Raw genomic sequence first — 113630 nt, 5'->3', positions numbered from 1 at the left:
CTGGCAGTCGATCGCCTGTGCTGGATCGACGCCGGCAACAGCGGCGGTCTGGTCGAGCGTTATCAGGTCTTTCATTTGCCGGCGCTGTTCGTGGTGCGCGACGGCGAGTTCTTTGGGGCAGTACACACGCGCCTGAATGCCGCTGAGCTGAACGCAGCCGTGGCGCAGGCGCTGGGTCGAATTGCAGAGGAGTTGCCGTGATGGGGGCAGTGAATAAACCGGTCGTGGGAATTATCGGCACCGGCGCAATCGGAGGGTTCTACGGCTTGATGCTGGCCCGGGCCGGATTCGATGTGCACTTTTTGCTGCGCAGCGAGTTTTCCGCGGTCGCCGAGCGCGGATTGCAGGTGGACAGCGCGGTTCACGGCACACTGACGCTGAACCCGGTGCAGGCCTATTCATCGGCTGAGGACATGCCGCCCTGTGACTGGTTACTCGTTGGTGCCAAAACCACCAGCAACGCTGGCCTGGCGCCGTCGATCATTCACGCGGCGAAACCCGACGCGAAAGTGCTGGTGCTGCAGAACGGCCTCGACGTGGAAGACAGCCTGCGGGAGTTGCTGCCCGATTCCCTGCACTTGCTGGGCGGCCTGTGCCTGATCTGCGTTCACCGGGAAGGTCCGGGCCACATTACCCATCAGGCGCTGGGGGCGGTGAACGTCGGTTATCACAGCGGAACGGCAGCCGATGATGTGGCGCGCATGGCGGTCGTCGAGGAGGGCGTCGGTCTGTTCCGTGCCGCCGGCATCGACTCCCAGGCCATGCCGAACCTGCATCAGGCTCGCTGGCAGAAACTGGTCTGGAACATTCCCTACAATGGTCTTTCGGTATTGCTCGGGGCGAGCACCACGCCGCTGATGGCCGATGCCGACAGCCGCGCGCAGATCCAGGCGCTGATGGTCGAAGTGGTGCAGGGCGCCAAGGCCTGTGGCCATGATATGCCGCCCGGTTACGCCGAGTACCTGTTCATGATGACCGAGAAAATGCCCGACTACTGGCCGAGCATGTACCACGATTTTCTGCACAAGCGACCGCTGGAACTGGACGCCATCTACGCTCGACCTTTGGCGGCGGCAAAAGCGGCAGGTTGTGAACTGCCGCGAATCGAGACGTTGTATCGTACGTTGGGATTCATTGACCGGCGCAACGTTTGAACCGGTAGAGCGGGGGAAAGGCATGGCCAAGAACATCGATGACAAACTGGTGCTGGCGATTTCGTCCCGTGCCCTGTTCGATCTGAGCGAGAGTCACAAGGTCTACCTGTCGAGTGGCGTCGAGGCCTATCGGCAATATCAGATTGAGCACGAAGACGAAATCCTCGCGCCGGGCGATGCCTTTCCGCTGGTGGAAAAGCTGCTCAACCTCAACAGTCGCCTCGGCCGTGCCCGGGTCGAGGTGATTCTGGTGTCGCGCAACAGTGCCGATACCGGCCTGCGGGTGTTCAACTCGATCGATCATTACGGCCTGGCGATTTCCCGTGCGGCGTTTGTCGGCGGGCGCAGTCCTTATCCTTATCTCAAGGCGTTCGGCTGCGACCTGTTTCTTTCCACTCATGCTGAGGACGTGCGCTCGGCGCTGGACAACGGTTTTGCGGCGGCCACCATTCTTTCCGGTGGCGCCAGCCGTGCGGCCAGCGATGAATTGCGCATCGCCTTCGACGGTGATGCGGTGCTGTTTTCCGACGAGTCGGAGCGGGTTTATCAGTCCGGCGGCCTCGAAGCCTTCCAGGCCAAGGAGCGTGAATCCGCTCGCGAACCGTTGCGTGGCGGGCCGTTCAAGGGCTTCCTCGCAGCGCTCAATCTGTTGCAGCGTGAGTTCCCGGACGATAACTGCCCGATCCGCACCGCACTGGTCACCGCGCGTTCGGCGCCGGCTCACGAACGGGTGATCCGCACCTTGCGCGAGTGGGATATCCGCCTGGATGAGTCACTGTTCCTTGGCGGATTGACGAAGTCGGCATTCCTCGAAGCCTTTGCCGCCGACGTGTTTTTCGACGATCAGGCCGGTCACTGCGAGTTGGCCCGGGAGGTGGTTGCCACCGGCCATGTCCCCCACGGCATCAGCAACGAACCGGCGGTCTAAAGCCCACGTGGTTCAAGACGTTGCGTCGCACGTCGTACTCGCCAAGGCACTGCTAAGCTGAATCAAATCTCCGCCATGTTGGCTTGCGAGGAGGTCATATGATTCGTTCGATGCTGTATGCCACTGACCTCGGTCTGTACGCACCGTTAGTGATGCAGCATGCCCTGGCGATGGCCCGAACATTCAATGCCGACTTGTATGTGGTGCACGCGGTGGAACCCATGGGGCTGTTTGCCGAGTCGGTGTTGCAGAGCTATCTCGACGAACAGGCGTTGAACGAATTTCACAGTCAGGGTCTGAAAACCGTCATCGCGAATATTGAGCAGCGGGTGCTCGACAGTTTTCGTGAAGAGCTGGGGGACGAGGGCGAGCAGGATCTGCTGAGGATTCGTGCGGTGCGGGTGCTGCAGGGCGATCCGTCGCAGGTGATTCTCGACCAGGTCCAGAAACTCTCCGTCGATTTGCTGATCGTAGGAAGTCACAGCCACGGGGTCGGGGCGGAAACACCGTTGGGGCGCACGGCGACGCGATTGCTGCAATTGTCCAAGGTGCCGGTTTACATGGTGCCGCTGGTGGAACGTCGGCGCCGGGAGGATCGCTGAGGCGGTAATAATGGCGTTTTGATAAAAAAGTTCTAGATTTATTCTTCAAACCATTAATATAGTTATATACCGTCGCTGATGCCCGTGGCGTCTACCTGCTTTGAGGGATTCATATGAAGCTTCAACAATTGCGCTACATCTGGGAAGTGGCGCACCACGACCTCAACGTTTCCGCTACAGCCCAAAGTCTCTATACCTCGCAACCGGGCATCAGTAAGCAAATCCGTCTGCTGGAAGACGAACTGGGCGTCGAAGTGTTCGCCCGCAGTGGCAAACACCTGACCCGCGTCACCCCGGCCGGCGAGCGGATCATCACCACCGCCGGTGAGATTCTGCGCAAGGTCGAAAGCATCAAGCAGATCGCCCAGGAATTCTCCAACGAGAAAAAAGGCACCCTGTCGATCGCCACCACGCACACCCAGGCACGTTATGCACTGCCGCCGGTGATCAGCAATTTCATCAAGCAATACCCCGACGTGGCGCTGCACATGCACCAGGGTTCGCCGATGCAGATCGCCGAAATGGCCGCTGACGGCACCGTGGATTTCGCCATTGCCACCGAAGCGCTGGAGCTGTTCGGCGATCTGGTGATGATGCCGTGCTACCGCTGGAACCGCTGCGTGGTCGTGCCTCAGGGCCACCCACTGACCAAGCTGCCGAAGCTGACCCTCGAAGCACTGGCCGAATACCCGATCGTGACTTACGTGTTCGGTTTCACCGGCCGTTCGAAACTCGACGAAGCTTTCAGCCATCGCGGCCTTACGCCGAAAGTGGTGTTCACCGCCGCCGACGCCGACGTGATCAAAACCTACGTGCGCCTGGGGCTGGGTGTCGGCATCGTGGCGAAAATGGCCGTCGATACCAAACTCGATAACGACCTGGTGGTGCTCGATGCCAGCGAACTGTTCGAGTCCAGCGTGACCAAGATCGGTTTCCGTCGCGGCACTTTCCTGCGTGGCTTCATGTGCGATTTCATCGAGAAGTTCGCACCGCACCTGACCCGCGAAGTCATGGCCAAGGCCATCCAGTGCCACAACAAGCAGGAACTGGAAGAGCTGTTCGAAGGCGTTGAACTGCCGGTTCACTAAGCCCCTGTCTACAGCACCTCGGTGACAGCGAACTGTTGCCGGGTGCCCGCCACCAGAATCTCCACCTCATCACCCTCGAACTTGCCCAGCAGGCTTTTGCCCAGCGGCGAGCGTGGGGTGATCACGGTGACCGGCTGACCGACCACATCGACTTTCAGGCCCGCCGCATCCGGCGCCAGAAACAGCCATTGCTCGCGACCCCTTTCGTCTTCCAGACCGAGCAGGGCGCCGATTTCAATCCCGCGTTGATCGTCATAGGGCCGAAGCGTCAGGTTCTGGCAGACCGCCAGTGACTGGCGGATCTCCTCGACCCGTTTCGCTTGCCCGGCCGCCAGGTACGACGCCTCAAGCCCCAGGGTGTCGTACTTGTTTTCGGCGATGTTCTCTTCGTGAGTCGCGGTTTCGTAAGCGGTTTGTGCCGCGCGTTCGGCGATATCGAGGTCGACGCGCAGTTTGTCGAGAATCAGTTGGTGGACGGCGTGCTTGTTCATGATCAATCGCAGAATTGCAGGACGTTGGCGCGGCTCTTTTCGCTTGGGGCCGTCTGATCCTGCTGGAGCCAGAACTGGCATTTAGGGTTTGACTGGTTGCGCGTGCTGCTGCGGGCCTGATCCAGGCGATTCTGCTGTTCGTTCTTGCGCAGGTTTTCTTCGTACTGCTCGAACAGGCGGTTTTGCGGCTCGGGTTCTGATTGTGGCTGGGCGACTACCGCTGGCTTGCTCAGTTGTTGCACTGCGTCCGCCACCGGTTGCAATTGACGGCTGAACAGCATCGAAGCGAGCCAGCATGTCAGCGCAATGGCCAGGAAACCCAGCCACAGACCCAGGGCAATGCTGCCGGTCAATTGCAGCGCGCTAAGCTGGACAGGCAAGGGACGACGCGTGTTAGGGCGGTAGGGCATGGCTGCCTCCTGGCGGATGATTGCGGGCAAGTGGCGATTGTCGCACGAAGATTAATTGTCGTCGGCTCTTCTGCACGCGGACATTTATGCGGACAATCGCCGCTTTTGCCAACGGGAGTCTTGAATGCCGCAACCGAAAACCCGCTGGGACATCTTTTGCACCGTGGTCGACAACTATGGCGATATCGGCGTGACCTGGCGTCTGGCCCGGCAACTGGCGGCCGAGCATGCGCTGGCGGTGCGGCTGTGGGTCGATGATCTGCGTGCGTTCGAGCGTATTTGCCCGGAACTCGATATCCATCTCGATGCGCAATGGCAGCAGGGTGTTGACGTCCGGCACTGGCCGGCAGAATGGCCAGTAACCGACGCAGCCGACGTGGTCATCGCCGCGTTCGCCTGCCAGTTGCCGGGCGCCTACATGGACGCCATGGCCGAGCGGGAAAAGCCGCCATTGTGGATGAACCTCGACTATCTCAGCGCCGAGGACTGGGTGGTTGGCTGCCACGGTCTGCCTTCGGTGAAGTACAAGTCCGTGCAGAAGATCTTTTTCTTCCCGGGGTTCCAGGCCGGCACTGGCGGACTGTTGCGTGAAAGCGGATTGCTGGATCGGCGTCGGCGGTTTCAGCAGGATCCCGAGTCGCAGCGACAATTCCTGCAAGCCCTGGGGGTCGCTCCTGCACCCGGCGCACAACTGATTTCGCTGTTCGCCTACGAGAATGCCGGGCTCGCCAGCTGGCTGGATGTGCTCGCCGCTGATTCGACACCGACTCATCTGCTGGTGCCGGAAGGGCGGATACTCGGTGATGTCGCGCGCTGGCTCGGAATCGAGTCGCTGGCGGTGGGCGACTTCAATGTGCGTCAGGCGCTCACCGTGCAGGTGCTGCCGTTCGTCCGTCAGGATCAATACGATCAATTGCTGTGGTGCTGCGATTTCAACGCGGTGCGCGGCGAGGACTCGTTTGTCCGTGCGCAGTGGGCCGGTCGTCCGATGCTGTGGCACATTTATCAGCAGGACGAAGATATCCATCTGGACAAGCTCGATGCCTTCCTCGCGCTCTACGGAAAAGGCCTTTCGCCCGCCGCTGCCGAGGCGATGAACGGTCTTTGGCGGGCCTGGAGTGCCGGGCAGCCTATCGGCCAGCACTGGCTTGAGGCCCGTAAATACTGGCCCGAACTGCAGGAAAATGCCGAAGCATGGTGTCTGGAACAGGCCTTGCGGGCCGATCTTGCGACGGCGCTGGTACAGTTTTACCGAAATTGGATATGATACGCGGCCTAGATTTTTGTAAATCCCATCCAAATTCGGATATTCGCAATGAAAACTGGTAAAGAACTCAAACCCGGTACCGTGATCCGTATCGACAACGATCCTTGGCTGGTTCAGAAAGCTGAATTCACCAAATCGGGCCGTAACAGCGCGATCATGAAGACCAAGCTGAAGAACCTGCTGACCGGTTACAAGACCGAAACCGTTTACGGTGCGGACGACAAGCTGGACGACGTGATCCTCGACCGCAAAGAAGCGACCCTGTCCTTCATCAGCGGCGACACCTACACGTTCATGGACACCACTGACTACACCATGTACGAACTGAACGCCGAAGACATCGAAAGCGTTCTGCCTTTCGTTGAAGAAGGCATGACCGACGTTTGCGAAGCCGTGTTCTTCGAAGAGCGTCTGGTTTCCGTAGAGCTGCCGACCACCATCGTGCGTCAGGTTGACTACACCGAAGGTTCCGCTCGCGGTGACACTTCCGGCAAGGTGATGAAGCCTGCCAAACTGAAGAACGGTACCGAGCTGTCGGTTGCTGACTTCATCGAAATCGGCGACATGATCGAGATCGATACCCGCGAAGGCGGTTCCTACAAAGGCCGTGCCAAATAAGCACTGCTTTTTGCGGAAAGAAAAAGCCCGACCATTGAGTCGGGCTTTTTTGTGCCTGCGATTTTTGCTGCCGGGCAGTTACACGGTCACATGCAGGCGTACATCGACATTGCCGCGGGTGGCATTGGAGTACGGGCAGACCTGGTGGGCCGCGTCGACCAGGCTTTGCGCGTCAGTCTGTTCCAGGCCCGGCAGGGCGATGTGCAGGTCGATGTCCAGACCGAAACCACCAGGAATCTGACCGATGCCGACGTGAGCGGTGATCGACGCGTCGTCCGGGATTTTGCGTTTTGTCTGGCTGGCGACGAATTTCAGGGCGCCGATGAAGCAGGCCGAGTAGCCGGCAGCGAACAGTTGCTCAGGGTTGGTGGCCGCGCCGCCGGCACCACCGAGTTCTTTCGGAGTGGCCAGTTTGACGTCGAGGATGTTGTCGCTGGAGATCGCACGACCGTCACGGCCGCCGGTGGAGGTTGCGATTGCGGTGTAGAGAGTTTGCATGGTGTGAGCCTCGTCGAATGTGTGGTTTGTTGCGCTAATTGTTTGCGCGCTAACTAGGTGCGAAGTAAATGTACTTCGCTAATATTTAGTGCGCAAGATAAAATTTTGCGAAAGCACGGAAGCGAGACGTGGATCAGCTCGGAATGCGATCTCAAGCTTTTGATATGAAAGGCTTTTTTGAGAGAGAAACGAGAGAAAAAATTTCGGGGGAGGGGGGTGAAACAGAGAAAAATGCGATTTCCCTGCAGGTGCGAGGCTGCTCCTGCAGGGAAGAGGAGGAGGCTTAGGTCAGGCTGTCCTGCAGATGACCACGCAAGGCCTGCAATTCGGCTTGCAGGTTTTGCAGGCGTTCCAGCGTGAAGCCACTGGCGCCCAGGATGCATGGCGGAACGGTTCGAGCCTTGTCTTTCAGCGCGCGTCCCTGTGCAGTCAGTTCAACGATCACCACCCGTTCATCCTCACGGCTGCGGGTCCGGCTCAAGAGTCCTTCACCTTCCAGACGCTTGAGCAGCGGGGTCAGCGAGCCCGGATCGGTCAGTAGGCGCGTGCTGATTTCTCCGACGGTCAGACCATCCTTCTCCCACAGCACCATCATCGCCAGATATTGCGGATAGGTCAGGCCAAGTGCTTGCAGCAAGGGCTTGTAGACCTTGGTCATCATCAGCGAAGTGGAATGCAGGGCAAAGCAGGCCTGATTGTCGAGCAGCAGCTCTTCGCAGTGGTCGGTGGTGTTGCGGTCGGTGGTCATGTCGGTGCCTTGAACGGTGATGCAGATGAATCTAGCGCTCGAATCTTTAATGCGCCAGACAATTGTGCCCGGTGGCGAATCGGTCAGTGCCGGCCAAGTTCTCGTTGCAACGCCAGATCCCACGGTGGCACGGGACTGAAACGGGTCTTGAGGTATTCCAGCAGCAGGCGGCTGCGGGAGCTGGCCTGTTGTTCCAGCCGCAGCGCGTAGATGCCGGTGCTCTCCGGTTTCGGCAGGCCGTTTTCACAGAACAGCGGAAGCAACTCGCCACGCAACAGGTATTCGCTGGCCAGCCAGGTCGGTAGATGCGCGATCCCGAGTCCCGCCAGCGCACCGCAGACCAAGGCCTCGGCGTTGTTGGCGCTCATGCGAATGCGTGCCGGACGGTGCAACTGCATCTGCCCATCCTGCTCGAAACGCCAGGCGAAGGGCGGGGCAAGGCCATCCCAATCGAGGCCGTCATGTTCGCCCAATTGTGCTGGCTCGCTCGGCACGCCCCGACGCTTGAGGTAGTCGGGACTGGCGCACGCGATGCGCACCATGCTCGCCAGCGGCGTGGCCACCAGTCGGGTGTCGGCCATTTGCCCGGCGCGCAATACCAGATCGACCTTGCCCAGGTTCGAGCCGTCCATGTCGACAAAGCTGTCGATCAGATGCAGTTGTACGTCCAGGCCCGGATACAGCACCAGAAAATCGGCAATTACCGGCGCCAGGTGCCGCCGTCCGAACGCTGCCGGCGCATCCACCCGAATCAGGCCTTCCGGCGCGCTGCTCAGTGACACCGCTTCGGCGCGTGCCAGCCGCAGCTCGGCAACGATTCGCCGCGCCCGTTCGGCAAATGCCAGGCCGGCCGGTGTGGCGCGCACCGCATGCGTGCTGCGGATGAACAACTGACTGCCGACCGCGCTTTCCAGACTGTCGATACGCCGGGCGACGGCCGAAGGCGTGAGCGGATGTCGACGTGAGGCGGCGGAAAAACTGCCGCTCTCCAGTACGTCGAGGAACAGCCCGAGTTGTTCGGTCAATTGATTGGGATTCATGAATCGGCTGGCTGCCTATGCGAATTTGGCACAGCCATTGTGCGTTGCTGTGCGTTTCCGTGCCAGCGCCGACTGCGTAGGATGGGTCGCCTGACGTATGAGGAATTCTGCTGTGATCGAGTTTTTGCTGTACCTGTTGTTTGGCGCCGCCCTTGGCACCCTGGGGGGATATTCGGCATCGGTGGCGGCTTGATTGCCATTCCGCTGCTGGGCGTGTGGTTCGGCCTCGATCAGCAGATCGCCCAAGGCACGGCGCTGGTGATGGTGGTGCCGAACGTGATGCTGGCGCTGTGGCGTTATCACCAGCGCAACCGCATCGAACTCCGGCACGCGCTGCCGTTGGCGGTGATGGGATTCTGTTTTGCGTGGATCGGCTCGATCTGGGCCGTGGGCATCGACGCGCAAACCATGCGCATCGGTTTTGTCGCGTTCCTTGTGGCGTTGTCGGCCTACAACCTGGTACGCATGTTCGGCGCACGTCCGGCAGCGACGTCAGAGATGCGTTATTCATGGCCGTGGCTGGGCGTGCTGGGCGCGGCGTCCGGCACCATGGGCGGTTTGTTCGGGGTCGGCGGGGCAGTGGTGGCGACGCCGGTGCTGACCAGCCTGTTCGGCACCACTCAGGTGGTCGCTCAAGGCCTGTCGCTGGCGCTGGCATTGCCGAGCACCGGTGTCACGCTGGTGACGTACGCGGTGCATCACGAGGTGGACTGGATGATCGGCCTGCCGCTGGCCATCGGCGGTCTGGCCAGCATCAGTTGGGGCGTGAAAGTGGCCCACGCGATGCCGGAAAAACTCCTGCGCGGGCTGTTCTGCGGGTTCCTGGTGCTGTGTGCGGTGATGCTCGCCTTTAAAGTTTGAAGCCTTCGACGATGTGCTCGGCCAGGCACTCGGTGATTGGCGACGGATTGTTCAGGTTGCGGATCAGCATGATGCTGGCCTCGGGAAGCAGCGGCAGATCTTCGGCGGCGCCGAGAATCCGCAGGTCCGGTGTTATCAGGCTTTCCAGTTGCGCGGTGATCGCCAGACCCGCGCTCACCACTGCCATCAATGCCGAAAGGCTGGTGCTGTTGTAGGCGATCCGATATTCGCGGCCCATGGCGTCCAGCGCATTGCAGGCCCACAGGCGACAGAAGCAATCACTGTTGAACATCGCCAGCGGCAACGGCGTCTGCTCGTGGGCGCTGAAGTTTTGCGCCTCGGCCCAGACGAAGCGCTCCTTGCGCAGCAACTGGCCAATCTCGTTGCCCGGCTCGCGGGTGACGATCGACAGATCAAGGTCGGTGCGTTGCAGCAACTGTCGGGTCGACTCGCAGTGCACTTCAATCTGGATCAACGGATAGAACTGAGCGAAGCGCGACAGGATCCCCGGCAGAAAACGCATCACGTAATCGTCCGGCGTACCGATCCGCACCGTACCGACCATGTGCGGTTCACGCAGGGTGTTGAACACTTCGCTGTGCAGTTTCAGGATGCGCCGCGCATAGCCGAGCAACACCTGGCCTTCAGCGGTCAGGCGCACCTGACGCCCGTCACGCTCGAACAACTGGCGCTGCAACACGTCCTCTTCCAGACGCTTCATCTGCATGCTCACGGCCGATTGGGTGCGGTTGACCATTTCGCCGGCGCGGGTGAAACCGCCCTGATCGGCAATCGCGACAAAGGTACGCAGCACATCGGTATCGATACTGGGGTACGCCGACAATTGATGAATCTCCGTGATGCATGCCATCAGAAACATTCGTTGGATTGATCGTAGCCCCGGCGCGAGACTTGAGCCATCCCAAAAAGGAGGCAACACGATGAAAGGTCAAAAACTGTATGTGAGTGATGAACGAATCCCGGTCCATCTGATTTCCGATTTGCTGCACAAGTTTAGCCGCTGGTACGAACTTCACCGTGAACGCGAACTGCTCGCCAGTCTGAGCGACGAGGCATTGAAGGACATCGGGGTCAGCCGTGCCGATGTCGAACATGAAGCGATTCGGCCGTTCTGGGACGATCCGATGCATAAATGATGAAGCCATCGCTACACAAACCACTTTGTAGTGAGGTAGGTTGCGAGCAGACATGGAGGTACACATGCCCGCGACTTTGTCCTTTTCCCTTAAACAGGCTCGACGTCTGGCACTGGCTGCCCAAGGGTTTCACGGGCGCCAGCCGCCGGCTGTCAAAGCCCTGCACGTCAACCGGCTGATCGAACGCCTCGGCCTGTTGCAGATCGACTCCGTCAACGCCGTGGTGCGCTCGCACTACCTGCCGCTGTTTTCCCGTCTCGGTTCCTATTCTGCTGACTTGCTCGACCAGGCTGCCTGGAGTTCGGGGCGACGCCGTTCGCTGTTCGAATACTGGGGCCATGAAGCGTCGTTGCTGCCGCTGTCGATGTACCCGTTGATGGGCTGGCGCATGCAGCGGGCCAGACGCGGCGAAGACATTTATCAGCAACTGGCACGTTTCGGCCGTGAGCAACAGGACACCATTCGCCGGGTACTGGCGTCGGTCGAGGAGCAGGGCGCACTGGGCGCCGGCAGCCTGTCGACCCGTGAAGAAAAGGCTGGGCCATGGTGGGACTGGAGCGCGGAGAAGCATGCGCTGGAATGGCTGTTTGCCGCTGGTGAAGTCACCGTGGCCGGGCGCCGTGGCTTTGAAAGGCTTTATGACCTGCCGGAGCGAGTGATCCCAACCTCCGTGCTGCAACAACCATTGCCCGATGAGGCCGAGGCGCAGCGCGGTTTGCTGTTGCATGCAGCGCAGGCGTTGGGTGTAGGCACGGAAAAAGACCTGCGCGATTACTTCCGCCTGAACCCTGCCGATGCCCGCCCGCGTCTGGCCGAACTGGTCGAGGACGGGCAACTGCTGACCTGTGAAGTCGCCGGTTGGCGCCAGATCGCCTATTGCCTGCCCGAGCCGAAAATCCCGCGTAAGGTCGAGGCCAGTGCATTGCTGTCGCCGTTTGATTCACTGATCTGGGAACGCAGCCGGACCGAGCGGCTGTTCGATTTCCGCTATCGACTGGAGATTTACACGCCGCAGGACAAACGTGTTTACGGCTATTACGTGCTGCCGTTTCTGCACAACGAACGGATTGCTGCGCGGGTCGATCTGCGTGCCGAACGGGTGGCCGGGCGCCTGGCAGTGCATGCGGTACACGAGGAAGAAACGGGTCTGGACGACGCGGGGATGCTGGCCTTGGCGCTGAACCTGCGGCGGATGGCGGATTGGCTGGGGCTTGAGCAGGTGCAGCTCAATTGCCAGCGGGAAAGTGCCGACCGGTTGCGGGTGACGTTGGCTCAAGTCGAAAACCACCGAGCCAACATCATCGCTATTTAGCGTTTGACCTGTTTCAGCGTCTCGGCAATCAAGAACGCCAGTTCCAGCGACTGATCGGCGTTCATCCGTGGGTCGCAGTGGGTGTGATAGCGATCCGACAAACCATCTTCAGTGATCGGTCGTGCGCCACCGATGCATTCGGTGACGTTCTGCCCGGTCATTTCGATGTGGATGCCGCCGGCGTAGCTGCCTTCGGCTTCGTGGGCCTGGAAGAACTGCTTCACTTCGCCAAGGATCTGTGCGAAGTCGCGGGTCTTGTAGCCGCTGCTGGCCTTGATGGTGTTGCCGTGCATCGGGTCGGAACTCCACAGCACCTGCTTGCCTTCGCGCTGTACCGCGCGGATCAGCGCCGGCAGGTGATCGCCGACCTTGTTCGCGCCCATCCGCGCGATCAGGTTGAGGCGACCCGGATCGTTGTCCGGGTTGAGCACGTCGATCAGGCGGATCAGGTCGTCGGGGTTCATGCTCGGGCCGACTTTCACCCCGATCGGGTTGTTCACCCCGCGCAGGAATTCGACGTGGGCGCCGTCGAGCTGACGGGTGCGGTCGCCGATCCACAGCATATGCGCCGAGCAATCGTAGTAATCGTTGGTCAGGCTGTCGCGGCGCACGAAGGCTTCTTCGTAGTTCAGCAGCAGCGCTTCGTGGGCCGTGAAGAAACTGGTTTCGCGCAATTGCGGCGAGCTGTCCATGCCGCAGGCGCGCATGAACGCCAGGGTTTCATCGATGCGGTCGGCGAGGTGGCTGTACTTCTCCGCCAGCGCCGAGTTGGCGATGAAATCGAGGTTCCACTTGTGCACCTGATGCAGGTCGGCGAAACCGCCCTGGGCGAAGGCACGCAGCAGGTTGAGGGTGGCGGTGGACTGGTGATAGGACTGCAGCAGACGCTCCGGATCCGGTACGCGGCTGGCGGAATCGAAGCCGATACCGTTGACGATGTCGCCCCGGTAGGCCGGCAGGGTCACGCCGTCGATGGTCTCGTCGTTGGCCGAACGCGGCTTGGCGAACTGGCCGGCCATGCGCCCGACTTTGACCACCGGGCAACCGGCGGCGAAGGTCATGACGATCGCCATTTGCAGCAACACTTTAAAGGTGTCGCGGATCTTCGCTGCGGAGAACTCGGCGAAGCTTTCCGCGCAGTCGCCGCCCTGCAGCAGGAACGCCCGGCCCTGGGTGACTTCGGCAAACTGACGACGCAGCTCCCGCGCTTCGCCGGCAAACACCAGCGGCGGATAGCTGGCCAAAGTCTGCTCGACCTGGCGCAGGTGCGCGGCGTCGGGGTATCGGGGTTGTTGCTGGATCGGCAGGGCGCGCCAGCTGTCAGGGCTCCAGGGTTGGCTCATCACGGTCTCTAAGGTTCTACGCACGGACGGCCATGTTAGCAGCAATTAGTGCGTGACCTGCTCCCGCCGCTTCGCCGACAATCGCCGCTTTGCCACAGTGCCATTGCGGTAATGATCTGGAGACGAAATGACTGAGGAGCGCGTCGAGCTGTTGCTCGCCGAGGTACAGGATGAGTTCGGCGTGATTCGCGTGCTGGAAGTGGCCGACTACCGCTTTCTGGAGTTCGGCGATGCCATCGAGCAAAGCTGTGTGTTTACCGCCGACCCGAGCTGGCTGGAGTACGACTACACCCGGGCGATGCTGATCGGCGCGCTGTGCCATGAGCAACCGGAGAGCGCGTTGTTTCTCGGCCTTGGCGCCGGCACGCTGACCCAGGCCTGCCTCAAGTTCCTGCCGCTGGAAGATGTCGAAGCCATCGAGCTGCGCCCGGACGTGCCGCGTCTGGCCATCGAATACCTTGGGCTGGATGACGATCCGCGTCTGTACATCCGCGTTGGCGATGCAATTGAACTGCTGCCGACGGCCGAACCGGCGGATCTGATTTTCGTCGACCTCTACACCGATGTCGGCCCGGGCGCCGCGCACCTTGCGTGGAATTTCCTCGGTGACTGTCAGAAACGTCTGAATCCCGGTGGCTGGCTGGTGATCAACCAGTGGGCCACCGATGACGGCAAGCCGCTGGGGGCGGCGTTGTTGCGGGGGCTCTATCACCGACATTACTGGGAGTTGCCGGTGAAGGAGGGCAACGTGATTCTGATCGTGCCGGCGGATCTCGATCAGGCGCTGGACATGCAGGCGCTTACCGCGCGAGCTGAAGCGCTGGCGCCGAAGCTGGGTTACTCGTTGCAGTCGTTGATCAATTGCATCCGTCCCGCAACTTGAGTCTTAAACGCCTTTGAAGTCACCAGGTCTGCGTTCCACCAACGAACGCACACCTTCCCTGGCATCCTCGGTTGCCAGCAACTTCTTCACCAGCGGCGGCAAACCCTGCGCCGCTGCGGTCTCGCCTTCATAGCGCGCCTGACGCGCCGACATCAGCGTCGCCTGCACACCCAATGGCGCCTGTCGGGCAATCCGTTCCGCCAGTTCGATGGCGCGCGGCAGCAAGTCTTCGCTGGCCATGACCTCCTGCACCAGCCCCAGGCGCAACGCATCATGGGCATCGAACTCGTCGCCGGTCAGCAGCCAGCGCATGGCATTGCCCCAGCCGGCGATTTGATGAAAGCGCAGCGTTGCACCGCCGAACGGAAAGATCCCGCGCTGCACTTCCATTTGGGCGAAGCGGGTGTTGCTGGCGCACAAGTTGATGTCGGCGGCGAGCATCAGCTCGATGCCGATGGTCAGGCAATAACCCTGCGCGGCGACGATCACCGGTTTACTGACCCGCGGCCCGACGAACACGCCCCAGGGATCGCAGCCGCCGGTCGGCACCTGCCAGCCCTGGGCGAGGGCGGAACTGGCGTTGACCAGATCAAGTCCGGCGGTGAAATGCTCGCCATGCCCGAACACCACCGCCACTCGCGCGTCGCTGTCGGCCTCGAATTCGCCGTAGGCCAGGGCCAGGTCGTTGAGCAAATCGAGGTCGAAGGCATTGCGCTTGGCTGCACGGTCCAGACCGATCAAATGGACGTGGCCGTGGCGCGCACGACTGACGCGGCCGGGGCAGGGCTGATTCATGGGTGTTTCCTCGGACGGGAAGAAAGGGTGCAGCGACCAGATGCCGCACATCGGTGAATCGTTTAAGCGCCATCGCCCGCAGGGCCGGGGTCTTTGAAAAATAGACCTTTGCCCGATTATCCGCAAAACCCCGTTACACAGCGGTGACAACTGTATTTCACCGATAAAAAAAGCTCCCTTTTTGGGCAAATTCCGGTATAGTGCGCGCCGGCCTTTAACCGGGCCGCGTTTAGGTAGCGCAATTCCCCGAAGTCAGCTTCGGCTGCACGTCCGCACTGCGGGCTCTTCCTTGACGATTCTTTTTCATTCATTCGTTTTCGCAAATCCCCGCCGACAAAGCTGCCAGGGCGACTCTTGAGTCTCAACACGGCATGTGCAGCTTTGGAGCATGGGTCTTTGCGGATGCACTTAGAGGCAGACCCATGACCCAGGAAATCGGCGGCTTCGCCGCTCTTGAACTTCATCCCAATATTGTCGCTGCAGTAGTCGCTACCGGCTATGAAGAGCCTTCGGCCATTCAGCAGCAGTCGATCCCGATCATCCTCGCCGGTCACGATATGATTGGTCAGGCGCAAACCGGTACCGGTAAAACCGCTGCCTTTGCCCTGCCTATCCTGCACCGCATTGATCCGTCCAAGCGCGAGCCGCAAGCTCTGATCCTGGCCCCAACTCGTGAGTTGGCGCTACAAGTTGCAACCGCTTTCGAAACCTACGCCAAGCAAATGCCGGGCGTAACTGTTGTGGCTGTCTACGGCGGCGCGCCGATGGGCCCACAATTGAAAGCAATCCGTAATGGCGCACAGATCGTTGTCGCCACTCCGGGCCGTCTGTGCGACCACCTGCGTCGCGACGAAAAAGTGCTGCAGACCGTGAACCACCTGGTTCTCGACGAAGCAGACGAAATGCTCAAACTGGGCTTCATGGACGACCTCGAAGTCATCTTCAAGGCCATGCCGGAAACCCGTCAGACCGTATTGTTCTCGGCGACCCTGCCGCAATCGATCCGTGCCATCGCCGAGCGTCACCTGCGCGATCCAAAGCACGTGAAGATCCAGAGCAAGACCCAGACCGTTACCGCGATCGAACAGGCTCACCTGTTGGTTCACGCTGACCAGAAAACTTCTGCCGTTCTCAGCTTGCTGGAAGTGGAAGATTTCGACGCTCTGATCATGTTCGTGCGCACCAAGCAAGCGACCCTGGATCTGGCCAGCGCCCTCGACGCCAAAGGCTACAAAGCCGCAGCGTTGAACGGCGACATCGCCCAGAACCAGCGTGAGCGCGTCATCGACTCGCTGAAAGATGGTCGTCTGGACATCGTTGTGGCGACCGACGTTGCCGCCCGTGGTCTGGACGTACCGCGCATCACCCACGTTTTCAACGTGGACATGCCGTACGATCCGGAATCCTACGTGCACCGTATCGGCCGTACCGGCCGTGCCGGTCGCGAAGGCCGCGCGCTGCTGCTGGTGACTCCGCGTGAGCGCCGCATGCTGCAGGTTATCGAGCGTGTGACCGGTCAGAAAGTTGCCGAAGTGCGTCTGCCGGACGCCCAGGCCGTTCTCGATGCCCGCATCAAGAAACTGACCAACAGCCTGTCGCCGCTGGTGGCTGACGCCGAATCGACTCACGGTGATCTGCTGGATCGCCTGACCGCCGACATCGGTTGCACCCCGCGTGCCCTGGCTGCCGCGCTGCTGCGCAAGGCCACCAATGGTCAGGCGCTGAACCTGGCAGCGATCGAGAAGGAACGTCCACTGGTGCCGAACAGCGCTCCACGTGGCGACCGTCCTGAGCGTTCCGGTGATCGTCCGGACCGTGGTGACCGCGAGCGTCGTGCGCCGATGCCGCTGGGCGAAGGCCGTGCCCGTTGCCGTACCGCGCTGGGCGCGCGTGATGGTATCGCGGCGAAGAACCTGCTGGGCGCCATCCTCAACGAAGGTGGTCTGGCACGTGAAGCCATCGGTCGCATTCAGGTGCGTGACAGCTTCAGCCTCGTCGAGCTGCCGGAAGATGGTCTGGACAAGCTCCTGGCCAAGCTGAAGGACACTCGCGTTGCCGGCAAGCAGCTGAAACTGCGTCGCTACCGCGAAGATTGATCCGCCCCCGGGCTGATTGATCGAACATAAAAAATCCCCGACTGGTTCGGGGATTTTTTTGCCTGCGATTTGGGCTTCAGCCGAAGCGGTAGATGTCCATGCCCAGTGCGCCCATGGTGAATCCTTGGTGCGCAATGCTGAACTCGCCGCCGGCGCCACGGGCGAAGTACAGCGGCAGCAGATGTTCATCACTTGGATGGCTACGCACGGCGTTCGGTGCCTGCTGGCGGTAAGCGTGCAGGGCGGTTTCGTCGTTGGCTGCGAGCTTGTCGACTATCCAGTCGCGGAAGTCCCGAGCCCACGGCTCGACGCTTTCCGGGCCGGCGTGCCAGTCCAGTTCCCGCAGGTTATGGGTGATGCTGCCGGAACCGATCAGCAGAATGCCCTGATCGCGCAGACTGGCCAGTGCATGACCGACCCGGGTCTGCAACGCCGGGCCGCCACGGCTCGGCAAGGACACCTGAACCACCGGGATGTCGGCCTGCGGATACATCAGCGACAGTGGCACCCATACGCCATGGTCGAAGGGGCGTTGCGGGTCGAGGCGTGCCGGCAGGTTGTTGGTGGTCAATAGCTCGGCGACTTCGCGGGCCAGCTGCGGATTGCCAGGTGCCGGGTACTGCACTTCAAACAACGCACGGGGAAAACCGCCGAAATCGTGCCAGGTTTCCGGTTGCGCATGGCTGCTGACCAGCAGCTCATGGCTTTCCCAATGGGCGGAAACGATGACGATGGCTTTCGGGCGTGGCAATTCGGCGGCCAGGCGCGTCAAGGCAGGGCCGCTGGCGCCGGGCTCCAGCGCCAGCATGGGCGAGCCGTGAGAGATAAACAGGCTGGGAAACATGGAAGGGTTCCTGAGCGTTAAGATGGCTCATCTTCAGTCAGATCATTGATCTAATTCCAATATAAGTTTTAACGCTATTTGATCGAATTCTTGGGAGGATGCATGCAGCCGGATTTTTGGCACAAGAAGTGGGAATCGAACCAGATCGGCTTTCATCAGCCCGAGGTGAACCCGTATTTGCAGCGGCATTGGCCCGATCTGGCAATCCCGGCGCAGTCGCGGGTGCTGGTGCCGTTGTGCGGGAAAAGCCTGGATCTGCTGTGGTTGGCCGGTCAGGGGCATCGGGTTTTCGGTGTCGAGCTGTCCGAGAAGGCTCTCGAGGATTTCTTTCGCGAGCAGCAACTACAGCCGCAAATCAGCGAAGAGGGTGGCTTCAAAGTCTATCGGGCCGGGGCGATCGAGTTGTGGTGCGGGGATTTCTTCGCGTTGTCCGCGAGCGATGTGGCCGATTGCACGGCGCTGTATGACCGCGCGGCGCTGATTGCCTTGCCGGCGCCGATGCGCGAGCGCTATGCGGCACATTTGCAGAATGTCCTGCCGACTGGCCTGCGTGGGTTGCTGATCACGCTGGATTACGATCAGGCTCAGATGTCCGGACCACCGTTTGCAGTGACAGATGCCGAGGTGCGGCGGCTGTTCGGTGGTGACTGGACGGTGCAGGCAATGGAGGAAAAGGACGTGCTGAGCGAAAGCGGGAAGTTCCTGCAGGCGGGAGTGACAAGGCTGGAGGAGCGGGTATACCGGCTGGCCGGTCAGTAACAGGCACAAAAAAGGCCCGCATCACTGCGGGCCTTTCTGTTGGAGCGCGGCTGATCAGCCGCGACGACGCAGGGCGTCGATACGCTCTTCCAGCGGCGGGTGGCTCATGAACATGCGGGCGAACCCCTGTTTGATGCCACCGTTGATGCCGAAGGCGTTCAGGGTGTCAGGCATGTGCACCGGCAGGCCCTGTTCGGCACGCAGGCGTTGCAGGGCGCCGATCATCGCGCTGGTGCCGGCAAGGCGGGCACCGGCTTCGTCGGCACGGAATTCCCGTTTGCGCGAAAACCACATCACGATCGCGCTGGCCAGGATGCCCAGAACCAGTTCGGCGAAGATGGTCGCGATGTAGTACGCGATACCCTGGCCTTCCTCGTTCTTGAAGATCACCTTGTCAACGAAGTTGCCGATGATCCGAGCGAAGAACATCACGAAGGTGTTTACCACACCCTGGACCAGCGCCAGGGTGACCATGTCACCGTTGGCCACGTGGCCGATTTCGTGGGCCAGCACCGCTTTCACCTCATCGGGCGAAAAACGCTCCAGCAAACCCTGGCTGACGGCGACCAGTGCGTCGTTCTTGTTCCAGCCGGTGGCGAAGGCGTTCGCTTCGTAGGCCGGGAAGATCCCGACTTCGGGCATCTTGATCCCGGCTTCCCGGGACAGTTGCTCGACGGTTTGCAGCAGCCATTGTTCGTGGCGGGTGCGCGGCTGGGTGATGATCTGGGTGCTGGTGCTCATCTTCGCCATCCACTTGGAGATGAACAGCGAGAACAGGGAACCGGCAAAACCAAAGACTGCACAGAAAACCAGCAGCTGACTGAGGTTGAGGTCAACCCCGTTGGCCGCCATGAACCCGTTGAAGCCGAACAGGCTCAGGGTGATGCTGGCTATCAGCACGACCGCCAGGTTAGTGGCCAAAAACAGCAGGATGCGCATCATGGTTGTAGAAATCTCCTCAAGCTAAAGATGTAGCGTACTGCGGGGTATATAAGGTGCGGCACCGGGCGATTCAACCGGGTGACTATTTCAAACTGTGTCCTGCATCGGATTGTTCGGTGCGCAGGACATTCTCCACGCTCCGAGCCGACGTAAACGACAGGCGTGCGCCACCCACGGCCATTGCTTCGAGCGCGCGTGATCGGTACGAATCGACAGTGTAGAAGGCGTACGGAAGGGGGCAGGGCAGAAGTGTTGCTGAATCAGACAGTGCGCAACGAAAGGCTCGTTGCGCATCCGTGAGAGGTTACTGGCGGTAGGACTTGAGGAAGTTGCCGATGCGCCCGATGGCCATGTCCAGGTCATCGACCCGGGGCAGGGTCACGACGCGGAAGTGATCCGGCCATGGCCAGTTGAAGGCCGTGCCCTGAACCACCAGCAGCTTTTCGGACAACAGCAGGTCGAGGACGAATTTCTCGTCGTTGTGGATCGGGCAGATCTTCGGGTCGATCTTCGGGAACGCATACAGCGCGCCCATTGGCTTCACGCAGCTCACGCCGGGAATATCGTTGAGCAATTCCCAGGTACGGTTGCGCTGCTCCAGCAGGCGCCCCTGCGGCAGCACCAGGTCGTTGATGCTCTGATAGCCGCCGAGTGCGGTCTGGATCGCGTGCTGGCTCGGCACGTTGGCACACAGGCGCATGTTGGCCAGCATGTCGATGCCTTCGATGTAGCTGTGGGCGTTGTGCTTCGGCCCGGAAATGGCGATCCAGCCGGAACGGAAACCCGCCACGCGATACGACTTCGACAGACCGTTGAAGGTCAGGCACAGCAGGTCCGGCGCCAGAGAAGCGGTGCAGATGTGCACGGCGTCGTCGTAAAGAATCTTGTCGTAGATTTCGTCGGAGAACACCACCAGGTTGTGCTGGCGGGCCAGTTCCAGCATGCCCAGCAACACTTCCTTCGAATACACCGCGCCGGTCGGGTTGTTCGGGTTGATGATCACCATGGCCTTGGTGTTCGGGGTGATCTTGGCCTTCATGTCGGCCAGGTCCGGGAACCAGTCGGCGCCTTCGTCGCACAGATAGTGCACGGCGTTGCCGCCGGCCAGGCTCACGGCGGCGGTCCACAGCGGGTAGTCAGGTGCCGGCACCAGCACTTCGTCGCCGTTGTTGAGCAGGGCCTGCAGCGACATCACGATCAGTTCGGACACGCCGTTGCCCAGGTAGATGTCCTCGATGCCGACACCTTCGACCTGCTTCTGCTGGTAGTACTGCATCACGGCCTTGCGCGCGCTGAACAGGCCTTTGGAGTCGCTGTAGCCCTGGGCGGTCGGAAGGTTGCGGATCACATCCTGGAGGATTTCGTCCGGCGCTTCGAAACCAAAGGGCGCCGGGTTGCCGATGTTCAGCTTGAGGATGCGATGGCCTTCCTCTTCCAGGCGTTTGGCGTGCTTGAGCACCGGGCCGCGAATGTCGTAGCAGACGTTGGCGAGCTTGTTCGATTTGCTGAACTGCATGGCGATGTGATCCCGAAAATGAACGATCCAGGCGGCGAATGGACAACCGTGCTGGGAATCCTGCGTCTTCACACAGGCAAGCGTCTTGAGCGGCGGTTTCCAACAATCCGTTTGAATGCGCAGGATCCCGCTGCCAGACTGGCGTGTGACGAGGCGCAATCATACGTGCCGCCCGATCCGTGGAAAAGGTACAGATCGGGCTTTTTCAGCCGCTGAGGTGTGATGATGGATAAGATAGAAAAGACCCTGGACGAATGGCGCGAGATGCTCGACCCGGAGCAATACAACGTGTGTCGTCTCAGTGCTACCGAGCGACCGTTCTCCGGCAAGTACAACGCCACCAAGACCGACGGCGTCTATCACTGCGTCTGCTGCAACGAGCCGCTGTTCGATTCCAGGACCAAATTCGACTCCGGTTGCGGCTGGCCCAGCTTCTACGCGCCGATCGGCGAGAGCGCGATGGCCGAAATCCGCGACACCAGCCATGGCATGATCCGTACCGAAGTGAAATGCGCCCGCTGCGACGCGCACCTCGGCCACGTATTCCCCGACGGCCCGCCGCCGACTGGCCTGCGTTACTGCATCAACTCGGTGTGCCTGGACCTGGTGCCGCGCGAATAACCGATGCGGGCGATCTTCGGATCGCCTTTCGGATAATTAAATTGCACACAATTCAATTGCTCGCTATTTTTGCAGCTTCTCAACTTTTCAGAGTGCGCACCATGAGCGATAACCTGCTGACCATCCCGTGCACCACCATCAAGGGTGAGCAAAAGACCCTGGCCGATTTCGCCGGCAAGGCGGTGCTGGTGGTCAATACCGCCAGCAAATGCGGTTTCACGCCGCAGTACAAAGGCCTTGAGCAGCTGTGGCAGACCTACAAGGATCAGGGGCTGGTAGTGTTGGGCTTTCCGTGCAACCAGTTCGGCAAGCAGGAACCCGGCAACGAGGGTGCGATCAGCGAGTTCTGCGAGCTCAATTACGGCGTCAGCTTTCCGCTGTTCAAGAAGATCGAAGTCAACGGCACCGGTGCGCATCCACTGTTTGTACAGTTGAAGAAACGCGCACCGGGCGTACTGGGTTCCCAGGGCATCAAGTGGAACTTCACCAAATTCCTGATCGGCAAGGACGGCCAGTTGGTCAAGCGCTTCGCCCCGGCCACCAAGCCGCAGGATCTGAGCCGCGAGATCGAAGCCCTGCTCAAATGAACGAACTGTCAGCCGATGCGCTGAAGCTCGACAGTCAGTTGTGCTTCAAGCTGTACGCCGCGTCCCGGGCGGTGATTCGTGCCTACAAGCCGATGCTCGATCAGCTTGGTCTGACGTATCCGCAATACCTGGCGATGCTGGTGTTGTGGGAGTGGCAGGAAGCGGCACCGGAACAGCCGACCGTCAAGGCGTTGGGCGAACGTCTGGCGCTGGATTCCGGGACGCTGACGCCGCTGCTCAAGCGTCTGGAGCAACTGCAACTGGTGCAGCGTCAACGTTCGGCGCGGGACGAGCGTGAGGTTCATCTGAGCCTCACGCCGCAGGGGCAGGCGCTGCGTGAACAGGTCGGGCCGTTAAAGGAACGGTTGCTGTGCGACAGCGGTGTGGATCTGGATCGGCTCAACGAGCTGCGCAGCGGACTCGATCACTTGCTGGGACAGATCAGGGCGCTGTCGTAGCCGGTATCCACTGGTCAAGCAGCGCCGCCAGCTCTTCGCGGCGAAACGGTTTGGCCAGGTAGTCGCTCATGCCGGCGGCCCGGCAGCGCTCGCGTTCCTCCGACATGGCGTTGGCCGTCAACGCCACAATCGGCAGGTGAGGCCAGCGGCCGCTCTGACGGATTTGCCGGCTCGCTTCGTAGCCATCCATCACCGGCATGTTGCAGTCCATCAGCACCAGGTCGAATTCGTGGTGTTCCAGTTGATCCAGCGCTTCTGCGCCATGGGCCGCGACGATGACCTCACAACCGAGTTTGCCGAGCATACCCTTGGCCACCAGTTGATTGACCGGGTTGTCCTCTACCAGCAGCACCCGTCCACGGCGCTGCGACGGTGCGCTTTCGAGTCGTGTGCGATCAATGGTGATGATGTCCGGTTGCAGCGTCCGGCGCAGATTCTGGTACAGCGCATTACGTGCCAGAGGCCGCGCCTGCTGTTGCAGTGGGGCGAGAGCGGCGGCTTCTTCGCCGGGCAGGAAGCTGCCGTAGGCCGTCACCAGCAGAATCGGTGCAGTCATGGCCGGGCGCAGGCCGAACAGGCATTCGGGGCAGTCGGTGATGATGATGTCCGGTTTCAGGCCAAGCAACGAATCGTCGATCGTGCGTTGCTCGTACGTAGGGCCCCAGACCGGCAACAGGCTGCGCAGCAGCTCCGAAAGGCCGCTGGCCGCCGTCGTGATGGCGAGCACGTTGCCATGCAGCGGTGCCGGAATGACTGCCCGGGTGTGACAGGGCAATGGCAGCTCGGCACAGAACTGGCTGCCGAAACCGACTTCGGAACTGATCGTCAGTCGCCCCTGCATGGCTTCGCACAGGTTGTAGGTCAGGGCCAGTCCGAGTCCGGTGCCACCGTACTGGCGGGTGATGCCGGCCCCGGCCTGGGTGAAGGGCTGGAAAATCTTCACCTGAGCTTCCTGGGCGATGCCGATGCCGGTGTCGCAGACTTCGATGTGTACGCCATCCTTCCAGGTCGACAAGCGCACATCCACCCGGCCGAAGCGGGTGAATTTCAGTGCGTTGGACAGCAGGTTGCTGACAATCTGCCTGACCCGGGTCGGGTCGCCGAGCACCAGCGCCGGGAAGTGCGGATCGATCAGACAGGTCAGTTCGACGCTTGGCGCCGCATTCTGCGACAGCAGGTTGGCGGTGTCTTCAACGAGCGAGCCGAGGTCGAAAGGAATGTGCTCGAGCTCCAGTTGCCCGGCATCGAATTTCGACAGATCAAGAATATCGTTGAGCAACTCCACCAGCACCTTGCCCGAGTCGTGGGCGATGGACAGCTGTTGCTGTTGTTCGCCATTGAGCGGGCCGTCGAGAGACAGTGCGATCATGCCCAGCAGGCCATTGAGCGGTGTACGGATCTCATGGCTCATGTTGGCGAGGAACGCGGAGCGTGCTTCGGCCATGTCCAGCGCCGTGCTGCGGGCCACTTCCAGTTCCTGATTGGACTGGCTGAGGCGGGCGTTGATCGCCTTGAGTTCGGCGGTGCGGGCCGACACGATGTCTTCGAGTTGCGCGAGGTAATCGGTGAGGCGGTTTTCCGCAGTGCGCCGTTGCTGGATTTCCGTGGCGATGTTTTCGAACTGCTGGTTGGCGACCTTCACCAGCACGCCGATCTCGTCATTGGCGTGGCCGCCCGGGCATTCCAGAGTGGTCGGTTCGGCACTGCGCGGATCACGCCCGCTGAGTTCGCGGATCACCCGTACCAGTGGTTTGGTCAGCATCACATAGAACAGCGCCAGCAGGATGCCGGTCAGGATCAGGCTGCGGGCAAACCCGTTGAGCAAGGTGACTTCGGCCCGGCGCAGGAAGCGGCTGCCGAAGGCATAGGTGTCCACTTCCAGGCTCAAGGTGCCGAGGGATTCGTTGGGCAAGTGGTCGAGGTAGAGCCGATCTTCGAATTCGCGTTTAGCGCCGAACAGGAAGTCGCTGATCACCCGGTAACCGCTTTGCAGCTCCGGGCGTTTGACGCTGGCCAGCACTGTCTGGTTGTTGTCGGTCAACTGCGCGGAAATGATCGCCGGCGAGCGCAGCAGGCCCAGCGTGAGTTCCTGGGCCAGCTCGGCATCGATGTTGTAGGCGATGCGCGAGGCCGGGTTGTGGCTGATTTCCAGCAGGGAAAGGATTTCACGGTTGATGGAGGCGTCTTCGCTGGCATAATCGATGCCGATTTGCAGCAGACTGAGCAGCGTGCCCAGAATGAACCCGACCAGCACGGTAAGCCTGGCTTGCTTGTAAGACAGCCGGTGGGTGAATTTGATATCCATGGGGTGTTGAACCACTTACGTTTCCCTTCGCTGCTCAAGCATAGTCGATCGTGCAGGGATACCGGAGTTCCCGCACCGCCTTGTAACAAGGGCCGGGGCAGGTGTCGAACGCTATTGGTTGTCGTTGTATTGCCATCATCACTGTGAACCAGCCCGAGGAGAAGACGTGGATTCCCGATTGAATGCTTTTCTTGAGCGCGCCGAGTCGGTCCTGGCGCGGATCGAGCCGCTGCTGCCGGCACCACGCCCGGTCATCGACTGGGGGACCTGCCTGGCCGCACGCTGGCAGCGTGACGGGCGTAGCGGTTATCTGTTGCCCCTGGAAGTCAGCCTCGACATGCGCCTGTCGGACCTGATCGGTGTCGATCGGCAACTGGAGCAACTGGGCCGAAATACCCGGCAGTTCCTCGACGGCATGCCGGCCAACCATGCGCTGCTCTGGGGTTCGCGCGGTACCGGTAAATCCTCGCTGGTGCGGGCGCTGCTGGCGGAGCACGCCAAGGCCGGTCTGCGCCTGATCGAGATCGAACGCGATCACCTGGCCGACCTGCCACGTGTGGTGGAGCAGATTGCCAAGCTGCCGCAACGGTTCGTGCTGTTTTGCGATGACCTGTCGTTCGAATCCGGCGAGGGCGATTACCGCGTGCTGAAGAGCGTGCTCGATGGCTCGCTGGAGCAGGCGCCGGACAACGTGTTGCTGTACGCCACTTCCAACCGTCGCCACCTGGTGCCGGAAAAGGAAAGCGACAACGAAAACTGGAAGCGCGTCGACGGCGAGTTGCATCCGAGCGAAGCGGTGGAAGACAAGATCGCCCTGTCGGATCGCTTCGGCTTGTGGCTGTCGTTCTATCCGTTCACCCAGGAACATTTCCTCAATGTCGTCGAACACTGGATCGGCCAGTTGGCCGCCAAGGCCGGTCTGACCTGGCAACGCGACGAGCAGCTGGACATTCAAGCCGTGCGCTGGGCAACCGGCCGTGGCAATCGCAACGGACGTTGCGCGTACCAATTCGCCCGTTACTGGGTGGGACTGAAATTGCTGGAGCACAAGGCATGATTGATTTGCAACAGAGCGGCCAGGGCCTCGAAGGCTATGGCATGTTGGCCGCACAACTGGAGTCGCTGCTGGCGGACGAGCGCGATTTCATCGCCAACGCCGCACAGTTTTCGGCGTTCCTGTTCAACCAGCTCGATGATCTGAACTGGGCCGGTTTTTACCTCAATCGCAACGAAGAGCTGGTGCTCGGCCCGTTCCAGGGCCAGATCGCCTGCGTGCGCATTCCGTTCGGTCGCGGTGTGTGCGGCGCGGCGGCGGCCAGCCTGCAGACACAACGGGTCGAAGACGTTCACGCGTTCCCCGGCCACATCGCCTGTGACAGCGCGTCGAACAGTGAACTGGTAGTGCCGCTGGTCAAGGACGGTCGGCTGATCGGTGTGCTCGATCTCGACAGTCCGAAGCTTGCGCGCTTCGGCACAGAAGATCAGGCGGGTATCGAACGGCTGGCGGCGATCTTCCTGCGCCTGACCGACTGCTGATTACGCCGCAAGGCCCGCCTTGCGCAGCACGCCAGTGGGGTCGACCGCATCGACCTGCTGCGGATCGAGGAAGCGGCTGGCGTATTGAAGGTAAACGCCTTCGCGGATGAACAGGCCGAACAGTTCGGCATCGATATGCGCCTCGCGGCACATGGTGGCCATGATTCCCAGCGCTTCGCTGAGGGTCTTGGCCTTTTTGTACGGACGGTCGGCAGCGGTCAGCGCTTCGAAGATATCGGCAATCGCCATCATCCGTGCCGGCAGGCTCATGTCTTCACGTTTCAAACGTTTCGGGTAACCGGTGCCGTCCATCTTTTCGTGATGGCCGCCGGCAATTTCCGCCACGTTGTTCAGATGTCCCGGGAAGGGCAGATGGCTGAGCATCAGGATCGTCTGCACCATGTGGTGATTGATGATGTAACGCTCCTCGCGGGTCAGGGTGCCGCGGGAGATGCTCAGGTTGTACAGCTCGCCGCGGTTGTATTTATAGCGCGGGACGTCGAGTTTGAACCCCCATGGATTGTCTTCCGGAATCAGCTCGCTGTCGGTGCGTTCGAGCAAGTGTTCGGGCTTGTCTGCCAGCAATTTTTCGTTGACCGGCAGGGACGGGGCCGACGTACGAGCCTGGCGCCGGTTTTCTTCCCATGAGACACCCAGACGATCATCCAGCGTGCGCGTCCAGGTGCGCTGCGCGATTTCCTCAAGACGCTGCAGGTCGGCGTCGGCCATGGCTTCACTGCCGAGGTTGCAGCGGGCGACGAAACTGAAATCATCATCCAGAGCCGTCAACGTCGCGTCACGCAGGCTGGCCAGTTGTCGTTCGTTGCCACCCAGCGCCATGGCTTGCCAGTAGCTGATCCAGGCATCGCGCTTGAGCACTTCGAAGCGGGTGCGGATTTCATGGATGCGATCGTTCAGGGTTTCCAGTTTGGTGGCTTTGTCGACGACGTACTCCGGCGTTGTGACCTTGCCGCAATCGTGCAGCCATGCGGCGATGTGCAAGGCTTCCCATTCATCCTCACCCGGCTTGTAGTCGCTGAAGGCCGGGGCCTCACTGGCCGCCGCGGCGTGGGCGAGCATCAGGGTCAGCTCCGGCACGCGCTGGCAGTGCCCGCCGGTGTAGGGGCTCTTGGCATCAATGGCGCCGGCGAGCAATTGAATGAATGCATCCAGCAGTTGCTTCTGCCGGGCTTGCAGGCGCTGGCTCTCGATACTCACGGCTGCCGCGCCGGACACTGCCTGCAGAAAGGCAATGCGGTCGGGCCGCAGCTTTTCCAGGTCAAGGGCGCTGCCGCTGTCGTTGATCAGCAACAACAGCAGGCCGACCGTCTCGTTGTGTCGGTTGTGCAGGCGCAGACCGATCAGATGCACACGCGGCGTGGCCATGGCCAACAGGACCTTTTGCAGGTCGGCAGCCTGTTCGAAGCCCAGGTTGCTCACGGTGTTGTCGGCATGCACCAGTTGTTCGAACCACTCTGGGCTTTGCGTGGCATCGAGGTTGTGGCCTTGAACATCGAACTCGGCCAGCGTCCGGGAAATCCCGTCGATCACCAGACCGTAGGGCTCCATGCGGTTGCCATCACTTTCACGCAGGTAAATCAGCCCCCCTGGGCCTGGGCAATCTGTACCGTTTCGAATAGCACCCTTTGCAGCAAAGGCGCGAAACGGGTTTCAGCGGTCAGGCTGTCGGTGATGCGAAAGAAGCTGGACAGTGTGTCTTTCATGCGCGCCATCGACAGGCTCAACTGATCGACCTCCAGCACCGGCGAGCGCCGGGTCACGGGGAAGTTGAAATCGAAACTGCGGATGGCATCGGCCTCTCTGACCAGTGCATGCAGTGGTTTGACCAGAATCCGCGAAATCAGCCAGCCCAGCGGCAGACACAGCAACAACGTGGCCAAAGTGATCAGTGCACCTTGCCAGCGCATGCGATAGGCATCGACCAGCAGCTCGTCCTCCGGCACGAGCAAGGCCATCTGCAGGCCATTCGGCCCGCCTTCCTGCAAATGGCTGCGGGCGACGATCCAGCTTTCGCCCGTCGGCTTTCAGCCGATTCCCCTGATGTTCGGTGGCCAACAGGGCATGAAGACTCGGGCTCAAGTCGGCCGCACGGGCCAGACGTGCGGTCCGGTCATCGACGATCAGCCGCTTGTTGTCCGGGTAAGCGACGGCGTTGCCTTCGACATCGAAGAGAACGATTTCAGTGGCCGGCGTCACCACATGTTTGGTCAGGGTTGCCGACAGCGCGTCGAGGGTCAGATCGGCAGCAATCACCGCGTGCTCACCGCTGCGCCGGGCGAGGGTGGTGCCGACATTGTGGGTGGAAAAAAATACGTAGGGCTCGGTGGTGACTTGCTCGTCCTGCTGCCGGGCGAGGGTGTACCAGGACCGGCTGCGTGGGTCGTAGGCATCGTCCGGATTGTCGATGCGACCGAGCGCTGTCAATGCCCGGTCGAAGAACAGCGATTGCGAGCGAGCCTTGCCGCTGGCGTCGTGTTCGATGCTCCAGACCTGATACGCCGCTGAATCCGGTGCCTTGAGCAAAGTCTTCAGCGCCGTGGTGCGCAATGGCCGCACCATGAAGAAGTCACCGTTTTCGTAACCCAGATACAGCGAGGCCAGGTCGAGGTTGTCTGCCAGTGACTGGCTGAATGGCTTGAGCAATGTCAGGCGTTTTTCGAGGGTGGAGGTCCGGGCCCCCGGGGTTTCCGCCAGCAGACTCAGCAAATGCCGGATCGGTGCATAGGTCGATTGCAGATCGACGCGTACATCCTGTTCGATGCGTTCGAACAGCTTTTCGCCGCTCGACAAAATGATTTGCGTGGTCTGTCGGTAGTTGAACAACCCCAGCACCACGCCAGTGAGCAACAGCAGAAAGGTAAACATGACGCTGATATGCACGTGCAAAGGAAACCGGCGTTGCTCCGGGCGCAGTGGGCTGGGCATTGCGGACTCTCCATGAAGGTAAACACACTGCTCAGCGTTCAAGCATAGTTAAGGCCCGCTCACTCTGCTCTGGTCGGACTGCATCTGTTGCTGCTCCAGTGCTTTTTCCAGTGCCCTCTCCAGTTCGAGAATGGCGTCATGGCCAGCTTCGCAACGGCGCTTGATCTCGCTCTGCGGCAATGCCTGCAGGCAGGCCTGTTCAAGTGCGTCACAACTGTCGATCAGGCGCGAAGCCTGGGCAATGCGCGCCGCACCTTTGATCCTGTGCGCAATTTCCGCCAGTGCCTGGTGGTCCTCTCCTCGGGACAGAGCCTGCAGTTCCCGGCGATCCAGGCGACTGCTGTTGAGCAGCTCGGTCAGAAGCCGCCGGACATGTGCGGGGTTTCCGCCTGTCAGCGAGTGCATTCCCTGCAAGTTGAACGCAGGTGCGCGGAACAATGGCCGTACGCTGTCGACCCACTGGCTCAAGACACTCAGGCTCAGGGGCTTGAACAGGCATTCGTTCATGCCGGCCTGCTTGCAGCGAAGGATCTCCTCCGGTTGAGCGTTGGCTGTAAAACCGAGCACCGTGCAGGCCGGTCGCTGCGTGAGTCTTTCGTGGTGGCGTATCGCACGGGTCAACTCATAGCCATTCATGACGGGCATGTTGCAGTCGGCGATGACCAGGTCGAATGAATTGTTTTTCCACTGCTCCAGCGCGCTGCGCCCCTCTTCCGCGATGCTGAATCGATGGCCGAGATACTCCAGTTGCTGACACATCAGCAGGCGATTGGCCGGATGATCGTCGACCACCAGAACATTCAGGGGCGTCAGGGCGATCTGGACCTGCGCTTCCTGTTTCGGGGCTGTCACTTCGGCGGGCAGCGTTGTCAGTGGCAGCGACATACTTACTTGCGTACCGACACCCGGCTGGCTGCTCAGTTGCAGCTTTCCGCCCATCATCTCGCAGAGATTGCGACTGATGACCAGTCCGAGCCCGGCACCTCCGATTGCCCGACACTTGCCATGACGAGCCTGGGCGAAGGGCTCGAACAGGCGCCGCTGGTCTTCGGCAGAGATACCTGTGCCGCTGTCCTGTACGGTCAACTGCACCAGTGAGCAATCGGGAGCAGCGTCGGCCAGCAGCTCTAGCGTGATCCTGACGTTTCCATGCTCGGTGAACTTGATGGCATTGCTGATCAGGTTCGACAGCACCTGTTTGAAGCGCAGGGGATCAAGATGCACGTCGACGTCCAGTTCGGGAGGGGAGACGTTCAGTATCAGGCCCAGCTGTTTCTGCCGGGCCAGACCTTCGAAAATTCTGATCACCGAGCCGACGGTCCCGACCAGATTGACCCGCTCGGGGCTCAGGCTCAGGCGTCCGGACTCGATCCGGGCGATATCCAGGATGTCACCGATCAGCCCCAGCAGATCCTTCGCCGAGCTGTAGGCGGTTTCGATGCTGGCGCGGTCCGGATGTATTTTTTCCATGCGCTTGAGGGTCAGTTCGAGCATGCCGATCACTGCGTTCATCGGCGTACGGATTTCATGGCTCATGGTGGCCAGGAACGTACTCTTGGCCCGGTTGGCATCATCCGCCCGTTCCTTGGCGGTGCGAAGTTCGTCGAGCAGTTCATGTCGTTCGCTGATGTCGATCCAGCCGCCGATGATGCCCTGGACATCACCGCTGGAATCGCGATACGGCAGAATCCAGTGATAGATCGTCAGGCGCCGGTTGCCAATATGCAGGGGCCGGTCGAGTACAAGGGGCTTGCCTTCGCTCACCACTCGCTGATAGTCGGCCTGGAAAACCCGGGCTTCGAAAGCGTTGCTCAGTGCGCCATCCATGACGCTCCTGCCGATGACGTCCTCGCGCCGGGCGTCGAAGGTTTCAAGGTAACTGTCGTTGCAACTTTGCAGCAGTCCCTGTCGATCACGTACATAGATCGGGTGCGGCGTGCCGTTGAGCAGCGAGCGCATGAACTCCAACTGATCGTTCAGGGCGCGTTCGGCAGATTTGCGCTGCCTGATCTGGCGACGCATGTAGGCATTCCACAGCAGTGACAGCAGCAGGAGCAGGCCGGCTCCGCCGATGACCTGGTAGAACAGACGTCGATACTGGTGCCAGGCACCCTGGGAAACACTTGAATAGCCGCGCCAGCGACCATTGATGATGCCCAGTTCCTCGGGTGTGATACTCATCAGAGTCTTGTCGATGATCGAACTCAGCTCCGGGTTGTCACGGGCGGTTGCCAGGGAAAAGGCCGCCTGGCTCGTACCGATGGTGGTGGTGATCTGCAGTGGCTGTTCGAAAATGTGCGAGGCGATGAAATAGTTGGCGATTACCAGCGAGTTCACTGCGCCCTCGACCTGGCCTTCGTCGAGCAATGCCACCGCACTGAAGGTGTCCGGCGTTTCAATCAGCTGAATACGCGGAAACTCGCGACGCAGGTATTCGATCATCGGATTGCCCTGGGCGATGGCCAGGCGCTTGCGCTTGAGTTGTCCGAGATGCGTCGGACTGTCGGCGGCCTTGCGGGTCAGCAGGACGTAGGAGTTTTCAAGATAGGGACGGCTGAATCTGAGGGTTTTCTCCCGCTGGACGGTCGGCAGCAGGGCGGCGATCAGGTCGACCTGATGATTTTCGATCTGTTTGATCATCTCGGCGTCGCTGCGGCTGCGCCGGACTTCGAAGCGCAGGCCGGTGCGCAGGCGGATGAGTTCGAGCAGGTCGGCGCTGATACCGCGAAAGTTGCCATCGGTGTCGAAGAACGTCAGGGGAGCAAACGCCTCGTTGACTACCACGCTGACCACCGGGTGTTTTTTCAACCATTGTTCTTCGCGATGAGTCAGTTGCAGTTTTTGATCGGTAAACAGGGTATCGCTGCCGGCGCTCCAGCGTTTGGCGATATTCTCCCGCTCGCTGCCGGGAACAGCTTTGAGCACGGCATCGATGATGTCCAGCAACTGAGAATTGTCACGACGCACGGCAAAACTGAAACCGTGTGCTTCATGCTTGCCGAAGTTGGCCATGCGGATGTTGTTCAGATACCCCTTGCTGATCATGTAGTGGGTGGAAATGGTGTCGCCGAGAAATACATCTGCCTGATCGAACGCGACGGCATTGATTGCATTCTGGTAAGACGGATAGGCCGTGATGAGGGCTTTGGGGTACAGGGCCTTGACCTCGTCCAGCGGCAGATAGTGATACAGCATGCTCAGGCGCAAGCCGGCGAGTCCTTCGCTCAGTGAACGGGTTTCGCCTTCGCGGGTCACCAGTACCGGTTGGTCGATGGCGTAAGGGTTGGAAAGGACAAGACTGGCGTTTTCCGCTTCCAGCCCGTTGGATGTCCCAAGCATGTCGATGCTGCCATCGACCAGCGCCTGCATCGCGGCGTCTCGTGAGGCAAAGCGCTTTACCCTGATCGGCAGACCGGTTGCCTGGCCGACGATTCCAGCGTAATCGGCAGTGAATCCCTCGTAATCGCGGCCGCTGGAAGTCATGTCGAATGGCGGATAGTCGGGAGCGGAGGCGCCCAGAACCAGCTCCTTGCGATTGCGCAGCCATTCCCGTTGCGAGTGTTCCAACGAGACTGGCAGGGTTCTTCCGGTCGAACGGCTGAGCAGGGTCAAGTCTTGTGGCAAAACGGGCATGGCTGTTACAGGAGTACTTAACCCCAGACATGTACTCACTACAATCAGACAGTTCTTTAAATGGCTGGACATACTGGCTCTCACACGAGTGCGTTACGTTTGGCCATTTCGATAAGTTCTACCAGGGATTTGGCCTTGAGTTTCTGCATCAGGCGTTTTTTATAAGTGCTGACGGTCTTGTTGCTGAGGAACATGCCCTTGGCTATTTCCTTGTTTGTTCGACCTTGGGCAAATAGTTGCAATACCATCAGCTCCCTGTCATTGACCGACTTGAAAAGTTCCAGCTCCGCATAGCGCACATCATCATTTCGAACCGGATTCAAGGCCTGGCTGGGAAAGTAGTTGTAACCGGAAAGAACAGCCTTGATTGCGCTGACGAGTTCACTCAGGTCTTCCTGTTTGCATACATATCCCGATGCGCCCGACTGCATGCAGCGAATGCCGAAGAGAGTGGGGCACTGAGCAGTCAGTACGAGTGTCTTGAATGGGGAACTCATGGCATTGAACCGGGCCAAGACTTCCAGGCCGTCCAGCTTCGGAATGCTGATATCGAGAATGATCAGGTCGGGCGCGCATTCGCGAACCATTTGCATCGCATCGACGCCGTTATCGGTTTCACCGACCACTTTGTAACCTTCATGTTCCAATAGCATTCGAACGGCGAGACGAATAACAGGATGATCGTCGACGATAAAAACGGAGTTCATAAAAAGTCCCATGCGAGCGCGATTAAAGGGCGCACCTTAGCTCAGTTGGATGAGCGGTCGCATGAACCCATAGTGCCTTAGTGGCAATCTAGGATTATTCCTACAAGTAAAGAAGAATCAGACTACGCTTGAACTAGTTTTGGCTTAGGTAGTGAGTCGGGTCTGCCAATCCTGTTTCTTGCCGGAAGACTGTGTATTGCTGAATAAGACGGGTTGTTTAATGTTTGTCGTCCATTCATGGACTGTTTATTAGGACATTGTTCGGAATATGTAATTGCTGCCAGACAAGGAAAAGCCGGAGCGCTCACCGTCAACCTGCGCCCGGCCGATCAAAGTGGAACGGCCGGGGACAGTACCTCAATGGCTGGAGCGCCCAGTCATCTCCAGAGCCATGTCGCTGGCGTAGCTGTCGGTCATGCCGGCAATGAAATCGATCATGCGCAGGAACGAGGCGTGCAACGGGCCATGGGGATCCGGTGCATTGTTGCCCAGCAAGTCGAGGATCCTGCGACTCTTGAACGACGGCGTGCGGCCATTGTGCTGCTCCAGGGCTGCCCCGCAGAACGCATTGAGCAGAATCTCCAGTGTCGTGTAGGCACCGATCTCATGCAGGGTCTTGCGCTTGTCCTGAAAGATTTTCTTGCGGGCGATGTCCTTGGCATTCAGCACGCAACGTTTGGCCGGACCATGCATGTGCTCCACCAGATCGCCGTGCAGCGTCCCGGCCAGCAGTGCGTCCTGTTGCTCGACGAAAGCCCGCGCAGCGGCGTTGGTCAGGTGTTCGATGGCCTTGCCCCGAAGGATCGCCAGTTTGCGCCGGCGCGAATCCTGAGGGCCCAGCTGTCGGTAGGTTTCCGGCAGATCGTCGCCGACCAGACCCAGCAGCAGCGACTCGACCTCGGCATAGTCCAGCAGGTCCATCTCCAGGCCATCCTCCAGATCGATCAGCGCGTAGCAGATGTCATCCGCAGCCTCCATCAGGTAAACCAGCGGATGACGCGCCCAGCGCTGTTCTTCGAGTTGCGGCAGGCCGAGTTTGTGGGCGATCTGCTCCAGCAATGGCAACTCGCTCTGATAGCAGCCGAACTTGTGTTTCTTGTAGCCCAGGGAGTCGGCGTGGCGCGCGGTCCACGGGTACTTGAGGTAGGTGCCGAGGGTCGCGTAGGTCAACCGGGTGCCACCGTCGAACTGGTGATATTCCAGTTGTGTGAGAACCCGGAAACCCTGGGCATTGCCCTCGAAGTTCAGGAAGTCCCCACGCTCGGCGTCACTCATCGCATCCAGCCAGCCGCGCCCGGCGGCCTGCTGGAACCAATGGCGGATGGCGTCTTCGCCGGAATGGCCGAAGGGCGGGTTGCCGATGTCATGGGCCAGGCAGGCGGACTGCACGACCATGCCCAGATCGCTCGGTTCGCACCACTCGGGCAGGGCGCGGCGCAGGGTCTCGCCCACTCGCATGCCCAGCGACCGGCCGACGCAACTGACTTCCAGCGAGTGGGTCAGGCGCGTGTGGATGTGGTCATTGCTCGACACGGGATGCACCTGGGTCTTGCGGCCCAGGCGGCGGAAGGCGCCAGAGAAAATGATGCGGTCATGGTCTTTGTGAAACGGGCTGCGGCCGAGTTCCTGCGGGCTGTGCAGCGGCTTGCCGAGACGTTCGCGGTTGAGCAGGGTTTGCCAATCCAAGGCTGATTCTCTCCGTCGGGTGACTGGTGCCCTAGCTTCCCGGTTCGGGCGAGTGTCTGCAAGCGCAACTACAGCCCGGCGGCGTCAATGTCGATCAACAGCAGGCGTTCACCATTGTCGAAAAACTGTCCGGCGGTCAGGCAGTACTGGTTGCTGGTGGCATCGCGGTAGGTGTTGGAAAGCGTCAATCGGCGCTCTTCCCAGCCTTCGGCCAGCAGATGGTAGAAGTAGGGACGCCACGACCAGTTATGGCCCAGATAACGGTTGTCGGCGACCCAGCCGCTTTGCCGCCACTCCAGATTCGGCGTCAGTTGCGTGCCCTGACGGTCGCACTGATAAAACCGCAGCAACCACGGAAAGGCGTCCAGTTGCGGCAACGCGCTGAGCGGCGCGCGGGTTTGAGCCCAGTTCTGCAGAATCGTCATCAGCTCGCCGAGCTGTCGGCGCATGGACATCAATTTGCCGCGCTCGGCGAGTTTCTGCTTTACATAGGCCTGGCGCAGTTCGGCGAAGCGCTGGACGAAAGCGTCCGTTGCAAAAAAGCCTCCTGCGCCCGGGCGAACAGAAAACCCTGCACGTAACGTGAGCCGCACTCCAATGCGAAATTCAGCTGCGCTTCGGTCTCCACACCCTCGGCGATGATCCAGCAACCGGTCCTTTCGGCCATCTGCGCCAGCGCCTTGACCACATCGCTGCTGGGGCCGCCGAGCGCGGCGGCCTGAAACAGGCGCATGTCGAGCTTGAGGATGTCCGGCTGCAAGGCCAGCACGCGATCGAGCTGTGAATAGCCGGCGCCGAAATCGTCGATGGCGATTCGCGCTCCGGCATCACGATAGCGCGCGACGACTTCAGACAGACGCTGACTGTTGCCGCCCAGTTCTGTGATCTCGAAAACAATCCGCTGCGGGTCGATGCCATGCCGGGCGAGCTGTTTCAGGCTGGGTAGCGCCTGGTCGGCGCGCAGACGGCTGATCCAGCGCGGTGACATGTTCAGGCTGAGAAACCAGTCCGACGGTGCTTCGTGAAATCGGCTCAGCGCATTGTCACGAATCTGCCGGTCGAGGCGGCGCAAGGCGGTTGCGGGCGTTCGCGGGTCGGCGAACAGTGGCCCGACCGATGTCAGTTGCCCATGCGCCTGGCGCAGACGCCCCAGCGCTTCGACGCCTGCAATGCGTCCGGTAGCGGTATCGATGAAAGGCTGAAAGCAGGCGAGCGGTTGCCCGTCGATCACGGGGCCTCCTTGGTCATTGTTGTTCTGGTCGGATCCTGCCGGCCGGGTAGGCAAGCGGGATTGAATCTCCGGGTGAAGAGATTCAATCCCGCCAGCAGTGCAAGAATGCAGCCAGATGTGGAACTCAGCGTTTGCCCGAGTTCTGCATGACCAGTTTGATCAACGGCGCGAGGCTGGTGCCGAGGCGGATCAACCGGCTCAGGCCGCCGATACCACCGCTTTTCGCACCTTTGCCGGTCAGAAACCCCAGCAGCGTCACGGCGGCCACGCCCCATAACGGCGCGTGCTTGATGCCGAAACCGTCCTGCAGGTTCTGCGTCATGCCGCGCATGCGTTGCAGGGGCTGCAGCACCTGCCCGGTTTCGTGGCGGATTTCCTGACGATGCATTTCCATGCGCAGGCGGATCAGGGCCTTGCGCATTTCCTGGCGCGAGCTGTTGTGCGGAAGTTCAGGCAGGCTCATGGCAGCAGGCGCTCCCGGTCGTTGGCCAATTCTTCCAGGGTGCCGTGGAAGGGCGAGGATTCATCGAAAATCGCAGCCTTCAGGCGCAGCCCGCAGAAGATTGCGGCCAGGGTGTAGAACACGCACAGGCCGATGATGGCGGCGAGCCGATACGTGTCCCAGAACACGATCAGGACGAGGGTCGACAGGCCGACCAGCAACAGCAGTGCAAACACCAGCGCCAGGCCTGCGAACAGCAACAGGCTGACGGTGCGTGCTTTCTGCTCCTGCAGCTCGATGCCGAACAACTCGACGTGACTGTGCAAAAGACCGAGGACGGCTGCACCCAGGCGCCGTGTGGAAGAGGCAGTGCCCGCAGTCGGGCCGGATTCACCGATCGACATGATCAGCGCCGCGTGGCCAGCAGGCCGATCAGAAAGCCGACGCCGGCGGCGATTCCGACGGATTGCCACGGATTGGCCGATACGTAGTCTTCAGTGGCGGTGACCGCTGCCTGACCGCGCTGGCGCAGGGTGTCTTCGGTCAGCTTCAGGGTTTCCCGCGCGCGCAGCAGACTTTCGTGGATCTGCTCGCGCAATTCATCAGCCTGATCACCGGCCAGCGTGGCGGTGTGTTCCAGCAACCGTTCGGTGTCGCTGACCAGGGTCTGGAAGTCGTTCATCAGGATTTCTTGAGCAGTCTTTGCCTTGGTGCTGGCCATTGGGAATCTCCGTAAGTGGCTGTCTGAAGCGGCTTCTGAAACTTTCGAGTATGAGCCTTGCGTGAAGGTTCAGTACAAATGGCTGGTACATCTTTTGCTGTGTCGTGGTGCGTCCTCCGGCAGCAGTGCGCTGTTGCCGGGCGCGAAGCCGGGAAATCATAGCCCGGATGACACGGGTTCAGCTCAGGACATCGACCTCGTGCGCCAAAGCGGTTCACCGGCCCCTCGGGCGTGTGACTGCGCGGTCGCAACTTGGTGCATGAAATGTCTGCATGAACCGCTTTGGTGCCTTTTTCAGCCTTGGGTCTGCCTCTTCATGGAAAATCTGCAAAGCGCTGTGGATACGCTCGTTCATAGTTCCAACACGTTGTTCATTCTGATCGGTGCGGTCATGGTGCTGGCCATGCACGCCGGTTTCGCCTTTCTGGAGGTCGGAACGGTTCGCCAGAAGAATCAGGTGAACGCTCTGTCGAAGATTCTCAGCGACTTCGCCGTGTCGACCCTGGCCTATTTCTTTATAGGCTATTGGATTTCGTACGGGGTGACGTTTCTGCAACCGGCGGCGGTGCTCAGTGCCGATCATGGTTACGGGCTAGTGAAGTTTTTCTTCCTGCTGACCTTCGCGGCGGCGATCCCGGCGATCATTTCCGGCGGCATCGCCGAGCGGGCACGGTTCGTTCCGCAGCTGTGCGCAACGGCATTGATCGTGGCGTTCATCTATCCGTTTTTCGAGGGGATGATCTGGAACGGCAACTATGGTCTGCAAGCCTGGCTGGCCGCGCGATTTGGCGCCTCCTTCCATGATTTCGCCGGCTCAGTGGTGGTTCACGCCATGGGTGGCTGGCTGGCGCTGGCGGCGGTGCTGTTGCTGGGGCCACGCAACGGCCGCTATCGCGATGGCCGGCTGGTGGCATTCGCACCGTCGAGCATTCCGTTTCTGGCGCTGGGCTCGTGGATCCTGATCGTCGGCTGGTTCGGCTTCAACGTGATGAGCGCGCAAACCCTGCAGGGCGTCAGTGGCCTGGTGGCGGTCAATTCGTTGATGGCGATGGTGGGCGGTACCGTGGTGGCGCTGATCGTCGGGCGCAATGACCCGGGCTTTCTGCACAACGGTCCGTTGGCCGGCCTGGTGGCGGTGTGTGCCGGCTCCGACCTGATGCATCCGGTGGGCGCACTCGTCACCGGTGCGATTGCCGGTGCCCTGTTTGTCTGGTGTTTCACGGCGGCGCAGGTCAAATGGCGAATTGACGACGTGCTGGGTGTCTGGCCGTTGCACGGCTTGTGTGGCGTGTGGGGCGGCATCGCCTGCGGGATCTTCGGCTCGACCGCGTTGGGCGGGCTCGGTGGTGTCAGCCTGATCAGCCAGTTGATCGGTACGGCGTTGGGCGTTGTGGTAGCCCTCGCCGGCGGATTTGCCGTCTACGGTTCGATCAAGGCCCTGCATGGCCTGCGCCTGAGTCAGGAACAGGAGTATTACGGCGCGGACCTGTCGCTGCACAAGATCGGCGCGGTGAGCCAAGACTAAGTCTCTTCATCTTCGGCACCCGGGTAGAAGCCATGCAGCAGGCGATAGCGGTCGATGCGCACCCGATCGACTTTCTCCTGCACCTGGTGTGCCGGCAGACCGAGCAGAATCAAGGCATGGGACGCGAGCATCAGGCTTGATTCCAACAGCTCCGGCACCACTTCGCTGGCGCCGGCGGCTTTCAGTTCGGCCCACTGGCTGTCGTCGCGGGTGCGTACCAGAATCGGCACCTTCGCATTGAGTCTTCGGGCCTCCTTGAGCACCCGCAGCGCCACATCGCTTTTATCCACGGCAATCACCAGCAGCCTTGCACGCAGCAAACCGACCGCAGTCAGCAGGTCGCCACGCGCAGAGTCGCCGTAATGCACGTCGCGTTCGACGGTGGCTGCTTCCTGAATACGGACGGGGTCGTTGTCCAGGGCGATGTAAGGTTGCCCGGCATTGCGCATGAAGCGTCCGATCGACTGACCGACACGCCCGTAGCCGCAGATCACCACATGCTGGTCCAGGCCGGCGTTGAGGGCGCTGATTTCCTCGATCTGCGCTTCCTGATTGGGTTTGCGGTGCAGGGCGGCGGCGATGCGGGGGCCGCGCGCAACATCAGGGGAGTCAGCAGCATCGAGCAGAACGTCGCAGCGAGGAGCAGGGCGCCGAGATCGGCGGGCATCAACCGGTTCTGCTGCATCTGTGCCATCAGGGCGAAACAGAATTCGCCACCCTGAGCCAGTGCCAGGCCGCTGCGCCAGGCGGTTTCATTGTCGCTGCCACGCCATTTCACCAGCAGCGCCACCACTGAGCCCTTGATCACCAGCAAACCCAGGGTCATGGCAATAATCGTCAGGCTGTGGCTGGCGAACAATTGCAGGTCGATCAGCATGCCGATGCTGACGAAGAACAGGCCGAGCAAGATGTCGCGGAACGGCCGGATATCGGCCTCGATCTGATGCCGATAATGACTTTCCCCAGCAGCATGCCGGCCAGGAACGCGCCGAGGGCAGGGGAGAGGCCAAGCAGGTGTGTCAGCCACGCCGTGAGCAACACGATCACCAGCGCCAATAGCACGAACAGCTCGGCCGAGCGCGATGCCGCCACCTCCTGAAACAGGCGCGGCAACAGCCAGCGACTGGCCAGCAGCAAGCCGATGAACAGCACGACAGTCTTGAGCAGTGTCAGCGGCAATGCCCAATACCAGGCTTGATCGCTGCTGCCGGCGAAGACGGGTACCAGTGTCAGCAACAACACGGCCACCACATCCTGAAACAACAGGACCCCGACCGCATTCTGCCCATGGCTGCTGAAGATTTCACCGAGACTTCCCAGTTCCTTGGTGACGATCGCCGTCGACGAAAGCGAAAGCCCCGCGCCGAGCAGCAGCGCCGGGGTAAGGGGCATGCCCAGCAGCATCAGCACGCTTCCCAGCAGCACTGTGCTGACGAGCACCTGTTGGCTGCCCAGACGAAAAACCACCTGGCGCAGGGCAATCATTTTCGACAGGGAGAATTCCAGCCCCAGGGAAAACAGCAGAAACACCACGCCAAGTTCGGCAAGGTCCGGCAGATGCTCGCTCTCGTTGATCCAGTCGAACGCCTTCGGCCCGACCATCAGCCCGACGCACAGATAGCCCAGCACCGGTGGCAGGCGCAGGCGGCGAAACAGGGCAATCATCACCAGGGACGAGGCAAGAATGATCAACAGATTGGCAAACACAGAACACTCCGGCGGCAGGGTCAGGCTCTTCAAGCGTAGAGGCAAAAAACACCGGAGCATGCTGTAAAACGCATTTGTGCGGGCTGATTTGAGTCAGGGTTTTGCGAGGTCAAACCCGCTCGATGGCTTGAAGCCTTTGATGGGTCGACGGGTTCTCAGGTCAGGCCTAAAATGGCCAATCAAATTCTGGGATTGAACGCGCATGCTTCCTGAATGCCAGTTGTTCGGTACCCTCGGGTGCCATCTGTGTGAAGTCGCTGAAGCCGAGCTGATGCCGTTTGTCGAGCATGGCCTGCTGGTGGAGCTGGTGGACATTGCCGACGATGAATCCTGGTTCGAGGCCTATAGCCTGCGGATCCCTGTGCTGCGCCGGACCGATACCGGAGCGGAACTGGGCTGGCCGTTCAGTGCCGATCAGGTTGTAGCATTTCTGCGTTAGCCTTTCCCTCGACGTTGTTCCGCCCAGGCCATTCATCGCGACGGTCATCGATCCTTGGCACTCTCGAGTTTATTCGGTTACTGTATGTGCATACAGTAAATGAATGGGCTCGTCGTGCTGTGTCCTTCCGGGGCAACGGGCATGGCAGCCAGGACGTCTGAGGGATGAATCGTGGTCAATGTCGAACAGTTGAAAAGCAGCGTGAACCGGATGTCGGTTGATGTGGTGCACGACGCCGTCCGCGAATTGCGTCTGGACGGTCTGGTCACGGAGGGCAAGACGCCTTTCAACAAGCTGCATTTCAATACCTGTTTTGCCGAGATCGAGGCGTTGTTCCAGCGCGCCGGCTATCACAAGCAACTGGATGTGGTGGGTTATCAGGGATTGTTGTACGCCTTGTACGACCCGGGTCGCTGGGAGGCTGTCGATGTACTGCGCTGGCTGAAGGAGTTCACCGAGACGGCGGCCCTCAAATCGATCCCCGCCTGATTCTGCGCTAGGTCTGCTGCGTCCGGTGTTGGATAATGCCGCTCTGCTTTGAGGGTTCGAGTTCTCCGTATGTCCAGCACATCTACATTTTCCGCCGCACAGAATCAGGCCAGCACGCTTTACCTGCCCCCGGGCGACTGGCGGACGGTGTTCGATTGTCTGTGTGATCACTTCAGTGCCATCGGACGCGATCAGTGGCTGGACCGGATTGCCCGAGGCCGGGTACTTGATGGCGAAGGCCAGCCGATTGCGCTGGACCTGCCCTACAAGGAAGGCCTGCGCATCCATTACTTTCGCGAAGTGCCGGATGAAAAGCCGATTCCGGTGGTCGAGTCGATTCTCTACGCGGACGAACATCTGGTCGTCGCAGACAAACCCCATTTCCTGCCGGTGACGCCAGCAGGGGATTACGTGGAACAGACGCTGCTGCGCCGGCTGATTCGTCGTCTGGACAACCCGCACCTGGTGCCGTTGCACCGAATCGACCGGCACACCGCGGGGTTGGTGATTTTTTCGGCCAATCCGCAGACACGTTCGGCGTATCAGTCATTGTTCCCGACACGGCAAATCGAAAAACGCTACGAAGCCATCGCTGCTGCATTGCCGGGGCTGGATTTTCCGTTGGTACACAAGAGCCGTATGGTCGATGGCGAGCCTTTTTTCCGCATGCAGGAAGGTCCCGGTGTCAGCAACACCGAAACGGCAGTGGAGGTGCGGGAACGAAATGGCAAACTCTGGCGCTATGGCCTGTATCCCGTCACCGGCAAGAAGCACCAACTGAGGGTGCACATGACGGCGCTGGGTGCGAGTATCTGCAACGATCCGTTCTATCCCGAGGTGTTGAAGGACGTCGAGGACGATTACACCAAACCGCTCAAGTTGCTGGCGCAGGGGTTGCGGTTCATCGATCCTGTGACTGGGCAGGTGCGTGATTTTGAAAGCCGGATCACGCTGGACTGGTGATCTGCCGCGCCATCCACTTTCTACCGCCCACGAAAAAGCCCGCATCATGCGGGCTTTTCTGTATCTGGCATCGCTTACAGTTCTTTAACGGTGCGAACCTGATCTTTGTTGATGCGAGTCTGCTTGCCGTCCAGTTGTTCGAATTCGTAGAAGCCCGAATCCTTGTCGTATTTAGGCGAGTCGACGGCCTGGATTTCGCGACCGTCATTCAAGGTGATCACCGTTGGCGAAGCGCAACCGGCGAGGGTGGCCAGGCCCAGTGCGAGCATGAAAGTGGCGAGAGTCCGTTGAGTCATGTGTTTGTCTCCGAAGGGAATTCTTTTGGTTACTGAGCTGTAGACGTATGCAAGGCGTGAGAGTTCCTTGAATGCGGTCAGTCTGACACAGTGTTATGAGAGCTTAACAGTTCCGGGGTATTGAGATTGGCCAGCCGTGGGTCGTTGTCCGGGCAAATCAGGGCCTGTGCGCCAAGGCTGCGCATGAGCCGGCCAGGGCTGCGTTCCCCTTCGTGCCAGGCCTCTTCGAATGCGGACAGAAGCGCCACGGGAATCACGCAAAGCAGCGGTTCCCAGTGCTCGTCGTGACGCAGCATCAATGGGTTTTCAGGGTGCAGGCTAGCGGTCTCGCGCATGCTCTGTAACAGGGGAAGATCGATTCGCGGTACGTCGCACGGCAACACCAGCAGATGGGAATGGCGAGCGGCTCGCAAACCGGCACGGATGCCGGCCAATGGCCCGGGAAAGTCTTCTTCGTCGTCCGTCACCAATTGATCGGCGAAGGGCGCATAGCGTTCACGATTGCGGTTGCAGGAAATGATCAGGTCGTCGGTCAGCGGGCGAACCTTGCGCTGCAAATGAGCGATCAGCGGTTCCCCGTGCCATTCAATCAGCCCCTTGTCCTGGCCACCCATGCGTTGACCACGCCCGCCGGCCAGTAGCAGGACGGAGCAGGGGGACAGTTGCGTATTCGAAGTCATGGCAGCTCTCCGCAGGTTCGGCGAAAAAATGGGGCGCTGTGATATAACACCGGGCTGTTTCTCCTACAACTGGATGAGCCTATGAAAGCCAAGGCTGATGTACCTTTCGCACCGCTCAATATCGCGGTATTGACGGTCAGCGACACCCGCACTCTGGAAACCGATACTTCCGGCCAGGTCTTCGTCGACCGTTTGACCGCAGCCGGTCATAACCTGGCGGAGCGTGTATTGCTCAAAGATGACCTGTACAAAATCCGCGCGCAAGTTGCCCACTGGATTGCCGAAGACGTTGTGCAGGTGGTGTTGATCACCGGGGGCACAGGCTTCACCGGTCGTGACAGTACACCCGAAGCCGTTGCGTGCCTGCTCGACAAACAAGTCGATGGTTTTGGTGAGTTGTTCCGGCAGATTTCAGTGGCCGATATCGGCACTTCCACCGTGCAATCCCGTGCACTGGCCGGCCTGGCCAACGGTACGCTGGTTTGCTGCTTGCCAGGTTCGACCAACGCGGTGCGCACCGGTTGGGATGGCATCCTGGCCGAGCAGCTGGATTCACGGCACCGTCCGTGCAATTTCGTTCCCCATCTGAAACAGGCGATACCTTGTGAATCCCGTGGGTAAGCCGGGCAAGACCGGCAGCCTGATGCCTGTGGAGGCGGCATTGGCTCGTCTGCTGGAGATGGCCGATGCCTCACGGATTATCGAATCCGAGCATCTGCCATTGGCAGAGGTCGAGGGACGGGTGCTGGCGCAGGATCTCGTATCGACGCTGGACCTGCCGCCATGGCCTAACAGCGCCATGGACGGTTATGCCTTGAGTCTGGCCGACTGGAGTGGTGAACCAGTGCCGGTCAGTCAAAAGATCTTTGCCGGCCAGGCGCCTGAACCGCTGAAACCCGGAACCTGCGCGCGAATTTTCACAGGGGCGCCGGTGCCCCCGGGCGCCGATTGCGTAGAGATGCAGGAAAACGTTTTGATCGAGGCCGATGAGCGTGTGCGGTTCATCGAGCCCATGACGGCCGGGCAAAACATCCGCCCGCAAGGTCAGGAAACGACTGTGGGTGAGGTGATCCTGTCTGCCGGAACACGGCTGGGTCCGATCGAACAGGGGCTGGCTGCATCTTTGGGCTGTGCCGGACTTGATGTGGTTCGCAAGGTTCGTGTGGCAGTGCTGTCTACCGGCGATGAGCTGGTCGAGCCAGGCGCTGAACTGGGGCCGGGACAGATTTATAACAGCAACCGGGTGGTGCTTTGCAGTTGGCTGCAACGTCTGGGGTTTGAAGTGCTTGATGGCGGCATTCTTCCCGATGATTTGCCCGCTACTCGTGAGCGTCTTGGAGCGCTTCAGGACGTCGACCTGATACTGTCGACCGGTGGTGTATCGGTCGGAGAAGCGGATTTCCTGGGCGTTGCATTGCGCGAGCAAGGCGAGCTGATGTTATGGAAGTTGGCGATAAAGCCTGGAAAGCCTTTGACTGTTGGCCATTTTCGCAATGTCCCGGTCATCGGCTTGCCCGGTAATCCGGCATCTACTCTGGTGACTTTTGCCCTGCTGACCAAGCCGTACCTGTTACGTCGTCAGGGCGTGCAGGATGTCGAACCGTTGAAGTTTTCGGTCCCGGCGGGATTTGTCTGGCCTCATGCCGGCAATCGGCGCGAATTCCTGCGGGGACGTCTTGAACAGGGAAAGGCGACGATCTACCGAAATCAGAGCTCGGGCGTGCTGCGCAGTGCTGCGTGGGCTGATGGCTTGGTCGAAGTTCAGGAAGGACGCACATTGGTTCAGGGAGAAATGGTGCCCTTCATACCCATGAGCGAGTTACTTGGCTGAACAGTGGAAGGCAGGCCCACCAACGGACCTGCCTTCAGATAGTCAACGGCCGATCAATGTCACCAACTGGTCGAAGCGACTGTTGGCCACCCAGCCCAGCAGTCCGATGACTACCGCTGTGGCACCTGCCGCATAGGCAAGGCGATGCTTGATGGCTTTGACGTCTCCCCGGACCTCATCCATGTCACGGCGAATATATTTAAGGTGGGTTTCCAGTTCGGTGACACGAGGTTCCATATAGGATTCTCCGCTGCTTTTGGCGCTGCTGTGGAAATCGGTTGCATGGCTGGTTCGAGCATCGGAGGGAGGGGCAACCGGACTCACTGGCAATTTCGCTTCAAGGCTGCGCATGTGGCTTCCCGCCTTTTGTCACGAATATATGCCGGCAAGAAATGCCGTTCGAATGCTCGAAAGCCCTGTTGGTGTACTCACTCATTACCTGCACATCCTTGTGTGTTCGGGTTAAAGATTAATGCCGCCGACATACGGTGTACCAATGGCCTCGACTGGTCAATTGAGCCGATTCCTTACATCTCGTACGAAAAAATACCGGCCTGTAGGACGAGTGAGTGGGAGCACTTCAATTACTTAAGATTGCGACGGCTCTTTTACGTAGCTTGAAGGTCAAGATGTCCCGAACTGATTCATTTCCGAGGGGACCATAATGGATGAACACAAGGCATGGCTGATTCTGCATGGCAAGCAGGCACTCAACGAGTCGGTTCGCGCCGCTGTTGAATACAAGCGCAGCCAAGGTTGGGAAATCGCCGTGCGCCTGACCTGGGAGGCCGGTGATGCCCAGCGTCTGGTGGCGGAAGGTCTTGCGTGCGGGTTCAGGCGGATCATCGCCGGCGGTGGCGATGGCACCTTGCGCGACATCGCCGAGGCCCTGGCGGCTCACCCGGGAGAGGCCAGTCTGGTGCTGCTGCCACTGGGAACCGCCAACGATTTTTCCCGCGCGGCCGGTATACCCCCAGAGCCCGCCGAGGCGCTTGAGTTGCTCGGTGCACCTGCCCATGACATTGATCTGGGTGAAGTGGGCGGGCAGATATTTCTGAACATGGCCACGGGCGGGTTTGGCAGTCAGGTCACTGCCAATACCTCGGAGGATCTGAAAAAGGTGCTGGGCGGCGCGGCCTATCTGTTTACGGGGCTGTCGCGATTCAGCGAGTTGCACGCTGCCTATGGCGAATTGCAGGGGCCGGACTTTCACTGGAGCGGTGAACTGCTCGCGCTGGGTATCGGTAATGGCCGCCAGGCAGGTGGAGGGCATGTGTTGTGCCCGGAGGCACTGGCGGATGACGGCCTGCTGGATATCAGTATTCTGCCGGCACCACAGGAGCTGGTCGGCACGCTGAAAAACCTGCTCAGCGACGGATTTGGTCTCGACAACATGTTTGTCCGCACACGTCTGCCGTGGGTCGAAATCAAGGTTGCCGAAGGGCTCTGCATCAATCTTGATGGCGAGCCGCTGGAGGGAGACAGTCTGCGGTTTGCGGCGCGTCCGGCGGCGTTGCGTGTGCATTTGCCGGAGAACTCGCCGCTGTTGGGCAGCTCGCGGTGCGTCAGTCGTCCAGACTGATGATCTGCTCCCGTACGGCAAACAGTACCAGCCCCGCCACATCGTAGATCTGCAGGCGTTTCATGATCTGCGAGCGGTGGGTTTCCACGGTCTTGATGCTCAGACCCAGACCATTGGCGATTTCACGGGTGGACTTGCCGCGAACGATCAGGCGCAGGATTTCCAGCTGGCGAGCCGTCAGGTTGTGTGAATCGGCGACTTCCGGTTGCAACTTCTGATTGCGTGTCAGGGCCTGGTTGATCACCGTGTGGGCGATGGCCGGGCTCAGGTAGCGTTCGTTGTTGCGCAGGGCTTCCAGTGCGTGCTCCAGCTCGGTGGCCGTGGTGTCCTTTAGCAGATAACCATGGGCACCGGACTCCAGCGCCTGCATGATCAGGGCAGGGTCGGTATGCATCGATAGAATCAGCACTTTGCTGTGCGGACGAACCCGTCTGAGCCGCTGCAACGCCTCCAGGCCGCCGGTTTCTCTCATGGAAATATCCAGCAAGACGATATCGGGGTTCAACTGCTCGACCATCTCGAGCAATTGCGAGCCGTCATTGGCTTCGCCGATTACCGCGTAACCGGGAATATCCAGCACCAGAGCGCGCACGCCGGCTCTGATCAGCGAGTGGTCATCCACCAGAAGTAAGTTACAAGTCAACGCATAACCTTATTCGTACTGGCCCGCTCGAGTGCACGGGGCGCCCAGGGGAATAGTGCTTCGATTTGAGTGCCTTTGCCCGGTTCGCTCGTCACGCTCAGGCTGCCGCCCAGTTGCTCGATCCTTTCGGCCATCCCGGCCATGCCTCGTTGTCCTTCACGACCGGGATTGGCGGCCGGGGCAAACCCCAGACCGTCATCACTGATCAGCAGGGTCAAGCCTTGGGGAAGGCGTTGCACGCGGATCAGCAGGTTCTTGGCCTGCGCATGTCGCAGGATGTTGGTCACGGCTTCCTGAGTGATGCGGAAGGCGGCGACAGCCATTTCTTCGGGGATGCCGTTCAAACGCTGCTGACAGTCCAGGCTCCAGTGAACCGATGTATTGGCCAGTGTCTTGAGCAAATGCGCGCGCAGACTGGCTTCCAGGCCGAGACTGGTCAGTTGCCGCGGATTGAGAATGGCCGAAACGTCACGGACTTTGTTGAGGGTTTCCTCAAGGGTGTCGCAGAGTGCCGAACATTGTTCCTGAAGGTCCTCGGGCAGACGCCGTTTGAGCCATTCGCTCTGCAACTTGGCGGCGGTCAGCAACTGGCCGATATCGTCGTGCAGTTCGCGGCTGAGGCGATGGCGTTCGTTTTCCTGGACTTCGAGCAATCGATCGGCCAGCTCCTGGGGCTGGAACTTGATCGACTTGCGCGACAGGCGATGCTGGGTAAAGACGCAAGCGGCGGCTGCCACGTTGAGCAGCAGCAGGCCAAACGACAACGGTGCGGACAGGCAATAAGTCAGCAGACTGCCCAAAGCTGCACCAATGCAAAGCGTGAGCGTGAACCTGCGCGCGTTTTCTCGGGAGGGTGGCCATGTGGCGATTGACTTGAGGCTGGCGTACATAGCGGATGGAGCCAATGGATGTTCGCTGCGGGCAGACCGGTCAGAGTGGCTGGCGGTCTCTGTCTGAAAATCTGTGATTCAGGTTGTTGGTTTCAATACGGTTCAGTGATCGATAATTGACTGCCAACTTCGGAGCAGGCCGATCATTGAAGTCACTGTGCCATTAAGTGAAAGCAACTAACGCGCGGCATAATACCACTTAACATACCGTTGGTCGCGTTCGCCCTATATGTCCAAAGAGTCAGGAAATACGCCATGTTGGACGCGAGTTCCATAATGGAAAAAGTTGATTTATTGGAGTCGATAATTATCGATGACACCTGAAGTCTTCAGTTTTTATACACAGGTAAACCCTGACTTCAACGGTAGGCAGTCTGCATGTTGAAGCGTAATTATTTATTTGGAGATGTCGCTGGCAGGCATGAGTTATTCAATTGCGACATTCGATGGCTCGAACTAACAGGCTCCAACGGGCCCGGGGTGCACTCGATTACGCTTGTCGCTCCGAGTAAGACACGAGGGACAAGGGTTTGGCACTGAGCGGCGGTTGAAACTGGCTCTGCCCAACCTGGAACGCGAATGCTTCGATGAGGGACGTCTGCTCGCTTTCGTCCAGGCTCAGCTGGCCGGTGCTCTGGTCGACCAGTTCAAGTTGCCAGGCCATCAGGGTGAAGCAATCTTTCAGGGCGTCGAGCGCCTGGGCATGCAGGTCGATATGATCTTGCGTCTGAGTGAGCAAACCATGCAGGTGCAGGCAGAACTCGGAGACTGCCACCAGTGCCAGGGCATCGGCCCTGTTCGCCAGTTTGAGCAGGGTGCTGAGCATGCAATCGATTGCGTCCTTGTCATTGCTGATCAGTTGCAAATGACTCAGGCACTCTTCGGACTTGGCCAGGAGCGTTTCAGCCTCGACAAGAAATTCGGGGAACCGCTGCGCCCACTCTTTACGGTCGTTCGGCATGCTTATCTCCACAACGTCATGTCTGATGAGCGAATGTCGTGTGTGTCGACGATCATGAACCGTCGTGAGATCGCGCCCTGCGGTGCCGAGGCTTTTGACAGGGGTTTCGAGAGGGTGAGTTTCCACTGACCTGCGATCGCACACAAAAGCCTGACTCCGTTCATGCAATGAGAATGGCGTCACATTAATGGCTATTGGATATTGCGAACATCAGGTTGGGCCTGATTGTTACTAGGGGAATCCCTTAGGCACGGGAACCTGCCGCGCAAACCGTGGTCGCGCCGCAGAGAATGTAGCAGATGAAATCACGGGGCCAGTAAAGCATGATGTTAATGTGACATCAATGCCTTCTCATGGCATTTTGTAGGTGATTTGTATGGGGATCAAGATTGGCCGGAATCCGCCGATAACCCCCTTTAATGAATTCACCAGAACAAGCCCAGGAGTCATTGATGGCCGGCATTCTCGATACGGTAGACCAACGCACGCAACTGGTGGGTGAGAATCGCCTGGAAATTCTCATGTTTCGTCTGGCCGGGCGCCAATTGTTCGCGATCAACGTGTTCAAGGTTCAGGAAGTCCTGCAACTGCCGAAGTTGACCCTGATGCCTCAGCGTCATCCTTTTGTCTGCGGTGTGGTCAACCTGCGCGGCCAGACTCTGCCGGTGATCGACCTGTCCCAGGCGATCGGCATGCGCCCGCTGGTGCCGGGCCCCAACAGCACGATCATCGTTACGGAGTACAACCGTTCGGTGCAGGCCTTCCTCGTCGGTGGTGTGGATCGCATCGTCAACATGAACTGGGAAGCCATCCTGCCGCCCCCGACCAGCGCCGGTCGTCAGCACTACCTGACCGCCATCAGCAAGGTCGACGATCAACTGGTGGAAATCATCGACGTCGAGAAAGTCCTCGCCGAAATCGTCCCGTACAACGCCAAGGTTTCCCGCGACAAACTCGAAGACCCGGTCCTGGAGCGTGCCCGCGGCCGTGAAGTGCTGTTGGTGGACGATTCCAATGTGGCCCTGTCGCAATTGCGCGACACCCTCGGTCAGTTGGGCGTGAAGATGCACATCGCCAGCGACGGTCTGAAAGCCCTGAACATGCTCAAGGCCTGGGCCGACACCGGGGTCAACATGACCGACAAGCTGTTGATGATCTTCACCGACGCGGAAATGCCGGAAATGGACGGCTATCGCCTGACCACCGAAATCCGCAACGACCCGCGTCTGCGAGGCCTGTATGTGGTGTTGCACACCTCGCTGTCCGGCAGCTTCAACGACTCGATGGTGAAGAAGGTCGGCTGCGACAACTTCCTCTCCAAGTTCCAGCCGGACAAACTGGTCGATGTAGTGCGCCAGCGTCTGATGCTCGATGAAGTACCGGCCTGATCAACTTGTCGAGGCTGCCCCGGCGTCAGCCTTTGATTCGGCGGCAAAGCTCGTATAGGGTGGCGTTTTTCACCCACCAGGGAGCTGGCCATGCTGCGTCTGAGCGCGCTTTATCGTTACCCGCTGAAATCCGGCAAGGCCGAGGTCCTGCAAGGGATCGGCCTGGACAAACTGGGGCTTGAGGGCGACCGACGCTGGATGCTGGTGGATGAGGCCAGCGGGCGTTTTCTGACCCAGCGCGCCGAAGCGAAAATGAGCCAGTTGTCCGCACTGTGGAATGCCGACGGAGGTCTGACCCTGGATGCGCCGGGGCATTCGGCGATCGATATCGCCTTGCCCGGCAGCGAAGCCGAACTGCGCGGCGTGACCATCTGGCGCGACACTTTGCGTGTACCGGATGCCGGTGAAGAAGCGGCTCGTTGGGTCAGCGAATTCATCGGCAAGCCGACCCGACTGGTGCAAGTGCCGCTGGACCGCGCCCGCATGACTCAGGCCGGGTACGGCAACGATGACGACCAGGTGGCCTTTGCCGACGGTTTCCCGCTGCTGCTGATTGGCGAGGCATCGCTGCAACACTTGTCGCAGGAAGTCGGGCGCCCGCTGGAAATGCTGCGGTTCCGGCCGAATCTGGTGATCGAGGGCAGCGAGGCGTATGCCGAGGATGGCTGGAAGCGCATCCGCATTGGTGATGTCGAGTTCCGTGTGGTCAAGTCGTGTTCGCGCTGCATTCTCACCACCATCGACCCGAAAACCGGAGAGCGCAGCGCCGACCGCGAGCCACTGGCGACCCTGCAGAAGACCCGTGCCCAGGCCGACGGTGCGATGTTCGGGCAGAACCTGGTCAACGACAGCAATGGCCGTCTTGAAGTCGGCATGCCGGTGGAAATCCTCGAGTAATCGGCCTAAACGAAAAATGCCCGTGTCCTTGGACACGGGCATTTTTTATTGCCGCAGGAAAGCTTGGTTTCAGCCGCGGTATTCGCACAGGTAAGCGGTGTCGACGGCCACTTTCAGCTGGAACTTGCTGTTGGCCGGCACGTTGAACTGGCTGCCGGCGGCGAAGGTTTCCCAGTCGCTGCTGTCTGGCAGCTTGACGGTCAGTGCGCCCGAAACCACGTGCATGATTTCACGCTGGCTGGTGCCGAATTCGTATTCGCCCGGGGCCATGACGCCGATGGTCGCAGGGCCTTCGGCAGTGCCAAAAGCGATCGACTTGACGGTGCCGTCGAAGTACTCGTTGACTTTAAACATGGGCGATTCCTCTCGAAAAGGGCTTGAAAAGGGTCAAAAAGGTCGGCCAGTATGCACAAGGCTCAAGGCGCCGTCACCTGCGCTAGAGCGGCAGCACCAGCGGCAATAATCGGGCGGTATTGCGCGCATCTTCCAGTGCCCGGTGTTGCTGCCCGGTGAACTGCATGCCCGCCAGTTGCAGGGCGCCATTGAGTCCCAGGGGCCGTTCGAGGCGTCGGGCCTTGGCAAAGCGCTGTTTGAGGTTCATGTGCGGCACACGGCTCAGCGCGCTGTCGAGTTGCAGGCGCTGCCATTCCTGAAGCAATTGCTTGCGATCGTAGTCACCCCAGCTGGCCCAGCCTTCAAGGCGTGCCTGGTGCTGAGCGAGCCAGCGCTCGAACGCCGGCCAGACCTCGCTCAGCGGTTGCGCCGCGTCGATGTTGGCCTGGGTGATGTGTGTCAGCTCACGACAGAACGGCGTCAGCAGTGGCCGACGCGTCGGTTTGACGAAGCGTTGAAAGTGATCCTGCTCGCGACCGGCGCGATCCACCAGGGTGGCGCCGATTTCGATGATCTCCATTTCCGTAACCGGCCAGCCACCTTCATCGGTGGTGGCTTCCAGATCAATGACCAGCCAATGGGGCATCGCAGGGTTCCTGATTTCCGCGTCCTGATTATTCAGAGCGTAGTCAAACCTTGCGGATGCGCGCGGTGACTACTCGACCTGCAACAGAACCTGACGATTTTTCACCTGATCGCCGACCTTGACCTGCACCCGCTTGAGCACGCCGTCGATGCCGGCCTTGAGCGGGTGCTCCATTTTCATCGCCTCCAGCACCACCAGCAGCTGGCCTTTACTGACCGGGCTGCCTTCGCTGACAAGCACGTCGATGATTGCGCCATCCATCGGGGCTTTCAAGGTGCCGGTGCTGACGCTGGTCTGACTGTCGATCACGGCATGAGTTCGATTCACCAGACGCAGGCTGCCGGGGCGGGTGAACAGCCAGAGCTGGTCGTCGTGCAGGCGATAGGCGTGGCGCTGACGCAGGCCTTCGATATCCAGGGAAATCGAGCGTTCGCCGTGTTCGATGAGCTTCAGTTCGAAGGCGCGTTCAGAGACCTGAACCCGAATGATGCCATCCGGGGCGGCCAGCAATTGCACGCTCCATTCCTGATCTTCAAGACCCAGGCGATAGTGCAGCGGCGCGCCGGCATTGTTGCGCCAACCGGCCAACGGTGCGCGATGCAAACCTGCGGCAGATTGATAGAACAGCAACGCCGCGATCGCGAGCTCTTCCGCACTCGGTGCATGGGGATGCAGACATGGATGGTCGGCGAAGTGTTGCGGGATAAACCCGGTGCTGAATTCGCCGCTGATGAACTGCGGATGCTGCAACAGACTGGCCAGCAACCGCTGATTGCTCTGCACACCCAGCAACACGCTGTCCTGCACGGCGCACAACAGCTTGCGCCGGGCCTCTTCGCGGGTCGCGCCATGAGCGATCAGTTTGCCGAGCATCGGGTCGTAGAACGGTGAGATCGACTGACCTTCGATCAGCCCATGATCAACTCGCGCCCCCCGATCCAGTGCCGGTGTCCAGGCTTCGACACGCCCGGTTTGTGGCAGGAATCCCTGGGCCGGGTCTTCGGCATAGAGTCGCACTTCCATGGCGTGGCCATCGAGTTTGACCTGCGCCTGGGTCAAAGGGAGAGGCTGGCCCTCGGCAACCAAAAGCTGCCATGCCACCAGGTCCAGCCCGGTAATCATTTCGGTTACCGGATGTTCGACTTGCAGCCGGGTATTCATCTCCAGAAAGAAGAACTGGCCGCGGGCATCGAGCAGAAACTCCACGGTGCCAGCGCCCACATAGTTCACCGCACGCCCGGCCTTGAGCGCCGCTTCCCCCATCGCCTGACGCAACTCTTCGGTCATCACCGGGCACGGTGCTTCTTCAATGACTTTCTGGTGGCGACGCTGGATCGAGCAGTCCCGTTCGCCGAGATAGATCAGATTGCCGTGCCGGTCGCCGAACAGCTGAATCTCGACATGGCGCGGTTCGATCAGGGCCTGTTCGAGGATCAGTTCATCGCTGCCGAAACCGTTCAATGCTTCGGAGCGGGCGGTACGCAATTGCGCCGGCAATTCTTCAGCGCTGTGCACCAGCCGCATGCCGCGCCCGCCACCGCCGGCGCTGGCCTTGATCATCAGCGGATAACCGATGCGCTCGGCTTCCCGTGTCAGGGTCGCGTCGTCCTGCTCGGCGCTTTGATAACCGGCGATGCATGGCACACCGGCGGCGAGCATGGAGATTTTCGATTGGCGTTTGCTGCCCATCAGCTCGATGGCTTCGACGCTGGGGCCGATGAAGGTCAGGCCGGCCTGTTCGCAGGCTCGGGCGAACTCGGCGTTTTCCGAGAGGAAGCCATAACCGGGATGAATCGCGTCGGCACCGCTGCGCCGTGCGGCGTCGAGGATGGCCGGGATGTTCAGGTAGGACTGTTGAACCGGCGCCGGGCCGATGTTCACAGCCTCATCCGCCATTTGGACATGCAGCGCATCGGCGTCGGCGTCACTGAATACCGCGACCGTGCGATAACCGAGGGCCTGGGCGGTGCGCTGGATGCGGCAGGCAATTTCACCGCGGTTGGCGATCAGGATTTTATGGATGGCGGGCATGGTGGTTTTTCCTGAATGTTGGCGGTGGATTGAAGGGCCTCATCGCGGGCAAGCCCGCTCCTACAGGGTCAGGTGCTCCATCCGGGTTTGCGCTTTTGCACAAACGCCATGGTACCCTCGATGCCCTCGGCACCGGTCAGCGCTTCGCTGAACCACTGCGCCGCTTCATCCAGCAGTTCGCTCGATGGCTGGCCGGCACTGGCCAGCAGCAGCTTTTTCGTCACGGCATTCGCTTCGGGGGCGCAACACAAAACGTGATCGAGCACTTCATCCAAACGCTCGGCGAGTGCCTGCGGATCCTGTTCGACAAAGTGCACCAGCCCCAACCGTCGAGCCTGATGGCCATCGAAGCGGGCGGCGGTCAGCGCCAGGCGGCGGGCCTCTGTGAGACCAATGCGCTGCACCACAAACGGCGCGATCTGCGCCGGCAACAGGCCAAGACTGGTTTCTGGCAGACCGAATTGCGCCTGATGATCGGCGATGGCGATATCGCTCACGCACGCCAGCCCGAAACCGCCACCGAGCACCGCGCCCTGCAGCACGGTGATCAGCACTTGCGGTGCGTGCTGCGCCTCCTCCAGCAGCGACCCGAAAGCCCGATTCAACTCACGATAGGCATCGCTGCCCTGGGCGCGGGCGTTGGCCATGTCCTTGATGTCGCCGCCGGCACAGAAATGCCCGCCGGCGCCGCTGAGTACCAGGGCGCGCACGCTGCGGTCATCGCGCACGGCGGCAAGCACTGCGCGCAGTTCGGCGACCATTTGCAGGCTCATGGCGTTGCGGCTTTCAGGACGATTGAGGGTGATGTGCAGCACGCCGTTATGCGGTTCCAGCAACAGCGTCTGGCAAGCGGGCAGGGTGGTCATTTCTTTTTCCCCGGCAGGATACCCATCAGTTTGCAGATGATCCCCAGCATGATTTCGTCGGCGCCGCCGCCAATCGATACCAGCCGCACGTCGCGGTAAGCGCGGGCCACCGGGTTGTCCCACATGAACCCCATGCCGCCCCAGTATTGCAGGCAACTGTCGCTGACTTCGCGGCCAAGGCGCCCGGCCTTGAGCTTGGCCATCGAGGCCAGCCGGGTGACGTCCTGGCCTTTCACATACTGCTCGGTGGCCTGATAGACCAGCGCTCGCAGGCATTCGATTTCGGTCTGCAATTCGGCGAGGCGGAAGTGGATCACTTGATTGTCGATCAGCGCGCTGCCGAAGGTCTTGCGTTCCTTGCAGTACTCGATGGTGCTGTCGATGCAGTATTCCAGACCCTTGATCATGTTGGCCGCGCCGAACAGGCGTTCTTCCTGGAACTGCAGCATCTGCATCATGAACCCGGCGCCTTCATGGCCGATGCGATTGCGCTGGGGCACGCGCACGTTGTCGAAAAACACCTGGGCGGTTTCCGAGCTGCGCATGCCGAGCTTGTCCAGGTGCGAACTGAGGCTGATGCCCGGCGTGTTCATCGGCACCATGATCAGCGATTTGTTGACGTGCGGCTTGTCGTCCGAGGTGTTGGCCAGCAGGCAGATGAAATCGGCGCTCGGCGAGTTGGTGATCCACATCTTGCTGCCGTTGATCACGTAGTCGTCGCCGTCCTTGCGCGCGGTGGTCTTGAGCCCGGCGACATCGGAGCCGGCGCCGACTTCCGACACGCCGATGCAGCCGACCTGTTCGCCTGTGATCGCCGGGCGCAGGAATTCCTCGCGCAACTCATCGGAGCCGAAGCGGGCGAGGGCCGGGGTGCACATGTCGGTCTGCACGCCGATCGACATCGGAATGCCGCCGCAGTGGATGGTGCCGAACTCTTCGGCGGCGACGATCGAATAGCTGTAATCCAGGCCCATGCCGCCGAATTTTTCCGGCTTGGAAATCCCCAGCAGACCGAGGTCGCCGGCCTTGCGGAAAATCTCGTGGATCGGAAAGCGCCCGGCCTTTTCCCATTCATCGACGTGGGGGTTGATCTCGTGCTCGACGAACTGGCGGACGGTGCGACGCAGGGCTTCGTGTTCCGGGGTGAAGATCATTTTTATTGTTCTCCTTGAGGTCCGAGGCAGTCAGAAGCGGCTGACGCCGAAGCTGTTGGGGGCCAGCGTGCGGATGCCGGCTTCGTGGCAGATGTCCAGCAGGTAGCCAAGCAGGGTGCGGGTGTCACGCGGATCGATCAGCCCGTCGTCCCACAGGTTGGCGCTGCCGTACAGGGCGGTGGACTGGCTGTCGAGTTTCTGCGCGGTGACTTGCTCCAGCATGTCGAGCATTTTCGGGTCGGGCACCAGGCCGTCCTTCAACTGTTTGGCTTCGGTGACGATGCGCAGCACCTTGCCGGCCTGGGCGCCGCCCATCACGGCGGTGCGGCTGTTGGGCCAGGCGAAGATGAAACGCGGATCGAGCCCGCGCCCGCACATCGCGTAGTTGCCCGCGCCATAGGAGCCGCCGACCACGATGGTCAGTTTTGGCACCCGCGCATTGGCCACGGCCTGGATCAGTTTCGAACCGTGCTTGATCACGCCATGCTGTTCCGATTCGGTGCCGACCATGAACCCGGTGGTGTTGTGGAAAAACAGCAGCGGCGTCTGGCTCTGGTCGCACAGCTGAATGAACTGCGCGGCCTTGCTCGCACCATTCGGAGTGATCGGGCCGTTGTTGCCGATGAAGCCGCAGGCGCGGCCCTGAATCTTCAAGTGGCCGCAAACGGTCTGCTGATCGAATTCACCCTTGAACTCCAGGAAGCGCGATTCGTCGGCGATCCGCGCAATGATTTCGCGCACGTCATAGGGCTTTTTCGGGTCGTCCGGGATCAGGCCGAGCAGTTCGTCGATGGGGTACAACGGCTCCTTGAATTGCGGCTCGGGCCGACACGGCAGTTGCTCGTTCCAGTTCAGCAGGCTGACGATTTCCCGCACCTGACGTACGCCGTCGGCATCGTTTTCGGCCAGGTACTCGGCGGTGCCAGCGACTTGCGCGTGCATCTCGGCGCCGCCCAGTTCTTCGTCGGTGGCCACTTCGCCGGTCGCCGCTTTAAGCAACGGCGGGCCGGCAAGAAACAGCTTGGCCTTGCCGCGCACCACCACCACGTAATCCGACAGCCCCGGCTGATAGGCGCCGCCAGCGGTGGCCGAGCCGTGCACCACGGTGATCTGCGGCAGCCCCATGGCCGACATGCGCGCCTGATTGGCAAAGCTGCGTGCGCCTTCGACGAAAATCTCCGCTGCGTAGTTGAGGTTGGCGCCGCCGCTTTCGGCGAGGGTAATCACCGGCAGTTTGTTTTCCTGGGCGATCTGCTGCAGGCGCAGGGATTTTTTCAGGCCCGACGGGGAAATCGTCCCGCCCTTGATCGCGCTGTTGTTCGCCACGATCAAGGCACGCACACCGGACACGTAACCGATGCCGGCGATCAAGCCGCCACCGGCGGAGCTGCCGTCCTTGTCGTCGTGGAGTTTGTAGCCGGCCAGACTGGCCAGTTCGAGGAACGGCGCGCCGGGGTCGAGCAGCAGGTTCAGGCGTTCACGGGGCAGCAATTGTCCGCGCTTGTCGAATTTCGGTTTGGCTTCGGCAGCCTTGTTCAGCAGGTTCTGTCCGAGCTGCTGGACTTGCTCGATGGCGGTGAGCATCGCCGCGCGGTTGCGAGCGAAGGCTTCGCTGTGCGGGTCGAGCTGAGATTGAATGATCGGCATGGCTTACTCCTTGTCCTTCAAGACGTCCGGCATGTAGGCCCGGTGAAATCCGTTGAAGGATTCGCTGTGGGTCGCCTTGTGCAGCGGCCATGCGCGACTGCCCAGGCTGGCGGCGCCGTCGATGCGCAAGGTGCTGCCGCTGATAAATGCGGCAGCGGGACTCAGCAGAAACACGATTGCTGCGCTGACCTCGGATTCGGTGCCGATGCGCTTGAGCGGCACGTGTTCGCGCAGGGTCGGGATCACGGCTTTGAAAGCGCCTTCATAGGTGTCCATGCCGCTGGAGGCGATCCAGCCCGGCGCCACCGCATTTACCCGAACGCCGGCGTAACCCCATTCGAACGCCGCCGTTTTGGTGAAGTTGTCCATGCCCGACCGCGCAGCGCCCGAGTGGCCCATACCGGGCATGCCGCCCCACATGTCGGCGAGCATGTTGACGATGCTGCCGCCGTGCTTGCTCATCGACTGGTTAAACACTTCCCGGGCCATCAAAAAACCGCCGACCAGATTGGTGCGCAGCACGGTTTCGAAGCCTTTCTGATTGATCGAGGCCAATGGCGACGGGTACTGGCCGCCGGCATTGTTGACCAGTCCGTGGATCGGCCCGTGTTCGCGGATCAGTTCGCTGACCAGCGCTTTCACCGGTTCTTCGTCGCGAATATCGCAAGCCTTCCAGTGTGCCCGACCGCCGTCTTCGGCAATTTCGGCGGCGACGGCTTGCAGCTTTTCCGGCTTGCGTCCGACCAGCACCACGGTGGCCCCGAGCGCCGCCAGTTCATGGGCGGTGCAACGCCCGATGCCGCTGCCGCCCCCGGTGACGATTATGGTCTGGCCGCTGAACAGATCGGCCCTGAAAATCGATTCATACGCCATGGTGCCAATCCTCTAGTCGAACTGTTCGGCGATGCTCTGCGGCACCGGGATCTGGATTTCCAGCAATTGCTGGGCGAAGGCTTTGCCTTGCGGGTCGATGCGCAGGCTCGCCACGCCACCGCCGCCGAGGGCGTTTTCCAGCAGGAAATTCAGGCTGTGAGTGCCCGGCAGATACCAACGTTCGACCCGGCCATGAATCGGGTCGAGGACATGGCTCATCCAGTCGACCACCACCGCCGGAGTCAGCGCTTCGGCGATCCACGGCAGGTATTCCGGGCGACGCGGCATCACACCGATGTTGCTGTGATTGCCCTTGTCGCCGGAGCGCGCCACCGCCAGTTTCACCAGCGCTACGCTGGCGTCGGCGCGGCCATGGGGTTTGGGTGTTTCGTGGGGCAGGGGCAGATCCTGGCTGTCGAGGGCGGCCGAAGCGGGCAGGACAAACGGGTGGCGCTCTCCGGCGATGTCGATCTGCAAGGTGCAGGCGCTTTTGTCGATCAGGAACGAGAACAGGCGGATCAGCGGATACACCGTCGGCCGCCCGCCGACGATGCCGGTCAGGCCCGGCGCCATGCCGGTGGCGGCCTGGGCGATTTCCCGGGAGAACAGGACCAGGGCCTGTTTGCTCGGGTGGCGCACGGCGAGTTTGATCACCACTTCGCGGCTGTCCCGGCGCTGGCCGTGGGGGCCGTAGGTGGCTTCGCTGCCGAGCAGTTCGATATGGGTTTCGGTGTAAGGCCCGAGGCTTTTCTGGTCGAGCATTTCCGAGGTCTTGTCGATGATCGCCTGACTGACGCGCCGGGCTTTTTCCACCGCATCGATACCGGCGATCAGGCAACTGGCGGTGCAGCGGAAACCGTCCGGGTATGTCGCGCTAACCTTGTATTTGTCGCTGGGTGGCAGGCCTTTGGCGCCGTGGACCCGGACTGCGTTTTTGCCTTGCTGCTGGAGTTTGACCTGACTGAAATCGCAGACCACATCGGGCAACAGATAGGCCTGCGGATCGCCGATTTCGTAGAGCATCTGTTCGCCGACGGTCAGCGGCGTCACCAGTCCGCCTGAGCCTTCGGGTTTGCTGACGATGAACTGGCCGTCGGCGCTGACCTCGACGATCGGAAAACCGATGTGTTCGTAATCCGGCACTTCGCGCCAATCGGTGAAGTTGCCGCCGGTGCACTGCGCGCCGCATTCGATGATGTGCCCGGCCAATGCGGCCTGGGCGAGTTTGTCGTAGTCGTGCCACGACCAGCCGAATTCATGCACCAGCGCGGCGCTGACCACCGCGCTGTCGACCACACGTCCGGTGATGACGATGTCGGCGCCCAGGCGGAGGGCTTCGACGATGCCCGGGGCCCCGAGGTAGGCGTTGGTCGACACGCACATCGGCGGCAGCGGGGCGCCGCTGAACATTTCCGTGATGCCTTGGGTGGCGAGTTGTTTGAATTGCGGTTGCAGGTCATCGCCCGACAGCACGGCGATTTTCAGCGCCACGCCGGCCTTGTCGCAGGCCGCTTGCAGCGCGGCGGCGCAGGCCTGGGGATTGACCCCGCCGGCATTACTGATAACGCGAATCTTCTGTTCGGCCAGTTGCGGCAACAGGGGCGCCAGCACTTCGATGAAATCGCCGGCAAACCCGGCCTGCGGTTCCTTCATGCGTGCGCCGGCCATGATCGACATGGTGATCTCGGCCAGGTAGTCGAAGACCAGATAGTCCAGCTGTCCTGCGGCCACAAGCTGCGCGGCGGCGGTCGACGTATCTCCCCAGAATGCGCTGGCGCATCCGATGCGAACCGTGGTGGGCATTTTTATCTCCGACTCAGCAACCTGTGACAGAAGTGCATCGAGGCTACCAAGCAAGCGCTTGGTTTGTAAATGGGCGAAATTATCTTCTGCCCAAGCGCTTGCTTGGTCGCGGCCGGCGGCTTAAATTGCCCGCGCAACCCTGCGGTTTCAGGGCGGCAGACGACTGAACGACTGTAGGAGAGAACGGGTGGACGAGCAAAAAGCCCTGAAGGTCATGCGCGAACTGGTCGACCAAGGCCAGTTGACCGACCCGGACAGCGCTCGCGGCAAACTGCTGCAAGTGGCGGCCCACCTGTTTCGCAACAAGGGCTACGAACGTACCACGGTGCGCGACCTGGCCGGCGCCGTGGGCATTCAGTCGGGGAGCATTTTCCATCATTTCAAGAGCAAGGATGAAATCCTGCGTGCCGTGATGGAAGAAACTATCCGCTACAACACAGCGCTGATGCGTGCGGCCCTGGCCGATGCGGCCAATGTGCGCGAGCGGGTACTGGCGCTGATCCGCTGCGAATTGCAGTCGATCATGGGCGGCAGCGGCGAAGCGATGGCGGTGCTGGTGTACGAATGGCGCTCGCTGTCCGAAGACGGTCAGACCAAGGTGCTGGCGTTGCGTGATATCTACGAGGACATCTGGCTGAAAGTGCTGGGCGAAGCCAAAGAAGCGGGGTTCATTCGCGGCGATGTGTTCATTACCCGACGTTTTCTCACGGGCGCGTTGTCCTGGACCACGACCTGGTTCCGCGCCGGCGGCAGTCTGAGCCTTGACCAACTGGCCGAAGAGGCGCTGATTCTGGTGCTCGAAGAGCGCTAATCGCTTTCTATCGGCCCGGGAAACTGGCTAACTGGGCGAAACCGCCTAGCTTGAATGCATGCAACGGTACTTTTTCGGGGAGTGGGGTGTTTTGAAGTCTTTGCCAGATCGGACGGCCGCGGGGCTGATGCTCGCAGCGCTGGCTGCTTTATGGGTATTGCCTGTTGAGGCAGTGCAAGTGGTTCGGGTGGGCGCCGCACACTTTCCGCCCTATACCATCCGCCCGGAAAACGGCGCCGATACCGGTCTGCTCCCGGAACTGGTCGCGGCACTGAACAGCTCCCAGAGCGACTATCGCTTCGAGCTCGTGCCCACTTCGATTCCGCGAAGATTTGGCGATTTCAAGGATGGCCGCACCGACATGGCGATCTTCGAGAACCCGGACTGGGGCTGGAAAGACATTCCCCATACGACCGTCGACATGGGCCTCGAGGATGCGGAGATCTTCGTTGCACAGAGTAAACCCGGTCGCCAGCAAAATTACTTCGCTGATCTCAAGGGCAAACGTCTTGCGCTGTACAGCGGCTATCACTACGAATTCGCCAACTTCAATGCCGACCCCAAGTACCTTGCAGACACCTACAATGCTACGCTGACGTACTCCCACGACAGCAACCTGTTGATGGTGCTGCGCGGTCGGGCGGACATTGCGCTGGTGACCCGCTCCTATCTGTTCGATTACCTGCTGCGCAACGAAAAGGTGCGCGACGAGTTGCTGGTGTCCCAGCGCATCGATCAGATCTATCACCACTACGCGATTCTCAGTCCGAAGGCGCCAATCACCGGAGAGGCGTTCGGCAAACTGCTGCAAGGGCTGCGTGACAACGGCCAGATGCTGAAGATCTTCGATCCGTACAAGATTGCCGTGGTGCCGGTGCCTCGCCCATGACCTGCGGTTTTTCCGGCACGGCCTAAATTTCCCGCTTCGGCTCACGTCCCATCGTTGAACTGTCGACGATTATCGTGAGCCCGAACCATGTCCAATCTGAATGACCTGACTGCCCTGGCTTTGCCTTCGGGCAGTCAACTGATAGCCGATGCCACTGAAAGCCGTCTGAGCCTGAGCCTGGACGGGCAACCGCTGATTCGCCTGCGCCTCGATCGTGAAGGTCAGGGGCCGATCCAGATCGATGAACGTTATGCATTGCCGCCAGGCCAGGCACTCTGGGCGGCGTGTTATTGGCTGTTTGCCCGGGATCCGGCGCGCCAGCGACTGATCTGGCAACTGGATCAACCGCCGACCGAAGCCTTGCTCAGCGGCTTGCTGGTGAGCACCGACGTGGCGGGTGAGTACCGCTGCGAGCGCACGCTGTTCTGGCAACTGCCGCAACCGTGGCTTGGCACCTCATTGACCGGCAGCTACCCGCAGCAGATGGTTATCAGCAACGGCAAGCGCCATCCACTGCGTCCGGTGAAGCCGCGAGGTGAAGTCTATCGACGTTTCGATGCGCGCCTGGGTGCGTGGATTTCTCTGCGAACGGTGGAGATCGAGCAGGATCTCGCGCGCTTCAATCGCTGGCAGAACAGCCCGCGAGTCGCCAGTTTCTGGCAGGAAGAGGGCAGCCTCGAACAGCATCGCGAGTACCTGAGCAAGCTCGATGCCGACCCGCACACCTTGACGTTGATTGGCTGTTTCGACGATCAGCCGTTCGCTTACTTCGAAGCCTACTGGGCCAAGGAAGACCGCATCGCGCCGTTCTACGATGCCGACAATTACGATCGCGGTATTCACATGCTGGTCGGGGAAGAGGACCACCGTGGCCCGCACAAAGTGGCGAGCTGGCTGTCGGCGCTGGTGCACTATCTGTTTCTGGATGATCCGCGTACGCAGCGCGTCGTCGCCGAGCCGCGTGCCGACAACGCGAAGATGATCGGCCACATGCACAACCAGTGCTTCCACTGCGAAAAGGAATTCGATTTCCCGCACAAGCGCGCGGCGCTGATGATCCTCGGGCGCGAGCGGTTTTTTGATCGCTGCAAACTGGCGTGACGTCTCGCTGAAACAAAAAAAGATCGCAGCCCTTCAACGAAGGCTGCGATCTTTTTTTGGGCGGTGTGCTGTCAGCGACGGTTTGCCGTCACGGCATCTGCACGACTGCCCGACACCTTGCGGCAGTGCACCAGCGCATCACGAATCATGAAGTTGACCAGGGTCGGCGAAACGCCGAGCTCCTTGGCGATGTCCTTCTGCGGCACGCCGTGCAGACGGTACATCTCGAAGGCATAGCGTGTGCGGACTGGCAGTTCGGTCAGCGCATCGGCAATGTGTTCCAGGGTCGAGAAGTTGATGTGCGAGGTTTCCGGCGAAGCGCCCTGAATGACCACGTTCAACCCTTCCTCCTCGGGGCCGGCGTACTTCTGCTCCAGCGCCTGTTTGCGGTAGTGATCGATGGCCAGATTGCGCACGATCTGGAACAGATAACTCAGCTGGGCCTTGATCGACGACGTGATCGGCGGCGCCGATTGCAGTCGGAAGAACGCATCCTGCACCACATCTTCGGCGCGTGACCGGCAGCCGGTAATGCGGGCTGCAATCTTGACCAGAATCAGTCGATTGTCGACGAATGCCTGAAGTAGCGGTGAATCGCACCTGCTTGTGGATACTTGTTCCGTCATGGAAATCACCTTGCTGCCAATAGGTTAGTGGGACGCCTGGGGGACGGGGCCGTCCTACACATCGAGCGACAAATTATGTTGAATGATAATGATTGTCAATTGAGAAAGAGAACTAATGATCCATAACAGTGCGATCTGAGAACTGCGACACGCCGCCGCAGTTACCCAAGTCCCCAGCCCCATTGGCGATCCAGCCTGCCGACTAATTATTTCAAGACGTCATCCGTTCTCATTGGTGAATGGATCCGGGTGCGCAGTCCCGGACCTACCGCATTCCAATGCCTTGCACGGTCGGCGAAGACCGTGTCCCGCATGCCTTGCACGGGCATGCCGCAGCCAACTCGATTCCACCAGCAAGCCGAATTCAGGCAGGAAACCTCATGACCGACGCGTTCGAACTCCCCAGCACCCTGGTCCAAGCCCTCCAGCGCCGCGCGGCCCTGACGCCGGACCGGCTGGCCTTGCGCTTTCTCGCTGAAACCGAGGAACAGGCTGTGGTGCTCAGTTACCGCGAACTCGATCAGCGCGCCCGCACCATTGCCGCGGCTTTGCAGGCCGAAGCCGGATTCGGTGATCGCGCGGTACTGCTGTTCCCGAGCGGCCCGGATTACGTCGCGGCATTTTTCGGTTGCCTGTACGCGGGCGTGATTGCGGTGCCGGCCTATCCGCCGGAGTCGGCCAAGCGTCACCATCAGGAGCGTCTGTTGTCGATCATCGCCGACGCCGAGCCGCGCCTGTTGTTGACCAGCGCCGACCTGCGCGATGCCTTGCAGCAAATCGAAGGTGCGCCGCCGCTGTTGTGCGTCGATACCCTCGACGCTGCGCTGGCCGAACGCTGGGTCGAACCGACCTTGCCGCAAGACCACATCGCCTTTCTGCAATACACCTCCGGCTCAACCGCGCTGCCCAAAGGCGTGCAGGTCAGCCACGGCAACCTGGTGGCCAACGAACTGTTGATCCGTCACGGCTTCGGCATCGACGTGAACCCCGACGACGTGATCGTCAGCTGGCTGCCGCTGTACCACGACATGGGCCTGATCGGCGGTCTGCTGCAACCGATCTTCAGCGGTGTGCCGTGCATCCTGATGTCGCCGGCGTACTTCCTCGGCCGGCCATTGCGCTGGCTTGAAGCGATCAGCCAATACGGCGGCACCATCAGCGGCGGGCCGGATTTTGCCTATCGACTGTGCAGCGAGCGGGTCAGTGAATCGGCGCTGGAACGTCTCGACCTGAGCCGTTGGCGCGTGGCCTATTCCGGCTCCGAGCCGATCCGGCTCGACACCCTCGAGCGCTTCGCCGAGAAATTCACCCCGTGCGGTTTCAGCGAAAGCAGCTTCATGGCGTCCTACGGCCTGGCCGAAGCGACCCTGTTCGTCGCCGGCACACCGCGCGGCAACGGCATTCCGGCGCTACGTGTGGACGATCAAGCCCTGGCACAGAACCGTGCCGAAGCGGGCGAGGGCAGCACGATCATGAGCTGCGGCATCAGCCAGCCCGAGCATGCGGTGCTGATCGTCGAGCCGAACACACTTGAAGAACTGGCCGACAACGCCGTCGGTGAAGTCTGGGCAACCGGCCCGAGCATCGCCCTCGGCTACTGGCGCAACCCCGAGGCCAGCGCCAAGACCTTCTTGCAGCATGCCGGCCAGACCTGGCTGCGCACCGGTGACCTGGGCTTCATCCGCGACGGCGAACTGTTCATCACCGGTCGCCTGAAAGACATGCTGATCGTGCGCGGTCACAACCTCTATCCGCAGGATCTTGAGAAGACGGTCGAGAACGAAGTGGAGGTGGTGCGCAAGGGCCGCGTCGCCGCGTTCGCGGTCAATCAGAACGGCGAAGAAGGCATCGGCATCGCAGCGGAAATCAGTCGCAGCGTGCAGAAAATCCTGCCGCCCGAAGCACTGATCAAAGCTATCCGCCAGGCCGTGTCCGAGGCGTATCAGGAAGCACCGAGCGTGGTGGTGTTGCTCAACCCGGGTGCGCTGCCGAAGACCTCCAGCGGCAAGCTGCAACGTTCAGCCTGCCGCAATCGTCTGGCTGACGGCAGCCTCGACAGCTACGCGGTGTTCCCGATGGCCACGGCTGATACCGTTCAGGAATCGACCGCATCCGCGTCTGAACTGGAAGGTCTGATCGGCCAGATCTGGGCCGAGCAGCTCAACGTCAAACAAGTCAACGTTGACGATCACTTCTTCCTGCTCGGTGGCAACTCGATTGCCGCCGCCCAAGTGATTGCCAAGGTCCGCGAAGAACTGAGCCTGGAGCTGAACCTGCGTCTGCTGTTCGAAGCGCCGACCCTGTCCGCGTTCGCCGCCGCCGTGGCACAACAGCAACAGGACGGCGGCAGCGCCCAGGGTGAAATCACCGCGCTGTCGCGCATCGAAGCACTGCCGCAATCCCTGGCGCAAAATCGTCTGTGGATCACCTGGCAACTCGATCCGCACAGCAGCGCCTACAACATTCCCGGTGCCCTGCGCCTGCGTGGCGAACTGGACGAAGACGCACTACGCGCCAGTTTCCAGCAACTGATCGGGCGCCATGAATCCCTGCGCACGCGTTTCTTCGAACGTGACGGCGTGGCGTTGCAACAGGTCGAACCGGCGGGTGAGTTCAACCTGCAACTGATCGACATCAGCGACCTGCCGGCCAGCGAGCGTGAAGCCCGCGCACAACAGATCCGCGAAGACGAAGCCCGGACCCAGTTCGATCTGGAAAAAGGCCCGCTGCTGTGGGTGACGCTGGTTCGCCTCGAAGACGAAGATCACCAGTTGCTGGTGACCCTGCACCACATCATCGCCGACGGCTGGTCGCTGAGCGTATTGATCGACGAGTTCTCGCGCCTGTACGCCGCCGCGTCCCAAGGTCAGCGCACCGAACTCGCGCCACTGCCCACCCAATACGCCGACTACGGCAGCTGGCAGCGCCAATGGCTGGCGCAAGGCGAGGGCGAGCGACAACTGGCGTACTGGAAAGCGCAGTTGGGTGATGAGCATCCGACGCTGGAACTGGCGACTGACCATCCGCGTTCCGCCAAGCAAAAGCACAGCGCCGCACGCCACAGCGTTCGTCTGGGGATCAGCCTCAGCGACGCCATTCGCCAGACCGCTCAAGCCCATCAGTCTACGCCATTCATGCTGCTGCTCTCGGCGTTCCAGAGTTTGCTGCATCGCTACAGCGGCCAGCGTGACATCCGCATCGGTGTGCCCAACGCCAACCGTCCGCGTCTGGAAACCCAGGGCCTGATCGGCTTCTTCATCAACACTCAGGTGCTGCGCGCCGACGTCGATTCGCGTCTGCCGTTCACCGAGTTGCTGGCGCAAACCCGTCAGGCTGCGCTCGGTGCCCAGGCCAATCAGGATCTGCCGTTCGAACAACTGCTCGAAGTCTTCCCGCAGGCCCGCGAACAGGGTCTGTTCCAGGTCATGTTCAACCATCAGCAACGCGATCTGAGCGCACTGAAGCGTCTGCCGGGTCTGCTCGCCGAGGAACTGCCGTGGCACAGCCGCGAGGCCAAGTTCGATCTGCAACTGCACAGCGAAGAAGACCGCAATGGTCGCCTGACGCTGTCGTTCGACTACGCCGATGAGTTGTTCGATGCTGCGACCATCGAGCGTCTGGCCGAGCATTTCAGCAACTTGCTGCGTGCTGTCTGCGAACGTCCGGAGCAGGCCATCGGTGACCTGCCGCTGCTGACCGCCACCGAGCACACTCAGCAAAACGCGTGGAGCATCGCTCCGTGCACCCCGGCGCAACAATGGCTGCCGGAATTGCTGAATGAACAAGCGCGCCAGACGCCTGATCGCACCGCGCTGGTATGGGACGGCGGCAGTCTCGACTTCGCTGAACTGCACGCCCAGGCCAACCGTCTCGCTCATTACCTGCGCGACAAAGGTGTCGGCCCAGACGTGTGCGTGGCCATCGCCGCCGAGCGTTCACCGCAACTGTTGATCGGCTTGCTGGCGATCATCAAGGCCGGCGGCGCCTACGTGCCGCTGGACCCGGATTACCCGGCCGAACGCCTGGCCTACATGCTCAGCGACAGCGGCGTCGAACTGCTGCTGACCCAGACTGCGTTGCTCGATCGCTTGCCGGCCAGCGAAGGCGTCAGCGTCATTGCCATGGACACCCTGCACCTGGAGAACTGGCCGAGCCAGGCACCGGGCCTGCACCAGCACGGCGACAACCTCGCCTACGTGATTTACACCTCGGGATCCACCGGCCAGCCGAAAGGCGTGGGCAACACCCACGCGGCGCTGGCTGAACGTTTGCAATGGATGCAGAACACCTATCGCCTGAACGACACCGACGTGCTGATGCAAAAGGCGCCGATCAGTTTCGACGTGTCGGTGTGGGAGTGCTTCTGGCCGCTGATCACTGGCGCGCGTCTGCTGATCGCCGGCCCCGGCGAGCATCGCGATCCGCATCGCATCGCGCAGCTGGTTCAACAGTACGGCGTGACCACGCTGCACTTCGTGCCGCCGCTGCTTTCGCTGTTCATCGATGAACCGTTGAGCGCCGAGTGCACCAGTCTGCGTCGCGTGTTCTCCGGCGGTGAAGCGCTGCCGGCGGAACTGCGCAACCGCGTTTTGGCGCAACTGCCGGCGGTGCAACTGCACAACCGTTATGGCCCGACCGAAACCGCGATCAACGTCACCCACTGGCATTGCAGCGTGGCCGATGGCGAGCGTTCGCCGATTGGCCGTCCGCTGGGCAATGTGATCTGCCGCGTGCTCGATAGCGATCTCAATCCGGTGCCGGCCGGTGTGCCGGGTGAGCTGTGCATCAGCGGCATCGGCCTGGCCCGTGGTTACCTCGGTCGACCGGCGCTGACCGCCGAACGTTTCGTGGTCGATCCGCTGGGCGAGCAGGGCGCGCGTCTGTACCGTACCGGTGACCGCGCGCGCTGGAACCACGATGGCGTGATCGAATACCTCGGCCGTCTCGATCAGCAGGTCAAACTGCGCGGCTTCCGCGTCGAGCCGGAGGAAATCGAAGCGCGTCTGCTGGCTCAGGACGGCGTCGCTCAGGCTGCCGTGCTGGTGCGCGAAACCGTCGCCGGTCCGCAATTGATCGGCTACTTCACCGCCACCGATTCCCATGAAGATCAGGACGCGCAAACCGCTCGCCTGAAAACCGCACTGGCCGCCGAGCTGCCGGAATACATGGTCCCGGCACAACTGATGCGCCTCGACGCAATGCCTCTGAGCCCGAGCGGCAAACTCGACCGCCGTGCCTTGCCCGAGCCGCAATGGCAGGTACGTGAACACGTCGAGCCGGTCACCGAACTGGAACAACAGATCGCTGCCATCTGGCGCGAAGTGCTGGGCCTGAAACAGGTCGGCCTGCGCGACGACTTTTTCGCTCTTGGTGGTCACTCGCTGCTGGCCACGCAAATCATCTCCCGCACCCGTCAGGCCTGCGACGTCGAGCTGCCGCTGCGTGCCTTATTCGAACACAGCGAACTGGGGGATTTCGCCGAGCAGATCCGCCAGATCCAGGCCAGCGGCCGCACCAACAAACAGCCACCGATCGACAAGGTCGACCGCAGCAAACCGGTGCCGCTGTCCTATTCCCAGCAGCGCATGTGGTTCCTCTGGCAGATGGAACCGGACAGCCCGGCGTACAACGTCGGCGGCATGGCGCGCCTGCGGGGTGTGCTGGATGTCGGGCGTTTCGAGTCGGCGCTGCAAGCGTTGATCCTGCGCCACGAAACCCTGCGCACCACGTTCCCGAGCATCGACGGCGTGGCCCGTCAGCAGGTGCATGCGGAGACCGGCGTGCGCATGGACTGGAAGGATTTCTCGAAATTCGCCGCCGATGTGCGCGAGCAGAAAGTCCAGCAACTGGCGGACGACGAAGCGCACCTGCCGTTCGATCTGGAGACCGGCCCGCTGCTGCGCGCCTGCCTGGTCAAGACCGCCGAGCACGAGCATTACTTCGTCCTGACCCTGCACCACATCGTCACCGAAGGCTGGGCGATGGACATCTTCGCCCGGGAACTCAGCGCGCTGTATGAAGCGTTTGTCGATGATCGCGATTCACCGCTGGAACCGTTGCCGGTGCAGTACCTCGACTACAGCGTGTGGCAGCGCCACTGGCTGGAATCCGGCGAGCGTCAGCGTCAGCTCGACTACTGGACCGCGCAACTGGGCCGCGAACATCCGCTGCTGGAATTGCCGGGCGACCGTCCGCGTCCACCGGTGCAAAGCCACCAGGGCGAGCTGTTCCGTTTCGATCTGAGCGATGATCTCGCCGCACGGGTCCGGGCGTTCAACGCGCAGAACGGTCTGACCCTGTTCATGACCATGACCGCTGCCCTCGCGACCTTGCTTTACCGCTACAGCGGCCAGACCGATCTACGTATCGGTGCGCCGGTGGCCAACCGTATCCGTCCGGAAAGCGAAGGGCTGATCGGTGCGTTCCTCAACACCCAGGTGTTGCGCTGCCAGCTCGACGGCCAGATGTCGGTCGGCGAACTGTTCGAGCAAGTGCGCCATACCGTGATCGAAGGCCAGTCCCATCAGGACCTGCCGTTTGATCATCTGGTTGAGGCCTTGCAGCCACCGCGCAGCGCCGCGTACAACCCGCTGTTTCAGGTGATGTGCAACGTGCAGCGCTGGGAGTTCCAGCAAAGCCGCATGCTTGCCGGGATGACCGTCGAGTACCTGGCCAACGATGCTCGGGCGACCAAATTCGATCTCAACCTGGAAGTCACCGACCTCGACCATCGCCTCGGTTGCTGCCTGACGTACAGCACCGACTTGTTCGATGAACCGACCATCGCACGTATGGCCAGGCATTGGCGCAACCTGCTGGAAGCGCTGATCGCCAACCCGCAAAAACGTCTCAGCGAATTGCCGTTGCTCGATGCGCCTGAACAACAGCAATTGCTCGATAGCCTTGGCGTCGAGCCGGGCGAGCGTCGTCTCGATCAATGCATCCATCACCTGTTCGCCGAACAGGCGCTGTTGCGCAAAGATGCGCCGGCCCTGACCTTCGCCGGGCAGACCCTGAGCTACGCCGAACTCGATGCCCGCGCCAATCGCCTGGCCTGGGCCCTGCGCGAGCGTGGCGTTGGCCCGCAAGTGCGGGTCGGTCTGGCGCTGGAGCGTTCGCTGGAAATGGTCGTCGGCCTCCTGGCGATCCTCAAGGCCGGCGGCGCCTATGTGCCGCTGGACCCGGAGTACCCGCTCGATCGCCTGCACTACATGATCGAAGACAGCCGCGTAGGCCTGCTGCTCAGCGACCGCGCGATGTTCAAGGCCCTCGGTGATCTGCCGTCGAACGTGGCGCGCTGGTGCCTGGAAGACGACAGTGCCGCGCTGGCCGATTACCCGGCCACCGAACTTCCGTTCATCAGCCTGCCGCAGCATCAGGCGTACCTGATCTACACCTCGGGTTCCACCGGCAAGCCGAAAGGCGTGGTGGTGTCCCACGGTGAAATCGCCATGCACTGCCAGGCGGTGATCGAGCGTTTCGGCATGCGTCCGGACGACTGCGAGCTGCATTTCTATTCGATCAACTTCGACGCTGCCACCGAGCGCCTTTTGGTGCCGCTGCTCAGCGGCGCGCAGGTGGTGCTGCGTGCGCAGGGTCAGTGGGACGCGGAAGAAATCTGCGGCCTGATCCGCGAACATCGCATCAATATTCTCGGCTTCACCCCGAGCTACGGCAGCCAGTTGGCGCAGTTCCTCGCCACGCAAAACGACATCCTGCCGGTGCGCATGATCATCACCGGCGGCGAAGCGCTGACCGGCGAGCACCTGCAACGGATTCGCGCGGCGTTCAAACCGAGCCTGTTCTTCAACGCTTATGGCCCGACCGAAACCGTGGTCATGCCGCTGGCCAGTCTGGCGCCGGAAGTGTTGGAAGAGGGCGCCAGTAGCGTGCCGATCGGCAGCGTGATCGGTGATCGCGTGGCCTACATCCTCGACGCTGATCTGGCACTGGTGCCGCAAGGTGCGACCGGTGAGTTGTTCGTCGGCGGCGCCGGTCTGGCCCAGGGTTATCACGACCGCGCCGGCATCAGCGCCGAGCGTTTTGTCGCTGACCCGTTTGCCGCCGATGGCGGGCGCATGTACCGCACCGGCGACCTGGTGCGCCAGCGCGCCGATGGCTTGGTGGAGTATCTGGGGCGGATCGACCATCAGGTGAAAATCCGTGGTTTCCGGATCGAGCTGGGCGAGATCGAAACCCGCCTGCTCGATCACGACTCGATCCGTGAAGCGGTGGTGCTGGCGCTGGATGCGCCGAGCGGCAAGCAACTGGTCGGCTATCTCGTGACCGAGATCGCTTCGCGAAGCGAAGCCGAGCAAGCCGAACTGCGCGAAGCCCTCAAGGCGCACCTGAAGACGCAATTGCCGGACTACATGGTGCCGACCCATCTGATCCTGCTGGCGAGCATGCCGCTGACCGCCAACGGCAAGCTCGACCGTCGCGCGTTGCCGGCACCGGATCCAGAGCTCAATCGTCAGGATTACGTGGCGCCAAGCAACGAGCTGGAGCAGACCCTGGCGCAGATCTGGTGCGAGGTACTCAATGTCGAGCAGGTTGGTCTGAACGACAACTTCTTCGAGCTGGGCGGCGACTCGATCCTCTCGATTCAAGTGGTCAGCCGGGCACGGCAGCAGGGTATTCATTTCAGCCCTCGTGATCTGTTCCAGCATCAGACTGTGCAGACCTTGGCGGCTGTCGCCAGCCGCAGTGAAACCGTGACCGCCGAGCAAGGTCTGGTGACTGGCGAATCGCGTCTGACCCCGATCCAGCACTGGTTCTTCGACACCGAGATTCCCGAGCGTCAGCACTGGAACCAGGCATTGCTGCTGGAGCCGACTGTTGTGCTTGAACCGCATCGTCTGGAACAGGCGTTGCTGGCCGTGATCGAGCAGCATGACGCCCTGCGTCTGCGCTTCACCGAGGCCAACGGCACCTGGCAAGCAACCCATCAACCGGTCACCGATGCCGCCGTGCTGTGGCAAGTGCGCGTACCGTCGATGGACAAGTGCGCCGCACTGTTCGCCGACGCCCAGCGCAGTCTCGACCTTGCCCAAGGCCCACTGCTGCGTGCGGTGCTGGTCGATGGACCGGACGGTCAGCAACGGCTGTTCATCGCGATTCATCACCTGGTGGTGGACGGTGTGTCGTGGCGCGTTCTGCTCGATGATCTGCAAACCGTGTATCGCCAGCTCGACGCCGATCAGTCGGTGAAACTGCCGGCGAAAACCAGCGCCTTCAAGGACTGGTCGGCGCGCTTGCAGGCCTACGCCGGCAGCGAGTCCCTGCGTGAAGAACTGAGCTGGTGGCAGGCGCAACTGGCTGGCCCGACTGCCGATTTGCCATGCGAACGTCCTGAGGGCGGTCGCGAGAATCGTCACGCGCAAACCGTCAGCGTGCGTCTGGATGCAGAAAAAACCAAACAACTGCTGCAACAGGCCCCGAGCGCCTATCGCACGCAGGTCAACGACCTGTTGCTGACCGCACTGGCCCGCGTGCTGTGCCGCTGGAGCGGTCAAGCGTCGGCGCTGATTCAACTGGAAGGCCACGGCCGCGAAACCCTGTTCGACGAGATCGACCTGACCCGCACCGTTGGCTGGTTCACCAGCGCCTATCCGCTGCGTCTGACCCCGCATAACATCGAAGAAGCCGCCGGGCAGGGCGCTTCAATCAAGGCGATCAAGGAACAGCTGCGTGCTGTGCCGCATAAGGGCCTCGGTTATGGCGTGCTGCGTTATCTGGCCGATGACGCCAGTCGCGAAAGCATGGCGGCATTGCCGAACGCACCGATCACCTTCAACTACCTCGGCCAGTTCGACCAGAGTTTCGGCAACGAAGCGTTGTTCCGTCCTCTGGATGAAGCGGTCGGCGCGGCCCACGATCCGCACGCACCGTTGCCGAACGAGTTGAGCGTCGACAGTCAGGTGTACGGCGGGGAACTGCTGCTGCGCTGGACCTTCAGCGCCGAACGCTACGATACCCAGACTATCAACGACTTGGCCGATGCGTATGTCGGCGAGCTGCAGAGCCTGATCGAACATTGCCTGCAAGACGACGCTGGCGGCCTGACGCCGTCGGACTTCCCGCTGGCGAAACTGACCCAGGCGCAACTCGACGCACTGCCGGTGCCGGCGGCGCACATCGAAGACGTGTACCCGCTGACGCCGATGCAGGAAGGCATGCTGCTGCACACCTTGCTCGAACCGGGCACCGGTCTGTACTACATGCAGGATCGTTATCGCATCAACAGCGAACTCGACCCTGAGCGTTTCGCCCAGGCGTGGCAGGCTGTGGTCGCCCGTCATGAAGCGCTGCGTGCGTCGTTCTGCTGGAACGTCGGCGAAGACATGCTGCAAGTGATTCATACGCCGGGTCGCACGCCGATCGAGTATCTGGACTGGAGCACCATCGCCGAAGCCGAGCAGGAGCCGAAACTGCAAGCGCTGCTCAAGGCCGAGCGCGAGACCGGGTTCGATCTGCTCAATCAGGCACCGTTCCACCTGCGCCTGATCAAGGTCGGCGCGGCGCGTTACTGGTTCATGATGAGCAACCACCACATCCTGATCGATGCCTGGTGCCGCTCGCTGCTGATGAACGACTTCTTCGAGATCTACACCGCCCTCGGCGAAGGTCGCGAAGCGCAATTGGCAGTGCCGCCGCGCTACCGCGATTACATCGGCTGGCTGCAGCGCCAAAGCCTGGCCGAAGCGCGTCAGTGGTGGCAGCAGAACCTGCAAGGTTTCGAGCGCACCACGCCGATCCCGAGCGACCGTCCGTTCCTGCGTGAACACGCCGGAGAAAGCGGCGGCATGATCGTCGGCGACCGCTACACCCGACTGAATGTCGAGGACGGCGCCCGTCTGCGCGAACTGGCCCAGGCCCATCAACTGACCATCAACACCTTCGCCCAGGCGGCGTGGGCGCTGGTGCTGCGCCGCATGAGCGGTGATCGCGACGTGTTGTTCGGCGTGACCGTGGCCGGGCGTCCGGTGGAGATGCCGGAGATGCAACGCACCGTCGGCCTGTTCATCAACAGCATCGCGCTGCGGGTGCAGATCCCGGCGGACGATCAGCGTGCCAGCGTGCGTCAGTGGCTGAGCGGTCTGCTCGACAGCAACATGCAGCTGCGCGAGTACGAATACCTGCCGCTGGTGAACATCCAGGAGCAGAGCGAACTGCCGAAAGGCCAGCCGCTGTTCGACAGCCTGTTCGTGTTCGAAAACGCCCCGGTGGAAGTTTCGGTACTGGACCGTGCGCAGAGCCTCAACGCGACCTCGGATTCGGGCCGTACCCACACCAACTTCCCGCTGACTGCTGTTTGCTACCCGGGCGACGACCTCGGTCTGCACCTGTCCTACGACCAGCGTTATTTCGACGAGTCGACCATCGAGCGCATGCTCGGCGAGTTCAAACGACTGTTGCTGGCGCTGGTCGACGGCTTCCATGGCGACATGGCTGACTTGCCGCTGCTGGGCCATGAGGAGCAGGATTTCCTGCTCCACGGCTGCAACCAGAGTGAGCACGACTATCCGCTGGAACAGAGCTACGTCGAACTGTTTGAAGCGCAGGTTGTGCAACATCCGCAACGCATTGCCGCCAGTTGCCTCGATCAGCGGTTGAGCTACGAGCAACTGAACGTCAACGCAAACCGACTCGGCCATGCACTGGTCGCGGCCGGAGTGCAGATGGATCAACCGGTGGCATTGCTGGGCGAGCGCAATCTGGATCTGCTGGGCATGATCATCGGCAGCTTCAAGGCCGGTGCCGGTTACCTGCCGCTGGATCCGGGGCTGCCGAGCCAGCGACTGCAACGCATCATCGAACTCAGCCGCACGCCGGTGCTGGTGTGCACCGAGGCTTGCCGAGAACAGGCGAAAACCTTGCTGGATGAGTTCAACTGCGCCAATCGCCCACGCTTGCTGGTATGGGAAGAGATTCAGGCCGGCGCGGTGTCGTCGGCGAATCCGGGCATCTTCAGCGGCCCGGACAACCTGGCCTACGTGATCTACACCTCGGGCTCCACCGGGTTGCCGAAAGGCGTGATGGTCGAGCAGCTCGGCATGCTCAACAACCAGTTGAGCAAGGTTCCGTACCTGAACCTGAGCGACGCCGATGTGATCGCCCAGACCGCTTCGCAAAGCTTCGACATTTCGGTCTGGCAGTTCCTCGCTGCGCCGTTGTTCGGTGCGCGGGTGGACATCGTGCCGAACACCATCGCCCACGATCCACAAGGTTTGCTGGTGCATGTGCAACAGCAGGGCATCACCGTGCTGGAAAGCGTACCGTCGCTGATTCAGGGCATGCTCGCTTCGGATCGCCTGAGCCTCGATGGTCTGCGTTGGATGCTGCCGACCGGTGAAGCAATGCCGCCGGAACTGGCGCACCAATGGCTGCTGCGTTATCCGGAGATCGGTCTGGTCAACGCCTATGGCCCGGCGGAGTGCTCGGATGACGTGGCGTTCTTCCGCGTCGATATGGCCTCGACTCGCGGCAGTTACCTGCCAATCGGTACGCCGACCGACAACAACTTGCTGTACCTGCTCGATGGCGCACTGGATCTGGTGCCGCTGGGTGCAGTGGGCGAGTTGTGCGTGGCGGGCACCGGTGTCGGCCGCGGTTATGTCAGTGATCCATTGCGCACCGCACCGGTGTTCGTGCCGAATCCGTTCGGTGCGCCGGGCGAGCGTCTGTATCGCACTGGCGACCTGGCACGCCGCCGCAGTGACGGCGTGCTGGAATACGTCGGCCGGGTCGACCATCAGGTGAAGATTCGCGGTTACCGGATCGAGCTGGGTGAAATCGAAGCGCGTCTGCACGAGCAACCGGAAGTTCGCGATGGCGCTGTCGGCGTGCAGGAAGGCGTCAATGGCAAGCATCTGGTTGGCTACCTGGTCGCCGCAGATTCCGCACTGAACCCGAGTGAACGACTGGAACGAATCAAGCAGCGCCTGCGCGCCGAACTGCCGGAATACATGGTGCCGCTGCACTGGTTGTGGCTCGACCGGTTGCCGCTCAACGCCAACGGCAAATTGGACCGCAAGGCCTTGCCAGCGCTGGAGATCGGCCAGTTGCAGAGCCAGGATTACCTGGCACCGCGCAGCGAACTGGAGCAGACCCTGGCCGATATCTGGGCCGAGGTGCTGAAGGTCGAGAAGGTCGGGGTACGCGACAACTTCTTCGAACTCGGCGGCCATTCGCTGCTCGCCACGCAGATCGCCTCGCGGGTGCAGAAAACCCTTCAGCGGGATGTGCCGCTGCGGGCGATGTTCGAGTGCAGCACGGTGGAGGAACTGGCCGAGTACATCGAAGGGCTGGCGGCCAGTGACATTACCGAGGAGAAAGTGGATCGGTTGAATGATCTGATGGCGGAGCTGGAGGGGCTGTAAAACACAGCCTGCGACAATGGCTACAGAACACATGTTTTTCTCTGTAGCCGTTGTCGCAGGTCGGGCTTAGTAATCCTTTCATATCATTGACTGCCGAGGCCGGCCCGCTCAGTCTGCGGGCTCCAGTTTCTTTGTTACGGGAGTTGTCGATGCCTTCTTTCACGGTTGACGGACAAGCGCTTCATTACATTGATCAAGGCACAGGCCCGGCGGTGCTGCTGGCCGGCAGTTACCTGTGGGACCAGGCCATGTGGGCACCGCAGATTGCCGCGTTGTCGCCGCACTATCGGGTGATTGCGCTGGATTTGTGGGGTCACGGTGAATCCGGGCGCTTGCCTGAAAACACCACATCACTGGATGACATCGCCCGTCAGGCGCTGGCCTTGCTCGATCATCTGGAGATCGACCGGGTAACGCTGGTCGGGCTGTCGGTCGGCGGCATGTGGGGCGTGCGTCTGGCGCTGTCGGCACCGCAGCGGCTCAACGGTCTGGTGTTGATGGACACCTACGTCGGCGTCGAGCCGGAACCGACCCGCCAGTATTACTTCTCGCTGTTCAAACAGATCGAGGAAAGCGGCGGGATCTCCGAGCAACTGCTGGATATCGTGGTGCCGATCTTCTTCCGTCCGGGCATCGATCCGCAGTCGGCGCTGTATCAGGATTTTCGCGCAAAACTCGCGGGCTATTCCGCCGAACGCTTGCGTCAAAGCATCGTGCCGATGGGGCGCATCACCTTTGGACGCGACGATCTGCTGCCGCGTCTGGGCGAGCTGAATGCGGCCACCACGCTTGTGGTTTGCGGCGATCAGGACAAACCCCGTCCACCGTCGGAAGCACAGGAAATGGCCGAACTGATCGGCTGCCCGTGTGTGCTGGTGCCGGAGGCGGGGCATATCTCCAATCTGGAGAATCCCGGGTTTGTCACTGAGGTTCTGTTTACTTTTCTGAACGAGCGCAACCGCTAGAGCGAATCTCTCTTCGCGAGCAGGCGCCCGTTCAGGCGCCTGCAAACCAGGCGTTACATCGGCCCGAGAATCTTCGCCAGCTTGTCCGGCGTCGGCGCGCCTTGCTGTTGTTGCAGTTCACCCTTGTCGTCCATGTAGAAGATTGCCGGGGTGGCCTGCAATTCCAGGTCTTCCATCAACTGCATGTTCGCTGCGAGTTTGGTCTGCACGGCGGCCGGAATATCCTTCATGGCCTTGAGGGTGCTGGCCTTGCCGGCCTTCTCGTGATCGTCCAGGGCCTTGGCCGGGTCCTTGGCCGCCAGCAGCGCAGCGGATTTGGCCGGACTGTCCTCGCGGATGATGCCGACCATGATGTGACGCAACTGCACCTTGCCGGCCTTGACCCAAGGGCGGGCCTGTTCCCAGAACATGTTGCAGTACTGGCAGTTCGGGTCGCTGAACAGATACACCGTGCGCGGTGCGTCCTTTTTGCCGTCCTGAATCCAGTTGCTCGCCTCGAATTTGGCCCAGACTTCCTTGGCCATCGGCGCGTACACCAGTTTTTGCAGCGGTGCGCTGCTCAGGTCGTTGCCGTCGGCGTCGTACAGATTGCCCAGCAGCACATGCTTGCCGTCCGGCGTCAGGTACAGCGCCATGCCACGGTTCTGGTATTGCGCGGCGTAACCACGCAGTCCGTCCGGGGCGTCGAACTGGCCGACGATTTTGGCGCCCTTGGCTTCGATCTTCTTGATCGCGTCAGGCAATTCTTCAGCGGCCTGCACCGACGGCAAGTGCAGCAGGGCGGCGCCCAGAGACAGCGTCAGCAGGTGGCGGAGGCGGGGCATGGCAGTTTCCTTGCAGAGGTGGCCGGTGCGGCGTTCGTAGTCGGATTCGGGGTGTCGAAGTTTTCCAGGGCACGGGCCAGGCTGGCGTTCGACAACTCGCCCAGATGGCTGGCCAGCAATTGACCGTCGGGGCTATAGAACAGCGTAGTCGGCAATGCCATGGAACCCACGGCCTGACCCAGATGACCGCTGCGGTCGAACAGAACGTTGTTCAGGCTCAGGCCCTGGGTTTCGAGGAAGGTCGCGACGCTTTGCATGCTTTCGGCCTGGTTGACGAACAGGAACGTCAGATCCGGGCGTTGTTGCTGGGCGTTTTCCAATACTGGCATTTCCCGGCGGCATGGCGGGCACCAGGTGGCCCACAGGTTGATCACCAGCGGGCCGCCCTGATAGTCGGCGAGTTTCACGGTTTCCCCGGCGGCGTTGCGCAGGGTGATGTCCGGCAGGCGTGTGCCTTGCTCATAGATGTTCAGCGACAGGGTCGCCAGCACCCAGAACGCCACACCGCTGGCCACACCGAAACCCAGCGGTCGACGCAAACCCGGCCGGCGCCAGCCGCGATACAGCGCCGCCAGCAACAGCACGATCACCCCCGGCCAGGCGAGAAAGCCGCCATCGCGCAGGTCGATGATCTGCCACGGATCGTTGCGATAGTGACCCCAGTACACGGCGACAAACGCGATGCGCGCCGCGAGCATGCCCAGCAAGAACAGGCTGAACAGCGCCGACTCGGGGTTATCGCCACCGCGTTTGGCCACCCGCCAGCCGACGAAGGTCGCCAGCGCCAGGGCGCTGATCAGCAGCAGATGATTAAGCGCAATGGCAAAGGTGCCGAGGGTGAAGGTCAGCATTAACGGGCGTCTCGGGTGGTGGTCCAGCGTTGCAGGAAGGTGTCGGCATCGACCTCGCCGGTGATGCGCTGGCTGCGGCGCTCTTCACCGTCGGTGCCGATCCACACAAAACTCGGTGGCCCTGGCACCTTGTAGCGGCCGAGCAGCTCGCGGCTGGCGGCATTGTCATCGGTGACGTCGAGGCGCAGCAAACGCACATCGCTCAGGGCCTGCATCACCCGCGCCTGGCCAAATACCTTTTTCTCCATGACTTTGCACGACGTGCACCAGTCGGCGTAGTAATCGAGCAGTACCCACTGGCCCTGAGCCTTGGCGGTGTCGAGTTCGCGTTGCAGGGCTGCTGGATCCTTGATCGTGATGAATGCTTCATGACCGTTCGGTGCCGCCGTGCCGGTGCGTCCGGCGCTGTAGACCTGCAACGGCTGGAACGGATCATCGCTGCCGCCCGCTGCACCCACGACCAATAAACTGCCCCACAGTCCCAGTAACAGCGAGCTGGCTCCGAACAACTGGGCGACCCGACCGAAGCCTTCGGACTGTTTCCAGGCGCTGTAGGCCGCGATCAGCAGCAGCGCGCCGCACAGGGCGAGCCACAGCGAAGAGTCCAGCACCGGACGCAGCATCAACACCGCCGTACCCAGGAACAGGAAGCCGAACACGCCCTTGAGCAGGTTCATCCACGCGCCGGGTTTCGGCAGGAAACGATTGCCGACCGTCACCAGCACCAACAGCGGGATGCCGATGCCGATACCGAGGGCAAACAGGATCAAGCCGCCGTGCAGGGCATTGCCGCTTTGCGCGATGTAGAGCAGGGCACCGGCCAGCGGTGCGGTCATGCACGGGCCGACGAGCAGGCCGGACAACGCGCCCAGTACACCCGCACCGACCAGGCTGCCGCCGCTGCGACTGCGCGAGGCGTGCTCCAGCCGATCACGCACGGCCACCGGCAATTGCAGTTCAAAGAAGCCGAACATCGGCAGCGCCAGAATCACGAACACCGCCGCGAACGTTCCGAGCAGCCACGGGTTTTGCAGCCAGGCCTGAAGGTTCGCCCCCAGCAGCGCGGCGATCACGCCCATTGCCGCATACACCAGCGCCATGCAAACCACATAGCTGCTGGCCAGGGCGAAACCACGACGTGGCGTGGCACCGCTGCCAACCACCATGCCAGCCAGAATCGGCAGCATCGGCAACGAACACGGCGCAAAGGCCAACAGCAGGCCGAGACCGAAGAACACCAGCAGGCTCCAGCCCAGCGAGTGCTGTTGCAGGCCGCTGGCCAGCGCTTGATCTTGTGCCTCATCGGTCGCCGCAGCGGCCGCGTTGCCACCGAGGTCGATCACCCGGGTCTGCGGCGGGTAGCACAGGCCGGCATCGGCGCAGCCCTGATAACTGACCTTGATCTGGCCTTTGGCCGTCGCCGGGATCTTCAGTTCGAGGCCCTGACGATAGACCTGTTGCTCACCAAAATACTCGTCGCTGTGGGATTCGCCTTCGGGCAGCGCCGGAGCGTTTTCCGCCGCCAGTCCGTCGAATTTCAGGCGTTTCTGATACAGGTAGTAACCGTCGGTGATCTGCCAGAACAGTTGGGTTTCGCCGGAATCCAGACGTTCGGACGTCAGGACGAAGGCCTTGTCGACCGGGAGAAATTCCGGTTTTGTCGCAAAAGGATCGTTCCCTGCCTGGGCCAGACCCGAAATCAACAGTGCAAACAACAAAAAAATATGACGCATGGAGGAGCCTTGTCCCTGTGCAAGTGATGAGCACAATGGGCGGCGGCGATTAACCGATGATTAACCGCGGCACCCTTGTCGCTGTGGCGTTCGGGGCATAATGTCAGCTTAATCGGCCAACCGCCTAATCGGCACTCTTTCAGGGGGCAACCTCTGACCAGGTTGTTGGTTGCGGTCCGGTGTCGACCGGCGATTACCAGAATAGTAGTCGAGCCCTCAACCGGTTCATCAAAGGCGCGTCCTGCCTGTCATCCATGCACGGGGAGTTCATTTTGTAATCAATCCTGGCCACGTTCCTTCATGGACCGGGAAAGGACCGTTTACAATTCTTTTCTTAACGTCGAATCTCAAATATTCATTGTTGGTCAGGAAGAAGTAGAAATAAGCGTTGAAGATCGAAAAATCGTTCAAGGCGGTCGTGATTATCCGGTCCTTGTAGTTTTCAAGTTCTTCCCATTCGGAGCCTTTGAATGGTTTGACTTTAGGTGGCCTTGGGGTTCTCGGGCTGTATTGGAAGTAGTGCCCGTCGTTAAGGAAAATCCAGTAAGTGTGCTTGGAGTCCGCCTTTTCATCCAGTATGACACCAACGATTTTGTTGAAAAAGTTCCCTAGAGGCCACCAGTCGGTATCTGAAAGACTTTTTTTGAATACGACCTTTGAATTGATCTGGGAATACTTGCAAGCCATCGGGGTGTCGCCGTCAAGGTAGAAGAACCAGACCATGTCTCCTCCGCCGGCGCTATGCCAGTCTGGGCTCGGGGTAGTGAATCCGAACCTCAGGTCTTTTACGTGCTGGCCGAAATCTCCCCAGTGACCAGCAACGGAAGTTGGGTAGCCTTCTTCAACGTGATTGTTTCCAAGATGGAAGCTGGAGTAGGTATCAGTGTCCTTGAAGAAGAAAAAAATACGATCAGGTCCATTGCGCCAGTCGACGGTGACGAAGTTTTTCATAAGGGTGCTCTCTTTGTTGTTTGGATATTGTTGGGTGTTGAGATGATTGTAATCGGGCTTGTTTGTAGTGCTTGTTTGGTGGATGGATAGTAGCGTTTGATATCGTGCTTTTAAAAGGTGCCTGGTTGACTGGTATGTTTCAGGTTAAAGCGGGTGTGGTTGTTTTTAGTGGGTGCTATTTACAGTTTTTATTATTTGTTTATGTTGTCTGGAGTTCAGGGTCGGTCCGTTCGCGCGAATACGCTTTGCGAGAATCGACGCCATCGTCATAATTTGATCTTAATCCTCACCTGTTTGACTCGCTTTTTTGCTCAGGGAGCGCCCCAATGCACGTACTGGTTTGCGAAGACGATGAGTTGATCGCCAGCGGCATCGTCGCCGGGCTGACGGCCCAGGGTTTGACGGTCGAACACGTCAACACCGCCTCCAAGGCCCGGGCGATCCTCAAGGTCGCCGAATTTGATGTGATGGTGCTCGACCTCGGTCTGCCGGACGAAGATGGGCTAAAACTGTTGCAGCAGCTGCGCCAGCAAGGCCTGGAAATTCCCGTACTGATCCTCACCGCACGGGATTCGGTCACCGACCGGGTCGACGGCCTGCAGTCCGGCGCCGACGATTATCTGCTCAAGCCGTTCGACCTGCGTGAATTGTTTGCCCGTCTGCAAACCCTGCTGCGTCGCGTGGCAGGGCGTAGCGTCAACCTGATCGAGCACGGCGCGCTGACCTACGACCCGAGCAGCCGTGAAACCACGCTGGCCGGCCGTTCGGTGGACCTGTCCCGCCGGGAACAATCCCTGCTGCAAGCCCTGCTGCACAACCGTGGCCGGGTGCTGTCCACCGAGCAGTTGAAGGACAGCGTCTACGGTTTCAGCGATGAACTGGAGAGCAACGCCCTCAACGTGCACATCCATCACCTGCGCAGCAAACTGGGCAAAGGCATCGTCGAAACCGTGCGTGGTCTCGGTTATCGCCTGGGCCCGGCCGATGGTGGAGAACCTGACAAGTGATGAGTCTGCGCCTGCGCCTGAGCCTGACCCTCGGCGCCGCGTTCGCGCTGATCTGGGCCCTGGCGGCCGCCTGGATGCTCAGCGACTTGCGCAACCAGATGATGTTTTCACTCGACCAGCGACTGGTGGCCTCGGCGCGAATGGTCGCCGGGCTGCTGGAGCAATTGCCGGCGATACCGAGCAAGGGCGAGGGCACCCATTTCAGTGCCGAACAACTGAACATTCCCGGTGGCATGGCCTGCCAGGTCAGCTCGTTGCGCGGGGAAATCCTCGCCCGCAGCCACAACAACCCGGAACAGGCACTGGAGGCGCAGAAAATGGGCTTCCACGACCAGATGATCGACGGCGCACCGTGGCGGACCTTCACCCTGGCCCGGGGCGATGTGCGGATCACCACCGCCGACCGGGTGATCGAGCGCGAAGCCTTGAACATGTCGATCCTGCTGGCGGCCTCGGTGCCGGTGGGTGTGGCGCTGCTCGGCTGTCTGTGTCTGCTGTGGCTGGGGATCGGTCAGGGGCTGGCGCCGCTCAATCGCTTGCGCGAAGCCTTGATGCGCCGCAACGCCGACTCCCTCGAGCCGTTGCAGTTGCAGTCATTCCCCAGCGAACTGAAACCGCTGCTGGAAACCCAGAATCAACTGTTCCAGCGCATCGGCAAGACCATCGAGCGCGAACGTCGCCTGACCGGTGACGCCGCCCATGAACTGCGCAGCCCACTGACGGCGATCAAGACCCACCTGCAAGTGGCGCGCATGACCGACGGCAGCGCCCGCGATCAGTCCCTGGCCCGGGCCGAGGAGGGTGCCGACCGCCTGCACCGAACCCTCGAGCAATTGCTGTTGCTGGCCCGGGTCGAGGGCAGTCTGTCCTTCGACGACGGCGTGCAGTGCAGCGCCGAGCAAGTGGCAAGACTGGCGATTCAGGACTCTGCCAGCGACGAACGTCAGAGAATCAAACTGCACCTGCCTGAAAAACTGTCCAGCGCACCGCTGCAAATGCCGGCGGTGCTGTCGATCGCGGCCTTGCGCAATCTGCTCGATAACGCCCTGCGCCATACCCCGACGGAAGGCGCCGTGGAACTGAGCCTGGAAACCATCGGCAACCGCGTGCGCTTCGTCGTTCGCGATCATGGGCCGGGGATTGCACCGGACGATCTGCAACATTTGACCCAACGCTTCTGGCGCAACGGCCAGAGCACCGGTTGCGGGCTGGGGCTGGCGATTGTCCAGGCGATTGTCCAGCGCTGTGCCTGCACCCTGCATTTCGACAGTCGCCCGGATGGCTTGCGGGTCGAGCTGACCATGCCGCTGCAACCGGCCTGAGCCCGGCACATCAAATGTAACCTCTCTCCATTGGTCATTCTCCGGCTGCGCCGCTATTGTCGCCCCAGCCTTTGACTCAATGGATTGAGGGAAACAGCGCCATGGATGCATCCATCTACATTTGCCCGGCCACTGCGGCCGATACCGGCATCATCAGCCGCATCGTCGAGCGTTCGATTCGCGTCGGTTGTGCGCTCGATCATCGTAACGATCCACACCTCGTAGACGCCTGGATTCGTCAGCAATCGACGGAACACATCAGCGCCTGGCTGGCCGACCCACAGCGCTACCTGAACATTGCGTTATTGCAGGACCGTCCGGTCGGTGTCGGCATGGCACTGGCCAATGGCGATATCACGCTGTGTCATGTGCAGCCGGAATGGTTTCGCCGGGGCGTCGGCCGGGCGCTGATGACTGACCTTGAAGGCTGGCTGCTGACTCGCGGCAGCGCCCGTTCCGTGCTCACCAGCACTCGCACCGGCGAGGCCTTCTACCGGCGTCTGGGTTATCGCGAATCGGCGCCGCCGCTCATTCGCCACGGCATGCGCAGCCTGCCGATGCACAAATCGCTGCCGCTGTCGGCATGACAACTCGCTCAAGGGTGTAAATCCTCAACGTGCTGGTGCGTTTCCAGAACAGGAAAACCTGCATGTGCGCCCCGGGACCGGAACGCGCACCTGTGCGGTGTGCAGTTTTGGTCACTATCCATAGCGAATTGAGGGGTCGAGAGATGTCAGTCGCCACCAGCCTTATCGAAGAGTCGTCGGCCCGGATCGCCTCCGCGCCGGCGGAAACGCTGTATCAGTTCAATGAATCGCCGCTGCTGGCCCGCCAGAGCCAGCAGGAATCCAATGCTCGCAGCTACCCACGACGCATTCCCCTGGCGCTGAAGCGTGCCAAGGGTCTGTACGTCGAGGACGTTGAAGGCCGCACCTTCATCGATTGCCTGGCCGGTGCCGGCACCCTGGCGCTGGGGCACAACCACCCGGTGGTGATCGAGGCCATCCAGCAAGTGCTGGCCGATGAATTGCCGCTGCACACCCTCGACCTGACCACGCCGGTGAAGGATCAATTCGTTCAGGATCTGTTCGGGTTGCTGCCGCCAGCATTGGCCAAGGAAGCGAAAATCCAGTTCTGCGGCCCGACCGGTACCGACGCCGTGGAAGCCGCGCTGAAACTGGTGCGTACCGCCACTGGCCGCAGCACCGTGCTGTCGTTCTCCGGCGGTTACCACGGCATGAGCCAGGGCGCGTTGAGCCTGATGGGCAGCCTGGGGCCGAAGAAACCGTTGGGCGCACTGCTCAGCAACGGCGTGCAGTTCATGCCGTTCCCGTATGACTACCGTTGTCCGTTCGGCCTCGGTGGCGCGGCGGGCGTGAAGGCCAACCTCAGTTACCTGGAAAACCTGCTCAACGATCCGGAGGCCGGCGTGCAACTGCCGGCGGCGGTGATCGTCGAGGCGGTGCAGGGCGAGGGCGGGGTGATCCCGGCGGACATCGAGTGGCTGCGCGGTCTGCGTCGTATCACCGAAAAGGCCGGCGTCGCGCTGATCGTCGACGAGATCCAGAGCGGTTTCGCCCGCACCGGCAAGATGTTTGCCTTCGAGCACGCCGGCATCACCCCGGACGTGGTGGTGCTGTCCAAAGCCATCGGCGGCAGCCTGCCGCTGGCGGTGGTGGTCTATCGCGACTGGCTCGACACCTGGCAGCCAGGCGCCCACGCCGGCACCTTCCGTGGCAATCAGATGGCGATGGCCGCCGGCTCCGCTGTGATGCGTTACCTGGTCGAGCACAAGGTCTGCGAGCACGCCGCTGCCATGGGCGAACGCCTGAGCGAGCATCTGCATATCCTGCAGCGTGACTTCCCGCAACTGGGCGACATTCGCGGTCGTGGCCTGATGCTCGGTGTCGAACTGGTGGATCCGAACGGTGCACCGGATGCTCTTGGTCATCCGCCAGCTTTCGCCCGACTGGCGCCGCTGGTACAGCGTGAATGCCTCAAGCGTGGCCTGATTCTGGAGTTGGGCGGACGTCATGGCGCGGTGGTGCGCTTCCTGCCGCCGCTGGTGATCACCGCCGCCGAAATCGACCGCGTCGCCGAGATCTTCGGTCGTGCGCTGAGCGCTGCGACTGCGGCCCTGTAAATTTTTCGCCGCGCCGAACGTTCCTTCTACATACCTGGCTGCACCCACCGTGCAGCCCACCCCTACAACGATGGAGACACAGCATGACGTCAGTATTCGACCGCGAGGACATCCTCTTTCAGGTCGTGGTCAACCACGAAGAGCAGTACTCGATCTGGCCGGATTACAAGGCCATCCCGGAAGGCTGGCGCACCGTGGGCAAGAGCGGCCTGAAGAAAGAATGCCTGGCCTACATCGAAGAAGTCTGGACCGACATGCGTCCGCTGAGCCTGCGCCAGAAGATGGAAGCGCAAGCGGCGGCACAGTAAGTCTTCTGCCAAAAAGAAACCCGCTGGACTGGAAACAGTCAGCGGGTTTTTTCATGTCCGGAGGTTCGGTGTTACGCGCCGCTCAAACCCTTGAGCAGCGCATCCACATTCCCTTCCAGCTCGGCCACTGGATCCGCCGCGTCGGTGCTCAGCACCAGCAGACGGCTGCCCGACTCGGCAATCGCTGCTTTCACCGCGTCCGACGGCTGCCGATGGTGCAATACCAACGCCACGTCGTTGTCCTTGAGCGTTGCAGTCAGTTTTTTCAGGTCTTCCGGCGTCCATTCGGCATCCGGTCGTGGATCCTGTCCGACCAACTCCAGATTCAGGCTGCCGATCAGATAGCCGAAGTGATCGCTCAGGCTCACCACGCTCAGATTGTCGGCACTGGCCAGGCGCGCTTCGCTGTCGGCACTGAGTTTCAGCAGGCGCTGTTTCAGCGCCGCCAGGTTGGCCTCGATCTTCGGCTTGTCCTTCGGCGCCAGGCGCACCAGATCCGCCGCCATCACATCCGCCATGCGTCCCATGTTGTTGCTGGCCAGCCACGGCTGGCTGTTCAGGCCGTCGACTTTCAGCCCCGGTTGCACGGCAATGCCGGGCAGGGCGCCGTCCACCGGGCGGGCGGCATCGACTTCGACGATGCGGATGTTGCTGCGTCGGGCGATCGGGTACAGCGGGTCATCGGCCCACAACGAGCGGACACCGATCACCGCATCGGCGTCGCTGGCCAGTTTGTCCAGTGCCGGCGCGCCGCGCCCGGTGAAGTAGGCGGACTGACGGCTGCCCGGCAGGTTCGCCGGTGCGGCGCGTTCGAGGCTGATGTCGGTACCTTTGAGCAGGACTTCGCCCAAACCATAGGTGATCGGCAGCGAGGCCAGCACGCGCACGGGTTTTTCGGCGGCCAGCAAAGGGCTGGAGACTGCGCCGCTGAGGGCGATGGCCAGGGCAAGTTGTCGCAATGAAAAAGACATTTATCCAAGGTTCCCTTTCAGACTGGGGACGACGCCCCGGGCAATGGCAGCGAGGGCGAAGCCGATACCGGCAACGAGGATGATCGCGGCGCCGGACGGAATCGGCAGGTCGAACACAATGGGCGCGAGAATCCCGCACAGCGTGCTGACCGTGGCGATCAGCACCGAACACCAGAAAAAGCCCTTGAGCGACTGGCTGAGCAGACGCGCGGCCGCTGCTGGAATCACCAGCAGGGCCCCGACCAGAATCGCGCCGATGACTTTCACTGCGGCGACGGTAATCAGGGTCACCAGAATCACGAACAGATAATCCAGGGTTTTCACGGCGACGCCGCGCACTGCCGCCAGTTGCGGGTTGAAACTCGCAAGCATGATGCGGTTGTACAGCGGCAGCGCCAGCGCCATCACCAGCGAGCCGACGATGGCCAGCACCGCCAGATCATTGCCGTTGACCGTCAGCACCGAGCCGAACAGTACGTTTTCTAGGATGTGCACGTTGATCTTGCCTGCGAGGATCAGCAGCAGACTGGCGCCCAAGGCGAGGGACACCGACAGGAACACGCCGATCAACGTGTCGGGTGCCAGGCCAGTACGGTTGCGCAGGTAATTGAGCAAAATGCCGAACAACAGGCAGTAGCCGAACAGGCTGCCGTACGGCCCGGTGTAGGGCTCGCCGAGCAGAATGCCGATGGCCACGCCGGTCAGTGCCGCGTGGCCGACCGCCTCGGAGAAGAACGCAAAGCGCTTGACCACCACCAGCGTGCCGAGGCCACCCAGCACCGGGCCGATCAACAGCCCGGCGAGTAGCGCATTGACCACAAAACCATAGGCCAGCGCTTCCGGCAGGTAACCGGAAGACGCCCAGCCCTGAACCATCAAACGAAAGGCTTCGTAACTCATCAGGCAGCGCTCCGTGGATGGGTCGAGAACAGGGTCAGCAGGCGTTCCGGGGTCAGCGCCTGCTGCGGCGTGGCGTCGAACAGCACCCGGCGGTTGAGGCCGGTGACGCGGTCGGCCAGACGCCCGACGGCTTCCAGATCGTGTTCGATCCACAGCACGGTGATGCCCGCCGCGCGCCAGTCGCCGAGCAGGCGTTCGAACACCTGGATTCCGGCTTCGTCGAGGGCCGACATCGGCTCATCCAGCACCAACAGTTGCGGGGCGGGGATCAGGCCTTGGGCGAGCAGCACCCGCTGGCGTTCACCACCGGACAGCGCGCCCATCCGGCGCTTGCGTTTGTCCTGCATGCCGACTCGCTCCAGGGCCTCACTGATGGCGCCGGCGTAGCGTTTGCTCAGGCCGAGAAACGCCGGGCGGCGCTGGCACATGGCAGCCATGAAATCGTCGACGGTCATCGGCAGACCCCGATCAAATTCCAGCGCCTGCGGCACATAGCCGATGGTGCCCGGCTCGTCGGGCCATTGCAGGCTGAGCCGGCCCTGATGGGGCATCTGCCCGAGCAGGGTCTTGATCAGCGAACTCTTGCCGCCACCGTTGGGGCCGACCAGCGCATGTACGTGGCCGGGCTGCACCGGAAGCTGACCTTGTCCAGAATCGTCGTGCGCCCCAGCGTCAGGCTGACCTCGGCAAATTCCAGGGTCGGGCCATTGCTGACAATTGAGAGGTTTTCCTGTGCCGTCATGCGCCGGACTCCTGAATCGCCCGAACCACGGTGTTGAGGTTGCCGGTCATTTCCTTTTCGTACTTGTCGGCGGTGTATTCGCCGTAGGAAATGTGCGACAGCGGGTACAGCTTCACACCGGATTCGCGCTGGATGGTCTCGACGTAAGTGGACGGGAAATCCATTTCCGAGAAGATCACCTTCACGTCCAGTTCGCGCAGTTGATCGATGGTTTTCTTCAACTGGCTCGGGCTTGGCTCGATGCCGTGGGCCGGCTCGACCACCGCCGTTACTTCCAGGCCGAACTCACGCAGCAGGTAGTCGTAAGCCGCGTGAACGGTGGCGACCCGCAGTTCGGCGTTCGGCGCCTGGGTCAGTTTGGCCAGGGCGTCGGCGCGCATCTGCCGCAGGCGTTTGCCGTAGGCGCGGGCGTTCTGGGTGTAGGTCCTGGCGTTGTCCGGATCGAGCTTGCCCAGTTCCCGGGCGATGTTGTTGACCTGAGCAATCGAGGCGCTGATCGACAGGAACGTGTGCGGATTCACCACTTTGCCGGCACCGCGCGCGGCGACTCCGGTGGCGGCCAGCAGCGGCACGTTCTCGTTGGCTTCGATGGTCTTGATGTCCGGCGTTTCGCTGGCGGCGATCATGCGATCCGCGAAGTCGTCATGGCCGACGCCGTTGAGCACGATCACGTCCAGCCCGCTGATGCGTTTGATGTCTTCGGCCCGGGGCTCGTAGGCGTGCGGGTTAAAACCGGCGGGAATCAGCGGCACGACATCGGCCTTGTCGCCGACGATGTTCGCCACATAGCTGTAATAAGGGTGCAGGGTTATACCGATGCGCAGGCGTTTGGCCGGGTCGGCGCTGGCCAGCGGGCTCAGCAGGCAGGCGCACAGACCGATCAGCAGCAGGCGCAGGAAGGGGCGGCGTTGAGATGAACTAGGCATGGGCAAACGGTCTTCTCTCGAATGAAGGCGAGGGTTCAATGACGATGTTCGCGGGTCACCCCGGCATCGAATTGCGCGACGATCTGTTTCCATCCGGCCGCGGTCAGTGCCGCATCGGACAGGTCTGTCGGCACTTGCAGATCGTCGGCGCGGTTGAGCCAGATGTCCGGCGCGGCGTCGTTCAGGCGCATCAGAAACGAACCGGCCACGGCCGGTGCCTGGCTGTGGCCGAAGTACGCGGTATTGGCCAGCAATTGCCAGGCATGACCGCCACGACTGACCGAACTGGCGTCCTGGGCGAACGGCGCGAAACCTTCATCCGCCAGGTTCTGCGGGGTTGGCAGCGCTTGCTGTTCCTCTCGCAACAGGTGGATTTCGTCGAGGGTCACCCGCAGGTCGGCGTAGATGCCTTGCTCGCTGGCGCCGAGGTCGCGGCGGGCGTCGAGCTGATGGCTGGAAACCGGCTCCGGTTCGTGGGAAACACCGCGCCACGCCACCACGGAACCGGCGACCGCGAGGATCAGCAGGCACATCAGCAGCACATTGAGGGTTTCATGGCCGGCGCCGGCAGGGCGCACGATTTGAGTGGTCGGCGTGGTCATGGGGCTTCGATATCCGCTTGGTCGATTTCGACCACATGGCCGGGGCCGGCGTCGAACAGCACGTAGAACTCGGCGCCGGGTTTCTTGAAGGTCAGGGTCGAATCGGCACCCAGCTTGCCCGGCACCAGAATGGTTTCGTCGTAACCGATCACGTCGAGGGTCACCCCCGGTGCGCCGCTGCCGTCAGAGAAACCGCCGGTGCATTTGATCTGCTCGGCATCGATCGCCTTGCACTCGCACATCGGGTTGTGGGCCATGGCGCTGACGCTGAAACCGGCACACAGCACCAGCAACGCGGCGTTCATGCTCAGGCGGGAAGCAATGCTCATGGTTTGGCTCCTTGTTTGTTCAGCCAGGCAAGGGTGGCGGGGGAGGCCTGGCTCAGCGGAATCGAGGCTTGGTGCATGCTGCCGTCCCAGCCTTCCATGGTGATCCACAGTTCGGCGTCGGCTTTGGTTTTCTCCGGCACCGGTAACTGGGTGCCCATGCGATACGGCGTGCCGAAGAAGATCGAACCGGCGGCCCGCAGGCTGCGCGGCTTGCCGATGCGCAGGTAGGTGGCCTTGACCGGTTCGATACAGGCATCGCACAGGGCAGCGTTGAAGCCTTTCAGATACCCCGCCGGGCCATCGGAGCGAGGGGCCTCGTCACGCAGTTCGGCCAGACGCAGGCTCCACGGCCCGACCTGGATTTCGCCGATCTCGCGCTCGCCCAGGCCGCTGTCGCCACGAAACAGCGCGGCGTCGGCAAAGTATTTGGGCATGAAGCCCAATGGGATCAGCAGCAACAGCACGTTGATATGGAAGCGCCATTTGTGCCAGATCACGCTCAGTCGCGATGGCTGAGCCACGGTGGTGGACTTGCTCACAGACTGGCCTCCGACGGTTCACGTTGGCGGGCCGGCTGCGCCTGCACGCGCTGTTTCTTGTTTTCGCGCTTGAGGGCGTTGGCGGTGGCCAGTGCGGTGCGTTTGGTCCAGATCAACAACCCGCTCAGCACCATCATGCTCAGCAGCAGGCCGAAGAAGAACCAGATCAGCTTGATCCACAGGCCGCCGAAATCACCGGTGTGCAACGGGCGCATGGATTCGGTGACGAATTCCAGCGACGTGCGATCGGACAGCAGCCGCGAAGCCGCCACGTCACCGCTGTACGGGTTGAGCGTGGCGGTCTGGTACATCAGCGGATACCAGCCGCGACCGCCGATATCCAGGTGTGCGTAGGCATTGCCCGGCAGGCTGATGAAACTGGCTTCCAGGCCGGGAATTTTCGTCTGGGCGATTTCGATGGCGCGGTCGAGGCTGATGCGCGGCGGCGGTGCGCCATCGGAGGACAGCGGCACGGCTTCCCGGGACATCGCCGGAATGATCGGCTCACTGGAAATGGAGATCTGGTTGTCCGATAGCAGCGCCTGGATCAGAAACCAGGTGCCGGTGATCGAAATCACCGCGATGAACCAGATCGACCAGATGCCGCTCAAGCGGTGGAAGTCGCCCCAGAAGATCCGTGCGCCGTGATTGAAACGCAGGGTCGGACGGAAAAAACCTTTCCAGAAGCGCTTGTACACCACCAGCCCGGTCACCAGCGACGCCAGCATCGGCAGGCCGAGGAACGACACCAGATACCAGCCCCAACTGTAGCCGTTGGTGAACGGCACCAACCACCAGCCGTGCAATGCGCGGGTGAAAGCCTTGAAGTTGAAGCTCGGAGCGGTGCCCTGGATCACCCCGGTGTACGGGTTGACGTAGACCGTCAGTGAACGGCCGTCGGGGTAGCTGACGTCGACGTCGAGGGCAAAGTGCGATTCGTCCGGGCGGTTGATGCTCTGCACCAGCGTCTGCGGTTCGGCTTTTTTGATTTCGGCGAGGATCTGGTCGTAACTCAGGCGCGGTGCGTCGTCCGAAGGAGCACTGGCGCGCATCTGCGGGTTGGCCAGCCAGACGATTTCCTGGCTGACGACCGCCAGGGTGCCGGTGACGCAGACAATCAGAACAAAAAACCAGATCGGCAACGCCAACCAGCTGTGTATGAGGAACCACAGTTTCGAGCGGGATTTCTTCGACATGATGACGGGTCTTGATTCAGTGAGGGGGCTCGGCGCTACGGGCTTCGCAGCACGGGAGTCCCTGAAGGGCCGGTCGTGGCTTTTGCCTACGCGACTGGCCCGCATCTCTATAAGACGGATGACCGAAGCAAATCCCGATGAAGGATATGAAAGTAAATGTTTCGCGACTGCAATCTCATCACGACACCTGTTGGAGTCGTGATGAGCGGATGGGCGGGATGGCTCAGCGCAGGAACGGCAGCGCTTCGGCGAGCAACAGCTCGGGCACTTCTTCAGCGAGGTAATGCCCGGCGGGCAAGGACTTGCCGCGCACGTCGGTGGCCACCTGCTGCCATTCTCTGAGTGGATCGAAGCAACGACCGACCGTGCCTTCGGCGCCCCACAGCACCAGCAGCGGCAGGCTCAGATGATGGTTAGCCGCGAGGTCGGCCCGGTCATGTTCCAGATCGATATCGGCACTGGCCCGATAGTCCTCGCAGATCCCACGGGCGCTGCCGGGCAGGCTCAGGCAGCGCAGGTATTCAGCGAACGCTTCATCAGTGAACGGCTTGAGCCCGGCGCTGCGGCTGCCCATGACGCTGCGCAGATAGCCTTCGGGATCGGCCTCGATCAGGGTTTCCGGCAGCGGCGCCGGGCGGATCAGGAAAAACCAGTGCCAGTAGGCCCGGGCGAAGGCTTCGTTGGTCTGGCTGTACATTGCCAGGGTCGGCGCGATGTCCAGCAGGACCATGCGCTGCACGACAGCAGGGTGATCGAGGGCCAGACGATGGGCGACCCGGGCGCCACGATCATGGGCGAGGATCGAAAACTCCGTAAAGCCCAGCGCCTTCATCAGCTCCACGCCGTCGCGGGCCATTTCCCGTTTGGAATAGTGGGCGTGCCGCTCATCGGCCGGTGGTCGGCTGCTGTCGCCGTAACCGCGCAGGTCGGCAGCGACCACGGTGAAATGCTCGGCCAGTTGCTCGGCGACCTTGTGCCAGATGACGTGGGTCTGCGGGTGCCCGTGCAACAGCAGCAGGCCCGGGCCGCTGCCGCCGAGGCGATAAGTGATGTCCACGCCATTGACGTGGCGCTGGTCTTTGACGAATCCGGCAAACATCGGGGGTGATCCTTTATTCAGGCGGTTGGCCTGCATCCTGAAATCGCCGGGAGTTCATGACAAGGCGTGAAGCGTGGTTCGACGGTTCATGAATCGTGTTCACCCATCCCCGCGCGCGGCGCGGGAATGGAGAATCGTCGTTACTGAGCCTGCTGAAACATTTCCTTCGCCCGCTGTTCGATCTGCTCCTGGGTCAGGTCTTCCTTGCGCGTGGCCAGGAACCACAGATGCCCGTAGGGATCCTTCAACGTACCGCTGCGATCCCCGTAAAACTGATCCTTGACCTCGGACACTGCCTTCGCCCCAGCATCCAGTGCACGCTGGAACGACTTGTCGACATCGGTCACGTACAGATGCAGACCGACGGACACGGCACTGTCCGGGTTGCTCAATGGTCCCTGGTCGCAGGGTGTGCCCAGCATGATCGCGCTGTCGCCGATGCGCAGTTCGCAGTGGCCGACGCGACCGTCAGGCATGCTCAGGCGCATGACTTCGGTGGCACCAAACGCCTTTTTATAGAAATCGATGGCCTCGGCGGCCTTATGGATGCCGAGATACGGGGTCACGCTGTGGTACCCCTCCGGGATGGGTTGGACGCTCATGGCGGTACTCCTTTTTTTATGAGTGACTGAAGGTTTGCCTTCGCCGGGGTTGCCGGTCGCTCAACTATAGATCCGTCGTGCAGCCATGAACGAGTAGCCGACGAGCAGTGTTCAGCCATCGACAGCGAAGCAACAGAATGCGCGGGTTTTTATCGCCAGGATCTGTTGATAGCCGTTGAAAGCCGCGTCAGATAAGGGCTGCAAGTCAGGCACAGAAGCTGCAATGACCCGGTACAACACCGATACCGAGAGTCATCCATGTCTGAATCTGCCGTTTATCCGATCAACCCGCCGGCCGCCCATCGGATCGCCGACGACGCCGAAGCCTTGCGCGTGGCCGAACAGGTTGCCGCCGTTTTGCAGGAGCACGCCGCCGAGCGTGACCGCCACCGTGAAGTACCTGCCGAAATCGTCGATCTGTATTCCAACAGTGGCCTGTGGGGCATCACCGTACCGAAGGAATACGGCGGCGCGCAGGTGTCGTGTGCGGTGCTGGCGCAGGTGATCGCGATCATTTCCGCCGCCGATCCGTCCCTCGGGCAGATCCCGCAGAACCACTATTGCCTGCTTGAAGACATCCGACTGCAAGGCACGCCGGCGCAGCAGGCGCATTTTTTTGAGCTGGCGCTGCAAGGTCATCGTTTCGCCAATGCGCTGTCGGAAACCGGCGGCAAGAACGTGCAGGACATTCAGACCACGATCCGACGTTATGGCGACGGTTACGTGATCAACGGCCGCAAGGGTTACTGCACCGGTTCGCTGTACGCCCATTGGCTGGCGGTGCTGGCGCTGGATGAGGAACAGAAGGGTCAATTGGCTTTCGTCGAGCGCGGCACAAAAGGGCTGGTGATCGTCGACGACTGGGACAGCATCGGCCAGCGCACCACGTCCAGCGGCACCGTGCTGGCGGAAGATCTTCACGTGGTGCCGTTCAATCTGTTCCCGACGTATCGCTCCTACGAGAGCCCGACCCTGGCCGGGCCGTTCGCCCAGTTGACCACTGCTGCCATCGACGCCGGCATTGCCCGGGCTGCATTGCGCGACACCGTTGAATTCGTCCGCCAGTTCGCCCGGCCATGGATTGATGCCGGGGTGGACAAGGCCAGCGAAGATCCGCTGACGATCATTCAGATCGGCGCGCTGGAAATCCGTCTGGAAGCCGCCGAAGCCTTGCTCGAACGCGCCGGTTGGGCACTGGATGCCGCACGCCCGGCACCCGATGAAGACAACGTCGCGCTGGCGTCCCTGGCCGTGGCCAAGGCCAAAGTGCTGACCACCGAAATCGCCATCGAAGCCAGCAACAAGTTGTTCGAACTCGGTGGCACCCGCTCGACCCTGAAGAAGCACAACTTCGACCGCCACTGGCGCAACGCCCGGGTCCACACCCTGCATGACCCGGTGCGCTGGAAATACCACGTGGTCGGCAACTGGCTGCTCAACGGCGTCAAACCGCCGCGCCACGACTGGTCCTGATCATGGCCGAGTGGTTCAAACACATTTACTGGGCCGACATCGCCCAGGCCTGTCTCGACACCCTGAGCATGCTCGGTGCGGCGCTGCTGTTCACCGTGTTGCTGGGCTTGCCGCTGGGGCTGCTGCTGTTTCTCACCGGCAAGCGCCAGTTGCATGAAACGGTCGGCGTCTATCGGGTGCTGTCGGTGATCGTGAACATGCTGCGTTCGCTGCCGTTCATCATTTTGCTGATCGTGCTGATTCCGCTGACCACGTTGCTGGTGGGCACCTCGCTGGGCGTGCCGGGCACCATTCCGCCGCTGGTGGTCGGTTGCACACCGTTCTTTGCGCGGCTGGTGGAAACCGCGTTGCGCGAAGTCGATCGCGGCGTGGTCGAGGCAACCCAGGCGATGGGCGCCAACACCTGGCAAATCATTCGCCACACGTTGTTGCCGGAAGCCCGCGGCGGGTTGCTGGCAGCAGTGACGGTCACTGCCATCGTGCTGGTGGATTACACGGCCATGGCCGGCGTGATCGGTGGCGGCGGGCTCGGCGACCTGGCGATCCGCTTCGGCTATCAACGCTTTCAGACCGACGTGATGGTGGTCACTGTGGTGTTGCTGCTGATTCTGGTGCAGGCCCTGCAAATGACCGGTGACCGACTGGTGGCGCACTACAGCCGCCGCTGAAAAAAACAGTTCATCCCATAAAGGCCCCACGTCCACCTCACGACGGCCACTCAAATCTGCCTTGGAGCAAACCATGAAAAAGACCCTGGCCGTTCTGGCTGCCGTGCTGTCGTTCGGCGCTCACGCCAACGAAAAACTGATCGTCGGTGCCACCCCGGTGCCGCACGCGGAAATCCTCGAATTCGTCAAACCGACCCTGGCCAAGGAAGGCGTGGACCTGGACATCAAGGACTTCACCGACTTCATCCAGCCCAACCAGCAACTGGCGCTGAAAAACCTCGACGCCAACTACTACCAGTACCGGCCGTTTCTCGATGATTTCAACAAGACCCGCCACACCAATCTGGTGCCGGTGGTCGGCGTGCACATCGAACCGTTTGGCGCCTACTCGACCAAGATCAAAAACATTTCGGAGCTGAAGGACGGCGCCAGTGTGTCGATCCCCAACGACCCGGTGAACACCGGTCGCGCGTTGGTGCTGTTGCATGAGGCGGGGCTGATCAAGCTCAAGGATCCGAGCAACACCCTGGCCACCCAGCGCGACATCGTCGAAAACCCCAAGCACCTGAAAATCCGTGAACTGGAAGGCGCGTTGCTGGCCCGTTCCGTCAGCCAGGTGGACCTGGCGTTCGTATTCGCCAACTACGCGCTGGAAGCCGGGATCGACACCAACAGCGCGCTGATCGTCGAGAAGGGCAAGAGCCTGTACATCGAGTTTCTGGTCGCCCGTCCCGACAACATCAACGATCCGGGCCTGCAGAAACTGGCCAAGGCGTTGAACTCCGATGAAGTGCGTCAGTTCATCCTGACCCGCTACAAAGGGCAGATTGCGCCGGGCTTCTGATTGTTCGATTTGACGGTTCCCATGCCGTGGGGACCGTCAATCCGGAACATCGAGAAAGTGCGCTCCCGGCCCTTGCTCGCCCAGCACATCGCCCTGATTGCGCAGCGGGCAGGCTTCCATCGACAGGCAGCCGCAGCCAATACAACCGGTCAGCCGATCCCGCAGCAGCATCAACTGATTGATTCGTTCATCCAGCTCCCGCCGCCACTGTTCCGACAACACTTTCCAGTCCGCCGCTGTCGGCGCGCGGTTGTCCGGCAACTGTTTCAACGCCTCGCCGATTTCCGCCAGCGGAATCCCCAGCCGTTGCGCTACTTTGATCAGCGCCACCCGCCGCAGCACTTCCCGTGGATAACGGCGCTGATTGCCGGCATTGCGCTGGCTTTTGATCAAACCTTTGGATTCATAGAAATGCAGGGCGGTGACTGCCACGCCACTGCGGGCCGCGACTTCGCCGACGGTGAGTTGCCTGTGCAAATTTTCCGCTGTGACCATTTGAAAATTGCCCCTTGACCTCTAGTTAACTCGAGGTTTTACCCTGCAGGCCTTCGAATCGCAAGATTCGCCTGACTGAGTGGGGGCGTTATGCAAGTCACAGCGAAAAACCGCAGCTTCACCCAATTGATCGAATTTGAAATCGAGCCCGGCCAACAACCGGCGCTGGTCTCGGCGCTGACCGTACAGACCGAGCGTCTGGCCCAGCGTTACGCCGGTTTCGTCAGCGCCAGCGTTCAGGCCAGCGACGATGGCCGGCGGGTGCTGGGTTTCCTGCAGTGGCAATCCCGCGAGGCGGGGGAGGCGGCGTTCCAGAGTTTCGAAACCGGCGAGCAGGACTTCTGGCAGTTGATCCGCGCCCATCAGGCGCGCACCGTGACCTTCGGTTCATTCCAGGTACTGAGCAGCATCGCCCGCAGTCACGACGATGGCCTGCACTGCCAACTGGTGGGCTAGATCGACAGCTGGATCAAGCGTTCGCCTTGCAGGTTTTCCGTGGGTCGTCGCTTGTTGACTGCCAGTTCGCCGATCTTGATCAGCCGCGTGCGGGTCACGTTGCGGCTCAGGCCGAGCAGCGCGGCGGTGTGCACCTGATTGTAGTGGCAGAAGCGATAGGCCGAACGCAGCAACGCGTCCTCGACCTTTTCATGCAGCGCGCCGGCCTGTTGTTCGAAGAGTTTCTGGAAGGCGCGTTCGAGCAGCGCTTCCGGTGAATCGCCGACGCTGCCGTGCTGATCGTCGGGACGGTCGATGCGCAGGTTCGACAGGCGCAGGTCGTCGCGCTCGATCACGCCGTTGCGGCAGATCAGCAGCGTGTGATGGATGACGTTTTCGAGTTCGCGGATGTTGCCCGGCCAACTGTAGCCGCGCAGTTTGTGTTCGGCGCCGGGGCTGATGGTGATGCGTCCGTAACCCAGGCGCTGACTGTAGGCCTCGATGAAATGCCGGGTCAGCGGCAGGATGTCGCCGGGCCGTTCGCGCAACGGGCTCAGTTCCAGATTGACCACGTTCAGCCGGTAATACAGATCCTCACGGAAATGTCCGGCGTTGATGGCTTTCTCCAGTTGCACGTTGGTCGCAGCGAGCACCCGCACATCGATGGGAATGCTCTTGCGCGAACCCAGTCGCACCACTTCGCGCTCCTGCAACACTCGCAGCAATTTGACCTGGATCGCCATCGGCAAATCGCCGATTTCATCGAGGAACAAGGTGCCGCCATCCGCCTCTTCGAACCACCCGGCCTTGGCGCTGAGGGCACCGGTGAAGGCACCTTTTTCATGGCCGAACAGTTCGGCCTCCACCAGCGATTCGGAAAACGCCCCGCAGTTGACCGCAATGAACGGCCGGTTGCGCCGGTTGCTCAGGTTGTGGATATGCCGCGCTACCAGCTCCTTGCCGGTGCCGGTTTCGCCGATGATCAGCACGCTGGCTTCGCTCGGCGCGACTTGTTGCAGATGCGCGAGCAGGGCCTGGGATTTCGGGTCTTCGAACACCTGGGCAGTGGCGCGAATCGAAGTGGCCAGGGCGGGTGAGGGCGGCAGGGTCAGCAGTTGCATGGGTCTCGCTCCACGAAAGGAAATCAGGAATAGAACGTCGGCACCGGCAGGGCCTGGTTCAGCGCCCAGTCGCCCAGCTCATGGAGTTTGTAATCCAGCGGGTCGTGCAGGGTTTGCGTGCGCAGGTTGCGCCAGTGACGGTCGAGGCGCAGTGACGCATGGGTCGAACGGGCGCCGGTGACTTCGAACAACCGGCTGCAAATCTCCAGGCCCTGACGACTGGCAGCGACCTTGGCCGTGGCAATCGCCGTGGCCAGGTGTCCGCGTTCTTCGGCGCTGAGGTTCGGACCTTTGGCCCACGCTTCGTCGAGCAGCGCAGCGGCGCGCTCCACCAGCAGCCGGATGCCTTCGAGGGCAACCCAGAACTCGCCGTAATGGGCCAGTACATACGGGTCTTCGCGCACCTCGCGCACCGAGGATTTGTGCCAGACCCGGGTTTCGCTGAGGGTGTATTGCCGCGCTTCTTCGAAGGCACCTTCGGCGATGCCGAGAAACATGTGGGTGAACGTCAGTTGCGCGATCAGCGGGCGCAGGCAGGCGAACGGTGTGCTCAGCGGACCCGGATCCAGCAGCAGTTCCGACTCTTCCACCCGCACCCGTTCGAACGTGGCGCTGCCGCTGTCGGTCTGGCGCTGGCCGATGTTGTTCCAGTCGTTGTGCAGGGTGATGCCGCTGCGGCCGCTGGGGATCGCGGCAATCAGCAGTTTGCCGCCGTTGCTTTCGTCCACCGCCGAGGCGATCAGCATCTGCGAGTCGCTGGCGCCGGAGCAGAAGCTTTTCTTGCCGGAAAACTCGCGCCAGCCGCCGAGGTCCTTGACCACGGTGCGGGTGTCCAGCGGATTGAGTGCGTTGCCCCAGAACCAGTTCTGTCGCGCGGTCTGCTCAAACCACGGTTGCCATTGTTCCGGTCGGGAAAACAACCGGACGGTGGCCAGCATCAAATGATGAAAACCGAAGACGTGGGCGATCGAGCTGTCGACTTTGGCGAACTCGCGCACGATTTCCAGTGTTTCGCTCCAGCGCGCGCCGAGGCCGCCGTAACGGGTGGGGATGCTCAGGGCCAGCAGTCCGCTGTCGCGCAGGGCATCGCGCTCGGCTTTCGGTGTGCCGCCGCGCTCGTCGCGCTCGACGGCGGTCAGGGCGAATTCGGCGGCGAGTTGGCGGGCGGTCTGCAACGGGGAGAGCAGGGTGCTTTGCGGTTTGGCAGTCACTCGGTCTTCCTCAGGCGTTGGCTTTGGCGGGCAGAACATCGTTGGCGATCATTTCGCCGAACGGCCCGGTGAGGTTGGTCACGCCGCGTCCGGCCAGGCTTGCATACGGCTCGGGCAACAACGGAAACACCAGCTCGGCAAAGCGGTAGGCTTCTTCGAGATGCGGGTAGCCGGAGAAGATGAAGCTCTCGATGCCAAGGTCTGCGTATTCCTTGATCCGCGCCGCCACTTGCTGCGGATCGCCGACCAATGCAGTGCCGGCCCCGCCGCGCACCAGGCCGACGCCGGCCCACAGGTTGGGGGCGATTTCCAGGTTGTCGCGGCGTCCGTCGTGCAGCGCGGCCATGCGCCGCTGGCCTTCTGAGTCGAAGCGCGAAAAGGATTTCTGCGCGGCCTCGATGGTTTCGTCGCTGATGTGCTCGATCAGTTTGTCGGCGGCTTTCCAGGCTTCTTCCGCGGTCTCGCGCACGATCACGTGCAGGCGAATGCCGAACTTCACTTTTCGTCCGTGACGGGCGGCGCGTTCGCGCACATCGGCGAGTTTTTCGGCGACGGCGGCCGGTGGTTCGCCCCAGGTCAGGTACACGTCGACCTGCTCGGCGGCCAAGTCGTGGGCTGCGTCGGAGGAGCCGCCGAAGTACAGCGGCGGGTAGGGTTTCTGCACCGGTGGATACAGGGCTTTGGCGTTTTGTACCTTCAGGTGTTTGCCTTCGAAATCCACCGCCTCGCCTTGCAACACGCGGCGCCAGATTTTGAGAAATTCGTCGGTGACTTCGTAGCGTTCGCTGTGGCTGAGGAAACTGCCGTCGCCTCGGTTTTCGTCGGGGTCACCGCCGGTCACGACGTTGATCAGCAAGCGGCCGTTGGACAGTCGATCCAGGGTGGCGGCCATGCGCGCCGAAACGGTAGGCGAGATGATCCCCGGACGGATCGCCACCAGATAACGCAGGCGTTCGGTCAGCGGCACCAGCGCCGAGGCGATCACCCACGAGTCCTCGCAGGAACGCCCCGTAGGAATCAGCACCCCGTGGTAACCGAGGCTGTCGGCGGCTTGCGCCACCTGTTTCAGGTAATTGAGGGTGACCGGGCGCGCGCCTTGGGTGGTGCCCAGATAGTGACCGTCGCCGTGGGTCGGCAGGAACCAGAAAACATCCATGAACAGCTCCTTAAGCGATTTTCAGCAACGGTTTGAGGTGAACGCCAAACAGCGGCGCCGCGCGTTCGGCGGCCAGACGGATGCGCGCTTTTAGCGGCTCGCTGGTGATCTGGTAATCCGCGAAATCGGCCTCGGTGGCGTACACGCCGATCGGCAGGGTCACGGCCTGGAAGAAACTGAACAGCGGGCGCAGCTGGTGATCGAGCACCAGCGCATGGCGTTCGCTGCCACCGGTGGCGGCGAGCAGCACAGGGGTGTCGATCAGCGCGTTCAGATCGATCAGGTCGAACAGGTGCTTGAGCAGTCCCGGATAGGAACCGCGATACACCGGCGCGGCGACGATCAGCAAGTCAGCCTGTTCGATGGCTTGCAGCTCGGCCTCGATTTCCGCCGGCAGTTCCTGACGGGACAGTGCGGCGCCGAGCGGGCGGGCGATGTCGCCGAGTTCGATCAGATGACTCTCGACCGGCAGGTGCCCGGACAATTCGGTCAGCAGGGCCTGGGTCAGCACCAGGGTGCGCGATGGACGCCAGGTTCCGCCGGACAGGGCGACGACTTTCAGTGGACGCGACATGGTCAGTTCCTTTTTCAACAGTTGCTCGGCGAGCAGTGAGTAGTCACCGGAGCAGAGCAAGCGCTGTACCAATTCCTGGAAGGCCCGTATTCCGGGGCTTTGAGCGTTGTCGAGGGCTGTGGTCCTGTGACTTTCAGGCCGGTTTGTTGAACCGCTGTTGCCTGGGAAACAGTTGCTGGAGCAACAGTGCCGAACGCGATGAAAGATTTATAAGGGCAGACTGTTATTCCGTAAAAGACTGTTAATTGATATTGATAGATTGTTTTTGAATATTCGAAGCCGACCTGTCGGAAACCTGATAGCCACTATTGAGAGCGTTGATTTCTGCCACGACGAGCCCGGGCGTAGCCTTTCTCCATCGACCCACACTGCTCGGCAGGACGCTCCCATGAATCGTTTATTGACTGTTTCCCTGATGCTCGCTGTCTCCGTTCTCGCCGGTTGCGCGAGCCACGTTTCCCGGAACTCCGCCCCTACACGGCGGAAGAAACTCGCGAACTGGCCCTCGAAAGCCTGAACCGTCGCGGCTTGTCCTTCGAGGAATACCAGGTGAAAAAAGCCGAATTGCTCGGCCAGCCGCAGAAGCCTTTCGGGTTTGATAACAAAGGTGAGATGAGCGCGGAGCGGGCCGTACAGCTGCACGGTCGTCCTAGCTGATCCGAAACTGTACTGCTCGAAGTTTTACCCAACTGTCCGTGGGTTTGCGCGGCGCCGTGGGATAGGGTCAACACCTGAATGACCCTGACGGACTCCCTGCCATGACCCTCTCGCTCGACCTGCTGCTGGGCTTTGCCCTGTTTGCCCTTGTCACCTCGATCACACCGGGGCCGAACAACACCATGTTGCTGGCATCGGGCGTTAATTTCGGCTTTAACCGCACTATTCCCCACATGCTCGGCATTACCTGCGGCTTCTTCGTGCTGGTGGTGGCGGTGGGTTTTGGTCTGGGCGCGGTGTTCCAGACTTATCCTCTTCTTTATACGGTTTTGCGCTACGTCGGCGCGGCGTACTTGCTGTACCTGGCGTGGAAAATCGCCCATTCCGGCCCGGTCGGTGAAAGCGAATCCGGCGAGGCGAAACCGATCAGCTACCTCGGCGCAGCGGCCTTCCAGTGGGTCAATCCCAAGGCCTGGATCATGGCCATCGGTGCCATCAGCACGTACACGCCGATGCAGGGTTATTTCACCAACGTGATCGTGATTGCGGCGGTGTTTGCCATCATCAACCTGCCGAGCGTCGGCGTCTGGGCGGCGTGCGGGACTTTGCTGCGCAACGTGCTCAAGGATCGTCGCTGGTTGCGGGTGTTCAACTGGGGCATGGCGGCGCTGCTGGTGATTTCGCTGTATCCGTTACTCCTTGAAAGCTTTAGCTGACGCAGTGCTACAACCGCCGGCCCGATGCCTGTTAAAGTCGCGTTCAGGAGCGTTCCTACGCACTTTTAAATGAAGTTGTTCTTCTTTAACGGCATCCGATCAGGTATTGATGACGCTCTCGAACCCGGACGCAGCTCACAAGGCTGCGTCGCGCCGTTTGTAGACACGAGCTTCCTGATCCCGGAACACGCTCTGCGAGTCTTTTTATGAACACACGTCCGCTGTATTTCGATTACGCCGCCACCACCCCGGTGGATGAGCGGGTCATCCAGGTGATGATCGAGTGTCTGGGTTTCAACGGTAACTTCGGCAACCCGGCCTCCAGTTCCCACGCCTTCGGCCAGCAGGCCCGGCAAACGGTCGAGAACGCTCGCCGGCAAGTCGCCGAACTGGTCGGCGCCCAGGCGCAACAGATCGTCTGGACCTCCGGCGCCACCGAATCCAACAACCTCGCCCTCAAAGGCGTAGCCCAGGCCCGTGGCGTGTCCGGCGGCCACATCATCACCAGTCAGATCGAACACAAGGCGATCCTCGACACCGCCCGGCAATTGCAGGACGCCGGCATTGCCGTGACCTATCTGGTGCCGGACGCCGAAGGCCTGATCACCCCGCAAGCGGTCAGCGAAGCGATGCGCGATGACACCTTTCTGGTGTCGCTGATGCTGGTCAACAACGAACTCGGCACCGTCAACGACATCCCGGCCATCGGCGAAGTGGTGCGCGGGCGCGGGGCGTTGTTCCATGTCGATGCGGCCCAGGGCGCTGGCAAGGTCGCGATCGATCTGGCGCAATGGCCGGTGGATCTCATGTCGTTTTCGGCCCACAAACTCTACGGCCCCAAAGGCATCGGCGCGTTGTATGTCGGCCCGCGTGCGCAACAGCGTTTGCAGGCGCAGATTCACGGCGGTGGCCACGAGGGCGGATTGCGTTCCGGCACGTTGGCGACGCATCAGATCGCCGCGATGGGCTCGGCGTTTGCCTTGGCCGCCGAGGCTTTCGATGACGAGAAGAAAACCATCGTCGCGCTGCGCGAGCGACTGCTCGAACAACTGTTGAGCCTGCCCGGCGTGCGCCTCAACGGCAGCGCCAGCCAACGTATCCCGCACACCCTGAGCCTGACCTTCAGCGAAGGCGAGTTCAACCCGGCGGCGCTGAGCCATTCGATCGCGTTTTCCGCGACCTCGGCCTGCAATTCCGCGAGCAACACACCGTCCCACGTGCTGCTGGCATTGGGGCACGACGCGCATCTGGCGGGGCGTACCATTCGCCTGAGTCTCGGCCGCTTCACCACCGCCGAAGACATCGACAAAGCTGTAGATCTGATCAAGACCGCCTGCGCCAGTGCTCCGGCATTCTGGGCGACAGGGCTTTAACGAGCCGGCTTCGAACGGCACCGAACAATAACGATGAAGTGATTGGCAGGAGACACGATGAGTACCCAGACTTTGACCGAAGGAACGGTTCCCCAGCGCCTGGCGCACACCCGCGAACTGATGCGTCGCGAAGGCATTCACGCACTGCTGGTGCCGTCCGCCGACCCGCACCTGTCGGAGTACCTGCCGGGTTACTGGCAGGGGCGGCAATGGTTGTCGGGTTTCCATGGCTCGGTCGGCACGTTGATTGTCACCACCGATTTCGCCGGGGTCTGGGCCGACAGTCGTTACTGGGAACAGGCGACCAAGGAACTCAAGGGTAGCGGCATCGAACTGGTGAAACTGCAACCGGGTCAGCCGAGCCCGCTGGACTGGCTCGCCGAGCAGACACCGGAAGGTGGCGTGGTCGCAGTCGATGGCGCGGTCATGGCCGTTGCGTCGGCGCGGACCCTGGGCAGCAAGCTTGAAGCGCGGGGTGCCAGCCTGCGTACCGACCTCGACCTGTTGAACGAAGTCTGGAGCGACCGCCCGGGCCTGCCGAACGCACCGATCTATCAACACCTGCCGCCGCAGGCGACCGTCAGCCGTGGCGAGAAACTCGCCCAGTTGCGTGAAACCCTGCAAGAACGCGGCGCCGATTGGCACTTCATCGCCACCCTCGACGACATCGCCTGGCTGTTCAACCTGCGCGGCGGCGATGTGTCGTTCAATCCGGTATTCGTTTCTTTTGCCTTGATCGGCCAGCAACAGGCCACGCTGTTTGTGGCGTTGAGCAAGGTCGACGCTGATCTGCGCGCCGTGCTGGAAAAGGATGGCGTAACCCTGCGTGACTACAGCGAAGTTGCCGAGGCCTTGGCTGCGATCCCGAACGGCGCGAGCCTGCTGGTGGATCCGGCGCGGGTGACCAGCGGCCTGCTGGGCAACCTCGACAGCGGCGTGAAACTGGTCGAAGGTCTGAATCCGACCACATTGGCCAAATCACAAAAAAGCCCGGCAGATGCCGAGCACATTCGTCAGGCGATGGAGCAGGACGGCGCGGCGTTGTGCGAGTTTTTCACCTGGCTGGAATCAGCCTGGGGGCGCGAGCGCATTACCGAGCTGACCATTGACGAGAGACTTACGGCGGCCCGTGAGCGTCGTCCGGATTATGTATCGCTGAGTTTCAACACCATTGCTGCGTACAACGCCAACGGCGCGATGCCGCATTACCACGCCACCCCGGAAGAGCACGCGGTAATTGAGGGTGACGGCTTGCTGCTGATCGACTCTGGCGGCCAGTACCTGGGCGGTACCACCGACATCACACGCATGGTGGCGGTCGGCACGCCGAGCGCAGAACAGAAATGTGATTGCACCCGAGTGTTGAAAGGCGTGATCGCGTTGTCCCGCGCGCATTTCCCGAAAGGCATTCTGTCGCCGCTGCTGGATGCGATTGCCCGTGCGCCGATCTGGGCTGAAAACGTGGATTACGGCCATGGCACCGGTCACGGCGTAGGTTATTTCCTCAATGTGCACGAAGGTCCGCAGGTGATCGCCTATCAGGCTGCGCCTGCGCCGCAAACCGCCATGCAACCGGGGATGATCACCTCCATCGAACCGGGTACTTACCGTCCGGGTCGCTGGGGTGTGCGGATCGAGAACCTGGCAATGAACGTCGTTGCCGGAAGCAGCGAGTTCGGCGAATTCCTCAAGTTCGAAACCCTGACCCTGTGCCCGATCGACACCCGTTGCCTGGAACCGTCCTTGCTCACGCAGGAAGAGAAGCAATGGTTCAACGCCTATCACGCCGAAGTGCGCGAGCGTTTGAGCCCGTTGCTCAGCGGTGAGGCACTGGCGTGGTTGAATACTCGCACTGCCGCTATTTGATGGGTTGAAGCTCGGGCGCTGCTGCCAGCGCCCGGGTCATGTACTCGACAAACGCGTTGACCCTGGCGGACTGGCGACGGTTCGCCGGGGACACCGCGTGTATCGGCAGTGATCGGGTCTGGTAGTCCTGCAACAGGGCGATCACTCGACCGGCCTTCAAGTCCTCGCTGAACAGCCAGATCGGTGACAGCGAAATCCCCAATCCCCCCAGGACCATTTCACGGATCGCTTCGGAGTTGTTGCTCTGGGCGTTGCCTTTGATGCGCACCTCGTGACGCTGGCCGTCCTTTTCGTAAGTCCACAGGTTTTGCGATTCGAGCAGGTTGAATTGCAGGCAGTTGTGCTGCGCCAGACCCTGCGGCGATTGCGGATGTTCATGGCGTTGCAGATAGGCAGGTGCCGCAACGGTGACGCGGTGGGTGGTGCCGATGCGACGGGCGATCATGCTGCTGTCATTTAATTCGCCGATGCGCAGGCTGACATCCAGGCCTTCGCTGATCAGATCCAGATTCTGATCGTTGAGGTGCAGGTCGATCTGAACCTGTGGGTATTGTTTGAGAAAATCGGGGAGTCTTGGAGCGATCTGCAGGCGGCCGAAACTGACCGATGAGCCGATGCGTAACGCCCCGGCGACTGTTTCCCGACCGGACTGGAAACTGTGTTCGGCAGCATCTACCGCTGCAAGAATATTCCGGCATTCGTTGTAGTACCGCTGACCTTCATCGGTCAGAGACAGCTTGCGTGTACTGCGGGCAATCAGCTTGCCGCCCAGCTGGGTTTCCAGGGCGCGCAGAACTTTGCTGATGGTGGGCTGGGTGGTTTGCAGCTCCCGGGCCACGGCGGAAAAACTACCGCGCTCGACCACCCGGACGAAGATTGCCATTGCGTTGAGCTTGTCCACGGAGCGCCTCATTCATGCCGGTTTGGCATGATCACTATAGTCATTCGGCGTCTTATCGGCATGAGTTGGTCGGGAGAGCATGGCTTCACTTTCTCCCACAGGAATGACCGAAATGACTGACTCTCTGCACATGAATGCCCTGATAGTGGACACCGCTAATGGGCCGCTACGCTTGGTTTCCCTTGAACGTCCCGTGGCGGGTGGCGGACAGGTATTGGTGCGGATCAAGGCCAGTGGTGTGAATCCGCTGGATCTGAAAATTCGTGCCGGGCAAGCCGCCCATGCTCGACAGCCGTTGCCGGCGGTGTTGGGGCTGGATCTGGCGGGTGTGATTGAAGTGGTGGGTGAGGGCGTGCAGGGCTGGGCGCCGGGCGATGAGGTTTATACCTTGGCGACCGGCATTGGCGGCGTGCAGGGTTCGCTGGCGGAATTTGCGGTGGTTGATGCGCGGCTTCTTGCGCGTAAGCCGGTCAACCTGAGCATGCGCGAGGCCGCTGGGTTACCGCTGGTGCTGATAACTGCCTGGGAAGGCCTGGTTGATCGGGCACGAGTGAGTGCCGGGCAAAAGGTATTGATTCACGGTGGCGCGGGTGGCGTCGGGCATGTGGCGGTGCAAATTGCCCGCGCATTCGGTGCCGAGGTTTTTGCGACGGGGTCCGCAGGGCAACGCGGGATTATTGAAGGTTATGGTGCGACGTTCATTGATTACCGCGAAATGTCGGTTGACGACTATGTTCGCGAGTACACGGCGGGGGAGGGGTTCGATATCGTTTATGACACGGTCGGCGGTGAAACGCTGGATGCGTCCTTCAAGGCAGCGCGCATCTACTACGGGCATGTGCTGAGTTGCCTCGGGTGGGGGCAGCATAGTCTGGCGCCGCTGTCATTCCGGGGTGCGACCTACTCTGGCGTGTTTACCTTGTTGCCGCTGTTGACTGGAAAGGGTGGCGAGCATCATGGCGAGATCCTGCGCCAGGCTGCCTTATTGATTGAAGCCAGAGAGGTGAAGCCGCTGCTTGATGCGCGTCGGTTCACGCTTGAATCAGCCGGCGAGGCCCATGAGCTGCTTTCGTCGAAAGCAGCCCGGGGACGTCTGGTGGTAGAGATCTAGCGCAGGGCTTCTTCAACGAAGTCGAGCCGGTCCTGACCGAAGAACAGCTGGTTGCCGATGAACATGCTCGGTGCACCGAAAACGCCACGTTTCACGGCTGTCTCGGTGTTGTCCTTGAGGGCAGTCTTGACCGCTTCATCATTGGTCAATGCCAGTACCTGCTCAGGATTGAAGCCGTGTTCGGTCAGCACCGCTGCAACCGTTGCCGGTTCATCGAGGCTGCGTCCTTCAACCCACAACGCTTTGAACAGGCAGTCGATGAACGCCAGGAAGCGCTCAGGGTGGCGCAATTGAATGCCGGTTACCGCCCTCATCAGCATCAGGGTATTGATCGGGAAGTGCGGGTTGAATTTCAGGGGGACGCCGTAGCGCTTGGCGTAGCGGTCCAGGTCCTGAAACATGTAGCGGCCCTTGGCCGGGATCATTGCCGGTGACGCATTGCCGGTGGCTTTGAACACGCCGCCCAGCAGCATCGGGATATAAATCAGCTGGCTGCCGGTCTTGGCGCAGATTTCTGGCAGCTGGGTGTACGCCAGATAGGTGGCGGGGCTGCCGAGGTCGAAGTAGAACTCCACGGTTTTGCTCATGATCGCTGCACTCATTGTTGTTATTGGGAGGGGTTACCAGCGTTCGTTCCAGGGGCGTAGATCCAGCTCGAAGGTCCAGGCATCCCTTGGCTGGCTGTGCAGGTACCAATAGTTCTCGGCGATGTGCTCGGGATTGAGAATACCGTCCTGATCCTTGGTGGCGTATTTGTCGGGGAAGTTGCTGCGGATGAAGTCGGTGTCGATGGCGCCGTCGACCACGATGTGGGCGACGTGAATGTTCATAGGGCCGAGTTCCCGAGCCATGCTCTGCGCCAATGCGCGGATGCCATGTTTGGCGCCGGCGAATGCGGCAAAACCGGAAGCGCCACGCAGCCCGGCGGTAGCACCGGTGAACAGAATGGTGCCGCGCTGGCGGGTGACCATGCGCTTGGCGACTTCGCGGGCATTGAGGAATCCGGAGAAACAGGCCATTTCCCAGATCTTGAAATACTTGCGTGCCGTTTCTTCGAGAATGCTGCAAGGCACGTTGGCGCCGATGTTGAAAACGAACACTTCGATCGGACCGAGACGGGTTTCGATATCTTCGATCAGTGCAATCACGTCTTCTTCCTTGCGCGCGTCGCAGGCAAAACCGTGGGCTTCGCCGCCTTCTGCCTGGATGGCTTCCACCAATGGCTGCAATTTGTCGGCGCTGCGTCGTGTGACGCAAGCGATGAAACCTTCCTTGGCGAACCTCTTGGCGATGGTGCCGCCCGTGGCATCACCTGCACCGACAACCAACACGACCTTCTTGTTATTCATGGGTGAATCCCTTTAGTAAACGATCGTTAAGTGAACGAACGTTATGCTAGGATTTGCCCAGCGTCAAGGCAGTCCATTGCGAGGGCAATTACATGCGGTACTCCGCCGGTCACAAGCTTGAAACCAAGGAAAAACTGCTGCAAAGCAGTTCGCTTTCTGCAAAAAAAACGGTTTTTCAACCATGGGCGTCGACGGACTGATGAAGGCGATCGGCCTCAGTGGCGCGGCTTTCTACAGCCATTTTTCGTCCAAGGACGCTTTGTTCGCGGCTATCGTCGAGCGCGAGTTGTGCCAGAGCCTTGAGCGGCTGGGGGGCGGGGTGAGCAGGATCGCGAAAGGTTGGAGCGGTGCCTCAAGCTGTATTTGAGCATGGCTCATGTCGAGCAACCTGAGCTGGGTTGCGCGTTACCGGCACTGGGCGCCGAGATTGCGCGCTCGGATATTGTTGTGCGGGAACAGGCGGAGCTGTGGATTTGTCGACTTCAGGAAAGTTGGGCGCAGATTCTGGAGAGCGACAGCCTGGCTTGGGCCATTCTGTCGCAATGTGTCGGGGCATTGGTGGTGGCGCGGATGTTGGCATCCCCGCAGATTCAGCAGCGGGTGCTCGAATCCAGTCACGAAGAGATTGGCTGCCAGCTCGCCGTTCAGCGAGCACAATAACGGCGGCTGTCTATTTGCAGATGACGATCATGCTTCGGCTGGTATAGCCGGCGGGGTTGAGGCCGAAGGGATAATCACCCGGCTCCTCCACCGCATCGCCGGATTTTGCGATGACTTTGTAACCCTTCGGCGCGCAGGAGTTGGCGGCACTGGCGTAGCATTTGTCCCAGGAAGACGAGAGACCCGAGCAGTTGATATGCAGCCCTTTCTTGCCGTGCTTCACCTGGGTTTTCGATGTCGCTGCGCAGCCCGCAACTGCGAGTACGGCGATCAGTATCAAAATTCGTTTCATTACCATCCTTAATGGCGGCCTCGAGTCTGGCGCCCGGGTC

99 protein-coding genes and 7 pseudogenes (1 of these 106 only partly in view) are annotated in these 113630 nt (G+C 61.2%); 47 read left to right on the top strand and 59 right to left on the bottom strand.

The features are described 5' to 3' along the window. The 5 genes from R1A29_RS19595 to cysB all read left to right on the top strand — a co-directional run. On the top strand, window positions 1–201 hold the 3' portion of the coding sequence (locus tag R1A29_RS19595; protein WP_438299307.1) for a thioredoxin family protein. It extends 186 nt beyond the left edge of the window; 201 of the gene's 387 nt are visible here — the last part of the coding sequence; the start codon falls outside the window, past its left edge; its stop codon occupies window positions 199–201. Continuing rightward, window positions 198–1154 carry a putative 2-dehydropantoate 2-reductase gene (locus tag R1A29_RS19590; protein WP_438299306.1) on the top strand — a complete coding sequence of 319 codons (957 nt, stop codon included), beginning with the start codon at window positions 198–200 and terminating at the stop codon, window positions 1152–1154. Before R1A29_RS19595 ends, R1A29_RS19590 begins: the two co-directional genes overlap by 4 nt. 22 nt (window positions 1155–1176) lie before the next feature. Beyond that, window positions 1177–2082, top strand: coding sequence for a 5'-nucleotidase (locus tag R1A29_RS19585; RefSeq protein ID WP_085730576.1), 906 nt, complete (start codon window positions 1177–1179; stop codon window positions 2080–2082). A 98-nt stretch (window positions 2083–2180) separates the two neighbouring features. Then, entirely contained in the window at window positions 2181–2684 is a 504-nt protein-coding gene (locus R1A29_RS19580) for a universal stress protein (RefSeq protein WP_085710767.1), read from the top strand. 113 nt (window positions 2685–2797) lie between these two features. Further along, window positions 2798–3772: an HTH-type transcriptional regulator CysB gene (gene cysB / locus R1A29_RS19575; protein ID WP_007955684.1), complete on the top strand. Its 975-nt coding sequence runs from the start codon at window positions 2798–2800 to the stop codon at window positions 3770–3772. Window positions 3773–3780: 8 nt separating this feature from the next. Here the strand turns inward: cysB and R1A29_RS19570 are convergent, their stop codons facing one another. Both R1A29_RS19570 and R1A29_RS19565 read right to left on the bottom strand, forming a co-directional pair. Continuing rightward, the gene (locus tag R1A29_RS19570; RefSeq protein WP_438299305.1) at window positions 3781–4263 is read right to left on the bottom strand and encodes a GreA/GreB family elongation factor; all 483 of its coding nucleotides are present in this window, start codon (window positions 4261–4263) and stop codon (window positions 3781–3783) included. Between the two features lie 2 nt (window positions 4264–4265). Continuing rightward, a complete protein-coding gene (locus R1A29_RS19565; RefSeq protein WP_438299304.1) occupies window positions 4266–4673 on the bottom strand; it encodes a hypothetical protein in 408 nt (135 codons plus the stop codon). A 124-nt stretch (window positions 4674–4797) separates the two neighbouring features. On the opposite strand from R1A29_RS19565, the gene earP reads away from it, so the two are divergent. Then, on the top strand, window positions 4798–5940 hold the full coding sequence (gene earP, locus R1A29_RS19560; protein ID WP_438299303.1) for an elongation factor P maturation arginine rhamnosyltransferase EarP: 1143 nt from the start codon (window positions 4798–4800) through the stop codon (window positions 5938–5940). Window positions 5941–5988: 48 nt separating this feature from the next. After that, window positions 5989–6558, top strand: coding sequence for an elongation factor P (locus R1A29_RS19555; RefSeq protein WP_003226785.1), 570 nt, complete (start codon window positions 5989–5991; stop codon window positions 6556–6558). Between the two features lie 78 nt (window positions 6559–6636). Here the strand turns inward: R1A29_RS19555 and R1A29_RS19550 are convergent, their stop codons facing one another. From R1A29_RS19550 to R1A29_RS19540, 3 genes are all read right to left on the bottom strand, one after another. Beyond that, entirely contained in the window at window positions 6637–7056 is a 420-nt protein-coding gene (locus tag R1A29_RS19550) for an organic hydroperoxide resistance protein (RefSeq protein WP_438299302.1), read from the bottom strand. A 283-nt stretch (window positions 7057–7339) separates the two neighbouring features. Then, window positions 7340–7804, bottom strand: coding sequence for a MarR family winged helix-turn-helix transcriptional regulator (locus R1A29_RS19545; protein WP_134827664.1), 465 nt, complete (start codon window positions 7802–7804; stop codon window positions 7340–7342). Between the two features lie 83 nt (window positions 7805–7887). Continuing rightward, the gene (locus R1A29_RS19540; RefSeq protein ID WP_438299301.1) at window positions 7888–8844 is read right to left on the bottom strand and encodes a LysR family transcriptional regulator; all 957 of its coding nucleotides are present in this window, start codon (window positions 8842–8844) and stop codon (window positions 7888–7890) included. Window positions 8845–8956: 112 nt separating this feature from the next. On the opposite strand from R1A29_RS19540, the pseudogene R1A29_RS19535 reads away from it, so the two are divergent. Then, window positions 8957–9705 (top strand): annotated as a pseudogene (locus R1A29_RS19535) (sulfite exporter TauE/SafE family protein). On the opposite strand, the gene R1A29_RS19530 reads toward R1A29_RS19535, so the two are convergent. Then, a complete protein-coding gene (locus tag R1A29_RS19530; protein ID WP_170931623.1) occupies window positions 9695–10549 on the bottom strand; it encodes a LysR substrate-binding domain-containing protein in 855 nt (284 codons plus the stop codon). The pseudogene R1A29_RS19535 and the gene R1A29_RS19530 sit on opposite strands and share 11 nt — an antisense overlap. A 97-nt stretch (window positions 10550–10646) precedes the next feature. Between R1A29_RS19530 and R1A29_RS19525 the strand changes: the two genes are divergently transcribed. Together R1A29_RS19525 and R1A29_RS19520 are read left to right on the top strand one after the other, a co-directional pair. After that, entirely contained in the window at window positions 10647–10862 is a 216-nt protein-coding gene (locus tag R1A29_RS19525) for a DUF1127 domain-containing protein (RefSeq protein WP_438299300.1), read from the top strand. Between the two features lie 64 nt (window positions 10863–10926). Next, a complete protein-coding gene (locus R1A29_RS19520; RefSeq protein ID WP_438299299.1) occupies window positions 10927–12174 on the top strand; it encodes a winged helix-turn-helix domain-containing protein in 1248 nt (415 codons plus the stop codon). On the opposite strand, the gene R1A29_RS19515 is transcribed toward R1A29_RS19520, so the two are convergent. Next, complete coding sequence (locus R1A29_RS19515; RefSeq protein ID WP_438299298.1) at window positions 12171–13517, bottom strand: class II 3-deoxy-7-phosphoheptulonate synthase; 1347 nt, start codon at window positions 13515–13517, stop codon at window positions 12171–12173. The two genes, R1A29_RS19520 and R1A29_RS19515, sit on opposite strands and share 4 nt — an antisense overlap. Window positions 13518–13644: 127 nt before the next feature. Here R1A29_RS19515 and R1A29_RS19510 point away from each other — a divergent pair, with 127 nt between their 5' ends. After that, a complete protein-coding gene (locus R1A29_RS19510; protein WP_438299297.1) occupies window positions 13645–14400 on the top strand; it encodes a spermidine synthase in 756 nt (251 codons plus the stop codon). A gap of 3 nt (window positions 14401–14403) precedes the next feature. Here the strand turns inward: R1A29_RS19510 and R1A29_RS19505 are convergent, their stop codons facing one another. Continuing rightward, window positions 14404–15195, bottom strand: coding sequence for a crotonase/enoyl-CoA hydratase family protein (locus tag R1A29_RS19505; RefSeq protein ID WP_438299296.1), 792 nt, complete (start codon window positions 15193–15195; stop codon window positions 14404–14406). A 422-nt stretch (window positions 15196–15617) separates the two neighbouring features. On the opposite strand from R1A29_RS19505, the gene R1A29_RS19500 reads away from it, so the two are divergent. Then, a complete protein-coding gene (locus R1A29_RS19500) occupies window positions 15618–17291 on the top strand; it encodes a DEAD/DEAH box helicase (protein ID WP_438299295.1) in 1674 nt (557 codons plus the stop codon). A gap of 76 nt (window positions 17292–17367) precedes the next feature. On the opposite strand, the gene R1A29_RS19495 is transcribed toward R1A29_RS19500, so the two are convergent. After that, window positions 17368–18135 carry a DODA-type extradiol aromatic ring-opening family dioxygenase gene (locus R1A29_RS19495; protein WP_438299294.1) on the bottom strand — a complete coding sequence of 256 codons (768 nt, stop codon included), beginning with the start codon at window positions 18133–18135 and terminating at the stop codon, window positions 17368–17370. 102 nt (window positions 18136–18237) lie between these two features. Here R1A29_RS19495 and R1A29_RS19490 point away from each other — a divergent pair, with 102 nt between their 5' ends. Then, entirely contained in the window at window positions 18238–18894 is a 657-nt protein-coding gene (locus R1A29_RS19490) for a thiopurine S-methyltransferase (RefSeq protein WP_438299293.1), read from the top strand. A gap of 54 nt (window positions 18895–18948) precedes the next feature. Here the strand turns inward: R1A29_RS19490 and htpX are convergent, their stop codons facing one another. Continuing rightward, window positions 18949–19836: a protease HtpX gene (gene htpX / locus R1A29_RS19485; RefSeq protein ID WP_438299292.1), complete on the bottom strand. Its 888-nt coding sequence runs from the start codon at window positions 19834–19836 to the stop codon at window positions 18949–18951. A 304-nt stretch (window positions 19837–20140) separates the two neighbouring features. Then, entirely contained in the window at window positions 20141–21352 is a 1212-nt protein-coding gene (locus R1A29_RS19480) for a pyridoxal phosphate-dependent aminotransferase (RefSeq protein ID WP_085710751.1), read from the bottom strand. Window positions 21353–21577: 225 nt separating this feature from the next. Between R1A29_RS19480 and msrB the strand changes: the two genes are divergently transcribed. The 3 genes from msrB (at window position 21578) to R1A29_RS19465 (ending at window position 23018) form a co-directional block, all read left to right on the top strand. Next, entirely contained in the window at window positions 21578–21973 is a 396-nt protein-coding gene (gene msrB, locus R1A29_RS19475; protein ID WP_438299291.1) for a peptide-methionine (R)-S-oxide reductase MsrB, read from the top strand. A 101-nt stretch (window positions 21974–22074) separates the two neighbouring features. Continuing rightward, a complete protein-coding gene (locus R1A29_RS19470) occupies window positions 22075–22560 on the top strand; it encodes a glutathione peroxidase (protein ID WP_438299290.1) in 486 nt (161 codons plus the stop codon). Further along, window positions 22557–23018, top strand: coding sequence for a MarR family winged helix-turn-helix transcriptional regulator (locus R1A29_RS19465; protein WP_438299289.1), 462 nt, complete (start codon window positions 22557–22559; stop codon window positions 23016–23018). The genes R1A29_RS19470 and R1A29_RS19465 overlap by 4 nt, the downstream gene beginning before the upstream one ends. Here the strand turns inward: R1A29_RS19465 and R1A29_RS19460 are convergent. Continuing rightward, window positions 23002–25323 (bottom strand): response regulator, encoded by a 2322-nt coding sequence (locus R1A29_RS19460; RefSeq protein WP_438299288.1) that lies wholly within the window; start codon window positions 25321–25323, stop codon window positions 23002–23004. The two genes, R1A29_RS19465 and R1A29_RS19460, sit on opposite strands and share 17 nt — an antisense overlap. Before the next feature lie 166 nt (window positions 25324–25489). On the opposite strand from R1A29_RS19460, the gene R1A29_RS19455 reads away from it, so the two are divergent. Both R1A29_RS19455 and R1A29_RS19450 read left to right on the top strand, forming a co-directional pair. Further along, a complete protein-coding gene (locus R1A29_RS19455; RefSeq protein ID WP_438299287.1) occupies window positions 25490–26380 on the top strand; it encodes an ATP-binding protein in 891 nt (296 codons plus the stop codon). Further along, entirely contained in the window at window positions 26377–26859 is a 483-nt protein-coding gene (locus R1A29_RS19450; protein WP_408986781.1) for a GAF domain-containing protein, read from the top strand. The genes R1A29_RS19455 and R1A29_RS19450 overlap by 4 nt, the downstream gene beginning before the upstream one ends. Here R1A29_RS19450 and R1A29_RS19445 read toward each other — a convergent pair. The 8 genes and pseudogenes from R1A29_RS19445 to R1A29_RS19410 form a co-directional block, all read right to left on the bottom strand. After that, window positions 26860–29805: pseudogene (locus tag R1A29_RS19445) on the bottom strand (HD domain-containing phosphohydrolase). It abuts the gene before it with no gap. 48 nt (window positions 29806–29853) lie between these two features. Beyond that, window positions 29854–33510: a transporter substrate-binding domain-containing protein gene (locus tag R1A29_RS19440; RefSeq protein ID WP_438299286.1), complete on the bottom strand. Its 3657-nt coding sequence runs from the start codon at window positions 33508–33510 to the stop codon at window positions 29854–29856. 8 nt (window positions 33511–33518) lie between these two features. Beyond that, complete coding sequence (locus R1A29_RS19435) at window positions 33519–34145, bottom strand: response regulator transcription factor (RefSeq protein WP_114884537.1); 627 nt, start codon at window positions 34143–34145, stop codon at window positions 33519–33521. A 357-nt stretch (window positions 34146–34502) separates the two neighbouring features. Next, the gene (locus R1A29_RS19430; protein WP_085710742.1) at window positions 34503–35831 is read right to left on the bottom strand and encodes a deoxyguanosinetriphosphate triphosphohydrolase; all 1329 of its coding nucleotides are present in this window, start codon (window positions 35829–35831) and stop codon (window positions 34503–34505) included. Window positions 35832–35899: 68 nt separating this feature from the next. Next, window positions 35900–37062 (bottom strand): annotated as a pseudogene (locus tag R1A29_RS19425) (EAL domain-containing protein). Between the two features lie 124 nt (window positions 37063–37186). Then, window positions 37187–37525, bottom strand: coding sequence for a hypothetical protein (locus tag R1A29_RS19420; RefSeq protein WP_119429616.1), 339 nt, complete (start codon window positions 37523–37525; stop codon window positions 37187–37189). Next, on the bottom strand, window positions 37522–37908 hold the full coding sequence (locus R1A29_RS19415) for a phage holin family protein (protein ID WP_065257074.1): 387 nt from the start codon (window positions 37906–37908) through the stop codon (window positions 37522–37524). The genes R1A29_RS19420 and R1A29_RS19415 overlap by 4 nt, the downstream gene beginning before the upstream one ends. Before the next feature lie 2 nt (window positions 37909–37910). Next, entirely contained in the window at window positions 37911–38225 is a 315-nt protein-coding gene (locus R1A29_RS19410; protein ID WP_134827653.1) for a DUF883 family protein, read from the bottom strand. 316 nt (window positions 38226–38541) lie between these two features. Between R1A29_RS19410 and R1A29_RS19405 the strand changes: the two genes are divergently transcribed. Then, complete coding sequence (locus tag R1A29_RS19405) at window positions 38542–39750, top strand: ammonium transporter (RefSeq protein ID WP_438299285.1); 1209 nt, start codon at window positions 38542–38544, stop codon at window positions 39748–39750. Here R1A29_RS19405 and R1A29_RS19400 read toward each other — a convergent pair. After that, a pseudogene (locus tag R1A29_RS19400) lies at window positions 39747–41457 on the bottom strand (cation:proton antiporter). The gene R1A29_RS19405 and the pseudogene R1A29_RS19400 sit on opposite strands and share 4 nt — an antisense overlap. 202 nt (window positions 41458–41659) lie before the next feature. Here R1A29_RS19400 and R1A29_RS19395 point away from each other — a divergent pair. The 3 genes from R1A29_RS19395 to R1A29_RS19385 all read left to right on the top strand — a co-directional run bounded on the left by R1A29_RS19395 (window position 41660) and on the right by R1A29_RS19385 (window position 43348). Then, complete coding sequence (locus tag R1A29_RS19395) at window positions 41660–41896, top strand: glutaredoxin family protein (protein WP_114884529.1); 237 nt, start codon at window positions 41660–41662, stop codon at window positions 41894–41896. 171 nt (window positions 41897–42067) lie between these two features. After that, window positions 42068–42385, top strand: coding sequence for a transcriptional regulator (locus R1A29_RS19390; protein ID WP_438299284.1), 318 nt, complete (start codon window positions 42068–42070; stop codon window positions 42383–42385). Between the two features lie 69 nt (window positions 42386–42454). Next, window positions 42455–43348, top strand: a complete 894-nt coding sequence (locus tag R1A29_RS19385; protein WP_438299283.1) for a pseudouridine synthase — start codon at window positions 42455–42457, stop codon at window positions 43346–43348. Window positions 43349–43422: 74 nt separating this feature from the next. Here R1A29_RS19385 and R1A29_RS19380 read toward each other — a convergent pair whose 3' ends face one another. Both R1A29_RS19380 and mobA read right to left on the bottom strand, forming a co-directional pair. Then, window positions 43423–43644 carry a YgdI/YgdR family lipoprotein gene (locus tag R1A29_RS19380; protein ID WP_085710733.1) on the bottom strand — a complete coding sequence of 74 codons (222 nt, stop codon included), beginning with the start codon at window positions 43642–43644 and terminating at the stop codon, window positions 43423–43425. Between the two features lie 77 nt (window positions 43645–43721). Further along, entirely contained in the window at window positions 43722–44324 is a 603-nt protein-coding gene (mobA, locus tag R1A29_RS19375; RefSeq protein WP_438299282.1) for a molybdenum cofactor guanylyltransferase MobA, read from the bottom strand. An 81-nt stretch (window positions 44325–44405) separates the two neighbouring features. On the opposite strand from mobA, the gene moaB reads away from it, so the two are divergent. Together moaB and R1A29_RS19365 are read left to right on the top strand one after the other, a co-directional pair. Next, window positions 44406–44945 carry a molybdenum cofactor biosynthesis protein B gene (moaB, locus tag R1A29_RS19370; RefSeq protein ID WP_438299281.1) on the top strand — a complete coding sequence of 180 codons (540 nt, stop codon included), beginning with the start codon at window positions 44406–44408 and terminating at the stop codon, window positions 44943–44945. Then, window positions 44929–46155 (top strand): molybdopterin molybdotransferase MoeA, encoded by a 1227-nt coding sequence (locus tag R1A29_RS19365; protein ID WP_438299280.1) that lies wholly within the window; start codon window positions 44929–44931, stop codon window positions 46153–46155. The genes moaB and R1A29_RS19365 overlap by 17 nt, the downstream gene beginning before the upstream one ends. A 42-nt stretch (window positions 46156–46197) precedes the next feature. On the opposite strand, the gene R1A29_RS19360 is transcribed toward R1A29_RS19365, so the two are convergent. Next, on the bottom strand, window positions 46198–46506 hold the full coding sequence (locus tag R1A29_RS19360) for a hypothetical protein (protein ID WP_438299279.1): 309 nt from the start codon (window positions 46504–46506) through the stop codon (window positions 46198–46200). A gap of 313 nt (window positions 46507–46819) precedes the next feature. Here R1A29_RS19360 and yegS point away from each other — a divergent pair, with 313 nt between their 5' ends. Beyond that, window positions 46820–47737 (top strand): lipid kinase YegS, encoded by a 918-nt coding sequence (yegS, locus tag R1A29_RS19355; RefSeq protein ID WP_438299278.1) that lies wholly within the window; start codon window positions 46820–46822, stop codon window positions 47735–47737. On the opposite strand, the gene R1A29_RS19350 is transcribed toward yegS, so the two are convergent. The 3 genes from R1A29_RS19350 to R1A29_RS19340 all read right to left on the bottom strand — a co-directional run bounded on the left by R1A29_RS19350 (window position 47721) and on the right by R1A29_RS19340 (window position 50231). Beyond that, a complete protein-coding gene (locus tag R1A29_RS19350) occupies window positions 47721–48380 on the bottom strand; it encodes a response regulator (protein WP_085710728.1) in 660 nt (219 codons plus the stop codon). The two genes, yegS and R1A29_RS19350, sit on opposite strands and share 17 nt — an antisense overlap. Further along, window positions 48377–49270: a sensor histidine kinase gene (locus R1A29_RS19345; RefSeq protein ID WP_408986933.1), complete on the bottom strand. Its 894-nt coding sequence runs from the start codon at window positions 49268–49270 to the stop codon at window positions 48377–48379. Before R1A29_RS19345 ends, R1A29_RS19350 begins: the two co-directional genes overlap by 4 nt. Window positions 49271–49760: 490 nt before the next feature. After that, window positions 49761–50231: a hypothetical protein gene (locus R1A29_RS19340; RefSeq protein ID WP_438299277.1), complete on the bottom strand. Its 471-nt coding sequence runs from the start codon at window positions 50229–50231 to the stop codon at window positions 49761–49763. A 452-nt stretch (window positions 50232–50683) separates the two neighbouring features. Between R1A29_RS19340 and R1A29_RS19335 the strand changes: the two genes are divergently transcribed. Together R1A29_RS19335 and R1A29_RS19330 are read left to right on the top strand one after the other, a co-directional pair. Next, on the top strand, window positions 50684–51619 hold the full coding sequence (locus R1A29_RS19335) for a chemotaxis protein CheV (RefSeq protein ID WP_085710725.1): 936 nt from the start codon (window positions 50684–50686) through the stop codon (window positions 51617–51619). Between the two features lie 90 nt (window positions 51620–51709). Next, a complete protein-coding gene (locus tag R1A29_RS19330; protein ID WP_438299276.1) occupies window positions 51710–52516 on the top strand; it encodes an MOSC domain-containing protein in 807 nt (268 codons plus the stop codon). Window positions 52517–52585: 69 nt separating this feature from the next. Here the strand turns inward: R1A29_RS19330 and R1A29_RS19325 are convergent, their stop codons facing one another. From R1A29_RS19325 to R1A29_RS19290, 8 genes are all read right to left on the bottom strand, one after another. Then, window positions 52586–52870, bottom strand: a complete 285-nt coding sequence (locus R1A29_RS19325; protein ID WP_007940055.1) for a pyrimidine/purine nucleoside phosphorylase — start codon at window positions 52868–52870, stop codon at window positions 52586–52588. A gap of 82 nt (window positions 52871–52952) precedes the next feature. After that, window positions 52953–53495: an exonuclease domain-containing protein gene (locus R1A29_RS19320; protein WP_438299275.1), complete on the bottom strand. Its 543-nt coding sequence runs from the start codon at window positions 53493–53495 to the stop codon at window positions 52953–52955. A gap of 69 nt (window positions 53496–53564) precedes the next feature. Next, window positions 53565–55526: an acetyl/propionyl/methylcrotonyl-CoA carboxylase subunit alpha gene (locus R1A29_RS19315; protein ID WP_438299274.1), complete on the bottom strand. Its 1962-nt coding sequence runs from the start codon at window positions 55524–55526 to the stop codon at window positions 53565–53567. Window positions 55527–55594: 68 nt separating this feature from the next. Further along, the gene (locus R1A29_RS19310) at window positions 55595–56392 is read right to left on the bottom strand and encodes an enoyl-CoA hydratase/isomerase family protein (RefSeq protein WP_438299273.1); all 798 of its coding nucleotides are present in this window, start codon (window positions 56390–56392) and stop codon (window positions 55595–55597) included. After that, complete coding sequence (gene atuD, locus R1A29_RS19305; protein ID WP_438299272.1) at window positions 56389–57546, bottom strand: citronellyl-CoA dehydrogenase; 1158 nt, start codon at window positions 57544–57546, stop codon at window positions 56389–56391. The genes R1A29_RS19310 and atuD overlap by 4 nt, the downstream gene beginning before the upstream one ends. A 30-nt stretch (window positions 57547–57576) precedes the next feature. Next, window positions 57577–59193 (bottom strand): geranyl-CoA carboxylase subunit beta, encoded by a 1617-nt coding sequence (atuC, locus tag R1A29_RS19300; RefSeq protein ID WP_438299271.1) that lies wholly within the window; start codon window positions 59191–59193, stop codon window positions 57577–57579. 3 nt (window positions 59194–59196) lie between these two features. Beyond that, a complete protein-coding gene (locus tag R1A29_RS19295) occupies window positions 59197–60066 on the bottom strand; it encodes an SDR family oxidoreductase (RefSeq protein WP_438299270.1) in 870 nt (289 codons plus the stop codon). A 12-nt stretch (window positions 60067–60078) separates the two neighbouring features. Next, complete coding sequence (locus R1A29_RS19290; protein WP_438299269.1) at window positions 60079–61869, bottom strand: acyclic terpene utilization AtuA family protein; 1791 nt, start codon at window positions 61867–61869, stop codon at window positions 60079–60081. 187 nt (window positions 61870–62056) lie between these two features. On the opposite strand from R1A29_RS19290, the gene R1A29_RS19285 reads away from it, so the two are divergent. The 3 genes from R1A29_RS19285 to R1A29_RS19275 all read left to right on the top strand — a co-directional run bounded on the left by R1A29_RS19285 (window position 62057) and on the right by R1A29_RS19275 (window position 64670). After that, a complete protein-coding gene (locus R1A29_RS19285) occupies window positions 62057–62680 on the top strand; it encodes a TetR/AcrR family transcriptional regulator (RefSeq protein ID WP_438299268.1) in 624 nt (207 codons plus the stop codon). Between the two features lie 91 nt (window positions 62681–62771). Continuing rightward, the gene (locus R1A29_RS19280; protein ID WP_438299267.1) at window positions 62772–63569 is read left to right on the top strand and encodes a substrate-binding periplasmic protein; all 798 of its coding nucleotides are present in this window, start codon (window positions 62772–62774) and stop codon (window positions 63567–63569) included. 87 nt (window positions 63570–63656) lie between these two features. Next, on the top strand, window positions 63657–64670 hold the full coding sequence (locus tag R1A29_RS19275) for a GNAT family N-acetyltransferase (protein ID WP_438299266.1): 1014 nt from the start codon (window positions 63657–63659) through the stop codon (window positions 64668–64670). Between the two features lie 71 nt (window positions 64671–64741). Here R1A29_RS19275 and R1A29_RS19270 read toward each other — a convergent pair whose 3' ends face one another. Continuing rightward, window positions 64742–65296 (bottom strand): RNA polymerase factor sigma-70, encoded by a 555-nt coding sequence (locus R1A29_RS19270; RefSeq protein ID WP_096821112.1) that lies wholly within the window; start codon window positions 65294–65296, stop codon window positions 64742–64744. A gap of 380 nt (window positions 65297–65676) precedes the next feature. On the opposite strand from R1A29_RS19270, the gene R1A29_RS19265 reads away from it, so the two are divergent. Beyond that, entirely contained in the window at window positions 65677–78678 is a 13002-nt protein-coding gene (locus R1A29_RS19265; protein WP_438299265.1) for a non-ribosomal peptide synthetase, read from the top strand. 149 nt (window positions 78679–78827) lie between these two features. After that, window positions 78828–79643: an alpha/beta fold hydrolase gene (locus tag R1A29_RS19260; protein ID WP_438299264.1), complete on the top strand. Its 816-nt coding sequence runs from the start codon at window positions 78828–78830 to the stop codon at window positions 79641–79643. A 53-nt stretch (window positions 79644–79696) separates the two neighbouring features. Here R1A29_RS19260 and dsbG read toward each other — a convergent pair whose 3' ends face one another. The 4 genes from dsbG to R1A29_RS19240 form a co-directional block, all read right to left on the bottom strand. Continuing rightward, window positions 79697–80467, bottom strand: a complete 771-nt coding sequence (dsbG, locus tag R1A29_RS19255; protein WP_248740231.1) for a thiol:disulfide interchange protein DsbG — start codon at window positions 80465–80467, stop codon at window positions 79697–79699. Next, window positions 80443–81318 carry a TlpA disulfide reductase family protein gene (locus tag R1A29_RS19250; RefSeq protein WP_134827631.1) on the bottom strand — a complete coding sequence of 292 codons (876 nt, stop codon included), beginning with the start codon at window positions 81316–81318 and terminating at the stop codon, window positions 80443–80445. The genes dsbG and R1A29_RS19250 overlap by 25 nt, the downstream gene beginning before the upstream one ends. Next, complete coding sequence (gene dsbD, locus R1A29_RS19245; protein WP_438299262.1) at window positions 81318–83051, bottom strand: protein-disulfide reductase DsbD; 1734 nt, start codon at window positions 83049–83051, stop codon at window positions 81318–81320. Before dsbD ends, R1A29_RS19250 begins: the two co-directional genes overlap by 1 nt. Before the next feature lie 267 nt (window positions 83052–83318). Continuing rightward, window positions 83319–84002 (bottom strand): hypothetical protein, encoded by a 684-nt coding sequence (locus R1A29_RS19240; RefSeq protein WP_438299261.1) that lies wholly within the window; start codon window positions 84000–84002, stop codon window positions 83319–83321. A 326-nt stretch (window positions 84003–84328) separates the two neighbouring features. Between R1A29_RS19240 and R1A29_RS19235 the strand changes: the two genes are divergently transcribed. The 5 genes from R1A29_RS19235 to R1A29_RS19215 all read left to right on the top strand — a co-directional run bounded on the left by R1A29_RS19235 (window position 84329) and on the right by R1A29_RS19215 (window position 88782). After that, window positions 84329–85009, top strand: a complete 681-nt coding sequence (locus tag R1A29_RS19235) for a response regulator (RefSeq protein ID WP_114884486.1) — start codon at window positions 84329–84331, stop codon at window positions 85007–85009. Beyond that, window positions 85009–86331 (top strand): ATP-binding protein, encoded by a 1323-nt coding sequence (locus R1A29_RS19230; RefSeq protein WP_085710707.1) that lies wholly within the window; start codon window positions 85009–85011, stop codon window positions 86329–86331. The genes R1A29_RS19235 and R1A29_RS19230 overlap by 1 nt, the downstream gene beginning before the upstream one ends. Before the next feature lie 101 nt (window positions 86332–86432). After that, window positions 86433–86918 (top strand): GNAT family N-acetyltransferase, encoded by a 486-nt coding sequence (locus R1A29_RS19225; RefSeq protein WP_134827627.1) that lies wholly within the window; start codon window positions 86433–86435, stop codon window positions 86916–86918. 143 nt (window positions 86919–87061) lie between these two features. Continuing rightward, complete coding sequence (locus R1A29_RS19220; RefSeq protein ID WP_192552118.1) at window positions 87062–88474, top strand: aspartate aminotransferase family protein; 1413 nt, start codon at window positions 87062–87064, stop codon at window positions 88472–88474. Between the two features lie 83 nt (window positions 88475–88557). Continuing rightward, on the top strand, window positions 88558–88782 hold the full coding sequence (locus tag R1A29_RS19215) for an MbtH family protein (RefSeq protein WP_011335246.1): 225 nt from the start codon (window positions 88558–88560) through the stop codon (window positions 88780–88782). A 71-nt stretch (window positions 88783–88853) separates the two neighbouring features. Here the strand turns inward: R1A29_RS19215 and R1A29_RS19210 are convergent, their stop codons facing one another. From R1A29_RS19210 to R1A29_RS19165, 10 genes and pseudogenes are all read right to left on the bottom strand, one after another. Next, window positions 88854–89753 (bottom strand): metal ABC transporter substrate-binding protein, encoded by a 900-nt coding sequence (locus R1A29_RS19210; RefSeq protein WP_438299260.1) that lies wholly within the window; start codon window positions 89751–89753, stop codon window positions 88854–88856. Then, window positions 89754–90653, bottom strand: a complete 900-nt coding sequence (locus R1A29_RS19205) for a metal ABC transporter permease (RefSeq protein WP_114884478.1) — start codon at window positions 90651–90653, stop codon at window positions 89754–89756. Continuing rightward, window positions 90653–91395, bottom strand: a pseudogene (locus R1A29_RS19200) (metal ABC transporter ATP-binding protein). Before R1A29_RS19200 ends, R1A29_RS19205 begins: the two are co-directional and overlap by 1 nt. Then, a complete protein-coding gene (locus R1A29_RS19195) occupies window positions 91392–92321 on the bottom strand; it encodes a metal ABC transporter substrate-binding protein (RefSeq protein ID WP_114884475.1) in 930 nt (309 codons plus the stop codon). The pseudogene R1A29_RS19200 and the gene R1A29_RS19195 overlap by 4 nt, the downstream one beginning before the upstream one ends. Before the next feature lie 35 nt (window positions 92322–92356). Continuing rightward, window positions 92357–92923 (bottom strand): DUF6162 family protein, encoded by a 567-nt coding sequence (locus R1A29_RS19190; protein ID WP_438299259.1) that lies wholly within the window; start codon window positions 92921–92923, stop codon window positions 92357–92359. After that, on the bottom strand, window positions 92920–93252 hold the full coding sequence (locus R1A29_RS19185; RefSeq protein WP_438299258.1) for a hypothetical protein: 333 nt from the start codon (window positions 93250–93252) through the stop codon (window positions 92920–92922). Before R1A29_RS19185 ends, R1A29_RS19190 begins: the two co-directional genes overlap by 4 nt. Then, entirely contained in the window at window positions 93249–93791 is a 543-nt protein-coding gene (locus tag R1A29_RS19180; protein WP_438299257.1) for a thiamine pyrophosphate-binding protein, read from the bottom strand. The genes R1A29_RS19185 and R1A29_RS19180 overlap by 4 nt, the downstream gene beginning before the upstream one ends. Continuing rightward, window positions 93788–94987 carry a PepSY-associated TM helix domain-containing protein gene (locus tag R1A29_RS19175; protein WP_438299256.1) on the bottom strand — a complete coding sequence of 400 codons (1200 nt, stop codon included), beginning with the start codon at window positions 94985–94987 and terminating at the stop codon, window positions 93788–93790. The genes R1A29_RS19180 and R1A29_RS19175 overlap by 4 nt, the downstream gene beginning before the upstream one ends. Window positions 94988–95210: 223 nt before the next feature. After that, window positions 95211–96086, bottom strand: coding sequence for an alpha/beta fold hydrolase (locus R1A29_RS19170; protein WP_438299255.1), 876 nt, complete (start codon window positions 96084–96086; stop codon window positions 95211–95213). Window positions 96087–96226: 140 nt separating this feature from the next. Further along, the gene (locus R1A29_RS19165) at window positions 96227–96688 is read right to left on the bottom strand and encodes a VOC family protein (RefSeq protein ID WP_085710695.1); all 462 of its coding nucleotides are present in this window, start codon (window positions 96686–96688) and stop codon (window positions 96227–96229) included. Window positions 96689–96946: 258 nt separating this feature from the next. Here R1A29_RS19165 and R1A29_RS19160 point away from each other — a divergent pair, with 258 nt between their 5' ends. The 3 genes from R1A29_RS19160 (at window position 96947) to R1A29_RS19150 (ending at window position 99673) form a co-directional block, all read left to right on the top strand. Next, window positions 96947–98161 carry an SfnB family sulfur acquisition oxidoreductase gene (locus tag R1A29_RS19160; RefSeq protein WP_438299252.1) on the top strand — a complete coding sequence of 405 codons (1215 nt, stop codon included), beginning with the start codon at window positions 96947–96949 and terminating at the stop codon, window positions 98159–98161. A gap of 2 nt (window positions 98162–98163) precedes the next feature. Beyond that, complete coding sequence (locus tag R1A29_RS19155) at window positions 98164–98829, top strand: methionine ABC transporter permease (protein ID WP_114884461.1); 666 nt, start codon at window positions 98164–98166, stop codon at window positions 98827–98829. A gap of 73 nt (window positions 98830–98902) precedes the next feature. Continuing rightward, window positions 98903–99673, top strand: coding sequence for a MetQ/NlpA family ABC transporter substrate-binding protein (locus R1A29_RS19150; protein ID WP_438299250.1), 771 nt, complete (start codon window positions 98903–98905; stop codon window positions 99671–99673). A 36-nt stretch (window positions 99674–99709) separates the two neighbouring features. Here the strand turns inward: R1A29_RS19150 and soxR are convergent, their stop codons facing one another. Further along, window positions 99710–100168 carry a redox-sensitive transcriptional activator SoxR gene (gene soxR, locus R1A29_RS19145; protein ID WP_085710691.1) on the bottom strand — a complete coding sequence of 153 codons (459 nt, stop codon included), beginning with the start codon at window positions 100166–100168 and terminating at the stop codon, window positions 99710–99712. A 90-nt stretch (window positions 100169–100258) separates the two neighbouring features. Here soxR and R1A29_RS19140 point away from each other — a divergent pair, with 90 nt between their 5' ends. After that, on the top strand, window positions 100259–100624 hold the full coding sequence (locus R1A29_RS19140) for an antibiotic biosynthesis monooxygenase (protein ID WP_248740248.1): 366 nt from the start codon (window positions 100259–100261) through the stop codon (window positions 100622–100624). Here the strand turns inward: R1A29_RS19140 and R1A29_RS19135 are convergent. From R1A29_RS19135 to msuE, 4 genes are read right to left on the bottom strand one after another with little or no spacing between them, the layout of a single operon-like run. Further along, window positions 100621–101724 carry a sigma-54 interaction domain-containing protein gene (locus tag R1A29_RS19135; protein WP_438299248.1) on the bottom strand — a complete coding sequence of 368 codons (1104 nt, stop codon included), beginning with the start codon at window positions 101722–101724 and terminating at the stop codon, window positions 100621–100623. The genes R1A29_RS19140 and R1A29_RS19135 overlap by 4 nt on opposite strands. A 23-nt stretch (window positions 101725–101747) precedes the next feature. Beyond that, entirely contained in the window at window positions 101748–102935 is a 1188-nt protein-coding gene (locus tag R1A29_RS19130) for an acyl-CoA dehydrogenase family protein (RefSeq protein ID WP_438299247.1), read from the bottom strand. A 10-nt stretch (window positions 102936–102945) separates the two neighbouring features. Then, window positions 102946–104091, bottom strand: a complete 1146-nt coding sequence (gene ssuD / locus R1A29_RS19125; protein ID WP_007955828.1) for an FMNH2-dependent alkanesulfonate monooxygenase — start codon at window positions 104089–104091, stop codon at window positions 102946–102948. Between the two features lie 10 nt (window positions 104092–104101). Continuing rightward, the gene (gene msuE / locus R1A29_RS19120; RefSeq protein WP_438299246.1) at window positions 104102–104665 is read right to left on the bottom strand and encodes an FMN reductase; all 564 of its coding nucleotides are present in this window, start codon (window positions 104663–104665) and stop codon (window positions 104102–104104) included. A gap of 388 nt (window positions 104666–105053) precedes the next feature. On the opposite strand from msuE, the pseudogene R1A29_RS19115 reads away from it, so the two are divergent. From R1A29_RS19115 to R1A29_RS19100, 4 genes and pseudogenes are all read left to right on the top strand, one after another. Then, window positions 105054–105322 (top strand): annotated as a pseudogene (locus R1A29_RS19115) (hypothetical protein). A gap of 101 nt (window positions 105323–105423) precedes the next feature. Continuing rightward, window positions 105424–106038, top strand: coding sequence for a LysE family translocator (locus R1A29_RS19110; RefSeq protein ID WP_085710685.1), 615 nt, complete (start codon window positions 105424–105426; stop codon window positions 106036–106038). Window positions 106039–106244: 206 nt separating this feature from the next. Then, complete coding sequence (locus R1A29_RS19105) at window positions 106245–107411, top strand: aminotransferase class V-fold PLP-dependent enzyme (RefSeq protein ID WP_438299244.1); 1167 nt, start codon at window positions 106245–106247, stop codon at window positions 107409–107411. A gap of 57 nt (window positions 107412–107468) precedes the next feature. Beyond that, window positions 107469–109277, top strand: a complete 1809-nt coding sequence (locus R1A29_RS19100) for an aminopeptidase P family protein (protein ID WP_438299243.1) — start codon at window positions 107469–107471, stop codon at window positions 109275–109277. On the opposite strand, the gene R1A29_RS19095 is transcribed toward R1A29_RS19100, so the two are convergent. Then, window positions 109270–110178 carry a LysR family transcriptional regulator gene (locus R1A29_RS19095; RefSeq protein ID WP_438299242.1) on the bottom strand — a complete coding sequence of 303 codons (909 nt, stop codon included), beginning with the start codon at window positions 110176–110178 and terminating at the stop codon, window positions 109270–109272. The genes R1A29_RS19100 and R1A29_RS19095 overlap by 8 nt on opposite strands. A 112-nt stretch (window positions 110179–110290) precedes the next feature. On the opposite strand from R1A29_RS19095, the gene R1A29_RS19090 reads away from it, so the two are divergent. Continuing rightward, window positions 110291–111289: a zinc-dependent alcohol dehydrogenase family protein gene (locus R1A29_RS19090; protein WP_438299241.1), complete on the top strand. Its 999-nt coding sequence runs from the start codon at window positions 110291–110293 to the stop codon at window positions 111287–111289. On the opposite strand, the gene R1A29_RS19085 is transcribed toward R1A29_RS19090, so the two are convergent. Together R1A29_RS19085 and R1A29_RS19080 are read right to left on the bottom strand one after the other, a co-directional pair. After that, on the bottom strand, window positions 111286–111876 hold the full coding sequence (locus R1A29_RS19085) for a 2-hydroxychromene-2-carboxylate isomerase (RefSeq protein WP_438299240.1): 591 nt from the start codon (window positions 111874–111876) through the stop codon (window positions 111286–111288). The two genes, R1A29_RS19090 and R1A29_RS19085, sit on opposite strands and share 4 nt — an antisense overlap. 33 nt (window positions 111877–111909) lie before the next feature. Beyond that, window positions 111910–112638, bottom strand: coding sequence for an SDR family oxidoreductase (locus R1A29_RS19080; RefSeq protein ID WP_438299239.1), 729 nt, complete (start codon window positions 112636–112638; stop codon window positions 111910–111912). 92 nt (window positions 112639–112730) lie between these two features. On the opposite strand from R1A29_RS19080, the pseudogene R1A29_RS19075 reads away from it, so the two are divergent. After that, window positions 112731–113298: pseudogene (locus tag R1A29_RS19075) on the top strand (TetR/AcrR family transcriptional regulator). Window positions 113299–113308: 10 nt separating this feature from the next. Here R1A29_RS19075 and R1A29_RS19070 read toward each other — a convergent pair. Next, entirely contained in the window at window positions 113309–113590 is a 282-nt protein-coding gene (locus R1A29_RS19070; protein ID WP_438299238.1) for a hypothetical protein, read from the bottom strand. Between the last annotated feature and the right edge of the window lie 40 nt (window positions 113591–113630).

This window comes from Pseudomonas sp. NMS19W (assembly GCF_051554255.1).
GTDB lineage: Bacteria > Pseudomonadota > Gammaproteobacteria > Pseudomonadales > Pseudomonadaceae > Aquipseudomonas > Aquipseudomonas kribbensis.
The sequence above is the reverse complement of the archived record's forward strand: the minus strand, read 5'-3'. Positions and strand labels throughout refer to the sequence as shown.

Excerpts from the sequence above, each read along its gene's own strand:
- R1A29_RS19260 (WP_438299264.1), top strand. The coding sequence starts at position 78,828 with ATGCCTTCTTTCACGGTTGACGGACAAGCGCTTCATTACATTGATCAA.
- R1A29_RS19450 (WP_408986781.1), top strand. The coding sequence starts at position 26,377 with ATGATTGATTTGCAACAGAGCGGCCAGGGCCTCGAAGGCTATGGCATG.
- R1A29_RS19185 (WP_438299258.1), bottom strand. The coding sequence starts at position 93,252 with ATGAGCATTGCTTCCCGCCTGAGCATGAACGCCGCGTTGCTGGTGCTG.
- R1A29_RS19140 (WP_248740248.1), top strand. The coding sequence starts at position 100,259 with ATGCAAGTCACAGCGAAAAACCGCAGCTTCACCCAATTGATCGAATTT.
- R1A29_RS19580 (WP_085710767.1), top strand. The coding sequence starts at position 2,181 with ATGATTCGTTCGATGCTGTATGCCACTGACCTCGGTCTGTACGCACCG.
- R1A29_RS19265 (WP_438299265.1), top strand. The coding sequence starts at position 65,677 with ATGACCGACGCGTTCGAACTCCCCAGCACCCTGGTCCAAGCCCTCCAG.
- R1A29_RS19175 (WP_438299256.1), bottom strand. The coding sequence starts at position 94,987 with ATGTCGAAGAAATCCCGCTCGAAACTGTGGTTCCTCATACACAGCTGG.
- R1A29_RS19585 (WP_085730576.1), top strand. The coding sequence starts at position 1,177 with ATGGCCAAGAACATCGATGACAAACTGGTGCTGGCGATTTCGTCCCGT.
- R1A29_RS19320 (WP_438299275.1), bottom strand. The coding sequence starts at position 53,495 with ATGCCCCATTGGCTGGTCATTGATCTGGAAGCCACCACCGATGAAGGT.
- R1A29_RS19525 (WP_438299300.1), top strand. The coding sequence starts at position 10,647 with ATGAAAGGTCAAAAACTGTATGTGAGTGATGAACGAATCCCGGTCCAT.
- R1A29_RS19155 (WP_114884461.1), top strand. The coding sequence starts at position 98,164 with ATGGCCGAGTGGTTCAAACACATTTACTGGGCCGACATCGCCCAGGCC.
- yegS (WP_438299278.1), top strand. The coding sequence starts at position 46,820 with ATGGATGAACACAAGGCATGGCTGATTCTGCATGGCAAGCAGGCACTC.
- R1A29_RS19490 (WP_438299293.1), top strand. The coding sequence starts at position 18,238 with ATGCAGCCGGATTTTTGGCACAAGAAGTGGGAATCGAACCAGATCGGC.
- R1A29_RS19275 (WP_438299266.1), top strand. The coding sequence starts at position 63,657 with ATGTCCAATCTGAATGACCTGACTGCCCTGGCTTTGCCTTCGGGCAGT.
- R1A29_RS19160 (WP_438299252.1), top strand. The coding sequence starts at position 96,947 with ATGTCTGAATCTGCCGTTTATCCGATCAACCCGCCGGCCGCCCATCGG.
- cysB (WP_007955684.1), top strand. The coding sequence starts at position 2,798 with ATGAAGCTTCAACAATTGCGCTACATCTGGGAAGTGGCGCACCACGAC.
- R1A29_RS19325 (WP_007940055.1), bottom strand. The coding sequence starts at position 52,870 with ATGTTTAAAGTCAACGAGTACTTCGACGGCACCGTCAAGTCGATCGCT.
- R1A29_RS19505 (WP_438299296.1), bottom strand. The coding sequence starts at position 15,195 with ATGAATCAGCCCTGCCCCGGCCGCGTCAGTCGTGCGCGCCACGGCCAC.
- msrB (WP_438299291.1), top strand. The coding sequence starts at position 21,578 with ATGGATAAGATAGAAAAGACCCTGGACGAATGGCGCGAGATGCTCGAC.
- R1A29_RS19315 (WP_438299274.1), bottom strand. The coding sequence starts at position 55,526 with ATGCCCGCCATCCATAAAATCCTGATCGCCAACCGCGGTGAAATTGCC.
- R1A29_RS19415 (WP_065257074.1), bottom strand. The coding sequence starts at position 37,908 with ATGTCGATCGGTGAATCCGGCCCGACTGCGGGCACTGCCTCTTCCACA.
- R1A29_RS19110 (WP_085710685.1), top strand. The coding sequence starts at position 105,424 with ATGACCCTCTCGCTCGACCTGCTGCTGGGCTTTGCCCTGTTTGCCCTT.
- R1A29_RS19190 (WP_438299259.1), bottom strand. The coding sequence starts at position 92,923 with ATGACCACGCCGACCACTCAAATCGTGCGCCCTGCCGGCGCCGGCCAT.
- R1A29_RS19420 (WP_119429616.1), bottom strand. The coding sequence starts at position 37,525 with ATGAGCCTGCCTGAACTTCCGCACAACAGCTCGCGCCAGGAAATGCGC.
- R1A29_RS19555 (WP_003226785.1), top strand. The coding sequence starts at position 5,989 with ATGAAAACTGGTAAAGAACTCAAACCCGGTACCGTGATCCGTATCGAC.
- R1A29_RS19360 (WP_438299279.1), bottom strand. The coding sequence starts at position 46,506 with ATGCGCAGCCTTGAAGCGAAATTGCCAGTGAGTCCGGTTGCCCCTCCC.
- R1A29_RS19380 (WP_085710733.1), bottom strand. The coding sequence starts at position 43,644 with ATGACTCAACGGACTCTCGCCACTTTCATGCTCGCACTGGGCCTGGCC.
- R1A29_RS19340 (WP_438299277.1), bottom strand. The coding sequence starts at position 50,231 with ATGCCGAACGACCGTAAAGAGTGGGCGCAGCGGTTCCCCGAATTTCTT.
- R1A29_RS19105 (WP_438299244.1), top strand. The coding sequence starts at position 106,245 with ATGAACACACGTCCGCTGTATTTCGATTACGCCGCCACCACCCCGGTG.
- R1A29_RS19165 (WP_085710695.1), bottom strand. The coding sequence starts at position 96,688 with ATGAGCGTCCAACCCATCCCGGAGGGGTACCACAGCGTGACCCCGTAT.
- msuE (WP_438299246.1), bottom strand. The coding sequence starts at position 104,665 with ATGTCGCGTCCACTGAAAGTCGTCGCCCTGTCCGGCGGAACCTGGCGT.
- htpX (WP_438299292.1), bottom strand. The coding sequence starts at position 19,836 with ATGATGCGCATCCTGCTGTTTTTGGCCACTAACCTGGCGGTCGTGCTG.
- R1A29_RS19070 (WP_438299238.1), bottom strand. The coding sequence starts at position 113,590 with ATGAAACGAATTTTGATACTGATCGCCGTACTCGCAGTTGCGGGCTGC.
- dsbG (WP_248740231.1), bottom strand. The coding sequence starts at position 80,467 with ATGCCCCGCCTCCGCCACCTGCTGACGCTGTCTCTGGGCGCCGCCCTG.
- R1A29_RS19135 (WP_438299248.1), bottom strand. The coding sequence starts at position 101,724 with ATGCAACTGCTGACCCTGCCGCCCTCACCCGCCCTGGCCACTTCGATT.
- R1A29_RS19435 (WP_114884537.1), bottom strand. The coding sequence starts at position 34,145 with ATGAACTCCGTTTTTATCGTCGACGATCATCCTGTTATTCGTCTCGCC.
- R1A29_RS19460 (WP_438299288.1), bottom strand. The coding sequence starts at position 25,323 with ATGGATATCAAATTCACCCACCGGCTGTCTTACAAGCAAGCCAGGCTT.
- R1A29_RS19230 (WP_085710707.1), top strand. The coding sequence starts at position 85,009 with ATGAGTCTGCGCCTGCGCCTGAGCCTGACCCTCGGCGCCGCGTTCGCG.
- R1A29_RS19540 (WP_438299301.1), bottom strand. The coding sequence starts at position 8,844 with ATGAATCCCAATCAATTGACCGAACAACTCGGGCTGTTCCTCGACGTA.
- R1A29_RS19335 (WP_085710725.1), top strand. The coding sequence starts at position 50,684 with ATGGCCGGCATTCTCGATACGGTAGACCAACGCACGCAACTGGTGGGT.
- earP (WP_438299303.1), top strand. The coding sequence starts at position 4,798 with ATGCCGCAACCGAAAACCCGCTGGGACATCTTTTGCACCGTGGTCGAC.
- R1A29_RS19210 (WP_438299260.1), bottom strand. The coding sequence starts at position 89,753 with ATGTCTTTTTCATTGCGACAACTTGCCCTGGCCATCGCCCTCAGCGGC.
- mobA (WP_438299282.1), bottom strand. The coding sequence starts at position 44,324 with ATGACTTCGAATACGCAACTGTCCCCCTGCTCCGTCCTGCTACTGGCC.
- R1A29_RS19295 (WP_438299270.1), bottom strand. The coding sequence starts at position 60,066 with ATGGCGTATGAATCGATTTTCAGGGCCGATCTGTTCAGCGGCCAGACC.
- R1A29_RS19520 (WP_438299299.1), top strand. The coding sequence starts at position 10,927 with ATGCCCGCGACTTTGTCCTTTTCCCTTAAACAGGCTCGACGTCTGGCA.
- R1A29_RS19205 (WP_114884478.1), bottom strand. The coding sequence starts at position 90,653 with ATGAGTTACGAAGCCTTTCGTTTGATGGTTCAGGGCTGGGCGTCTTCC.
- R1A29_RS19250 (WP_134827631.1), bottom strand. The coding sequence starts at position 81,318 with ATGCTGACCTTCACCCTCGGCACCTTTGCCATTGCGCTTAATCATCTG.
- R1A29_RS19570 (WP_438299305.1), bottom strand. The coding sequence starts at position 4,263 with ATGAACAAGCACGCCGTCCACCAACTGATTCTCGACAAACTGCGCGTC.
- R1A29_RS19290 (WP_438299269.1), bottom strand. The coding sequence starts at position 61,869 with ATGCCCACCACGGTTCGCATCGGATGCGCCAGCGCATTCTGGGGAGAT.
- dsbD (WP_438299262.1), bottom strand. The coding sequence starts at position 83,051 with ATGCGTCATATTTTTTTGTTGTTTGCACTGTTGATTTCGGGTCTGGCC.
- R1A29_RS19395 (WP_114884529.1), top strand. The coding sequence starts at position 41,660 with ATGCTTCCTGAATGCCAGTTGTTCGGTACCCTCGGGTGCCATCTGTGT.
- R1A29_RS19085 (WP_438299240.1), bottom strand. The coding sequence starts at position 111,876 with ATGAGCAAAACCGTGGAGTTCTACTTCGACCTCGGCAGCCCCGCCACC.
- R1A29_RS19405 (WP_438299285.1), top strand. The coding sequence starts at position 38,542 with ATGGAAAATCTGCAAAGCGCTGTGGATACGCTCGTTCATAGTTCCAAC.
- R1A29_RS19545 (WP_134827664.1), bottom strand. The coding sequence starts at position 7,804 with ATGACCACCGACCGCAACACCACCGACCACTGCGAAGAGCTGCTGCTC.
- R1A29_RS19495 (WP_438299294.1), bottom strand. The coding sequence starts at position 18,135 with ATGTTTCCCAGCCTGTTTATCTCTCACGGCTCGCCCATGCTGGCGCTG.
- R1A29_RS19410 (WP_134827653.1), bottom strand. The coding sequence starts at position 38,225 with ATGGCCAGCACCAAGGCAAAGACTGCTCAAGAAATCCTGATGAACGAC.
- ssuD (WP_007955828.1), bottom strand. The coding sequence starts at position 104,091 with ATGGATGTTTTCTGGTTCCTGCCGACCCACGGCGACGGTCACTATCTG.
- R1A29_RS19550 (WP_438299302.1), bottom strand. The coding sequence starts at position 7,056 with ATGCAAACTCTCTACACCGCAATCGCAACCTCCACCGGCGGCCGTGAC.
- R1A29_RS19195 (WP_114884475.1), bottom strand. The coding sequence starts at position 92,321 with ATGCCTAGTTCATCTCAACGCCGCCCCTTCCTGCGCCTGCTGCTGATC.
- R1A29_RS19220 (WP_192552118.1), top strand. The coding sequence starts at position 87,062 with ATGTCAGTCGCCACCAGCCTTATCGAAGAGTCGTCGGCCCGGATCGCC.
- R1A29_RS19310 (WP_438299273.1), bottom strand. The coding sequence starts at position 56,392 with ATGACCACCCTGCCCGCTTGCCAGACGCTGTTGCTGGAACCGCATAAC.
- R1A29_RS19510 (WP_438299297.1), top strand. The coding sequence starts at position 13,645 with ATGACTGAGGAGCGCGTCGAGCTGTTGCTCGCCGAGGTACAGGATGAG.
- R1A29_RS19170 (WP_438299255.1), bottom strand. The coding sequence starts at position 96,086 with ATGTTTGCCGGATTCGTCAAAGACCAGCGCCACGTCAATGGCGTGGAC.
- R1A29_RS19565 (WP_438299304.1), bottom strand. The coding sequence starts at position 4,673 with ATGCCCTACCGCCCTAACACGCGTCGTCCCTTGCCTGTCCAGCTTAGC.
- R1A29_RS19215 (WP_011335246.1), top strand. The coding sequence starts at position 88,558 with ATGACGTCAGTATTCGACCGCGAGGACATCCTCTTTCAGGTCGTGGTC.
- R1A29_RS19090 (WP_438299241.1), top strand. The coding sequence starts at position 110,291 with ATGACTGACTCTCTGCACATGAATGCCCTGATAGTGGACACCGCTAAT.
- soxR (WP_085710691.1), bottom strand. The coding sequence starts at position 100,168 with ATGGTCACAGCGGAAAATTTGCACAGGCAACTCACCGTCGGCGAAGTC.
- R1A29_RS19440 (WP_438299286.1), bottom strand. The coding sequence starts at position 33,510 with ATGTCCAGCCATTTAAAGAACTGTCTGATTGTAGTGAGTACATGTCTG.
- R1A29_RS19480 (WP_085710751.1), bottom strand. The coding sequence starts at position 21,352 with ATGCAGTTCAGCAAATCGAACAAGCTCGCCAACGTCTGCTACGACATT.
- R1A29_RS19225 (WP_134827627.1), top strand. The coding sequence starts at position 86,433 with ATGGATGCATCCATCTACATTTGCCCGGCCACTGCGGCCGATACCGGC.
- R1A29_RS19515 (WP_438299298.1), bottom strand. The coding sequence starts at position 13,517 with ATGAGCCAACCCTGGAGCCCTGACAGCTGGCGCGCCCTGCCGATCCAG.
- atuD (WP_438299272.1), bottom strand. The coding sequence starts at position 57,546 with ATGATCTTCACCCCGGAACACGAAGCCCTGCGTCGCACCGTCCGCCAG.
- R1A29_RS19270 (WP_096821112.1), bottom strand. The coding sequence starts at position 65,296 with ATGACGGAACAAGTATCCACAAGCAGGTGCGATTCACCGCTACTTCAG.
- R1A29_RS19150 (WP_438299250.1), top strand. The coding sequence starts at position 98,903 with ATGAAAAAGACCCTGGCCGTTCTGGCTGCCGTGCTGTCGTTCGGCGCT.
- moaB (WP_438299281.1), top strand. The coding sequence starts at position 44,406 with ATGAAAGCCAAGGCTGATGTACCTTTCGCACCGCTCAATATCGCGGTA.
- R1A29_RS19240 (WP_438299261.1), bottom strand. The coding sequence starts at position 84,002 with ATGAAAAACTTCGTCACCGTCGACTGGCGCAATGGACCTGATCGTATT.
- R1A29_RS19330 (WP_438299276.1), top strand. The coding sequence starts at position 51,710 with ATGCTGCGTCTGAGCGCGCTTTATCGTTACCCGCTGAAATCCGGCAAG.
- R1A29_RS19100 (WP_438299243.1), top strand. The coding sequence starts at position 107,469 with ATGAGTACCCAGACTTTGACCGAAGGAACGGTTCCCCAGCGCCTGGCG.
- atuC (WP_438299271.1), bottom strand. The coding sequence starts at position 59,193 with ATGCCGATCATTCAATCTCAGCTCGACCCGCACAGCGAAGCCTTCGCT.
- R1A29_RS19500 (WP_438299295.1), top strand. The coding sequence starts at position 15,618 with ATGACCCAGGAAATCGGCGGCTTCGCCGCTCTTGAACTTCATCCCAAT.
- R1A29_RS19385 (WP_438299283.1), top strand. The coding sequence starts at position 42,455 with ATGTCCAGCACATCTACATTTTCCGCCGCACAGAATCAGGCCAGCACG.
- R1A29_RS19235 (WP_114884486.1), top strand. The coding sequence starts at position 84,329 with ATGCACGTACTGGTTTGCGAAGACGATGAGTTGATCGCCAGCGGCATC.
- R1A29_RS19470 (WP_438299290.1), top strand. The coding sequence starts at position 22,075 with ATGAGCGATAACCTGCTGACCATCCCGTGCACCACCATCAAGGGTGAG.
- R1A29_RS19080 (WP_438299239.1), bottom strand. The coding sequence starts at position 112,638 with ATGAATAACAAGAAGGTCGTGTTGGTTGTCGGTGCAGGTGATGCCACG.
- R1A29_RS19465 (WP_438299289.1), top strand. The coding sequence starts at position 22,557 with ATGAACGAACTGTCAGCCGATGCGCTGAAGCTCGACAGTCAGTTGTGC.
- R1A29_RS19345 (WP_408986933.1), bottom strand. The coding sequence starts at position 49,270 with ATGTACGCCAGCCTCAAGTCAATCGCCACATGGCCACCCTCCCGAGAA.